Source organism: Deinococcus roseus (assembly GCF_014646895.1).
Classification (GTDB): domain Bacteria; phylum Deinococcota; class Deinococci; order Deinococcales; family Deinococcaceae; genus Deinococcus_C; species Deinococcus_C roseus.
This window is the reverse complement of sequence record NZ_BMOD01000004.1, coordinates 57672-172137: the sequence shown is the minus strand read 5'-3', so window position 1 is coordinate 172137 and position 114466 is coordinate 57672. Positions and strand designations below refer to the sequence as shown.

The window sequence follows — 114466 nt, the reverse complement described above, 5'->3', positions numbered from 1 at the left end:
ACTCGAACTGAGCGTGGAAAGAAAAACCACAGAAAACATCCTCTGGGTGGATCTTGCCCGCAATGTGAATGACCCGGAGAATTTTTCGGAGATCTTCTGGGGTTACACCTGCAGGGTGGTGCTTCCCAAAGGCGAAGTGGCAGATGAAATGGCAGGCAATTTCACGGACCGCACCTCTGCCACCAACACAAACCTGAGCTGGGACGCTGCCTATGACAACCTGCAGAACTGGAAGAAAGGGGCCTGCGTGATTCGTCGGTTGAAACCGGAAACTCCTGCAGAACCCACAGAGCCAGCTGCTCCTGCCACACCGGCCCCCACCGATCAGCCCCCAGCCTGAGGGTTTTGGAAAGCGCATCACGTCATCAAGAATTCCCGATCAAGTCGGGAATTCTTTTGTGTTTTGCCATAAGAAATGAATGGTTGTTGCTGAAGTTGTTGCTGGTGCTGTTTTTGTGTAGCCATGATGAAATGCTGACCAGCAAAACAGGATATGGTTGTTTGCTTTTGGTGTGCTTCCTGTCTTGACATTGGCCTGTGCCCCTGTCTATTCCAAAAACACAGATGTCAATTTGTTGGGTGACCTCTCTGGCAAGGAAGTGTGGAAAATTGAAGCCAATTTGCCTTCCGGCCTCTGGTCTTATTTGGTGTCTTCAGACCCCCTGGAACAGGTCTTGACACCAGGAAATTTCCATCTTCAAAAAAAGTATTCCAACATGGAGGTGATGGAAGAAACCATGGACACACGGGTGCTCAGGGATCTGGGAGACCGTGAATTGGTGCTCTATGCCTCCAGGGATGTGGGAGCCACCGTCACCAGAGTGACATTCCGGCTGAAAAAGAAAGCCTCTGGTCCTTTCAATGTGGCTCAGGTTTCGTGGGGCTATTCTTGTGATGTGCTTTATGATCCAGCCAGTCCAGATTGGAAGGTGTTTGGTCGCCTGAAAGGGACATTTACCGATTCAAGCGATCCCACCATGCAGGGCAACATGTTGCTGCCAGGTGATAAATCTGCCTGTGAAGTGACTCGGGTTCAACCTTAACGACACAACAGACAGATATCTGGTTTGCCTGAACCCATTTTGCTGAAAAGAACGCTGCTTTCGCAGCGTTCTTTTGGTTGTTCTTGAGCCGGATTGAGCTGGATTGAGCATTCAGTAAGGTGCAGCGAAAGTGTTGGTCCAGTAATGTTTGTAGGTGCTGGTGCTGCTGTAGGCATATCCCACACCCAGATCTTTGAAATTGGGGTTCATGATGTTTGCGCAGTGTCCAGGGCTGGCGAGCCAGCCAGAGACCACGGTCTGGGCTGTGGCATAACCAGCAGCAATGTTTTCTCCAGCAGTTCGCCATTTGTAGCCCTGTGCGGTGATGCGGGTGAAGGGACTGCTGCCGTTGCTGCCTGTGTGACTGAAGAAGTTTTTGCTGGCCATGTCCTGGCTGTGAAGTTGTGCTGCATTGGTGAGCAGGGTGTTGAGTTTCAGGGCAGGAGCAACTTTGTAAGAGGTGGTTCCACACACCCTTGCAGTGGCCCTGGCCTGATTGACCAGGGTCAGGATCTGGCTGTTGATGGTGCTGGTGGCCTGAGGAAGGATGCTGTTTTCTGCAGGGATGGTGGTGACTTCAGGCTCAGAAGCCACAGGACGGGATTGATTGCAGGAAACAGCGAGCAGGAGGGCACCTGCCATCAAAGCGAAGCGTTGTTGCATGGGTTCAGTTTAGCGGAACCTACATGCCCTTTTTGAGAAAACTGAGTTCATAAATACAGCTTCTTCTCAGGACCTCTTCATCTGAAAATCAGGTTCCTGTTAAATTTCACAGCCACAGAAAAGATTTCTCAGGTGCAACCAGAGGTCTTGCTGTTGGTGTAGCATGGAAAGCCTGAAAGCGATAAGCCATGAAAGAAATCACCAGCACCCAAAACCCTGAACTCAAAACCCTGATCAAACTGCAGGAGCGCAGACACAGGCGCAAAGAAGGCCGTTTTCTGATTGAAGGGGCCAGAGAAGCATCACGGGCACTTCTGGCAGACATGGACCTTGAAAAACTGTATTTCTGTGAGGAGCTGTTCAGCCCAGAAGCCCACGAACTGTACAGGGATTTTGCAGGCCTGGAGCAGATCAAGCTGTCCGAGGCTGCTTTCCAGAAAATCAGCCTCCGGGAAAACCCAGATGGAATGGTGGCTCTGGCTGCCATTCCAGAATTTCAACTGTCAGAACTGCAGCTTCCAGAGCGGGCCCTGGTGCTGGTTTTGCAGGGCCTGGAAAAACCGGGAAACCTGGGAGCCCTCCTGCGAACAGCAGACGGTGTGGGTGTGGATGCTGTTTTCATCACAGGAGAGGGCACCGACCTCTACAACCCCAACGTGATCCGGGCCAGTCAGGGCAGTGTTTTCACCCAGCCTGTCTTTGCTGCAGAAGAGCAGGACCTGCTGGACTTTCTGAAAAGCCGAAATTTCACCATTCTGGCAGCCACACCACACACCCACAAAACCTACTGGGAAGCAAGTTACCTGGGGGCAACAGCCATCTGTCTGGGAACAGAACACGAGGGTCTGAGTGACTTCTGGATGCAGCAAGCCACCGAGCAGGTGGTGATCCCCATGCAGGGCACTGCAGACAGCCTGAATGTGGGAATTGCTGGAGCCCTGCTGCTTTATGAAGCCCTCAGACAGCGCAAAGCCTGAAACATCAAAAACCGTTTTTTTCAATTTTGATCATTCTTTGCCAGAGGGCCACCGCAGAAACGCCTGCATATCCACTTTCCTGAGCATCATTGCATTCAATGACCACCCAGTGACCTGCTGCGGTCTGGGCCACATCCACCACCAGAAAAGGAACGTTCAACCGTTGTGTGGCAGTCCTGGCGGTGGAAAGCAGGGCTGCCATTTCTGCTGGTGTGGCTGAATACATGGGGCCATCCAGCCAGTACCTTCCCACACCAGCCAGTTCTCCCCGATACCAGAACATGCGAAATTCAAAAGCCACAGGCAGCTGGTCTCCCTGACCTGCTTGCAGGATTCTGAGGGCCAGGAGTTCCCTGCACACCAGGGTTTGCCAGTGCAGAATGGGATCTTGCTGGTACTCCTGCAGAATGGTTTGCAACTCTGCAGAATCTCGAGCGACGCACAGGGATGACTGGTGTTTGCTGGTCTGGCGGGCACCTTTGATGAAAATGGGAAAGTCCAATTGGTCTTCAATTTCCTGAGGTGTGGGCAGGTGATCAAACCAGATGCTTCCTGGGGTCAGGTCTTGCAAAAGGGGATACCACCCTGGTAATTCTGACGCACGCACGTGTTCTTCAGGGGTGTTGACCAGATGAACCCCCTGATCCAGCCACGCCTGATAAAGCGCAGGATAATCCTCTATGGCTCCAATTCTGGCAATGGCCTTTATTGCTGCAGGAACCTGGTAAGGATGGCCGCAGGCAAAAAGGTGTTCAAAGGAAAAATCATAAATGGGATTTGCAATTTTCTGCTCCAGAACCCACAGGGTCTGTTCCAGCATCATCAGGTGGCTCATGCAGACAGAATAAACCCCCTGAGACCAGGGGGCAAAAAGGTAGAAGCAATGTGGACCGTATTCGGTAAAGAGGAAGCTTTGCAGCTTTGATTTCAGTGTAAAAGCACGGGTCTTACCGGATTCTCACATGATCTGTGATCGGGTCCAAAAGAAAACCCGGCCATCAGACCGGGTTCGAAGTTGTTTTCAGAGTTGTTTTCAGAGTTGTTTTCAGAGTTGTGTTGATCTCTACTGTGAAGGTCAGACCAGGGCTTTGATCACAGCATCGGTGAACTGCTGGGTGTTGGCGGTGCCGCCCAGATCGCCGGTGCGAGGACCTTCGGTCAGCACGGTGTCAATGGCAGCAGAGATGCGGCCAGCGGTTTCGTATTCCCCGAGGTGTTCCAGCATCATCACAGCACTGAGGATGGTGGCGGTGGGGTTGGAGATGCCCTTGCCAGCGATGTCGGGGGCAGAGCCGTGCACGCTTTCAAAGATGGCGTGCTTGTCTCCGATGTTGCCAGAGGCAGCGATGCCCAGACCGCCCACCAGACCTGCTGCCAGGTCAGAGAGGATGTCGCCGAACATGTTGGTGGCGACCAGCACATCGTACTGGGCAGGGTTGCGCACCAGTTGCATGGCGCAGTTGTCCACGATCACGTCCCAGCTCTGCAAATCCTGCACTTTTCTGGCCTCGTCCATGATGGTGTTCAGGAACAGGCCCTGGGTAACAGGCAGCACATTGGCCTTGTGCACCACGGCCAGTTTCTTGCGGCGCTTCAGGGCAAGGTCGATGGCGTATTTGCCGATGCGCTCGCTGGCGTATCTGGAAATGTGGGCCTCTGCGATGGCCTTGTCGCCCTCGATGCGCTCTTTTTCCACATACAGACCCTCGGTGTTTTCACGCACCAGAATCAGGTCCACGTTCTGGTAGGCTCCAGCCACGGGACGGGTCTTGGTGGGGCGCACGTTGGCGTACAGGTCAAAGTGGCGGCGCATGAAGCGGATGGCTCCTTTGAAGCCTTCCACCTTCTTGCTGGGGCTGGTGGCTGCACCAAACAGGGTGGCGTCGGTGTGCTCCACAGCTTCCAGGGTGGCTTCTGGCACGGTGGTCCCGTGATCCAGGAAGTATTCATAGCCCGCGTGGGCGGTGACAAATTCAAGCTCCAGGCCCGTGGCCTCCAGGACGCGCACAGCAGCGGGGATCACTTCGTGTCCAATGCCGTCGCCTTCAATGATGCAGATGCGGTATTTCGCCATAAGTGGTGTACCTCCTCAAACGTTCTTATGTTAATGCGGTGTACACTCCCGGACGTGTCACTGAATAGGGAACGCCGTGGGTCTGACAGATGGGCTTTTTTTCAGAATCGTTTACTGGTGTAGTAACGGAATTAGTGTCTGTTCGACCCTATCCCGGGCCAGCTTTGGTCCCAGCAGAAAACCCTTCGATCCCAGTGCGGTCAGGGTCAGCAAATCCTCTGGCAGCGTGGCCCCCGAGTACCTCACTCCGGTCCAGACCCCGGAGAGGTCAGGTTGCAGGGTTTTGAAGGTCAAACGGGCTTTTTCCATCAGCCAGCTTAAGGAGCTGAGCGGGAGGCCGTAAGGACGGCATTCGGTGCTGGGGGTTTCAAAAGTGGACCCAAGGACACCTCCTTTGCGCGAGGGCGTGGCGTAAATGCCAAAACTCACAGGCAGGGGAGAGAGGGTGTCGTTCAGAAGCAGCAAACTGCCTCTCCTGTGGGTGCCAGCGAAACCGGCCAGCGTGGCACCATGGCTTCCTCCGCAGAATACCACTGTGCCCTGCAAAAAAGTTTGATCTTGCAGCACAACTCCATCTGGCCTGATGCTGACTGCAGTCTGTCTGAGAATTTGCGCCTTGCTGGCTTCCTGCAAAGCTGTGCAGAAAGCCTTGCCATCCACCCATCCCCCCACAGGCAAAAACAGCACTTTGTGCCAGTGGTCCTGCAGGTTTGTTTGTAGGGGTGCCCGGTCCAGCCATTCATGTGGATAACCCTCAGGCAGGTTTTTCACCCATTTCAGAAAGGTTTTTTCGTCTGGAACAGGCCGGTATACACCTGCTCTGGAGTGGGGAACTTCAAATCCCTGCTTTTGCAATTCATCCAGCAAGGCAAAAGTAAACTGCGCTCCTTCCAGACCACCCTCCACCACATGGCCGTTCTGACCGCGTACTGGATTGATCAGGGCACTGGGAACATCGCTTGCTGTGTGTTTTCCAGCATCAATCAGGATGGTCTGGATGCCTGCTCTGGCAGCGAAATAAGCCAGCGAACTGCCAGCAATGCCGCCCCCAACCACAATCAGGGGTTTCATGAGGGGGGCTTCTCTGCAGTGGCAAATTCCCGTTTTCCAGTCAGTCCCTTGTGTTTGCTGACTATTAAACCAGCGTCCTGCAACGCCCTGCGCACGGCTCCCGCAGCACTGTAAGTGGCAAGATGGGCACCAACTTGCATGCTGGAGGCCACTTTTTTGCAGAACTCGGGGGTCCAGACCTCGGGATTGACTGCAATTGAAAAGCCATCCAGATAAAAGCCCGTGGCCCAATCTTCAGGGAATTCTGCACGGGTGACATCTTCCACCCGCACCTCTACAGTGATGTTCTCAAGGACAAATTGAAAAGATTGGCCCCACAATTCCAGCACCTTTTGCCAGACCGCATGACCGGACATCGGGTGGGCCTGGGTGTATTCCCTCAGCATTTCTGCAGGAACCGGGTCAAATTCAAAAGCCAGATAATGCAAAGGAACCCCTCTGGAAACGGCGTCCTGCAAGGTGGTCAGAAAATTCATGGCCACCCCGAAGCCCACTTCCAGCACTTTTGGAGCAGGATGCAGGTGGGTCCTGGACCCTTGCAGGTACACCACGTTGGCCTGGGTCTGGGCACCGTGGCTGGAGTGGTAATGTTGCTGGTATTTTTCGCTGAAGACGGTCAGGCTGCCGTCAGGGGTTTGTTCGATCATTGTGCACATCCATCACTGGGGGGAGAACCAGTTCATTTTCCCGGCTGAAAGCCTGCATGAAACGGCCCAGAATTTGCACCTGGGATTTGTAGAACAGCATGGCCCTGTACTTCTGTTTTTGTTGCGCAGAGGTGAGGGGATACTTCTGCCATTCAATGCCCTGAATGGTCTCTGCAGGTGGACTGAGGGGCAAATCAGGATGGTAGCCCTTGGGAAGGGGCCATTCCACCCCGCCGTGCACCAGATAATACAGGATCTTTGTGTGTGGCAACTCGCTGAGCACCCGACTGGACATGTAAGAGGTGGCCTGGTGGTCAGGATGCTGGTCCAGAGGGGTGGGGGCCATGATCACATCCGGGTTGAATTTGCGGGCAATGGCCAGCACCTGCTTTTCCAGCTCCTGCCCGGTGTAAGGGCTGCCGGGTTTGTAGGCATTGGCGTAAGGCACATGGTCCACCTGGGTGTACCTGCTCTTGAAGGGAATCAGATAATTGGTGAGGTACACACTGCGCAAGCCCCGATCTGGAAACCCCAGAAAATACACGTTTCTGGCAGGCACCCCCAGGGTGTTGGTGGCCAGGGTGGCCTCGTTTTGCCGCTCCCGACCCAGTTTCAGATACACGCTGGCATTGACCATCAATTTGCCACTGGAATAACGGGCGTCCCAGGGAAAACCATCTCCATTGGTCAGAAAGATGACAACCACATCCCCATCGTGTTGCAAAACATCCTGAATCAGCCCACCAGCAGCCAGTGTTTCATCGTCGGGGTGAGGGGAGAGGATGAGCACCTTGCCACGCACAGGAGCGTGGTCTGGAAGTTGTTTGGCGGCATGTTCCACGCCTGCAACAACCCATTTTCCGGTGAACAGAAAACCCCAGCCATTGATTCCAGCCGCAAGAAAAAGACAGAAAATCAGCACAAAAATCAGGGTGTTCAGTGGATTCCAGCGGTCCCGCTGCAGACGGATTTTGAATTTTCCTTTCAAAGGGGTAAACCTCTTCACGACTCTGATTTATAACAAACTTTCAGGTGAGGTTGAATGAAAAGCAGATGCAAACTGCTTTTTCTGGTTCAGCGCTGGATTTTTCGGGTGAAATGCATCATCTTGCCCGGGGGCTTTCGGTATACTTGTTGGTCATGACGCTGACCCTTGGGCTGGAAGAAGAATTTTTTGTGCTGTATCAGGGCAGGCCCCACATGATTGGCCTCACCCATCTGGCCAGACTGCTCAGGAAAGACCCCGCTTACTATTTCACACACAGCGCCAGCAATTTCTCGCGGGGCGAAGGGGCAAAGCAGGGCCTGATGAGCGCCCTGGAGGTTTCCACTCCTGTGTGCACTTCCATACAGGACCTGCTGCACACCCTGAAGCAATTGCGTTCCCAGGTCAGCATGGTGATCCCTCAGGGACTGATTGCACCCACAGGGATGTTCCAGCGGGACGACATCAACAACACCGCTGGTCTGCACATCCACCTGGGTGTTGAAGCCAGAGAACAGGAACGCATTTACCAGAATGTGGCCTATTTTCTTCCTGTGCTGGCCCTGGCCACCTCTTCCAGTCCCTTCAAAGGCACAGAAGTGTTCGGGCAGAGTTACCGCATGCACGCTTCTTATGCCCTGGGAGGCCTGACCGATGACCCCTACAAAAGGTTTCAGGACCTGATCATCACCCGCAGGCTGGGCACCATCGAGGTGAGGGTGCTTGATCCCGTGTGGGATTTGCAACGCCTGGAAGCGGTGCTGGATGCTCTGGTTCAGGTTGCTCAGCTGAAAGAAAAGTTGCCTTATCAGCAAGCAGACTACAACCAGCTCAGGTCCCAGTGGACCCAGAAAGGCCTGACCCCGCAGATGCTGCAACGGGCCAGAGAACTGCAAGATGCCACAGGGTTTGAGTTGCAGTGGGTGGAGCGCACCGTCAGCGATGATCTGGTTGAACTGACTGCACAAAAAGATTATCAACATGCCCTGAGGCACCTGGATTCTGGTTATCGCACTGGAACCTGGGAAGCTTCACGAACCCCAGATGTGCCCCCACCCCACCACCACAGCCTGGAAGGCTGGCTGACCTATTATCTGCCCAGATTTCCTTACATTGCCTACAAGGGCATCAAAGAGAACCTGAAAACCCGCAAGGAATCCTGATCAAGTCAGAACCTGCACCCCTTTGATGGTTTCTTTGCGGGCATGGTTGCGGGCCAGTTGGTCCGCAAAACGCAAGGGGTCACACACACGATATTTGCTGGACAGCTCCAGAATCACTTTCTCACTTTCTGCAAGGCAGATCATGTGTCCAGGGCTGACAAAAACAGGCCGGATGTCCTTCTGGCTTCTCAGAACAGAACCCACCTGTTCCCCTTTCAGCAGAACAGGAAGGGTGCCTCCTCTGTGGGAGACCAATTCTCCCTCAAAAGGCAGCAAGGTTTCCTTGGCACACCCAATGGTGGGGAGGCCACTGCTGACCCCCACCAGACAGGCTGCTCCAAACCTTCTGGGGTGGGCAATGCCATGTCCATCAACCAGCAAGATCTGGGGAACAAGACCTGTTGCCGTGGTTGCTTTGATCATTTGCAGCAGGGGAGGGGCTTCCCTGAAAGCAAAAAGCCCAGGCACATACTCAACATCTGTATCAAAAGTGCCCACAAATTGCCCGCGCACTTTTCCTTGCAACTCTTGAGCATGCAGACCAATAAAGGCTGTGTTGCCCACATATTGAATGTCCAGTGCAAACACCACATCATCTGGACTGGCACTGTAACCCTGACCTGCAGGTGGAATCACCACATCTGGGCTCAATCTGATTTGTTCCTTTTCCATTTCTTGTGGGGTCATCTGGGATTTAAAATACTGCAAGTCTGTCCTTGAAGTCAGGGACAGACGGCTTAAGCCAGGGATGTTAAGGTTGCCTCTGGCGGGTTTCTTCAGCGGTTCCAGCCTTACCCTGAGGCCGCTCATTCTGTCGCTGAATTCTCAGGGTTGTGCAGTTACAATGGTTGGGTATGAAACTCAAACGCATCCTCAAAATACTGATTCCTGTCGCGGCCATCTGGGGCCTGGTGGTGCTGTTCCTGCAGAAAATCTGGTTTTACCGGGACCCCATCCGGGTGTCTCCCAACGATCCCAGCCTGATCATCAGCCCCTGTGACGGACAGGTGGTGTACATCCGTCGCATTGAAGACGGCAAGGTTTACAGCGAAAAGCTGGGACAGAAGATCGACATCACCGAGATCACCAAAACCGACATTCCAGAAGGCACCGGCTGGCTGATCGGAGTGTACATGAGCCCGCTGGATGTGCACTTCAACTATGCGCCCATCTCGGGCTCCGTGGACCGCATTGTGCACACCCAGACCAACCTGAACCTCCCCATGGTGGACCTCTGGGAGTACATTCAGCTGACCTACCTGCGCAAAGCTGTGGATCTGTTCGCCAAGCGCTACGAACTGGAAAACGAGCGCCAGACCATCTTCATGCACAACGAGCGCATCAGCCTGGCCATGGTGGAAATTGCTGACAAGTTCGTCAACAAGATCAGCACCTACGTTTCTGAAGGGGAACGCACCCGTGCAGGCCAGAAGGTGTCTTTCATTGAGCGGGGTTCCCAGGTGGACCTGGTGCTCTTCGGAGAGGACTTTGAATTCCTGGCCAAAGTGGGCGATCAGGTGTACGGTGCACTGACCCCCATTGCCCGCCTGAAGAAGTAAAGTTTGCAGATTTGCTGATTCTGGAGGCGAGGATGTTCCTCGCCTCTTTTCGTGCCTGAAATTGGGCTGGTGGTTCATCAGGGAACCTTTAAGATGGTGGATGCGTAGGCATAAAGGATACACGTGGAACATTTTCAAGACTGGCTGCTGAATCTATCTCCCCTTGTGGTGCATTTGCTGCTTTTTTTGCTTTTGCTGATTGAGGGCATCGGAACCCCTGGTATTCCTTTCGAGGCCCTATGGGTGGTGGAAGGCATCTTCATTCACCAGGGCAAGGCCACACTGCCTGAAGCCATTTTGTGGGGCACCCTTGGCAACTGGCTGGGCAACCTGATTGGTTACCTGCTGGGAGACCGCATTTCCCGTTACCTGCCCAAACGGGCCAGGGAATCACTGGGCATCGAAGAAGTGCGTTCGCTGTTCAACCGCTGGGGGGTGGGGGTGGTGCTGTTCAGCCGCTGGATGGGCCTGATTCGCACACCCACCATTCTTTATGCCGGGGCGATTGGGATGCCGTTCTGGAAGTACGCTTTCTGGAGTTTTATTGGTGCCCTGTCCTGGGTGGGGATCTGGCAGGTGGGCTGCTGGTACTTTGGAAGCCTGGTGCTGGAATGGTGGGACAAATACAAGATTTACATTGTGCTGTTCGGAATTCTGGTCGGGGCAATTGGCGTATGGACTGTGATTCGCAAGCGTAAGCCAAACGATGCACCCTCTTTGGATCCCTGAGATTATATACTCGTATGCGTGTTATTCGACCCGCATACCCTTCAAACCCTGGACTTTTCAAGGATCCGCTCTGCGTTGGCGGATTGCTGCGCCAGCAGCCTGGGCATCGAAAGGGCAGACAGCCTGACCCCATCAACGGATGCCGATTTCATCCGTTACCAATTGGATTGTGTGGAAGACGCCCTCTTTTCGGTCAGCCTGAACCTGGGGGGCATCCAGGACATCCGCCCGGGGGTTCACCGTTCCCGTGAAGGCAAACAGCTGGATGGCAAGGAAATCCTGGAAGTGGCCTACACCCTGGATGCTGCCCTGACCCTCAAGCGTGCCATCGCCATGAATTCCAAAGGTCCATTGCTGGATGTGGCCAGCAGCATCGGTTCCCACCTGGGTCTGGTGCGCAGTGCCCTGGAAAAACTGGATCGGGACGGCTCGGTTCGTGACGATGCCAGCCCCAAACTCCGCCAGATCCGCCGCCGCCTGAATCCTCTGCGTAACGAAATCCGTCAGAAAATGCAGGATGTGCTGGAACGCTGGGGCGACATGCTGCAGGAAAACCTCATCACCATTCGCCGGGACCGTTTTGTGGTGCCCATCAAGGCCAGTTTTGTGAACCAGGTGCAGGGCATCATCATCGACGCCTCTGCCTCAGGACAGACCTATTTTGTGGAACCTGGTTCTGTGGTCCCCCTCAACAACGAACTCACCCGCCTGCTGATTGAAGAAGATCAAGAAGTCAGGCGGATTTTGATGGAACTCTCCGGGCAAATCGCACTGGAAGAGGGTCTGGACATGACCATGTGGGCGCTGGGGGAGTTGGACCTGATTGCAGCGAAAGCCAGATTGGCCCGCGATTGGGAACTCTCCCGACCAGAGAAATCCGAAGCAGGAAGTTATCACCTGCAAGATGCCCGCCACCCCCTCATCGAGAAACCTGTCGCCAACGATCTGCATCTGGATTCCAGTACACGCCTGCTGCTCATCACGGGTCCCAACATGGGGGGAAAAACCGCAACCCTCAAAACGTTGGGACTCATTGTTTTGATGCACCAGTGCGGCATGTATGTGCCTGCTCGAGTGGCTAAATTGCCTGTTGTAGACGGAATTCTGGTGGACATCGGGGATGAGCAAAGCATTCAGGAAAGCCTGTCCACTTTTGCTTCCCACCTCAAGCACCTCAAATACGTGCTGGACCATGCCAGCCCGGACACCCTGATCCTGGTGGATGAGCTGGGTTCAGGAACGGATCCTTCAGAAGGTGCAGCGCTGGCCCAGGCCCTGATTGCTGAACTGCTGAAGAAAAACACCCGTGGGATCATCACCAGCCACCTGGCCCCTTTAAAACTGTATGCCATGGAAATCCAGGGTTTGCAGAACGCCAGCATGGGCTTCAGCCTGGAAAACCTGGGACCCACCTACCATCTTCAGGTGGGCCAACCCGGACGTTCTTACGCCCTCTCCATTGCCAGACGCATGGGCCTGCCAGAAGCTGTGCTCTCAGAAGCCACCGAGATTCTGGGTCCAGAAGGCAACAAAGTGGAGAAACTGCTGGAAAACCTGGAGCAGGAGCGGGAAACCATCCGCAACCAGCGGGAGCAACTCGAAAGTTTGCGTCAGGAAGCCAACCTGATTCGGAATCAACTGGCTTTTGACCGGGACCGCATCCATGAAGAGCGCGACGAGCTGATCCTCAAAGCCCGCGAACAGGCCGATCAGATTTACCGGGATGCCATCGAGACCGTGCGCAAAATGCGTTCCAAAGCCCAGGACGATGTTTCCCGTCCCAAAGTGCTGGAAGAGCTCAAAGAACTGCGCCGGGCCAGCATGGCAGAACGCCCACAGCCCAAAGTGGAGCCTGCCCTGGAGCAGGTCAGACCGGGCAGCGTGGTGGATGTGCCTGCTTACGGGGCTTCCGGTCAGGTTCTGGAAGTGCGCGGAGATGAACTGGTGGTGCAACTCGGGGTCCTCAAGATCACCGTGCGCCGCCGGGATGTGCGCTTCAAGCAGCAGGAAAAGCAGAAAGTGGCTTCCCTGACCACTGCCGGATTTTCCCGTTTCAACAAGGAAATCAACCTCAGGGGCAAAAGTGGGGAAGAGGCCATTGAAGAGCTGCGCTCTTATGTGGCAGAAGCTTATGCCCTCAAAGAAACCCCTCTTCGGGTTGTGCATGGCAAGGGTCAGGGCGTGCTCAGACGCATGATCCGGGATTTCCTGAAGAACGAAAAGACCGTGGAGTCTTACCACGATGCAGAACCCTACAATGGAGGCCACGGGGTCACCATTGTGAACATCAGAACCAAATAAAACCAACTTGAAATCCAGAACCCGGCAGACGATCTGCCGGGTTTGCTTGATGGTTTGCTGAATGGTTTGCTGACCTGCATTTGACCAGCAGCCATTAGATTGCGAATCTGTATGTTGCGCTGTCTTGTGTTGTGCTTTTTGTGTTTGGCCGGAGGACTGGGTTTTGCTGTGAAACCTGGACAGATGGCTCCAGACTTTACTTTGCAAACCCTGGAGGGGAAAACAATCTCCCTGCAGCACCTGAAAGGCCAGCCTGTGGTGCTGGTGTTCTGGGCCAGCTGGTGCAGCATCTGCAACGAAGAGTTCCCTCTCATCAACCGGGTGTTTCAGCAGCGAAAGTTGAAGCGGGTTTACTTGATTTCTGCCACCGATTCCGAAAAGAAGGTGAGGGTCTTTTTCAAAACCCATGTGTATCCAGGTTTGGTGCCTTTGCTGACAGGCCATACCCCTGCAGTGCAAGTGGCACGAAAGTATCAGGTTTCAGGGCAACCCACCATGGTTTTTATAAATGCCTCAGGTCGAATTGAGAAAGTGCATTCAGGAGCCATTTCAACGGAAAACCTGCTTCAAATTCTGAAAATGCTGTAGGGTTTACTGGCCTTGAGAATCTTCAGAGACACACCCCGCCGATTTTGCTGAAGGCGGACCTCATCTTCATGTTTGCATACAGAAGTTTCAGCGTCTTGAGCAGTCTCTCATTTTGAATTGTAATAAAGCATGCAGGTGCCCTAAAATACTCGGGTGAAGGTTTTACTGCTGGATTTTCAGCCTGACCAGTACCCTCTGGAAGGCTACCGCAAAAAGCAATTGCTTTCGTGGGTGTTTGAACAGGCTGCCCCTGACTTTGAAAGCATGACCAATCTCCCGCTGAAGTTGCGTGCTGAACTGCAGGAGACTTACGAACTCAGTCCATTCACCCAGGTGGACACCTTTCCCTCTACAGATGGCAGTGTGAAATACCTGTTCACCTTGCGGGATGGTCGCCAGATGGAAGCCGTCTTCATGCCCTATGATGACCGCAAGACCATCTGTGTGTCCACCATGGTGGGTTGCCCTGCAAAGTGTGCCTTCTGTGCCACTGGAGCGCTGGGTTTTGGGCGCAACCTGACCCCTGGAGAAATCATCGGGCAGATCCTGTATGCAGCCCGCGATCAGGGCATTCCCCCCAAAGAAATCCGCAATCTGGTGTTCATGGGAATGGGAGAGCCCCTGCTCAACTACGAAAACACCATGAATGCAGCCCGCATCATGCTCAGCCCGGAGGCGCTCAACATGAGTCAGCGTCGGGTGACGCTCAGCACCGTGGGACTGGCCAAAGGCATCCGCAAGCTGGCCACCGAGGACATCGAACTCAAGCTGGCCATCAGTTTGCATGCCCCGGACGAAGAAACCCGCCAGAAAATCATTCCTACCGGGCAGGCCAACAGCATTCCAGAAATCATGGATGCTGCCAGAGATTACCAGGCCAAGACAGGACGCAGAATCACCATGGAATACGCCATGCTGAGGGGGGTCAATGACCACCTCTGGCAGGCCGATTTGCTTGCCGATTTGCTCAAGGGCATGATCAGCCATGTCAACCTGATCCCCATGAACCCCTGGGATGGCAGTGGTTTCGAAGAGACCCCTGAAATTCAGATCCAGGCCTTCTATGACCGTCTGGAAGAAAGGGGGATTCCAGTGAGTGTCAGGCGTTCCAGAGGGCGTGATGCAGGTGCCGCCTGTGGTCAGTTGGCCCTGCAAAAGCCTTCATTAAGGTCTTCTGTATGAAATATGTAAAGATTGTGAAGTCATGATAGGATAGTTCAAAGCCGCACATCAGCAAGGAAAACTCTAGGAGGGTAGCAGTACACAATGAGAAACCTAAGGCGCGTCCTGTTAACTGCACTACTGACTGTCCCTGTACTTGGCTTGCAGCTGTCCAGTGCCCAGAGCACAGATCTGACAGTTTTGGAAACCCAGTACACACAAAACCCCAGCCTTGAAAATTCAGTTCTGCTCGGACAAGCATACTTGAATGCAGGTCGCACCTCAGACGCAGTGAAGGCATTTGAAGAAGCCATCCGCAAGGATTACAGCAGCTACGAAGCCCATTTTGGTCTGGGTGTGGCCCTGTTCCAGTTGAACAACCTCAGTGGGGCGGAGTTTGAGTTCCAACAGCTCACAGCTCTGAATCCCAACCTGATTCAGGGGTATTACAATCTGGGTGCAGTGCTGAGCAAGCAGGGCAAAACCGATGATGCTCTGGCCAGCTACCAGAAAGCCATTGAAGTGGGCAAAGCCAATGCAGCCAGCACAGAAGAGCTCACTCTGGCTTATACCCAGTGGGCCCAATTGCTGGCAAGCACTGGCAAGCATGCTGAAGCCCAGAAAGCCTTTGAAGAAGCCCTCAAGCTGAATCCACAAAGTGAGTTTCTGATGCTGGGTGTGGCCCAGGAAGCCCTGGCTGTCAGCAAAACCAGCCCGGATCCTCTGGCTTCCACGGTATCGCTGGGTTACGCTTACCAGATTCTGGCCAAAAACCCAGCGCAGGCAGATGCAACCCTGGTTCTGGTGGAAAACTATGTTGGTCAGGGATTGACCGACCGTGCCATTCGTGAACTGGACAAAGGAATTGCCGCAGCCCAGGACAATACTTCTCGGGTGAAATTGCTGTCCCGCAAAGCAGAACTCCAGGAAACCATCAGCCTCAAAGATGCCCTCAGCACCTATGCTGAAGTGCTGAGCCTGGATTCCCAGAGCCCGGTGAAGTATGAATATGCCCGCTTGCTGCTGGCCAGCAAACAGTATCAGGCTGCTCAGAAACACTTCCAGGAACTGGTGGCGCAAGCCCCTTCGGATGTGGTTTATCTGGGTCTGGCCCAGACCAATGAAGGACTGAAGCAGTATGCTCCTGCGTACAACAACGCCCTGAGTGCAGCCAAACTGAGCAAAGATGTGGCTTTGCAAAGTGCAGCGAGAACCCTTGCTGCCCGCAATGCTTATCGGACCAAAAATTATGCCCTGGTGATCAAGACGGTACAAGCCATTCAGAATCCTGGAGCTGAAGCTTTGAGCTGGTCAGGCCTCAGCGCTTTCAACCTGAAAAACTACGCACTGGCTGCTGAGCAACTGGAAGCAGCCCAGAAACTGGATGCCCAGAACCAGGCCCTGGCTTTGAACCTTGGGGCTGCATACATTGCCCTCAAGCGTTATGACGATGCAGAACGGGTGCTGGCTGCTCTGGTGGCTGCCAATGAGCGCAACGCTGAAGCCTGGTACAACTATGGCATTGCCCTGAGGGGCCAGGGGGATGAATCCAGTGCCAAATTGGCCTTCCAGAAGGCCCTCAAGCTGGGTTACACCAAAGCCAAAGGAGCATTGGGCGGTAAATGATTTGGTTTCGTAAACACTGGCCAGACCTACTCATCCTCTTCTTCATCGTGCTGATTCTGGCAGGAGCTGTCCTGATTCTGTTTGGGGGAACCAAGAAACTGTTCAATCTTTCGGCTGGACAGCCCACGATTCAGGCGGAAACCTCCACCCCCAGGGTGGAAGAAATTCCCCTCAATCCTGCCCCCACCACACCTGAAACAGAAACAACATCTCAACCCCAGGCAGAGTCTGGAACCCAGAGCAGCACCCTCTCACCAGAGTCTGCTGGAACCACAGAAACCACAGCAGCACCAGAAACCACAGAACCTGCATCTTCAACTGCAGACCCTGCTGTACAGGAAACCCAGACGGTTCCTGTGATTCCTTCCGGGACAGAAAATACTGCGCAAACTTCAGAACAACCTGTTCCAACAGGCAATGCAGCAGCCAATGCAGGAAAGACTGCTGGGTCTGCTGGTTCTGAAACAGCAAACACAAGCACTGGCAGCACCCAGACAGAAAGTTCATCTTCTGCCAGCACAGGTGCGACCCAGACTGCACAGCCTGCAGTTCGTGTCATCACAGGACGTTCACCTACCAAGCAGGACTACCGCATCAGTGCAGGTCTGTACCAAACAGAAGCTCAGGCAAACACCATTGCTGACAAGATCAAAGCCCTGGGATACCCCAGTTATGTCTTCCCCAGCAAAGATGACACTTATGTGGTGTTGATTGGTCCGTTTGTCAATCGGAATGATGCAGATGTGGCTGTGGGACAGATTCAGGCTGCGCATCAGAACCTGTTTGTTTACGCTCCCCAGAACCCGACAGCAAACGCTGAGACAGGCACCACAAACTCAACATCCACTGCTGCATCATCGGCCACAACTCCATCAGGCCCCATGTATGTGCAGGTGGGAGCTTACAAGCGGGCCGACAGTGCAGTGCCTGCCATTGATCAATTGCGCTCTCTGGGATTTGCACCCACCCTCAGAACCGACCCCAACGGGATGGTTCGGGTGGTGGTGGGTCCTTTCTCTGGAAGCGATCTGCAATCGGCCCAAGCCAAACTCAAAGAGGCGGGCTACGCAGACGCCTTCCAGATCCGGTGAAACCATGTCACAGTCTTTGAACATCCCAAGTGCTGCCATTTCCAGACTGGTGACTTATCTGAGAATTCTGGAAAAGCTGGAATCTCAGGGCATCAACAGAACGAGCAGCAATGACCTTGCTGAAAGGGCACAGGTCAGTGCTTTTCAGGTGCGCAAAGACCTGGCTTATTTTGGTCGGTTTGGCACCAGAGGTATGGGTTACACTGTGGCCGTACTGAAACGTGAACTGAGACGCATCCTGGGACTCACCCGTCCCTGGAATGTGGTGATCATGGGCATGGGTAGACTGGGGCAGGCCATCGCCCACTATCCGGGAGCCAGTGATTACGAATTCAGTTTTGTGGGGCTTTTCGATCCCGATCCCAACAAAGTGGGTTTACAGATCAGGAACATGGAGGTGATGCACCCGGATCACTTGAGGGATTTTGTGCGTTCCCATCAGGTGGACATGGGCTTTATTGCTGTTCCTGCCGACCGTGCGCAGGATGTGGCCCAGACCCTGGTGGAAGCTGGCATCAAAGGAATCCTCAATTTCGCTCCTGTGGTGATTCAGCCAAAAATGATTGAACGCCCTGGGCTGGAACCTGAGAAGGAAGAGGAGTGGGAGGGAGTCATCGTGGAGAACATCGATTTTCTGGCAGGAATGAAACGCCTGGCGTTTTACATCCTGAACCCTGGCTTGAGAGAACTAGAGGAGGTTGGTTGAATGAAGTGGAAGCATTTATTATTGGGTTCTTTGACTGTGGGAACGATCGTTTCCTGCAACAGCACCAAACTGGTGCCTGTTGCCATCAGTGCAGCAGTTGAAGGCGTGACATTGAAGTTCGACTATACCGAAGACAAAACCACCCATGTTGTTTCTGTCAAAGTCACCCGCACCAGTGGCAAAGCCATATTTACTCCATTGCCGGGCTCTGCTGGTCTGCAGCTGCAACGGGTGCGCGTAGATGTCTACGACGAAACCCAGGCTTTGCTGGGCTCCGTGGAGCACACCATGTCTGGGATCATCAACCCCATTCCGCTGACAGGAGAGGAAGCCGGTAAGCCCAAAACCACTGAAATTGCCATTCCTGTGGATCCTGTTCTGCCCAACGTGGTGGAAGAATACCTCAACACCAGTTGCCTTTCTGCATATGTAGATCCCAACCGGGCACCTACAGATCCTGTCTGCCCATCCGCCAAGGTTAAATACACTTTCACGGGCATTTCGATGGCAGATGGAAGCCAGGCGAATGTGATTGCGATTGCCAACTTCCAACCCACTTACAGTTATCAAATTGAGGGAGGAGAGCAACAATGAGAGCAGGGCTCAAACAAATGCTTTCAGCAGGACTGCTCAGTCTTGTTCTGGCAGCGTGCAACACCGTGAATCTTGACAACGGTACCATTGGTGGCGGAAGCACCACCCCTTCCAGCAAAGATCCCAGAATCACCAGTGTGACCATCAATGGAAACCAGTTGCTGGGTCAAACTGGAGATGTGTGGATTTCTGGAGATGCTGATGTTTTCGTGAAGGCAGCTTCAAATGAAGGACTGAAGAGCCTCACGTACAGCATTGCTGGTCAGACAGGTTCCGTAGAGAACCCCAAAGCCATCAACTCGTTTCGGGTGTCCAACCTGACTTCGGGATCCAAAACCCTCAAAATCACCATCACCAACAACAAAAATGTCAGCGATGAGGTGAGTTTGCCTGTAAAAGTGGATCTCACGCCTCCCACAGTGAATGTGTTAGAGCCTGCAGGAGCATCAGCGGGTGGCATTCCTAGGGTTTCTGGTGTGGTCACCCTGAAGGTTTCGGTGGCTGATGGTGAATCTGGACTTGACTCTGTGCGGTTTTACCAGACAGGTGAAGATGCCCAGGAAATCACCAAAGTGACCCGGGTCAATGATGAATATTCAGTGCAGATTGACACCACCAAATTGACCGATGGAGTGAAGTACTTCCAGGTGGATTCCAGAAACAACGCTGGTCTGCTCACCAGCAAGATTGTTGGGCTGAATGTGGGCAACACGGCTGAACCCCCAGCCCCCACTGCACCAGTGGTGCGCCTGCTGCTCGCTCCTGGTGAAAAAAGCAACACCGTCACCATTCCTTTCATCATCAGCAGTGAAGATAACTTGAAAGTGGCCAAGCTGCTGGTGGATGGCGAACTCTTCAAAACCATTGTTGCCCCACCAGCCAACACCGAAAACACTTTTACCCTTGATGTCAATTTGCTAACTGTGGGTACCCATGTTGTAACCATTGAAGCCACAACCGTCAAAGAAAAATCTGCCACATCCAATGGTGTCACCATCCAGATCACCAAAAACCTCAGCTTGCCCCTCTTTGTGATTTCTTCCCCTACAGAAGGTGCCAGCCTGAGCGGCAAGACCCCCATTGAAGTTTCTGTGGTCAAAAAAGGATCTGACTTCAAGTTCCTCAGTGACATCACGGTCCAGATCATTGATTTCACTGGCAATGTGGTCAAGACCCTCACCATCGATAAGGCCAACCTGAAAGACACCGATGGCATTTACCTGACGGAGCTTGTGGACTGGACCCGTTTGACTGGTGCAGACAATTACAGCATTCGTGCAAGCGCACAGGTGGAAGTTGATGACGGAACACCTGCTGCCAACCCCACCTTCCAGCTGGAAGACCAGCTGACCACAGGTGTCACTATCACCAACCGCAGACCCCCTGCTGCCAACATTCTGCTTCCTTCCAGCAATGATGCCAGCTCTGCTGTTCCAAATGCAGTGTTCAGCCGCTTGTCGGGTCTTTTCCTGATGTCCACCGATGAAACAGGCAACTTCCGGGTGGATGTGCGCATGATCCGCAAAGATGGCAATGGTGGTGGCAAAGTCACCAAATACCTCTATAACCTTCCCTGGCCTGGCGGTTTCTACAAACTCATTCCTGAAGTCTTCCTGGATGGCAGTGAGAAAGTAGAAGATGGCAACTATATGCTGCAAACGGTCACTGAAGACATCGATGGCAACGGAAATGTGCAGGAGATTCCGGTCACTGTGAACCGTGCTGCTCCAGCATTGAATGGACTTGCACAAAACGCAGATGTCAAGACACTTACCATCAGAAACCCATTCAAGCCAGGCGACTTGAATGTCTTCTCCACCACCTGGCAGTTGTGTAATAACCCCAATGATGTTGTGCCCATCAGTTACGAATTGGGCGGTGTTGTTCCTACACCTAAAGACAGCGAAAAGTGTGCTCCTGTGACATTCACCAACCCAACCACTGTGGCTTCTGTTGTGATCAAAGACAATGTGACAGTTGTATCCAAGGCCATCAATTTTGCTTATACAGGTGTTTACAGTCCCTACACTTATGGATTCAGCTCCGTGGGGGACTACCAGCACTTTGTGATTGCTCAGGACCTGATCACAGGTGTTGTCCAGGTGTTCACGGGTGCCAACGTTGGTGTCACCCAGTACAGGAACAACTGAGAGATTTCTGCATGTTCAAGAAGCTGCCTCAAGGCAGCTTCTTTTTTGGCTTTGTTGCCTGAAATCAAAGGTGTTTTTGCATCAGGTAAGCCTTTCCAATGTGGTGGCTGTGCCTGACCCTGGTGTATTGTGGGCCTCATATGGAAGGTCTTTTTATTTCTCACCTCCTCAGGGGCATCCAGACCCGCACGCCTCTGAACACCCGAGGATGGGTGTTTCCCAGTGAAACTTCAGCAGCCCTTTACCTGGAGGGACTGGGGTTTCTGGTGCTGGATTATGTTCCTCCCACACCTGCGCTTTATGTGTCTGCAGAAAAGCTGCAGGGAGATCCTCACAACCCTTTTCAGAGGTTCCTGGCAGCGAAAGTGCAAGGCGACCTTCTGAAAGCCGAGCAATTGAAATTGGACCGGGTGGTGGTTTTGCATTTTGCCGGAGCCAGAGGATTCATTGATGCTCCTCCCACCCGTTTGCTTTTTGAAGTGACAGGTCGCAATGCAAACCTGATGGTTCTGGAAGCTGGAGCAGGATTTGTGGGCCGGATCCTGATGGCTGCCCGCGAGATCACAGGCAGCCGCAACCGATATCGGGTGGTGCGCTCTGGAGGAGAATACACACCTCCTCCACCTTATGAAAAGCTTGATCCCAGGACCTTGCAGCTTGAAGACCTGCAGGTTTTGCAGGATCGACCCCTGGTCAAAGCCAGAGATGTGCTCGATGGCATGGGGCCCACCTTGCTGGCAGAATTGAGCAGACGTTCTGGTGTGGGATTGTCGGATGTGGTGGGAGATCATCTTCCTGAGGTGTTTGCAGCTGTAAAGTCCCTGGTGGTGGATCCCAGCGTGGCCTCAGGGTCGCTCTCTGAGCAGGCCAGAGAGGCTTCTCAGGCAGAGCAGGCTGATGCTTTGCGCAAGACCCTCAGGGACGTGCTGCAAAAGCGCCTCAGGGTGCTGGCCATGCAGTTGCAGGATGTGCAGCATGCTGAGGCAGGGACAGAAACGGCCCAGCAGGAACGTTCCTGGGCAGATTTGCTGATGGCCTATCAGCAACAGGTTCCAGAAGGAGCCAGTCAGGTGGAGTTGCCTGACTTTTACTCAGGCGAACAGGTGACTGTTCCACTCAAGCCAGATGCAAAGGTCTGGCAGAATGCAGATCGGCTGTATGCCCGGGCCCGCAAGCGAGAAGAGGTGTACCTGAAACTGCTGGAACGTGAGCCCCAGTTGCTGCAGGAGCAGGAGCAGTTGCAGGCAACCCTCGAGGTGGTGCAGCAGGCAGAGTTGCCAGAACTCAAACAACTGGAACAGGGCATTGTGGGCCAGGAGCAGACAAAGAATGCTGTACAGGTGGGTGCCCGTTACCGAATCGGAGGGTACGAGGTGCTGGTGGGGCGCAACTCCACTGAGAATGAACTCCTGACCCACCGCATTGGAAAAAGCATGGATCACTGGTTTCATGCCCAGGGATATCCTGGATCTCATGTGCTGGTGCGTTCTGCAGGGAAAGAATTGCCGTTCGAGGTGGTTCTGAAGGTGGCTGCTCTGGCAGCCCATTACTCCAAGGCGCGTGCTTCAGGGAATGTGCCAGTGGATTACACCCGCATCAAGCATGTTTGGCGTCCCAGAGGAGCAGGGAAGGGACAGGTTCATTACACCCAGCAGAAGACGGTCTTTGTGGATCCTGCTTTACCAGAAGCAGATGTGTAATTGCACTGACCGGCTGGACTGAAGGGTGTCAATGCAGGTCACGATCCCATTCTTTTCACTGGAGTAGAATGCCTTTCGTGGAACGCATCATGTTTCGAGCCAAAATACACCGGGCCACCGTCACCCAGGCAGACCTGGATTATGTCGGCTCCATCACCATCGATCAGGATTTGCTGGACTTGGCAGACATCCTGCCCCATGAACGGGTGGACATCTACAACATCACCAATGGAAACCGCCTTTCCACCTATGCCCTCAGTGGTGCCAGAGGAAGCGGTGTGATTGGCATCAATGGAGCTGCGGCCCATCTGGTCCAGCCGGGAGATCTGGTGATCATTGCTGCTTATGGCAACTTCACCGAGACCGAAGCCAGAACCATGGTTCCCCAGGTGGTGCATGTGGACCAGCACAACAGACCTTTGCTGGTGGGCGTGTAGATTTTGCGATTTTGCAATGAAGCCTGAAAGGGGCTTCATTTTTACAGAGGAGGAGCATGCAGATAGGTTTTGAACGGGTGGTTCTGAAACGCATCACTGAGCTCACCTCTGCAGACTGGCGATTGATGCATGCTTTTTTTCGGGACCGGGAACTGGCAGATTGGAACGGGGCCAGACCTGTGCGTCTTCCTTTGTGGCTGTTCAAGCGCATCCTGCTGGAAGAGGAGCAGGCGGGAGACAAGTGGGGTTTTGGCATTTTCACGGAAGGCCGTCTGATTGGTTCGGTGGAACTGTACCATTTGCAGCCTGCCTTGCCTGCCCATCCCATTCAGGGGACACTGGGGATCATGATTGGAGAACGGGGTTTGCTGGGGAATGGGTATGGCCGTGAAGCCCTGCTGGCCCTGGCCCGGCATGCTTTTCAGGGCATTCAGCCTCCTCTGGAGCGCATCAGACTCACCACTTTTTTGCACAATGTGAGGGCGCAGCGCTGTTTTGCCCGGGTGGGGTTTCAGGTGAAAAGCCATGCCCAGAAGGGGGATTCCACCAGTGTCAACATGGAACTCACCCGTGCAGAATTTTTAAAACAGATGTTCATTGAAGGAGAGATCTCATGAAGGTGATGGTTTCGGGGCATGTGGAGTTGCCAGTACTGCAGGGCATTGAGTGGGTGAAGGTGTATCCAGATCAGGCCTTGCCTCCCCAGGTGTCAGAAGCCCGGGGACTGGTTTTGTGGACCCTCAACCGGGATTTTGTGCGCCATTTGCTGGAGCATGCAAAACAGCTGCAGTGGATTCAGACCCTGACGGCCGGAGTGGACCATGTGCTGGCCATGAACCTGCCAGAGCACATCACCCTGTACCGGGCTCCCAATTTGCATGAGGAGCTGGTCACCGAGCACACCCTGGCCCTCTTGCTGAGCATTGTCCGCAAGCTTCATGTCCTGAGGGACCAGCAAAGGGAGGGGCGCTGGTTTGTTCCCCATCCTTTTGGCTCGCTGCATTCCAAGCATGTGGTGATCTGGGGGTATGGCAACATTGGCCGTTCTCTGGCCAGGGTGCTGAAAGTTCTGGGGTCCAGGGTGACCGGGGTCAGGACCCAATCAGGCCATGAAGATGGCGTGCCCATCATCACCCGGCAGGATTTCCCACAGGTGTTGCCACAGGCAGATCATCTGGTGATGGTCCTGCCCAGCACCCCGGCGACCCATCAGGTGCTTGATCAGGATGTGCTGGATTTGCTTCCTGAAAGGGCCTGGGTGATCAATGTGGGCCGTGGAGATGCCATGAACCAGGAAGACCTGCTGCAGGCCCTGAAGCAAGGTCGGATTGCTGGTGCTGCTCTGGATGTGACCTCACCTGAGCCCCTTCCTGCAGACCATCCTTTCTGGAGGCTGGAGAATGTGATCCTGACCCCCCATGTGGCCTCACAGAGTGACCGCCTGCAAAGCAAGATGCGGGAGTTTATGCTGGAGAACCTCTCCCGGTTGCATGCCGGGGAACAGATGGTGGGAAAGGTGGAGCGCCATAAGGGATATTAACTCCAGTCTTTTTTTGCTTTGAAAGTTATCTTTGGTGCAGAGATGGTGGTGTTTGATGCAGGAGTTTTGGACAGCCCCTATTCTCAGTTGCACTGGTTTTTGTTACCATATAAGACAATGGAAGCAATTCCAAACTGGAGGTTGTGATGAACTTACCCCGCAGCAGCGGCATCCTGCTCCACCCCACGTCATTTCCTGGTCGGTATGGCGTAGGTGAGCTTGGTGCAAGTGCATATGCTTTTTTAGACTGGCTGTACGATGCCGGACAGCAGTGGTGGCAGGTGCTGCCCCTGGGTCCCACCGGCTACGGAGACAGCCCCTACCAATCCTTCAGTGCTTTTGCAGGCAACCCCTACCTGATCAGCTTTGATGACCTGAAAAAAGAAGGCCTGCTGACCGAAGAAGACCTTCAGGACACTCCAGATTTCCTGCCTGGAAAAGTGGATTACGGCTGGATTTACATCTGGAAATTCCAGAAGCTGCAGGCTGCCTACACCCACTTTAAAAACGGTGCATTCACCAACCTGAAAGCCGAATTTGCCACCTTTAAAGCCCAGGAAGACGCATGGCTGGAAGACTACGCCCTGTTCATGGCACTCAAAGACGAAAACGGCGGGCTGCCCTGGAATGCCTGGGACCTCCCCATCCGCCAGCGTAAAGCCCAGGCCATGCAGGACGCCAGAATCCGTCTTGCCGATGACATCGAACGCATCAGTTTCTACCAGTTCCTGTTCTTCCGGGCCTGGACCCAGGTGCGTGCCTACGCCCACAGCAAAGGCATCCAGGTCATCGGAGACATTCCCATTTTTGTGGCCATGGACTCTGCAGATGCATGGGCCAACCCGGACCAGTTCTACTTTGATGACCTCGGGCAACCCACCGTGGTGGCAGGTGTGCCACCAGACTACTTCAGTGAAACCGGACAGCTGTGGGGCAACCCCCTGTACCGCTGGGATGTCATGCAGGCCCAGGGTTTCCAGTGGTGGATTGAACGCATCAAAGGCTGCCTGAAACTTTACGATCTGGTGCGCATTGACCACTTCCGGGGTTTTGAAGCCTACTGGGAAATCCAGTACCCTGCAGAAAACGCCATCGATGGCCAGTGGGTCAAGGCCCCCGGCAAGGAACTCTTCAAGACCATCCTGGATGCTCTGGGAGAAATTCCCATCATTGCAGAGGACCTGGGCGTGATCACTGAAGAAGTGGAAGACCTGCGGGATTCCTTTGGATTCCCTGGCATGGCCATCCTGCAGTTCGCTTTCGGTGGGGGAGACTGGGCATCGAATGCCTTCCTGCCTGAAAACCTCAAGGACAACCAGATTGTTTACAGTGGCACCCACGACAACGACACCACCCGTGGCTGGTTCAATGCCGCCAAGGAAGATGAACTGACCCACCTCAACCAGGTGGCTGGCAGCGAAGTCACCGAGGACCGGGTGGCCTGGGTTCTGACAGAAATGGCCTGGCGCTCACGTGCACGGGTGTCCATTGTGCCCCTGCAGGATGTGCTGAACCTGGACACTGCGGCCCGCATGAACCTGCCTGGAAGCCTCAGTGACAGCAACTGGTCCTGGCGCTACCCCCAGGGTGCCCTGAGCCCCTTTGTGGCGAGACGTCTGAAATCCCTCACCCAGGAAGCCGGGCGTTATGTGCAGCCCCGGGTGACTGCCTGATCTTTTTTGACCTCTTTTTCCTGATTGCGAGGCCCCCGAAAGGGGGCTTTTTGCTTTTCTGAAATCCTTCAATTCCAGTCGAGCCTGAAAAACTGCTCTGCGTTCTGGTGCGTGATGCGGGCAATTTCAGTTTCAGGTTTTTTCAGCAATCGGGCAATTTCACGCACCACCAGAGGCAAATAAGCAGGCTCATTGCGGTCTGTTCTGAAGGGCAGGTTTTTGGGGGTCAGAAAGGGTGCATCGGTTTCAACGAGCAGGCGGTCCAGCGGGAGGTATTTGAGGGCTTCACGCAGATCCTGGCCGCGTTTGAGGTCGGTGATCCAGCCCGTGATGCCAATCCAGCACCCCAGATCCAGATAGGCCCTGAGCTGCTGGGTGTTCCCTGTAAAACAATGCACCACCGTGCTGGGAAGCTGTGCACCAGCAGATTTCAGCATTTCCAGGAACTTCTGGTGTGCGGCCCTTTCATGGGTGAAGAGGGGCAACTGGTGCTGGATGGCCAGTTCAAGCTGTGCAGCAAAGCAACGCTCCTGATCCTCAGGTCTGGAAAAATTCCGATCAAAATCCAGACCACATTCCCCCACAGCCACCACTTCAGGATGCTGGAGCAGGGATTCAAGCTTGTGGTGGATTTCGGGGGTGTGGGTCCGGGCTTCATGGGGATGAATGCCAGCTGTGCAAACCAGACCATGCTGCTGTGAGATTTGCAGGGCCTTCTGGCTGCTGGACAGACTGGTTCCTGTGACCACCAGCAATTCCACGCCTTCCTGAAAGGCACGTTCTATGACCTGAGGCAAATCCTTTTCAAATCTTCGGTGGGCGAGGTTGATGCCAATGTCAATCATGGCTTTGATTGTTCTACACCTGAGGGCTGGAAGCCAGAGCTGAACAGCATAAGCACAAGCACTGAGCGCTTTCGGTGGCATGCAGACTGGGTTAAGCAGACTGGGTTAAACTGCAACCATGAAAATTTACACCCGAACCGGAGACCAGGGAGAAACGGGGCTGTACGGCGCTGACCGGGTTTCAAAAGCCCACCCCAGGGTGGAAGCCTACGGCACCGTAGATGAACTCAATTCCCTGCTGGGACTGGCCCGTGCCCAGAGCCAGGACCAGGCACTGGATCAGGAGCTGGCTTACCTGCAAAATGCCCTGTTTGATGTGGGCGCGGACCTCGCCACCCGGGAGGACAGTCCTTATGCCAGAAACGTCAACCGCATGGATGCAGAGGATGTGGCTGTGCTGGAAGGCATGATTGACCGTCTGGAAACAGAGTGTGAACCCCTCAGGAATTTCATTCATCCGGGAGGAACCGTCACCGCTGCCACCTTGCATGTGGCCCGCAGTGTGGCCCGCAGGGCAGAACGGGATGTGGTGCGTCTGCAGGATGAAGAGGCCGTCAATCCCCAGGTGCGCATGTACCTCAACCGCCTGTCGGACCTGCTGTTTGTGATGGCCCGTGCAGTCAATGCCAGATCAGGCCTCAGTGAAACGCTCTGGCACGTCAAAGGCAGGAAATAAAACCCAACCAGACCACAACCCAATCAGACCAAAACAGACACCCTCTATCGGGGTGTCTGTTTTCTGTGGTGGGCTCATTTCACGTGCAAGAAATTGAAGATGCCACTGGCAATGCTGTCGGCAAGCTGTTGGCGGTAAGCAGGATTGTCCAGTTTGCGACCCTCCACCGGATGGGTGCCGAACCCAATTTCCACCAGAATGGCGGGCGTACGTGCAAAACGCAGCACCATCAAAGGTCCAGTCTTGACCCCCCGGTCTTCCACATAAAGCTGCTTGACCAGGGTGCTCTGCACTGTGTGGGCCAGCTGGCGGGACAGGGTGAGGTTGGCCTGCACCAGGATGTCTCCCAGAATGCTCTGGGCATAACTGCTGGCCTGTTTGGTGATGCTTTCCCCGAGGGCACCCCCACCGTTTTCTTTCACGGCCAGAGCACGGGTCTGGGATCCCTGTGTTTCCCCGAAGATGAAGGTCTCCACACCCTGGGCAGTCTCAGGGCCAGAATTCACGTGAATGCTCACAAAAACATTGACGGTGCCAGCGTTGGCCATGTTGGCCCGTGCACTCAGGTCGGTGCGTTTGTCTGCGCTGAGGTCTTCGTCTTCATCGCGGGTGAGGACCACCTCAACATTTTGCTTGCGCAGCACGTCCCGCAGTTTGAGGGCCACGTCCAGGGTGACTTCTTTTTCGGTGATGTAACCGACCATGCCAGGATCAACTCCGCCGTGTCCGGCATCGATCACCACACGCAATTTGGTTTTCCTTGCGACAGGTGGAGCAAAGACCTTGGTGGGCGTGGTTTTGCCTGGACTGGCTTTACTGGTGGTCGTGGTGCTTTTGTCTCCGAGATCCAGCACCAATCTGGCCCCCTGGCCACTGGTGCTGTCCAGCCAGAACACTGTGAATTTCTTTTGCAGGGAATGCTTCAGGTTCATGGTCCAGAGGGTGTCGTTGCCCGCAACCTGGATGCTGTAGCTTTTGATTTCGTTGGAAGACACCTGGGCAGATTCGGCGGGCAGTTTGATGCCCACCAGCCTGACCGTCAGGGTGGTTTTTTGCTCGTTGATGAAGTATTTGACCTGTTTGGAGAGGTCCAGAACCAGACGGGTGTAGCCCTCGTATTGCCCTATTCTGGGCGAAGCCGCCGCCCAGTTTAATGCAAAGAGAGCCAGCAGGAGAACGCGAAAAATGCTCATCTAGCCGAGTTTAACAGAGGTGTAGCAATTGAAACAATGTGGGGTGCTTTAGATGAAGTTCACGCTTCTAAGCCCTCTTGCTTTACGATGGTTCTCATGAAACGGAAGCTCCTCATCATCAGTGCCCTGTGCGGTGTGACCTTTGCCGCCAGTTTCTCTGGATTTGACATCAAGCCCAAAGGCAACCAGGATGTCGATCTGGTCACCGGGGTCACCACCCTGCCGCAAGGGGGCCTGGTGACCGACAGCAAAAATGGCATCAAGATCGATGCCCAGTACATCGAAATGAAAGAAGGAGAATTCCTCAAGGCCAGAACCGCCAAATTGACCACCAGTGATGGGGGACTGCTGACGGCCAGCAATGTGGAATACTCTGTGAAGCAAAACAACCTGACCGCCACAGGCAAGATCAGTTACCAGGACAGCAACATCAAGGATCTGGGAGCCGAAAAAGTGGTGGTCCACACCAGAGACAAGCTCATTGTGGCTTCTGGCGGGGTGCAGGCTGAATCTCCAGCCATCAAAGCCAACATGGTGCTGGCAGACTATGACAAAAATGTGGCCGTGCTGTACGGAAATTATTCCTTCCAGAGTGGCAAACAGAAGCTGAGCAACAAGTCCAGCACAGGCACCCTTTTTGTGAAGTTCAATGCCAAAGGGGAAGCCACTGCCACCACCAAACCCACAGCAGAGCAGCTGGCTGTGTTCAAACCCTACCTCAAATAAACCCTGATTCCATCAAAAGCCAGCCAAAAAGCACCCTGAAAAGGGTGCTTCAATCTTTGTGATGCATTGATGTTGCAAATTTACTGAGGGGTGCCCAGCTCGGGCTTGCCCGCTTTGCCTGCAGAGCTGTCGGTGTGGATGTCCTGAACAGACTTTTTGGTCTGTGCTGTGGACAGGGACACCTCTGGGAGGGCTAGCAGCTTCTTGAAGGCCTGGTTGATCCAGATAAAAGCAGCGCCAGTGTCGCGGATGGTGTAAGTGTGTCCACTTTCCTGATTCAGGAAGGTGTAAACGTAGTGTTTGCCATCTTTGCCCAGCAGATAACCGCTGTAGGTCAGGATGCGCCAACCGTTTCCTCCCTTACCACCAAAATACAGGTGTGGGAGGGCCAGCTTGTTGCCGTTGGGGGCCGTGGCCATGACCTCCCTGAACCATTTGTCGGTTTCGGGTTTCAGGCCATTGCGCAGGAATTCGTGGGAGAGAAGCACTGCCAGCTCTGCAGGGGTGCTGACATTGTGGGTGTTCTGGTCCACCCGGGGATCGTAGCGGTCAGATTCGAAGTATTTGCTGATGGCCTTGTCCAGGTCCAGCCAGAACACATTCTGGGCATCTCTGTCCAGGGCTTCGGCTTTCTGGTAGAGTTCCTCGCCACGGGCTTTGCTGAAGTCCTCTGCAGCCTTTCGGAGGGCTTCTTTGTTTTTGGGAAACATGGGGCTCATGCTGGCCTGGGCGGTCCACCAGGCTTTGGTGGTGAGGACCATGCGGGATTTGCAGAGGTTGAGGGCATCCAGGTTGTGTTGCACCTGCCTGAGGCCCACCCGGCGCTGCAGGATGTCGGTGGCGGTGTTGTCGCTGTGCTGGATCATGCGCACAGCCAGGGTGTTCACATCGCTGCCGTCAAAGGGGAATTCTCCCAGGCTGTGGTTGCTCTGGGTCACATCAAAAATCTCTTTGAGGGAGACTTTCTGGCTGTCCACCTGTCTGGCCAGTTCGTACATCACAGCCTGTTTGTAGGTGCTGGCCAGTGGGAACTGTTCGTTGGCGCTTCTGGACACCACCCGTTTGAATTTCAGGGTCAGTGGATCCACTTCTGCCACAAACAGCCCGAGTTTGCCTTGCAGGCGGCTGGGCGGTGCAGGTGCATCTGCATGAGGCAGAAATTGAGCCTGGAATGAATAGCAAACAGGTCTGGGAACAGTCACCTGGGCTGCCTGGGCCACAGGGGGCAACTGGGGAAGCTGTTGGGCTTCATGTTGACCGCTTAAAGGGGTCAGCATCCATGCGAGAGAAGCAAGGGTGAGGGCAAGTCCCCCGATGGCGAGTTTGGTCCACATCAGGCTTTCATCATAACCAAAAAAGCCGTCAAAAAAACAGAAGGGAGGTCGAGTCCCTTCTGTGCAGACTGAACCTTTCAGATTACAGGCTGATGGGCTCGATACCGTAGCCAATCGTACCTGGACCTGCATGGGTGGCCACCACTGCACCCAGGGTGTTGATTCCGATGACTTCCACTCCAGTGGCTTTGAGGGATTCAGCCATTTTTCGGGCTTCTTCCTCTGCACCAGGGGTGTCAATCATGCAGACCCGACAAGGGCCATGGGTCTGCACAAATTTGCTGACGTGGGTTTGCAGTTCCTTGAGGGCCTGGGGGCGACCTCGGACCCTTCCTGCAGCTTCCACCCGTCCGTTTTTGACGGCCAGGATGGGCTTGATGTTGAGCAGACTGCCCAGCATGGCCTGCGCGCCTCCGATTCTGCCGTTCATGCGCAGGTAGTCCAGGGTGTCCACGGTGAACATGATGTTCTGCTTCTGGCGAACTTTTTCCAGCACGGCCAGGATGTCTTCCAGACGGCCACCCATCCAGGCCATGTCACTGGCCCGCATGGCCATCATGCCCAGACCCACCGAGACGGTTTCAGAATCAAAAACCGTCACCCGCCCTTCAAATTCTTTGGCAGCCAGCTGGGCACTCTGGGCTGTGCCAGACATCTTGCTGGAGATGTGAATGGACAGCACATGGTCTGCCATCAGCAGGGCGTTTTCGTACACCACTTTGAAGTCTTCGGGAGAGGGTTGACTGGTGGAGGGGATTTTCTTTCCGGCTTTCACCCCGGTGAAGATGTCGGGGGTGTTGATTTCGATGCGGTCTTTCTGAAGTTTTCCATCAAAATTCACGTACAGAGGCACCACAGTGAGGTGGTGGGCCTCCACCTGATCCGGAAGAAGATCACAGGTCGAGTCGGTGATCACTTTGAGCATGGTCTAAGATTACCTGATTTTTCAGACATTGATGTGGGAAATCCTGAGATGGGAGGGTGGGAACCGGGAAGCCTGGGGAGCCACAAAAGGTTAGCAAGTAAAAAATAAATATTTTTTTCACAACCAAAAAAAGCTGCAGCTGCAGGCACACTGCTGTTTTGCCCCTGCTTTTGAAGACCCGTTTGCAAAGCAGAAAGCACACGCTGGTTCTTTAAAAGGATTGATTGCAGAAACGTTCCATTCACCTCAAGTTGTTTTTGGGCCTCTGTCTAGTGTGCTCCCTTGACGGCATGGCCCTTTTTTCATTACCTTACTCGTTAAGTGAAACGCCTTGCCGCCACCGTGAATAATGATGATAATCGTCACAAACGGGTGGCGTAGGCAGAGTTTGCAGCTGAAACCCCCCGGACAAACCGGGGGGTTTTTCGTCAAGGAGACAGCCATGCATGACACCGTGCTAGAAGAACTTCAGAGAACCCTGGTTCAGGACCTCAGCCAGCACGCCGGAGAAACCGTGCTGCTCAAAGGCTGGGTGTATTCCAGACGCGACCTCGGAGGCGTGCAATTCCTCACCCTGCGGGACCGCACCGGCATTGTGCAGTGCGTGGGCTCCCAGCTGGACCTGCCCATCGCCGAATCTGTGGTGCAGGTCAAAGGCAAAGTGGTGCAGCACCCCAAAGCACCTGGAGGCTATGAAATCCAGATTTCCGAGCTGCAGGTGATTTCTCGGGCGGTGGAACCCTCTCCCGTAGAATTGCCCAAGGTGCAGTGGAACGTGAACCCCGAAACCCTGCTGGATTACCGCTATGTCAGCGTGCGGGGCCTCAAAGAGCGCGCTTCCCTGAAAGTGCAGGCTGTGCTGGTGGAGGGTTTCCGTGCAGCCCTGCGTGAGGCAGGCTTCACCGAGATCTTCACCCCCAAGATTGTGTCTGCCGGCGCAGAAGGCGGATCCAACCTCTTTGAAGTGGATTACTTCGGAGAGCGGGCTTACCTGGCGCAAAGCCCCCAGCTTTACAAGCAGATCATGGTGGGCGTCTACGAGCGGGTCTTTGAGACGGCTCCGGTGTACCGCGCTGAAGAGCACGCCACCAGCCGCCACCTCAACGAATACCTCTCGCTGGACGTGGAACTGGGTTTCATTGAATCTGATGAAGATGTGATGCAGATCGAAGAAATGGTGCTGAAACGCATCTGCAAGGAACTCACCGAGCAGTGCCAGAAAGAATTCGACCTTTTCAAAATGGAAGCGCCCAGAGCTCCAGACCGCTTCCCCAGAATTCCCCTGCTGGAAGCCAGACAGCTCATCAAAGACCATTTCGGGTACAGCGTGGGCGGCAAGGACCTCGACCCTGAAGGGGAGCGCCTGCTCAGCCAGTACTTCCAGGAAAAAGAAGGCAGTGACTTTGTTTTCGTCACCCGCTTTCCCAAGAGCGCCCGTCCTTTCTATGCCTACTACGAGGCAGACGGCATGACCCGCAGCTTTGACTTGCTGTACCGGGGCATCGAGATCACCTCTGGTGGTCAGCGCATCCACGAATACAACATGCTGCTGGAAAGCCTGGCAGACCGCAACATGAAGGTGGACGGCTTTGAAGGTTACCTGGAGGTCTTCAAACACGGCATGCCCCCCCACGGTGGTTTTGCCATTGGTGCAGAGCGCCTGACCGCCAAATTCCTGGGCATCCAGAACGTGCGTTATGCCCGTGCTTTCCCCAGAGACCGTCACCGCCTGCTTCCCTGAGCCACCTCTAAAGCAAAGAAAGACCGGAGTGATCCGGTCTTTTTGGTTTGATTGTGTGGATCAGTGCTCGACTTCTGGCAGGGGAGGGACGCTGGTGCCCACCCAGGTGCCTTCCTGAAAATACCGGCTCTGGGGTTCTCTGGCCCGTTTGAAGTAATCTTCCAGCAGGTCATCGTGGGTTTGCAGGGTTTCGGGGGTGATCTCGTGGGCCCTGAATCCGGAGGCCATCAGGAAACCTCCAGCCACCTTGATTTTGTTTTTGATGTGCACCGAGAAATCCACTTCCAGCAGGGTGTCTCCATCCTGATCCAGCACCGTGAGCAGGTCTTTCTCTGGATCGCTCTGGTCATAGATCACAGTCAGGAGGTCCAGGTTGGCCCAGTTGTAGGTCTGTCCCTGGAATTTCAGGATCAGGCGTTCAGGGCTGAAACTCCAGATGCCTTCGGTTCTGGATTGTCCCAGTCCACTGAAAGACACGGTGGTCCGGATGTGGGCGGAGATGTGCTCCAGGTTGCTGAACAGCACCACGCCATGCACGGTTTCCAGCGGATACCGTTTTTGAAAGCCCAGGTATTGCCGGGTCCAGGGGGTGTTCCAGGGGGAGGTGTTTTTGGCTTGAAGTGTGAACATGACATGCTCCCTTTCTGCAGCCTCACTGAAGGAAGACAGAATTCCCCAGGGAGAACACGGTGCTGGCAGATGGTGGTGCTGCACAGTCTGAATTCTGCAAAAGACCAGAAGGGCAGGTTCTGATTCCATCTTGAACTGCAAGATATCACACCACTCTTTCAGGTTGGATTAAGTTAAACATCAGTTAAGATTCAGGTATAGATGGGGCCTTCATGGATGAGCTTCTGCAGTTTTCTGCATTTGTGCTTTCCTGAACATCGGTTTGCTTGCAAGGAGGTGTAGACTGTACCCCATGGAAACTTGGGCCACTTTTGCGGTGGGCGGCCAGAAAATTCATGGCATGCTGCACCTTCCTGACACCCCCAGACCCGAGGCGGGTTTTCCCAGTGTGGTTTTTCTGCACGGATTCACCGGCTCCAGAAGCGAACACCACCGCCTGTTTGTGCTGCTGGCCCGCCGTCTGGCACAGCTTGGAGTGGCAGCACTGCGTTTTGATTACCGGGGCAACGGAGACAGCGAGGGAGACTTCAGCGAAATGACCGTCACCCGCAATGTGGAAGATGCCGTGCATGCCGCAGAATACCTGCGCAACTACCCTGGCATTGATCCCCTGCAAGTGCGGGTGCTGGGATTCTCCATGGGTGGCCTGACCGCCATTCTGGCTGCTGCTGGAATGCAGGCAGAACGCCTGCTGCTGTGGGCACCTGCTGCACCAGAAGGCATGATGCGCATGCTCAACGGCAAAATCCCAGCCACCACCACCGACTTTGGTGGCTGGCCTCTGGGCCGGAATTACTTTCTGGACCTTGCAAAGCACGATTCACGCAAGGCCCTGGCTGCATATGCGGGTCCAGTTCTGATCCTTCAGGGGGAAAAAGACGAAGCTGTCCCTCCGAAGACTGCCATTCAGTACGCAGAAAATTCCAGGGCTGACCTGGTGGTGCTCCCTGATGCAGACCACATCTTCGGGTCTTTCCAGTGGACCGACTGGGTCTTTGAGAGAAGCATCCAGTTCCTGATCTGAAACTTTAAGCCTAGAAAGAAAGTCCCTGATGATAGGGACTTTCTTTCGTTTCAAGATCTGGATTTCCGGTCCGCTCAGATGGGGAGTTCCACAAAAGCAAAAGGCAGGTCGGTCTGGGCCTGCAAAATGCTGCTGCTGGTAACCGTGGCATAGGAAGCCAGCGCAGGGTTCAGGTAAGTCTGGGACACCCGCTTCAGGTCTTCCAGGGTGGTCTGCAGGATTTGCGCCCGGAAGGCTTCCTGTTTGTCCCGCGTGAAGCCGCCCAGATCGCCAAACACCCGGGTGCTGCCAATGGTGTCAGGAGAAGTCAGGGGATCCAGCGCACTGCAGGCGCTCAGGATGCCTTCTTTGAGGTGACGTTCCTGCAACTCCCCGGCTTCCACCCGTTCCAGCACTTCCAGAAACACCTTGAATGAGCGGCTGAGTTGCGGATCGCGGTAGGTGGCCAGGGAGAACACCCCTGCCTGGGTGTCGTAGCTGCTGAACGCCCCGTAAGCCCCACCTTTTTCCCGGATTTCGGGAATCAGGAAGGTGTCGGTGAGGATCTGGCTGAGGATGAACAGCGGGGCTGCATCAGGATGGGTGTAGGGCACGCCTTTGAAGCTCATGGCATTGAAAGAAACCAGGGTTTCGGTCAGGCGGGCCACCGGGCACAGTTCACTGGTTTGCAGGGGGGTTTGTGACAGCTCCTCACTGGAGACAGAGAACAGCTTCAGGGCCTCGGTTTGCAGGGTTTCCAGCTGGTCTGCTTCTGCAGTGAGGCACACCCACAGGCCGCTTTTCAGGCTGTCACGCAGCATCTGCTGGAAGTCCTGCAGCAGGGTTTCCAGTTCTTCCTCGCTGGAGGCCAGGTATTTGCGCAGCACATTGAGCTGGGTCAGGCCCGACTGGCGCTCCCTGAGGGCCACCACCGGACTGAGCTGACTGGCTGCGGTGCGGGTGGCGTAAGAGTGTCCAGCACGGGTGATGCCAGATTCCAGTGCCACCAGTTGCTGTTTGATCAGTTGCTGCAAGCGGGCCACGGTGAAACGCGGTGCGAACAGCATGTCGTGCAACACTTCCAGCAGGGCCTGCTGGTTGCGCACCAGGGCCTTGCCACTGAGCGTGAAGGTTTCAGAGGAAACCAGGGGATTTTCGGGTCTGGCATGCACCCCAACGGTGGCTGAAACCCCGCCAGTCACGGCTTCCAGATGGCGGGCCAGTTCCACATCGTCCCGCTCACCTGCTCCTGAACGGGTGATGGCGGTGGAAAGCAGGTTCAGCAGATCCTTCTGGCTGTCGTTCAGGTGATGGGTGTGGAACAGCACCTCTGCATACACCAATCCATTGGTGGGCTGGGGAACCAGTGCCACAGTTGTGCCTTCAGAAACCACCGTCTGGTAGGGAACCTCTGGGACCGTCACATTGACATCACTGAGCTCCAGATTGGGCAGGGAGTCGATGTCTCCGGGATCATCCTGCAGAGAAAGCACCTTCAGCGCATTGCTGACAATGCGTTCCTGATCGGCCTGCTGCAGGGTGTTCAGGGCATGCTGAATGAACTCCTGTTCCTGAGCGGCTTCTTTTTGCGCCTGGGTGGTGCTTGCCTCCAGAACCACCAGGGCACGGTGAGGATTGTCCAGCAGTTCTGTCTGAATCAGGTTTTCCAGCACCCGGCCCTGTTTGCGTTCTGCTTCCAGTTGCTCCAGGTGATGGTTGAAGTTGAGGGCCTCCACGGGATCTGCCCCGTACATCCATTCGGACAGGAAGCTGAAAGCCACCTTCAGGCTGTAGGGATACCCGGAGTTGGAGACATGCTTGCGGTACAGCTCGATCTTGTGGATGGCACTGTCAATGAGTTCATCGGGAATGCCCTCTGAAACCAGTCTGTTCAGCACCTCCAGAATCAGGGCCTCGATTTGTTCTGCATCTTGTGGATTGGCTCCGCGCAAACCTGCCACAAAGCGGGACTGGGCAAAGCCATTGTTGAACCCTGATCCTGGTGCCAGGGCCTGCCCCAGACCAGAGTCAATCAGGGCTTTCTGCAAAGGGGCTGCACTGTTGCCCAGCAGCACACTGGACAGCACCGAAAGTTTTAGGGTGGTGTACAGGTCGGTGGCACTGGCGGTCATCCAGGCCAGGGCCACAATGGATTTGTGGTCGGTTTCGCTGCTGGGATACGCCCCTGTGGCTTTGACCGGTGCATCGAATGGAGCCTGGTTTTCCACCTCAATGTTGAAATCCTGTTTTTCAAAACGCCCCAGAGCCCAGGCATCTATTTTTTCCAGAATGCCAGCCAGATCCTGGTTGCCATAGGTGAAGAAATAAGCGTTGCTGGGATGGTAATGGCGGGCATGGAAATTCTTCAGTTGCTCATAGGTCAGGTTCACAATGGCAGCAGGGTCGCCGCCTGAATCCCTGGCATAGGTGGTGTCAGGGTACAGCGTCTGACCCAGCAGGTTGTTAAATTGCATGCTGGCATCTGCACGGGTGCCTTTCATCTCGTTGTAAACAATGCCCTGCACGGTCAGGCTGGACTGGGGATCCTGGGGATCGCTGTACTCGAAGCGGTGGGCTTCCCGCAGGAACTTCCATTCATCCAGGGTGGGAAAGAACACCGCATCCAGATAAATGGACAGCAGATTGAAGAAATCCTTCTCATTGCGGGTGGAGAAAGGATACATGGTGGTGTCGTCCCCGGTGAGGGCATTCATGAAGGTGTTGAGCGACCGGGGCATCATCATGAAGAAGGGATCTTTGACCGAAAACTTTTCTGAACCACCCAGCACCATGTGCTCCAGGATGTGGGCCACTCCGGTGTCATCGGTGGGAATGGTCTTGAAGCTGACCATGAAGGTGAGGTTGGGGTCATCCCGTTCGATGTGGATGTGCCGTGCACCAGACTGGTGCCTGAGTTCGATCAGGGTGCCATGCAAATCGGGCACTGGAGTGATGCGAGTGACTTCGTAACCATGAAGGGTCTGTCCCACTTGCCAGCTTGTGATCATGGGCGAAATTATATCGCGTGAAGTCCAGCCGCAACAGGTCCAGATTCCCTATTGTCATCATCCGTGAGAAGGGCTTTCTCCCAGAGTCCTCAGAAAGAGCAGGTACACTGAGGCCATGCGAAACTGGTTTCTGGGCGCAAGCCTGGTCTTGATGGTGGCCTGTTCTGGTGCAGAGAACTCGGCCAGCCTTCCCAAAGACACCGTAAGGATCTCCAACACAGCCCTGAGCGGTGCCATCATTTCAGAGAACTACAGTGCCTCCATGGGGGTCATGGGTGGGGTTTCTCCCTACATCATCACCCTCACCGATGGCAAACTGCCTGCAGGTCTGTCCCTGTCCAGTTCGGGAACCATCAGTGGAACCCCCACCGAAAAAGGCAGTTTCACTTTTTCGGTGCAGGTCACAGATGCCAACCTCTCCACCAAGGTGCAGAAGTACACCCTGGTGGTGACCGACAAACCCCCACCAGAATTGTCTCTGGAATTGCCAGGCACCCCCATCAAGAGTGCCACCCGCATTCCAGTGGTGCTGAAAAATGCAGAAAATGTGGCTGGAGGTCGCCTCACTTTCACGGTTCCAGAAGGCCTCATCATCAAAGATGTGCAGCCCGTCACCGGAAAACCCCTGGTGATCTGGAACATCCAGAACAACGTTCTGACAGTGGATTTTGCCTTCACCCAGAAGTTCTTCCGCAACAGAAATGCACTGTTCCTGCAGGTGGAATCCAGCAAGGAAAACGGGGTTTACCTGCCTCCAGTTGCTGCTGCCAACTATGATTTGCGGGATGCCAGTGCCAAAAAACTGGCGGGCACAGATCTGTTGACCCCTCCAGTCAAAACAGAACCTGTCAAAACAGATCCTGCCAAGACCACAGATCCGAAAACCACAGATCCCAAGACCAAAGACCAACCTGCTGATGCTTCCCAGACCCCTGCGGGAGATCCCGTGGATCCTGGCACCGAGGTTCAACCCGAGAACCCCAATCCCCAGACGGATGGAGAAACCCCCTCCACCACACCTGAAACAGACCGCCCACAGGACAATCCGGACAACACAGGTACCCCAACAGACGGCCCTGATGCCACTGGAACCGATGGAACCAGAGAGACCCCATCCAGCCCAGAACCCACAGATCCCAATTCCACACCCAGCACAGAAGGTAGACCATGAAATTTCCGTTTGTTTTTTCCCTGCTGGCCCTGGGAGCAGCCCAGGCCACCACCGTCAGTGTCCTGGGTTTTGAAGATCAAATCAAAAAAGCCGATGTGGTGGTGCATGTGCGCATTGTGGATGTGAAAACCATCCAGAACAAAAATTACCCCTGGAAGCAATACACCCTCAGCATCAAGGACACCCTCAAAGGCAATGCCAGCATGCTGTCACAGTTGCCCGAGGGCCCTGCCATCAATGTGCTGGGAGGAGACACCTGGCAGATGGAAGGGGCACCTGCTTTCAAGAAAGATGAAGAATGGGTGCTGATGCTTTACAAAACCCCCTATGACAGTCCTGTGGTGGGGTTCAACCAGGGCATGTACCAGATCCGGGACAACCGTGTGCTGGGCATCGAAAGCCTGAGCCTCAAAAACAATGAACTGGCCACCTTCAAAACCGCCATCCGGGAGAAACTGTGAAGCGCCCACTGGCAGCACTGCTGCTTTCTGGATTGCTGCTGGGTGCAGCCTGGGCACAGGAACCCACAGATCCCAATCCCCAGCCCAATCCAGGCACAGGGTCACCTGAGAATCCAGCACCTCAGCCTGACCCTGTTACACCTGATCCTGCCACAGAAGCTCCAAAAACCGAACCCAACCCGGAAACCCCGGCAACCACTCCTGTGACCACCCCAGAAACGGAGCAACCTGGGAAAGAGCAACCTGAAACCGAGAAAAAAATCGAACCTGCTCCAGCAGCTGAGACCACAGTGCCAGTTATTAAAATTCAGGTGACCGTGCCAGAGGCTTTGCGCCCCATGTTCACCGATGCCCTCAAGGTGTTCTCTTATGAACGTGTCCCTCTGCAGGCAGAATTCACGGCCAATGCAGACACCCAGTTCCTCACCGAAACGGACATTCCTTTCAATCCGGATGCCGGAAGCCGCACCCTCACTTCGGGGAACAAGAAATTCATCTGGATCAACACCGCCAGTGCCCTGTCCCAGAGCCTGGTCTGGAAAGTGGAAACCGCCAGGGTGCTGAAGCTGCCAGATTCCATTTTGCTGCCCAGAGACCGCATCCTCACCGAGCAGGACAAGCAGGCCCTGAAAACCCAGTTTGCCAGCAAGGGAGACCTGAATGGAGATGACCGGGTGGATTTGCTGGACCTGATCATCCTGGCCAAAAACATGGGTGTCGAAAACCCTCCCAAAGGGGACCTCAATCAGGATGGCAGGGTGGATGACACCGATTACAACCTCTTCCAGCAACTTTATGGCAAGTGAAAGGCTCTCTGAACCTCGCTTCTGGCCGGTGATGGTAAGTGATTTCTCTTCCGTTGTGGTTTTTGGGAAGTGTGCTAGGATGGGCTGAATGGAAGGGACCATGGACCTGCAAGACTGGCTGAAACTGCACGACTGGGTGCAGACCGGAGGTCATGCCAAGGTCGTGATTCAGAGTGGTCTGGTGCAGGTCAACGGTGCCATCGAAACCCGCAGGCGCAAAAAGTTGCGCGAGGGAGACACCGTGACCTACCAGGGGAGAACCGCCACCGTACACTTATGACTGACATCCAACATTACCGGGACCGCAAGGACGCACACTTCAAAGGGCCACACAGTCCCCTCAGTGCCGAGAGAAAGCAAGGTTTCACTGGATTGAAGTACTTCTCCGTCAATGAGGAGTACGCTTTCAGGTTGCCAGCCATGCATGATGAAACATTGCGCATCATTGAAATTCACACCAACACCCAGGAAATCCGGGAATACCAGGTTTGGGGGTATGTGGATGTGCCTTTCTCCAAAGGCCACCACCGCCTTGAATTGTATGTGCCTGTAGAAGAAGACGATCCCCAGAGGCTTTTTGTGCCGTTCAAGGACCGCACCAATGGGCAGAGCAGTTACGGTGGAGGGCGTTATATCGATGCCCCACTGGATGGGGATGAAGTGGTGTTGGATTTCAACATGGCCTACAACCCCTACTGTGCCTACGATGAAAGCTGGTCCTGCCCTTTGCCTCCGGCCTCCAACTGGATTCCTTTTGAAGTTCCTGCTGGCGAAAAAGCCCTGTAAAAACACCATCAAAATACTGAAACAAAGGATTCAAACACCCCCCTGGATGATTGTCAGGGGGTGTTTGTGTTGAGGGTGAGTTCCCTGCAGAAATGGACTGCTGGCCTCAGCGGGCAATCACCAGAAAATACACGTTGTTGGCCCCACCGCGGTGCAACACCTCTGCGGAGGCCCTCAAAGTGGCTCCGGTGCTCAGCACGTCGTCTATCAGCAGGATGTTCAGGTTCTGCGCAGAAGCATTGAGGGCAAAAACCCCTTTCAGGTTGTGCTGGCGCTCTGTGTGATGCAATTTGGCCTGCTGATGGGTGTAAATCACCCGCTTAAGCAAGTCTCTGGTGGGAAGGTGCAGGTGCTGTCCGACTGCTTCAGCCAGCAGGCGGCTCTGGTTGTATCCCCGTTCCCTTTCCCGCCTGGGGTGCAATGGCACCGGGCAGAGGACATCCAGCTTCCAAGCCTGGGGCACAGAACGGGCCAGGGTCGGCCCCAGGCTCCGGGCAATGCCTGTGTTGTTCTGGTATTTGAGGGCATGCACCATGCGCCGCCATTTGCCTTCTGCAGCCCCCAGATAGATCAGGTGTTCTGCTGTGGTGTCCAGCAAGACACTTTCAGAGGTCAGCTGGGCCTGGGTGGGTGTGCAGCGTTCACAGAGGGCAGCAGGGGTTGTGAGGGCCTGCTGGCAGCCTGGACACAGCTGTGGAAACAAAGTCCTCAGAAAAGTTTGCATGGTTTTGTGCACAGCCTTCAGTGTAGTCTTAAGCTTTTCGGGTAATCTAGATACGTGAAAGCACCTAAGATCGTCGTGGACCTCATCTTCACTCTGGCCATTCCCCTGATGCTGCTGAGTGACAACCTGTTCAAGACAGGCTTTTCTTTTTCCGAACAGTGGGGGGCCAGAACCGCCTACATTGTGGCTGCCCTGATTCCAACGGCTTACATCCTGATTGATTTCTTCAGAACCCGGGTGATCAATCCTTATACCATTGTGGCGGCCAGCAGTGCCCTCCTGAACGGTGCCCTGGCTTTCCTGAAGGTGGATGGCTGGAAGTTTGCTTTGAGGGATTCTTACGCCCACATCGTCATTTTCATCATTGCTGCCATTTCGCTGGCCATGAACCGCCCTTTCTTTGGCGAGCTGATGAAGATGGTGCTCAATCCTGACAACGAGAACAAAAAAGCCCTGTATCAGAAGTTTGTGGCTTCTTCTGCCATTCAAAAAGCTGTGATTGCCGGAACCGTTGTGATCATGGCAGAGGCCCTGATCAACGGGGTCATCAACTTCATCATGAATTACAACAATGTGGTGGCGGCTTTTGGCACCAAGGAGTTCAACGCCCAGAAAGCCGGGGTGGACGCAGCCATGCGTCCCATCAGCATTGTGATGAACCTGATCTCTTATGGTCTGGCCTTCTACATTGTCACCTGGAACAGCAAAAACGAGTTTGGAGAAAAAGCCAGCCCCATGGAAGACCACTTCTGGGAAGCGCTGGAGCAGCACCACAACCCGCAACCCACCCCGAATTCTGCAGATTGAATCCAGCAGTTTAATCCAGCAGTTTAAAACCCCTGCTTCTCTGGCAGGGGTTTTTGCTGAGACCCAACTGTGGGTTAAACCTGTCCGATCCAGTCCTGATCGTGGGTCTGAAAGACTTCACGCATCTGCTGGTAGAGGCTGTCTTCCAGCGGTCCCTGTGCAATGGTCTGGATGTTGCGTTTGATGTTCTCAAGGTTGCGTGAGCCCACGATCGCACTGCTGACCCCAGGGGTGAACACCGTAAATCTGAGGGTAAAGTCTTCCCAGGAGATGGGAGGGGTGAAGCCCATGGCATGCATGCGCAACCAGTACTCTTCGGCATACTGGCCATGGGGGCGTTCACTGTGAATCCAGGGCACGTTGCCCAGAGGACGCTTGGCAATCACGCCCATGCCCCTGTTGTGGGCGTGTTCCAGGGAGGGAATCACCCGCTGGTCAAAAGGGTTGACGCTGCACTGCACGCTGTCAAACACATCCGAGTCGATGGCCCATTGCAGGGCCTCGTTTTCCCCAGAGTAGGCCACGGCCCGGATTTTGCCCTGGGCTTTGACTTCCTGCAGGGCTTTCAAAAGCCTTTCGTTTTGCAGGGTGCCCAGTGGGCAGGAGTGCAGGTGAAAGATGTCGATGTAATCGGTGCGCATGGTCCTGAGGGCACGGTTCAAGCCCTGGTGGATGTTTTCGGGGGACCAGTCGGCGGTGCCTTCTACACCATACCCTCCCTTTGTGGAGAGGATAAAATCCCCTCTGCGCCAGGAGAGGTGCCTGCCAATGCGTTCCTCGGAGAGGTCGTAGCCTCTGGCAGTGTCGATCAGGGTGATGCCTGCGTTGACCACCTCGTTGATGAGGGAGCCCACGAAGTTTTCATCCAGCTGGTCCCAGCCGATGTGTCCTGCGCCAAATCCCAGGGCGGAAACCTGAAATCCTGACTTGCCAAAATCCCGGTAGATCATGTGTGCCTCCAGCAGACTCTGATTCGTACTATTTTTCGAATAATCCAAACCAGAGTTCGATTTCTCCAGTCTACTGGATCAGCTCGAAGCTTTCCACATCAAAGAGGCCCAGAGGGGTCAGTTTTAAAGCAGGAATCACACTGAGGCCCAGAAAAGCCAGGGTCATGATCGGGTGGGGCAGAGGACAGCCCAGTTGATGCACCGCCTGCTCAATCTCATCTTGCAGGGCAGCCACCACCTCTGGTGGCTCACTGCTCATCAAACCACCGATGGGAAGGGGCAAGGTGGCCCGCACCTCACCATCCGCAACCACCGCCACTCCGCCCTGCATCTGCTCGATCACCTGGGCACACAGCCGGATGTCTGCATCGTTGGTGCCTGCCACCATCAGGTTGTGGGCATCGTGCTGGATGGTGCAACCAAAAGCCCCATGCTGCAGACCCATGCCATGGGTCAGGGCGCTGGCGTATTGCAGGCCCTCAAGATGACGCTCAATGGACACCAGTTTGACCCCATCGCTGCTGCCCTGATCTTTCTTGCGGGTTTCAATCTGGGTCGGCAGGACGCCAATCACCGGATGGCTGGCAGGCACCTCAAAATGGGCTTCTGACCAACCTGTGCCCAGCTTCACGCCCCCTCCAATCAGTTCAGGGGTGTGCCTTCCAGCCTGGGCGGGTTTGCCTCCCACATAAGTCTGCAGCACCCGGAAGTCCTGCAGGTCTTCCAGCAGCACGAAATCTGCATGATAACCCGGAGCAATGGCCCCCAGATCGTGCAGGCCCCAGTACTCTGCAGGGTTAGAAGTCACCAGACTGAGGGCATAAATGGGGTCCAGGCCGCCCTGCACTGCAATCCTGAGCACCCGGTCCAGATGGCCCAGGGCCAGCAGTTCCTTGACATCCACATCGTCGGTGACGCACATGGCCCGACGGGGTTCTTTTTTCAGGACCGGGAGCAAATCCTGCAGATTGCGTGCTGCGCTGCCTTCCCGCACCATCAGCCACATTCCAGCCCTCAGGCGGTCCCAGGCCTGATCCGGGGTCACGGCCTCATGGTCAGAGTGGATGCCTGCACTGGCATAAGCTTGCAGCGTCTGTCCCGACAGACCTGCAGCATGCCCATCGATGCGTTTGCCTCTGGCGGCTTCCAGTACCGACCAGACGCCTGCATCGCCGCTGAGCACCCCCGGATAGTTCATCATTTCTGCCAGACCCAGAGAACCGGGTTCAGAGAGGGCCTGGGAGATGTCCTTTGCATCCAGATGGGTGCAGCCTGCCTCGAATGCACTGGCAGGAACGCAGGAAGGGGTGCTGACATACACCCGCATCCCGGAGCTTCTGCCCGCTTCCAGCATCCAGCTCTGACCTCTGAGGCCCAGCACGTTCACAATTTCATGGGGCTCGGCAATCACGGTGGTGGTGCCTCTGGGCAGAACTGCAGCCGCAAAACTGGCCGGGGCCAGCATGCTGGATTCGATGTGCACATGACCATCAATGAACCCCGGAGCCAGGTAAGCCCCCTGGGCATCCAGAATTTCATGGGCCTGGTACTTTCCACCAAAGCCCACAAAGCGGCCCTGGTGCACAGCCACCTCCACCTCCAGGATTTCCCGGGTGAGCACGCTGACCATGCGGGCATTGCGAATCAAAAGATCGACTTTTTCCTGTCCCAGTGCGGCCCTGATGGATTCAATCATGACTCCACCCCCTTCAGCAGATTTGTCCCATTATGCAGATGTTTAGACAGATTGGGAAGAGGGTGAAGTTTTGCTGGCAGGGGTTTTTACAGCGGTTTCCCGGCAAATTTCATGCTGGATACAATTTTTTTCGCCAGTTTCTGGGCCTCTGCAGGAAGGCGGGCATACCCCAGGGGCTCGTTGTACTTCTGGGCACCTGTGATCACCCAGTCCAGCATGTTTTTCAGGGCTGTGGCGGTCTGCAAGGTTCTGCGGTTGTAAGACTGGTCCTGAAACACCAGCAGATAAGTGTAAGCACTGATCGGGTACCCGGTTTTGCTGGAGGTGTTGGTGATGCTGATCCGGGCATCCGCAGGAAGTTTGATGCCGTTCGCGGCTGCAGCAACGCTTCTGGACGAAGCATCGATGAACCGTCCCGCTTTGTTCTCGATCAGGGCGTAAGACAGGTGGTTCTGCTCTGCATAAAGCAACTCCACGTACCCGATGGCCCCTGGTGTCTGCTTGACCACAGCAGTGACGCCATCGTTTCCTTTGGCCCCAATGGTCTGGTTGCCCCAGTTGGGTTCCTGGGAACGCCCCACCTTCTGCTGAAAGAGTGGGCTGATCTTGGAGAGGTAATCGGTGAACACGAAAGTGGTTCCACTGCTGTCTGCCCTGCGGGCCACCGAGATGGGCAAGGGGGGCAACTTGACCCCGGCATTCAATTTGAGGATGCCCGGATCGTTCCACAATCGGATTTCTCCCATGAACACTCTGGCCAGCAAAGCCCCATCAAACTTCAGGCGGGTTTTCAGGCCCGGCACATTGTAAGTCACCACCACCGCACCCAGAGCCGTGGGGATGTGCAGCAATGTGTTGCCAGGCAGGGCTTTTTTGAGGTCTTTGTCATTCATGGGCTGATCTGAAGCCCCGAAATCCACAGTCTGTTCCAGGATCTGCCGCTGACCGCCGCCAGAACCAATGCTCTGGTAATTGACCTCGATGTTTTTCAGTTTCTTGTATTCAGCAAAATACTTGCTGTAAAGGGGATAGGGGAAAGAAGCGCCTGCACCCTGCAGGGAGACCGCCTGGGCCACCGACAGAAGCATGACACTGGTGAGGTAGAGCCTTTTCATCCAGATGATTGTAAAGCAGCCTTCCTGTGTTGCATGTCCCTCCCACCTGAATTGCAGCTGCTGTCTAGATCAACAACCCCCCAAGAACCCGTTCAGGGACAGCTCACGGCCAAAAGTCCCGGACGTGCTAGAGTAAACAAAGATTATGAGTACCTGGGAAGTGATCATCACCATCATTGGCGTGCTGCTTGGCGGCTACCTTGGAACCCTCGGATTGGTGCGTGCCTTGCAGGCCGGCGACCGTGCCGAAACCGACACCGACCACACCCACAGCCACGGACACGGCCACCACTGATTGCTGTCTGATGCTGTAAAACAGAAGAAGTCTGGGAAATCCAGACTTCTTTTTTTGGTTTCCTGAGGGTTCAAAACAATCCGGTCAGCACCCCACCCTGATGTTTAACCCGCTGGTGCCGGTCTTCAAAATCGGGCAGGAAGCGTTCCACGCAGGTCCAGTATTCTGCGCTGTGGTTGAGGTGGTGCAGATGGCAGAGTTCGTGCACCAGCACATAATCCAGCAGATCTGGCTCCAGCAGGAGGGTACCCACCGAAAGGGCCAGAATGCCCCGTGCATTCATGCTGCCCCAGCGACGCTGTGCACGGGTGATGCGCACTTTGACGGGCTGCACCTGGATTTTTTCTGCCCAGTGCTGAACCCGTGAAGCCACCAGTTCAGGTCCCTTTTGGATCAGGAAAGCCTTCAGGGCTTCTCTGGGAGTGTCCTGGGGAATCAAAATCTGCTGATCCAGCAAGCTGATTTTTGGCACATCCTGAATCAGGAAGGTGACAGGTGATCCTGCGATGTGACCTTGCAGACCATCCTTCAATTCCCAGAGGACAGAGCGGGTTTCCTGCACTTTTTGCAAGATCCAGTCCTGGCGTTCCTGCAGGATCTGCTCAACAAACTTCAGGGTGAGGGCACGGGGCACCGAGACTTCCAGTTGACCACTGGCCACCCTCAGGCCAATGGTTTTGCGGGTTGAACGTTTGAGGATGTAGGGAACCTGCTGTCCCTGCAACAAGATGGCCCGGGTCATGCTGCCATTGTACCCCCACACCACGCCCTGAAAAGTGAGGCTGTTTAGGGCGGGAAAACGTGCAGGACGTTGTCTGTTTCTTCATCAAAAAAGCAGGGATGATTGCCCCTGCCCTTTGATTGTCTGTTGCGCCAGGATTGGACATTCAGGTCAACTGGACATGTCTTTGATTTTGCGGCTGAGGGCCACCACTTCTTCCGGGGTGTAGAGTTTGCGGGTGTAGGTCAGGATGTAGGCCCTGAGGCTTTCCCAGGTGACCACCTTGACGTTTTCCACTTCCCATTCCCGGGTGACGTTGGGAGAGAGGGCCCTGGCTTTGAGTTCTTCGGGTTCCACCAGTTGCTTGAACAGCATCACGGTGTGCACCCGTTCTTTCAGCATTCTGGAAAGCATCTGGCCGCTTTGCTGGGCCATCTGCAACTGTGGGTTGAGGTTCTGCTCGGAGACGATCAGGGAGCGGGGGTTGTGCAGGATCACGCCTGAAACGTCTTGTGGGTAGAGCACAAAGATGCCCACTTCGGACACCAGCACGGTGCACCCAGGAACGTGCCCGATCTGCAGGTTCTCTCTGACCTGCCAGTTGTCGGGCAGGTTGAAGAGCACATCGTGCAGGCGGGAATTCCTGGGAAGGAAGTGTGCAGGCAATGGGCCATTTGGTGATGCAGCTTTTCGGCTGAAGAACATATCCCCCCTATAGATTGATGCGTTTGATCTACATGAGGCATGGATGATGAAATGCAGGACAGTGGACCCATTTGTATAGGTCTTTCACCTCAGGATTGTACAAATGTATCCTAAAAGTTCAGTTCTTACAAAGCTCTGTCAAGGGACATTTTGCAGTTTTTGAAAAAGTTCGACAATGAAGGTTTTTTTCAGGTGTACTCCAAGGCAAAACCATCCATGAATTTGCATAAAAATCCTTTTGCCAGAGGCTGTGCAGATGTGTCAAATCTGCCCCTTCTCAGGGCAAACGAGGCGTGTTATCCTGTGTTGACCTTTAATGCAGTCCCGTGAGGCTGCCATCGTCCCGAGAGGCGAAAAGGAGGACAATGTGAACACACCCCCAAGACCACGCCGGGCTTTCAGCTCAGGCGCGTTTTTTTGTGACCACCCCACTGCCCGCGGAGGACAGAATGCACCATAAAGCCCAGATTCTGGATGCCCACGAGATGAAACGCGCCATGACCCGCATCGCCCATGAAATCCTGGAGCGCAACAAAGGGGCAGCAGACCTGGCCCTGGTGGGCATTCACACCCGGGGCATTCCCCTGGCAGAACAGCTGGCCCAGAAAATTGCTGAGCTGGAAGGCATTCAGGTGCCCACCGGAAAGCTGGACATCACCCTGTACCGGGATGACCTGTCTGAAATCAGCCGCCAGCCCATCATCCGCCGCACCGAAATCAACTTTGACATCGGCACCAAGAAGATTGTCTTGCTGGACGATGTGCTCTTCACGGGACGCACCATCCGGGCTGCCCTGGACGCCCTCACCGATCTGGGCCGACCCAAGAGCATCCAGCTTGCCGTGATGGTGGACCGTGGACACCGTGAACTGCCCATCCGGGCCGATTACGTGGGAAAAAACCTGCCGACCAGCAAAACCGAGGTCGTGAAAGTCAAACTTGCCGAAACCGACGGTGAGGACGTGGTGGAATTATGGGAACTGGAGTAAAACACCTGCTGGATTTTCAGGGCTGGAGCGTGGAGGCCCTGCAAGGCATTCTGGACACCGCAGATGTCATGAAAGAAGTGCTGGAACGCCCGGTCAAGAAAGTGCCCGCCCTGCAGGGCATCACCGTGTGTACGGCGTTCTTCGAGAACTCCACCCGCACCCGCACCAGTTTTGAACTGGCAGCCAGACGCATGAGTGCCGATGTGCTGACCTTCGCAGCCGGAGCCAGCAGCCTTTCCAAAGGGGAATCCCTGCGCGACACCATCGAGACCCTGAATGCCTACAAAGTGGACGCTTTCATCGTGCGCCACCATGCTTCTGGAGCAGCCCATCAGGTGGCAAAATTCAGCGGCAAGTCCACCATCAATGCCGGAGATGGCCGCCGGGCCCACCCCACCCAGGCTTTGCTGGACGCCTACACCATGCTCAAAGAGTTTGGCCGCATTGAGGGCTTGAAAGTCACCATCGTTGGAGACATTCTGCACTCCCGGGTGGCCCGCAGCAATGCTGAACTGCTGGATTTGCTGGGTGCCGATGTGACCCTTTGCGGTCCCGCCACCCTGCTGCCAAAAGAGCTGGCAAAAGGTCGGGTCAAAGTCACCACCGATCTGCAAGCTGCGGTCAAAGATGCCGATGTGGTGATGTCCCTGCGCCTGCAGCAGGAACGCATGAACGGCGGTTTCCTGCCCAGCATGAGTGAATATGCCCTCACCTACCAGGTCAATGAAAAGCTGCTGGAACGGGCAAAAGACCATGCCATCGTGCTGCACCCTGGCCCCATGAACCGCGATCTGGAAATTTCTGGTAGCCTTGCTGACAGTGCCAGAAGCCGCATCATTGCCCAGGTGGAGTACGGTCAGGCCATCCGCATGAGTGTGCTGTACCACCTGCTGGTGGGTAAAAAGTGACCTCACACCCTCACCGCGAGCCTCGCTCGGTCCTCTCCTGACAGAGAGGGTTTGACCTCACCGCGAGCCTCGCTCGGTCCTCTCCTGACAGGAGAGGGTTTGACCTCACCGCACCCGTTTCATTTTGTTTGCCTTTCCGGACAGGAAAGGTTCAGGAGATTCAATGCTGGAAATCAAAAACATCAAACGTGCTGGCAGTGACACTTTGGAAAGCCTGTTCATTGAAGAGGGCAAAATCAAAGGCTGGAACCTCAGCGAAACCGCCACTGACACCATCGACGGCAAAGGGGCCACTGTGGCTCCTGCCCTGATCGAACTTCACGCCCACCTGCGGGAACCCGGACAGGAGCAGAAAGAAGATCTGGCTTCAGGTCTGGCTGCTGCGGCTGCAGGGGGTTACGGTACCGTGGTGAGCATGCCCAACACCAGTCCTGTGGTGGACGATCCAGCCATTGTGGCTTCCCTGATCCAGAAGGCCGAGAAGCTGGGTTTTGCCCGTCTGAAGCCCTCTGCTGCCCTCACCAGAGGCCAGAAAGGGGAGACCCTGGCAGATCTGTCTGCCCTCAAAGATGCTGGGGCTGTCATGTTCACCGATGATGGACGCACCAACGAGAACGCCAATGTGCTGCGTCGTGGCATGGAATACGCCAGTGGTCTGGGCTTGCTGGTCAGCGTGCATGCGGAAGATGCCACCCTGCGCCAGGACGGCGTGATGAATGAAGGTGTGGTGTCCCATGAACTGGGCCTGCCCGGAAACCCTGCAGCTGCAGAGGCTGCACGGGTGGCCCGTGATGTGGAAATCGCCCTTCTGACCGGAGCCAGACTGCACATCCAGCACCTCTCCACAGGCCGTGCGCTGGAAATCGTGCGCCAGGGCAAGAAAGCCGGGGCTCCTGTCACCTGTGAGGTGTGCCCCCATCACCTGACCCTCACCGATGAAGCTTTGCGTTCCTTCGATGCCCTGTATAAAGTTGCACCCCCTCTGCGCACCCAGACGGATGCCGAACTGCTTCTGGCTGGTCTGCTGGATGGCACTGTGGATTGCCTCGCCACCGACCATGCCCCCCACACCCAGGCTGAAAAAGAGAAAGACCTGCTGGAAGCCCCCTTTGGCATCCCCAGCATTGAAGTGGCTTTCCCCCTGATGTACACCCATCTGGTGAAAACCGGCAAACTGTCCCTGGAGAAACTGCTTGACCTTTTCACGGCTGGTTGTGCGAAAGTCATGGCCTGGGAAGTGCCCACCCTGGAAGAGGGTGCCGTGGCCGACGTGGTGCTGCTGGATCTGGACAATGCGAAAGCCGTGGATCCGAAAGCCTTCAAGAGCAAGGCAAAATTCAGCCCCTGGGCTGGAGAAGAACTGTATGGCTGGCCTGTGCTCACGCTGGTGGCTGGCAAAGTGGCTTTCCAGGGCTGAGTTTATTCAACCTTTAACGGGAGCCATGCTCCCGTTTTTTCATGTTTTTTTGCATTTGTCTGGCTTTGCCCCTTTCTCTTGCAACCCGACTTCATGTATAATCTGAGCAAGAAACGAAGGAAGTGAAAGAAATGAAAGTATTGATCACCGGAGGCGCAGGTTACATTGGCAGCACCATCAGTTCTGCATTGCTCGATCAGGGGCACACCCCCATCATTCTGGATTCCCTGATTCGTGGACGCTCAGAGTTTGTGCATGACCGCATTTTCTACCAGGGAGACATTGCAGATCAGGACCTGATCAAACGCATCTTTGCAGAGCACCCTGACATCTACGCCACCATCCACTGTGCGGCCCTGATCCTGGTGCCAGAATCCACCGAGAACCCCCTGGGATACTACCGGGCCAACGTGCAGAAATCCCTGGACCTTTTCGATGCCCTCATGCAGGTGGGCTGCAACCGGGTGATTTTCAGTTCCACCGCCTCCCTTTACGATGCAGTGGAAGGCTTCTCTGTGGACGAATCTTCTCCCCTGAAGCCCAGCAGCCCTTACTCACGCACCAAACTGTGCATGGAACTGGCCCTGGAAGACTTCGCCCGTGCTTACGACTTCCGGGCCATCACCCTGCGTTATTTCAACCCCATTGGTGCTGATCCCAAACTGCGCTCTGGACAGCAACTGGAACGGGTTTCCCACGCCCTGGACAAGATCATTGAGGCCCACACCCTCGGAGAAACCTTCTTTATCACCGGAACCGACTGGCCCACCCGTGACGGCTCAGGCATCCGCGACTACATACATGTGTGGGACCTGGCCAAAGCCCACATCCGGGCCGTGCTGGAATTTGACCGGGTGTTCAGCGAATGCACCACCGAGAAGTACCGGGTGTACAACCTGGGCACCGGCAACGGAACCACCGTTTTTGAACTGGTGCAGGCTTTCGAAAACGTCATCGGACACCCCATCAAAAAACAACTGGCCCCTCCCAGATCCGGTGATGTGGCCGGAGCCTACCCCAACCCGCACCGTGCCAACACCGAACTGGGCTGGTACCCTGAAAGCTCCCTGGAAACCGCCATCGAACTGGCCCTGCAGTGGTTCGAGAAGCGCAAGACCTTTCTGGGCCTTTCGTTCTGACCTCTGGTTCTTTTATGCTCCCTTCGGGGGGCTTTTTTATGTCATTTGGCAGATGCCCCAGTTCCTTCACAGGGAAATAATGCACCCATGCCTCCAAGTTTCCCTGAGCTTTCAACAGAGCGTTTGCATTTGCGGGCTTTTGAGATGAATGATCTGCCGACCCTTTACCAGATTCACGCTGATCCTGAAGTGGTGCGCTACCTGTACTGGGACACCCGCACCCTGGAAGAAACCGAAGCTGCCCTGCGGCGCAAACTGGAGCAGAGCAGCTGGGAAGAAGGCAAAAGCCTGGCCTGGGCTGTCATTGCAAAAGACACAGGTGTGCTGCTGGGGGAGGTGGTCCTGATTTGTCACAGCGAAAAACACCAGCAGGCCGAAATCGGTTATGTGTTTGGTACAGCATCTCAGGGCAAAGGGTATGCCAGAGAAGCCGTGAAAGCTGTGCTGGAGTACGCTTTTCAGCAGCTCCCCATCCACCGCGTTTATGCCCGCACCGATGCCCGCAACCACGGTTCCAGAAACCTGCTGGAGCGTCTGGGTCTGCGTCAGGAAGCCCATTTCGTGCACAGCGAAATCTTCAAAGGCCAGTGGGGAGATGAAGTGCATTACGCAGTGCTGGAGGAGGAGTGGCAACAAAAACAGGACCCTGCAAGCTGAACAGGGTCCTGTTTTTCAAGAGATTCAGGCTTTTCTGGTTTGTCTGTTTGCGATCACCACACACACCATGATGATGGTAAATGCAGTCAGGCTCAGCACCGGAATGGTGATCCAGCCGTAATAATTGATCCAGGGGGTGGTGCAGGGGTTGTCGGGGGCACACACCTTGATGGGACTGAATCCCGGAATTTTCTCTTCCATCACGTGGTAGGTGGCCACCACCATGCCCAGAATGCTTAAAGGCAGGGCCAGGGTTTGCACTCTGGGGTTTTTGCCCAGCAAACCTGCAGGGAGCAGGAACGCCAGAGGATACATCAGCACGCGCTGGTACCAGCAGAGGGTGCAGGGAATGAAGTGTTTGACCTCACTGAAATACAGGCTGCCCAGTGTGGCCACCACTGCGGTCAGACTGGCAAGGCCCAGCAGAGGAGAGGTGTTTTTTCGCTCTGGCGTTTCGGTGGCAGGCAGCTGAAGGACCGCCAGAACCACAAAACCCACCAGAAACAGTCCGGCTGCAGGCACACCAAACACATTGGGCGAAAGACCATTGATCAGGTTGATCGCGGCCAGAATCAGCCCAATCAGGGTCAGAGGAAGGTTGTACCGCAGCACCCAGCCCCAGTTCTGAAAGGCAGCAATGCCCAGGGTGAGGGCCTGAAAGCCCAGACACACCACCTGCAACCACAACCATTTGGCCTGCAGGGGCTTGAACAGGTAACTGCTGGTTTCTGGCATGAAAGTGGTGATCAGGAGCAGCAAAACCACCAGCAGCCATGAGAAGTAAAGTCGGTTCGCAATGCCCATGAAAACTCCTTTTTGGTTCTGAATGCAGCTGTTGCTGAATTCGGCTTCTGAAAAAAGGAACCACCTTTGCAGGCAGTTCCTCTGGATCCTGGAATTCAGGCAGCAGGTTTACTGACCGGCTTTGGCCAGAGCATCATCAATGGCCTTGAGCATGGTGGTTTCATCCAGTGGGTTGGTCACTTTGATCCCGTTCACAAAGAGAGAAGGGGTGCCGTTCACGCCAGCATTGCTGCCCACCGACTGGTCATTCAGGACTTCTTTTTCGTAGGTGTTGCTGTCAATGCACTTGCCCAGTTCGTCTTTGTTGATGTCTGGGATGTAAGCTGCCACTTCCAGGATGCGCTCTTTGGTGGCCCAGGTGGTGCTCTCATCGCCCTGGGCACGGTACATCAGGTGCGAGAAAGGGAAAAACAAATCTTTGTTCTGGTTGTAGACGCACTCACCTGCAATGGCAGCCGTTTTGCTGTCTGCATTGGGAGAAATCACCATGTAGTTGCGGAAACCATATTTGATCTTCCCAGTCTTGATGTACTTCTCTTCAATGGTGTTGAAGATGCTGCCATCGAACTGCTTGCAGATGGGACACTTGAAGTCCTCAAAGGCAATGACGGTGACCCTGGCGTCCAGATTGCCAATGGTGGGCTGACCGGTCAGGTCCAGGGTTTTGGGAGCACTGCTGCGGATGCTGTTGATCACGGCCAGCAGGACAACCACCAGGATCAACCCTGCAATGCTCATGATGATGCGCATCTGGGCCTGGCGCTGCTCACGCTCCAGACGCTCAAAATTTTGTGATTTTTTAGACATGATGACCTCTGCAACAATATAACAAGTTTAAGCCTGTGTCGTCTTGAGGCCGTTTGTCCTGTTTGAGCTGAAAAACACCCACACATGCACAATGCTGGCAATCAGAAAGGCCACCAGCACAGGCAGGATGAAGGTGTTGCTGGTCAGCAACCTGAGTGAGGGATCCAGCAAAGGAACGGCAATTTTGAGGGCTGCAAACAATCCCAGGACCCCCAGCATGCCAATCACCACCCCATACACATGCAGGGTGTGTTTCAGCAGCAGGAAGGCCCACAGCACAAAGAACATCAGGGGGTAGGTGGTCCACCAGGATTCGGTGGGATTGAAAAAGCCCAGTGCCCCCAGCAGAATCCCTATGTAACCGAACCAGCGGCCCCCAAAGTCATCGGTGACATTGAGGACCACCACCCAGAACGCCAGTTTCATTTCCCAGGGGAGGGGGGCATAAGCCACCAGACCCATGGCAGACCAGCCCAGCAAACCGAACAGCCATGCACGGGCGGTTTCGCTCATGCTTTGACCTTGCCTGCGGCTTTCTTCAGGCGTTTCTGAAGGTCCGGGATGCGTTTCAGGTAAGCTCCGGTGTGACTGGTGGGGTGCACGGCCAGTTGCTCGGGGGTGCCAATGCCCACCACTTCACCGCCACGGATCCCCCCTTCTGGACCCAGGTCAATGATCCAGTCGGCGCTCTTGATCACGTCCAGGTTGTGCTCGATGATCACCAGAGAGTTCCCTGCTTCCACCAGGCGTTCCAGCACCAGCATCAGTTTGCGGGTGTCTTCAAAGTGCAGTCCGGTGGTGGGCTCGTCCAGAATGTAAATGGTGCGACCAGTGGCCCGTTTGGACAGTTCGGTGGCCAGTTTGATGCGCTGTGCCTCCCCACCAGAAAGCGTGGTGGAGGGCTGACCAATCTTCATGTAGCCCAGACCCACGTCCAGCAGCACCTGCATTTTCTTCTGGATGTTGGGGATGTTCTGAAAAAACCCACAGGCAGCTTCCACGGTCATGTCCAGCACGTCTGCAATGCTCTTGCCCTGGTACTTCACTTCCAGGGTTTCGCGGTTGTAGCGTGCACCTTTGCACACCTCGCAGGGCACATAGATGTCCGGGAGGAAGTTCATCTCGATCTTGACCACCCCGTCCCCTTTGCAGGCTTCGCAGCGGCCCCCCTTCACGTTGAAGCTGAAACGCCCGGCTTCATAACCACGCCTTCTGGCTTCAGTGGTGCGGGTGAACAGATCGCGCACATCGGTGAACACCCCGGTGTAGGTGGCGGGGTTGGACCTGGGGGTGCGTCCGATGGGGCTCTGGTCAATCTCGATGACTTTATCAAGGTGTTCCATGCCGTCAATGCCATCAAATTTTCCAGGGTTGGTCTTGGCGCGGTTGAGGTCGCGGGCCAGGGTGGCATGCAGGATGTCGTGAATCAGGGTGCTCTTTCCCGAACCAGACGGCCCGGTGATCACAGTCATGGTGCCCAGAGGAATCTCGATGGTGACGTTCCTGAGGTTGTGTTCACGGGCGTTTCTGATGCGCAGTTTCTTGCCATTGCCCAGACGCCGGTTTTCGGGCATCTCGATTTTGAGGTCACCCCGCAGGTATTTGCCGGTCAGGCTGTTCTGGTCTTTCATGATGTCTGCCGGGGTTCCCTCAGAAACCACCATGCCCCCGTGCACCCCGGCTCCGGGTCCCATGTCCACGATGTGGTCGGACTCCATCATGGTTTCCTCGTCGTGCTCCACGACCAGCAAGGTGTTTCCCAGGTCCCGCAGGTTCTTGAGGGTGCGGATCAAGCGCTGGTTGTCCTTGGGGTGCAGACCGATGGAAGGTTCGTCCAGCACGTACAGCACTCCCGTCAGACCCGAACCCACCTGGGTGGCCAGACGGATGCGCTGGGCTTCTCCACCAGAGAGGGTGTTGGCACTGCGGTCCAGGGACAGGTAATCCAGCCCAACATCCACCAGAAACGACAGTCGAGTCAGGACGGCCCGGATGATGGGCGGAGCCACCTGTGCCTCAAAGCCTCCCAGGTTGTAGTGGGGATTCACTGCAGGCACAACTTTGGCGCTGCCCCCCAGGCCCGTCTGGGTGTGTGGAAGGACATCCTCGTCCAGCAGTGTGCCCTCGCCCATTTTGCGGAAGAAGTGCTGGGCTTCCAGCACGCTGAGGTTGCTGGCCTGTGCAATGTTCAGACCGCCCACCCGAACCGCCAGGATCTCTGGTTTGTAACGGGTGCCGCCACAGGTGGGGCAGACGTTGAGTTCCATCAGTTCTTCCATCTTCTGGCGGATGTATTCGGAATCCGATTCCTTGTAACGGCGCTCCAGGTTGGGAATCACCCCTTCAAAGTCGGTGTTGAACTTCATGGTTTCTTTGCCTGCCCGTCTGAGGATCACCTCAAATGAATCTGGCACGCCATAAAGCACAGCCTTCTTGACCTCTTCGGAGAGGTCTTTCCAGGGGGTTTTCAGGTCGAACTTCAGGTGCTCGGCCAGCATGCGCAGCTTTTCCCAGTAGTAAACCCCTCCACCGGTGCCTTTCTTGCTCCAGGGGGCAATGGCCCCTTCGGCAATGGACAGGTACTCATCGGGCACCACCAGACCAGGAGAGAACTCCAGTTTGGTGCCCAGACCGGTGCAATCCCCACAGGCCCCATAAGGACTGTTGAAGGAGAAAGAACGGGGTTCCATCTCTTCCAGCACGCTGCCGTGCTCCACACAGGCAAACTTCTCGCTGAACAGTTCTTCCTCGTTGGTGTCGGGGAAAAGCACCCTGAGCAAACCTTCGCCTCTTCGCAGACCCAACTCTACACTTTCTGCAATGCGGCCCCGGTCGTCTTCTTTGAGGACCAGGCGGTCCACCACCACATCGATGTCGTGCTTCTCAAATTTTTCCAGCTTGAGTTTTTCGGCCTCGTCCAGATCGTAGATGGTGCCGTCCACGCGGGCACGGGCAAAGCCTTCGCGCTTGAGGTCTCCCAGCATCTTGCGGTACTCGCCTTTGCGGCCACGCACAATCGGGGCCAGCAGCATGGCCCGGCGCTCCTGGTGCACCAGCACCAGTTTCTCGGTGATCTCACTGGCGCTCTGGCGCTCAATTTTGCGACCACAGATGGGGCAGTAAGGGGTGCCCACCCTTGCGTACATCAGACGCAGGTAGTCATGAATCTCTGTGACGGTGCCCACCGTGGATCTGGGGTTGTGGGAGGTGGTTTTCTGGTCAATCGAGATGGCAGGAGAGAGGCCCTCAATGGAATCCACATCGGGTTTTTCCATCAGTCCCAGGAATTGCCGGGCGTAAGCCGACAGGCTCTCCACATAACGCCGCTGGCCTTCTGCATAGATGGTGTCAAAAGCCAGTGTGCTTTTCCCGCTGCCCGAAACCCCGGTGATCACGATGAATTTGTTGCGTGGAAGCTCCACGGTGATGTTTTTCAGGTTGTGCTCTCTGGCGCCTTTAACAATGATGTTGTGCACTGCTGCCACTCCTTTTGCCTGCCCCATCTACGCTGAAAGCAGAACGGCCAAATGCCATTTCGCTATTCTAACATCTGATTGTGGGATTTGGCTTAAGTGCAGTGGCGTATGGAGGGGGGTACGGGGCAATGATTTGCCGAGGGCCGAGAGCCGAGAGCAAGAAAGCTTTGGCTTTCCGTTCTGATGCCGTTTTGGCTCTTGGTAGATCAAAAAGCAGAAGCTTTGTGCTTCTGCTTGATGGGATTTTTGATTGCTCAAACTTGCTGGTGTCTTTGGCCCTTGGCGCTCGGCCCTCGGCAATGGGGCATTGCAATTCAGCAACCAGAAACGCCTTGCGCCTGCTGTGCCCTTATTGATCCACCACATCCAGAAACGCCCGCACCACCCAGGGATCAAACTGGGTTCCTGCAGCACGCTGGATTTCCCGCAGGGCCTCTTCTCTGGACCAGGCCCGTTTGTAGGGACGCACATTGGTGAGGGCATCAAAGACATCTGCAATGGCCACAATGCGGGCCTCGATGGGGATGTGCTCTCCAAAAAGACCATTTGGGTACCCTGTTCCGTCCCAGCGCTCGTGGTGGCTGAGGGCAATCTGGCAGGCCAGTCGGATCATGATGGAAGAACTCTTGGAAAGGATCTGTGCCCCGATCAGGGTGTGCTGTTTCATCTGCTGGTATTCGTCTTCGGTGAGTTTGCCAGGTTTGAGCAGGATGTCATCTGGAATGGCGATTTTCCCCACATCGTGCAGCCTTGAGGCCACACGCACCCGTTCAGCCAGCACTTCGGACATGCCCAGTTTCAGCGCCACTTTTTTGCTGATTTCCCCGACCCGTTCGGTGTGCTGGGCGGTTTCTCCGTCCCGGTGCTCCCCTGCCGTGGTGAGGGCTTCCAGCATTTCCAGCTGGCTGCGCTCTAAAGCCTCGGTGCGCTGTTGCACCAGGTCTTTGAGCATCTGGTTGCGGCCTTTCAGCCATTCCCGTTCTTTTTCGGCCTGGGATTTTTCTTTCAGGGCCAGTTCGGTGCGGTATTTGACTTCCAGTTCCTGGAAACGGTCATCGGTCTGTTTGCGGGTCAGTTCCCGGTCCAGTTTGATGCTCTCCTCGTACCTGCTTAAAGCGGCTTCAAACTGACCCAGGGTTTTGTGCACAGCCACCAGTTCGCTGTAGGCCCGCTGGGTTTCGTAGTGTGTCTGGTATTTGGGGTCAATGGCGGCTTCCAGCAGAGGAACCGCTTCAGGCAGCAGGCCATATTGAATTTTGACTTTCCCCAGGCCCAGATAACAGCTTTGCTGGGTGATGGGGTCCTCAATGTCACTGCTGATTTTCAGGGCTTCCAGCAATGCGCTTTCTGCTTCGGCAATTTGATGCATGTCGATCAACAAAAACCCGCGTTGCAACAGTCCTGCGGCCATGCGTTTGGCGCTGCCTGTTTTGCGGGCAAGGTCGATGGCCAGATCTGCAGGCTCCAGGGCTTCCTGGGTCTTGCCCTGCATGCTCAGGGTCACAGAAAGGTTGTAATTGAGCATGCTCACCGAGTCCAGCGAGACTTCATGGGTGCTGGCGGCCACCTGCAGGGCTTTGCGGAAATGCTCTGCCCCGGATTCCAGTTCCCCGATGTCCACGTAATTGGCTCCGATGCCGTTCAGGACACGGAATTCCAGCAGGCGGTCTTCCCGGGCCTGGGCCAGTTCCAGGCTCTGCAGCAAATAGGACATGCCTTCGGAGTGCAGGCTCAGGAAGGTGGCAGAAGCCCCCAGGCTCATCAGCAGGCGGGGGTATTCCGGGTGGTTTTTGGACATCAGGGGCAAAGCACGTTTGGCGGTGTCCAGGCTGTTCTGAAATTGCCCGATGCCCCGGTAGCTGTCTGACAGGTGGGCCAGGGTTTCAGGCAGCAGCAGCTGGGTCTGTTCTGCCAGCTGGAAGGCTTGCTGTGCGAAAGACAGCGACTGGGCAGGGTGTTTTTCCAGCAATCCCCGGGATTCCCTGAGGAGGTGCTCAATCTGGTTTTGTTGGGTGAACGCAGAACCGGACAGGCGTGAAGCAGCAGCAGAATTGTGATCCATGTGAGGAGACCTTTGCAGAGACATCAAGCTGGTGGGCAGCTTGCGAACATCATACCCTGTGTCTGTCTTTCTGTGATGATGGTCACTGAAAGACAGAGCTGAAGGTACATGAAATAAGCCAAATGTTCTAAGGGATGCGGTGAGAAACTTGCCAGAACACCTTACGCAACAGCAAGCAGCGAGGTTCCTGCTTCATGGGTTCCTTGCCAAACCTGTCTAGATGGCAGACCCTCCTATTTCTCATTAAATCACCTCACGGATGGCCACATGGGCACTTCTGGAACGCAATTCCTGCCTGAGTCGGCCATGCTGGGCTTTTTCCAGGCCAGGATCGGCCTGCAGGATCTGCTTGGCCAGATTGCGGGCCTGCTCGATGATGTCCGCATCGCTGGTGAGGTCTCCCAGTTGCAAATCTGGAATCCCGCTCTGACGGGTGCCCCGCAATTCTCCCGGTCCCCGGATTTTCAGGTCTGCTTCTGCGATCTTGAAACCATCGGTGGTGTCCTCAATGACTTTCAGGCGGCGGCGGGTTTTCTGGCTGGTGTCTCCGGCCACCAGAATGCAGTAACTCTTGTTGCTTCCCCGACCCACCCGGCCCCGCAACTGGTGAAGCTGGGCCAGACCGAAGCGCTCGGCATTTTCAATGACCATCACTGTAGAGTTGGGCACATCCACCCCCACTTCAATCACGGTGGTGGAGACCAGCAGATCAAATTCATGCCGCCTGAAACGGTCCATGATGTCTTCTTTTTCCTGGGCGTTCATCTTGCCGTGCAGCAAATCAATGCGGGCTTCTGGCAGGATTTCTTTGAGGTTGTCTGCAAGCTGGGTGGCCGCCAGCAGCTCGGTCAGGGTTTCGGATTCCTCAATCAGGCTGGTCACGGCGTAAGCCTGCCTGCCTTCCCGGATCTGCTGCATCACAAAGCTGTAAGCCTGCAGACGGCTGCTGTCCTGCAAGAGTTTGGTGGAAATGGGGGTGCGTCCGGGGGGCAATTCATCGATGATGGACAGCTCCAGATCTCCGTACAGGGTCAGGGCCAGCGATCTGGGAATCGGGGTTGCACTCATCACGATCACGTCTGGACGGTCTTTGAGGAGGGCACGGCGCTGGGCCACCCCGAAACGGTGCTCCTCGTCAATCACCGCGATGCCCAGGTTGTTGAACTGCACGGCCTCCTGAATCAGGGCCTGGGTGCCCACCACCACGTCCACTTCTCCTGTAGCAATGCGCTGCAGGTTTTCCCTTTTTTCTTTGGCGGTCATGGCCCCGATCAGGAGGCAACAGCGCACCCCCAGTGGGAACAAATATTTGGTGAGGTTGGCATAATGCTGCTTGGCCAGAATTTCCGTTGGAGCCATCAAAGCCCCCTGGAACTGGTCTCTGGCCGCAAGATAAAGGGCACAGGCCGCCACTGCGGTTTTCCCGGATCCCACATCCCCCTGCACCAGCCTTGCCATCTGCTTCTCGCTGCGCATGTCTGAGGCCAGTTCCTGAATCACCCTGCGCTGGGCATGGGTGAACCGGAAGGGGAGGGAACCCTCAAAAGTGTCAATGTCTTCTCTTTTTGCGGCAAAACGTTTGCCCAGCAGGGAATTTTCTCCGCCTTGCAGGAGCATCCGAAGTTCCAGAAACAGGTATTCATCAAAGCGCAACCTGTCGGTGGCTCTGGCCAGATGAACCTCATCCCGTGGAAAGTGGATGCCGTTCAGGGCATCAGGCAAATTGATCATCTGGTGTTCCTGCAGAATGCGGCTGCTCAGGTAATCGTTGACCGGGGTGTGGGTCAGGATGTCGTGGGCGGTTTTGCGCATGAAGGCCTGGGAGATGCCTTCTTTGATGTCATACACCCCCACAATGCGGCCCGTGGAGAGGCTGGACTCTGAATCCTCCTCCATGTACTCCACATTGACCTGGATCTGGCGACCAAATTTCTTGGCCCGCCCGGTCACGATGATGTGCGCCCCCACCTTAAGGCTGCGCTCGATCCAGGGTTGCTGAAACCAGATGCATTTGACTTTGTGCCCCCAGGCATTCTGCACCACGGCTTCCAGAATCAGCATGCCGGGTTTGGGGGTGCGGCGGTTTTTGCCGGTGATCACCCCATCCACGGTGATTTTCTGGCCGTCCTCAATGTCATAGAGGTTGGGCAGGGCACGGCGGTCCTCGTGCCTTCTGGGATAATTGTGCAGCACGTCCCTGAGGCTCCTGAGGCCCAGGGCATGCAATTTCTTGATGGACTGGGTGCTGAGGTCAATTTTTTCGACAAGCGTGTCTTCCTGCCAGTTCCTGGAGGTGACGATTTCGGGTTCTTTTGTGAACTTGCTGACAGGCTGCGCAGGGGGCACAGCAGGTTTGGCAGAGGAGGTCAGCATTTCCAGCGCCTGACGGAGTCTGGGTTCCCGGTCTTCTGGCGTGAGGGTTTCATAATGTCTGAGCACCTCCCGGACTTTTGGGAAGGGTTTTCCCAGGTTGTCCAGCAGTTTTTCCAAGCCACCTGCCACCACCCGGTTCTGGCAGCCCATCAGCAGTTCACGTTCCAGCGGTTTTCTCAATTTGTCTTGCAATTCTTGAAGCGTAGCCACTGTTTCACAGTTTACATTACGCACAGGGCGTAATTGTGAAGAAAATGGGGCTGCAGGCTTTGCAGCAAGCTGGATTTCCCGGAGAGGACCTTAATCTTTTATGAATTTCAGATGAAATCAGCACCGCAAGCCATGGGGGGCATCTGCTAAGCTACTGTCATGCTGAATTGGCTTCTCATCTTCATTCCCATTGCGGTGTACCTGGAATTTTCCCAGGGCAATGCCGTCTGGATTTTCGTGGCCAGCATGCTGGCCATTCTGCCCCTCGCTGGCCTGATGGGCCGGGCCACCGAAGAACTCGCCATCCGTGCAGGAAGTGCTGTGGGCGGCCTGCTCAACGCCACCTTCGGCAATGCCACCGAGCTGATCATTGCCTTCTTTGCCCTCAAGGCCGGAAAACTCGATGTGGTGAAAGCCAGCATCACGGGTTCCATTCTGGGCAACATCCTGCTGGTGCTGGGACTGGCTGTGTTTCTGGGCGGACTCAAACACAAAACCCAGGTGTTTAACCAGAAAAATGCAGGCATCCTCACCTCCCTTTTGACCCTCTCGGTGATTGGGCTTCTGATCCCTGCAGTGTTTGATCTGGCCTCGGTGAATTTTGCCCACGTGGCCCAGCCTGCAGACCTGGACTTCAAAGTCAGTGTGGCTGCGGCCATCGTGCTGATCCTGATTTACCTGGGCAATGTGTACTTCAGTCTGGTCACCCACAAAGACATGCTCTCTCCACACGATGACGAAGAGCACGAAGCTGCCACCTGGAGCGTTCCCATGGCTGTGGGTGTGCTGCTGGCCAGCACCGTGGCAGTGGGTTTCATGTCCGAGTTTCTGGTGGGCAGCCTGGAAGAAGCCTCCCACGCCCTGGGCCTCAGCGAATTCTTTGTGGGGATCATTCTGATTCCCATCATCGGCAACGCTGCAGAACACGCCAGTGCCGTGATGTTCGCCCTGAAAAACAAGATGGATCTGGCCGTCACCATTGCGGTGGGTTCCACCATTCAGGTGGCCTTGCTGGTGGCCCCCCTTCTGGTGCTTCTGGGACTCACCGTGGGCCAGAAAATGGACCTGGTGATGCACAACCCGCTGGAATTGATTGCAGTTGCAGCAGGCATTGTGATTGCCAACTCCATTGCCAGAGATGGGGAATCCAACTGGCTGGAAGGCCTGATGCTGCTGGGCGTTTATGTGCTGCTGGCTTTTGCTTTCTTTTACTTCCCCACGGTTTCGGCTGCTGCGGTCCACTGAAGCGCACCCTTTCAAGACCTCCCCGGAGCAGGCTTGCTGCTCCGGGGATTTTTCTGTGAACATCAGGAACCTTTTCATTTTCGGTCTCGTAAGATTGAAGGTATGAAAAAGCTACTGCTCACCAGTGCCGCACTCGTGCTCGGAACCACTTTTGCTGCACCTCTTGCCCAGTATGTTCCAGATGACGCCCTTGTCACCCTGGAAGTCAAGGATCTCAAAGGCGCACTCAGCCGCATGGGAGCCTTCAGACCCGTGCTGATCAAAGCCATTCAGGACGCTGTGGGTGCTTCAAATGCCACAGCCCTGAAAAGCGAAAAAGACGTGCTGGAATTCCTTGGAACCGAAGGGGTCCTCAGTGTTCACCTGAACAAGAAAACCTTTCAACCCAGCGTGCTTTTCGCAACCACCACCACTGCAGGGACGGTGGCCAAAAAGCTGCTCGACAGTGCCCTGGCCTCAGACCGCAAAGCAGGCAAAGTCAGCACCCTCAAAGAAGGCAAATACAGCTTCTACCAGAGCACCGACTCTGCTTACGGCTTCCAGAGCAACACCGTTTACCTCTCCAGTGATGCCACCACCCTGCGCGCTTTCCTGCGCAAACTGGGTGGAGGAACAGGCACCAGCCTGTCTGCCAGTGCCAGTTACAAAGGCGTGATGGCCAATGTGCAGAACAGCAACTTCAAAGGCTTCGTGAATTTCTCTGGTGCTGCAGATGCGCTCAAAGCGTTCCTGGGCACCGATCCCCTGATGAACAGCCTCGCTGAAGCTGTGAAAACCCTGGGGCAACTGGGAATGGGCACCAGCATCACGGCCAAAGGCGTGGAGAGCACCACCGTGTTCTTCCCCAACAAAAACACCAAAGACAAAGCCCTCTACAGCCTGCTCACCTACAACAAAGCCAGCCTGAATGCCGCCACCGTGGTGCCAGCCAATGTGTTGTCTTTCAGCGACAGTGCTGCAGATCTGCCCGGTTACGCCAAATACTTCGATGGATGGCTGAAAAAAGTGGGCAACAGCGATGATCCCTCCATCCCAGCAGACGCTATCCCAGAACTGAACCTCAGTCAATACGGAAGCTGGCTGGGCAAGGAAGTCGCTGTGGTGACCCTCCCCAGCGCCTCCAACATCAAGCTCAGCAACCCGGATCCCCTGGATTCCCTGACTGGAACCGCTCTGGTTCTTGAAGTGCAGAGTGCTGATGCTGCTGCTGTGGGCATGCAGGGCCTGCTGGCCCAGCTCACCCAGAACAGCGAAACCCCCATCGACCCCCAGGACCTCACCATCAACGGCAGCAAAGTGACCTTGCTGAAAGACCAGGATTTCAGTGTGTACTACACCTTCAAGGGCAACTTCATGCTGCTGGCCTTCAGTGATGCCGACATCCGCGCCCTGCTGGCCACGGGCATGCGCCTCAGTGACAGTGCTGCATTCAAAAATGCCACCTACCCCAGAGGCGTGCAGGCCATTGAGTTCAGCAACAAAGCCCCTGTGCAGAGCAAAGAATCCCTGCGCAGCACCATGGAACTGGCCCTGGCCTCCGCAGCCAGCGAAATGAAACCCAAAGACCAGGAGAAACTGATCAATGCCCTGGTCACGGTCACCGACAACCTGCAGAAACGCACCGGTGGTTCACAGGGTTACACCCAGTTCCTGAACGGTAAAATGATCACCAAGAGCGTGCAGTTCATCAACTGGAAGTGAGCCCCTTGCTTTTCGCAAGCTCAAAGCTGTCCCCCTTCAAGGGGGACTTTCCATTTCAGCAGGGGGATCTCACCCACCAGCCCTCCCAGACAACACCCAGAAATCCTGGTAGAACTTATCGCTCTGGATTCAACCTGAACCCGTGCGGCAGGAAGTCCTTCACGGTGCCCTCAATGACGTCTCCCAGATGGTTGAAGCAGTACACCTTTGCTTCTGGGGAGAATTCAAAGAGGATCTGGCGGCAGGCTCCGCAGGGGGAAGCTGGAGGGGTGGCTTCGGAGTAGACCACCACTTCAGTGAATTCACGCTCTCCGTTGCTGACCATGGTTTGCACGGCGCTCTGTTCGGCGCAGCGGGCCAGACCATAGCTGCTGTTTTCCACATTGGCCCCGAAGAAAACTTTGCCTGAAGGGGTTCTGACAGCAGCACCCACATGGAAGCGGGAAAAGGGAGCGTAAGCCTGTTTGAAAGCGATTTTGGCCTGTTCGGCCAGGACGGGATCCATCATTTCAGTTTCTCCAGTAAGGGGGGGAGCAGGGTGATGGCACCAATCAATGCAGCGCCCAGAGAGGCCACCAGCACTGCCCCTGCAGCCACATCCTTGGCAATGCGGGCCAGGGGGTGGTATTCGTCAGTGAACAAATCCACGGTGGCTTCGATGGCCGTGTTGATCATTTCCAGCACCAGCACGCTGACAATGCAGGCCACAATGGTGGCCACGCCCGTTCTCAGCCAGATGCTGACCCCCAGGGCCACTGCAGCCAGCACCAGCTCAATCCGAAAATTGCGCTGGGTGCGAATGCAATACACAATTCCCTCGTAGGCAAACCGGAAAGCGTCCAGTTGCGTGTGGGGGTGTTTTTTGAAGTGCAGGCGCTTGAACGAATAATCTTCGCTGGACATGTTTTTCCCTGGGGTCACCTGGATTTTCAACGGGTTGCGGGCTGGTCCATCACATCATATGCAATTCGGGAAGCCTGAATGAAAGGCTGCCACTCTGGGTCGCTGGTGGTTTCATCGAAGCCAAAATCTTCGCTGTGGGGGTGGTCGTAACCCATGATGTGGGTGAGGCCGTGGGAGACCAGCAAAGCCACCTCACGGGCCAGGGAGTGACCTCTGGCCTCTGCCTGCTTTGCTGCAGTGTCCAGACTCACCAAGATGTCTCCCAGATGGGGTGGCATGAAGGGGTCGTCTGGATGCCAGGTGGGGAAGGTCAGCACATCGGTGGCCTGGTCCTCGCCCCAGTGCTCTTTTTTGAGGGCACGGATTTCTTCATCTCCGGTCAGCACCAGGGTGATGCTTTTGCGTCCGATGTTGTAGTGCTGCATCACGGCTTTTGCGGCCTGACGCACCTTGCTTTTCAGTCCTTTTGGGGGTTCCTGATTTGTCACCAGCTCAATCACGCCCTTAAAATAACCGATTTTCAGGTGAGGATGAATAAAAACAGGAGCGCCATGGGGCACTCCTGCTTCAAATCCACAGATCAGGGATCAGTTGGTGTCATTCACATCAGGTGCAGGGCTGGAAGCATTTTGGGCCTCACGCTCGGCCTGACGCTGCTCTTTAAGGGCCAGCGCTTCTTCCTCTGCAGATTCGTAAGCGCGCACAATCTTGCCCACCAGGGGGTGGCGCACCACATCCGATTCGGTGAAATGGTGGAACTGGATGCCCTCGATGTTCTCCAGGGTTTTTCTGGCCACCGACAGACCGCTCTTGACGTTGCGGGGCAAATCCACCTGGGTCACGTCCCCGGTCACCACCACTTTGCTGGAGAAACCCATGCGGGTCAGGAACATCTTCATCTGCTCTGGCGTGGTGTTCTGGGCCTCGTCCAGGATGATGAAAGCATCGTTCAAAGTTCTTCCGCGCATGAACGCGAGAGGAGCCACCTCGATCACGCCACTTTGCAGGTAGCTCTCGAAACGGTCCTGGTCCAGCATGTCGTACAGCGCGTCATAAAGGGGGCGCAGGTACGGGTCAATTTTGGCCTGCAGGTCTCCGGGAAGGAAGCCCAGGCGTTCGCCAGCTTCCACCGCAGGACGGGTCAGGATGATGCGTTTGATTTTTCTGGCTTTTAAGGCGGCGACAGCCATGGCCACAGCCAGGTAGGTTTTGCCTGTCCCGGCGGGACCGATCCCGAACACAATGTCATTCTGGTTGATGGCTTCCAGATAACGGGTCTGGTTCGCGGTTTTGGGGCGGAGTTTGTTGGGAAGCACCAGGTCGCCGGAAACGGTGGTTTCCTGCGACAGACTTTTGCCTTGACCGGACAGTTCGTTCGCGCGTTCCAGGGTGTCTTCAATCTGACCCCCCTGACGGATGATGGCAAGGAGATCGCGGATGAAGTTCTCGGTTTGCTGAACCTGCTCGGCTTCGCCGCTGATGGTGATGGTGTCCCCTCTGGCGATGATCTTGGCTGCGCTCATGGCGCGGATCCGCTTGAGGGTCTTGTCGTTCTCACCAAACAGCTGGATGGCTTCTTGCTGGTTCTTCAGCCTGATGGTGCCTTGTGATACGGTTTCTTTCAACATTAGCCGCCTTTATTCTGCAACACAGGACGAAGGAGCGCGTCAGCATCATGCATGAGCGCCATTACAAGAATTGGCTTACCGGAAAATGCCTTGGTGCAGCTCAAACGCCCTCTTCCTGCAACGGAATCACCCTGCTGCCTGTCTGACAGGGTGAAACTGTCGCGGGTCAGGACCAGAAGCACAATCCGAAACAAGGCCAAAAAGACCTGGGGTTTTCGGGTTGTCTGCCAGTCCATCATGCGTTTTCTGCACACCTTCATTTTAATCCTTTTTTGGTCAGGGGGTGGCAAGAATGAACACGATCTCAAGGAGGATTTGGAAAGGAAAATCCCTATTTCAGATACACATCGAACCTTGTGGTTTTTCCCTTGAATTGCAAGCTGGGGGCCTGAATCACCGGAGCGTGAATCGGGCGTTTGACCACCACCCGTTTCCTGGCGTGTTGCAAGGCCATCTGCAGCAATTCCAGTTCATTCTGTTCTGCACCCAGCAACGCATGAAACACCTGCATTTCCAGCTTGGGCAGGGCGTCTTTCTTGCGTGCAGGATACATGGGGTCCAGGTAAATCACTTCTGCAGGGTGTTCGGGAATCGCAGAAAAGCTGTCTGCATGCAGCAGGGTCATGCGCTGCACGGCTTGCAGGTCCTTTGCTCTGAGCAGTCCATCTTCCAGCAGGGCATGAATGATGGGGTTTTTTTCCATCAGGATGACGGTGCACCCTGCTTTTGCCAGTGTGAAAGCATCCCTTCCCAGACCTCCGGTAGCGTCCAGCACGGTTTTGTGCGTCTTGGTGTTGACGGCTTTCAAAAGGTCCCCGCCTGAGCGCTCATCATTGAGTTGGTGAAAATCCACCCGGATGGGGCGTTGCTTCTTGTGCAGATCAGCAATTTCCAGCCCTGGGCTGGTGATCCTCAGGCCATACTGAAAGGCTTCTGGATCCTGCACCAGAGGCAGGTTGAGCTTTGCAGCCAGGGCTTCTCCCTGTTCCCTGAAGCCTTCCTCAAAAACCACCCCGATCAAGCGACCACCTTGCGAAAAGCTTCCATCATCTTTTCGCGGGAATACCCCAGGCTCAGCAGCACGATCAGGAGAATGCGGGCTTTGTGGGCACTCAGGAAACTGGCCGGAATGCAGCCAGCATCCAGCAAAGTCCGAAAGCCTCCTGGGTAGCCGTAAACGGGCAGCACCGGGCCAGCATGGGTGCGGGTGGCAATCACCACGGGTTTCTGTGAATGTGCCACCAGGGGCAGCACTTCAGCAGGAACGTTGCCTGTCCCCATCGCTGCGATCACCAGACCATCGCTGCGTTCCAGGGCCTCTGAGACCCCCTCGCCTTTCCAGCCTGCGTAGGTGTAAAGGATTTCCACATGGGCATTGGCGTGGGGCGGATCGAAGGCTTGCATGCGTTCGGGTTTGTTGAAGTAGTGCAGTTCGGGCTCCTGGCCGTTGGAATCCACGCGGCCAATCGGACCGGGATAGCCTCCGAAGCTGTCCAGTGCAGTGGAGTGGGTTTTGGTCACGGTTCTGGCATCAAAGACATCCCCGCCGAAAACCACCAGTGGACCACGCCCACGGCTCAGGGGGTGGGTGGCGGCCACGGCAGCACCCCACAGGTTCCCCGGCCCATCCCAGGAGGGTTCCAGGGCGTGCCGCATGCTTCCGGTCAGGGCCACACTGACCTCTTCCCGCAGGGTCAGGTGCAGGTAAAAAGCGGTTTCTTCCAGGGTGTCGGTGCCGTGGGTGACCACAATGCCATCGTGGTGGCCTGCCAGTTCCAGCACCAGGTTCCTTAAGGTGTGCATGTGTTGAGGGGTGATGTGTGGACTGGGCAACTGGTAAGGCTGAAGCACAGTGAGGGTGTAATTCCCCAGTTCTGGAAGGGCCTGAATCAAATCCAGTGGGCTGGCCTGGGGGGCAACCCCTCCTGAAGCCACAGGCTTGGAAGCAATGGTTCCACCGGTGTGAATGATGGCGAGGCGTGTCATGGTCTGTTGCAGGATAACTTTTTGCTCCTGATTTGAAAAGGAAAAAGGGAAGCGCATTTTTTCTGGACCGGGTCAAGCGTGATCGGTTACATTTGCAGCCCGCAAAACTGCCGATAATGCCGCATGATGTGGACCGATCTGTTCTCTCCCAGCCGCGCCTCAAAAACCGCCGAAAAAGGGGTGGTGCTTTTGCATGGCCGGAGCAAGTCGGCCCGCAGCATCCTGCCTCTGGCGCATGAGCTGGGATTGCAGGAGCATTTGCTGGTCACGCCAGAAGCCACAACAGGTTCAGAAGGCAGCTGGTATCCATACAGCACCCTGGCCCCCAGAAGCATGAATGAACCCTGGCTTTCGGAGTCTCTTGAAAAGGTACATGGAACTGTAGAAGACCTGCTGAAAGAACGTCCTGCAGAGCAATTGATTCTGGCTGGATTCGCCCAGGGGGCCTGTCTGGCCCTGGAATACGCCCTGAGAAACCCCAGGCCGTATGCGGCTGTGCTGTCTTTGCATGGGGTACTGATGGATCACCAGCACCTCAACCCAAACCCCAGCACGCTGTTTTATTTTTGCTCCAGTGAAAACGATCCCCTGATCCCCGCCTGGAAGGTCCGGGAAAGTCACGAAACCCTGTGTCTGAGAGGGGCGAAATCAAAACTGCGCCTTTATGCAGGCATGCATGATGCTATTCCTCCAGAGGAGTTGGTTCACATTCAGGCTGCTCTCGGGTTAGATTAAAAAGATCATGATTCTGGTCGCTGGTTCTGCAAACCTGGATTTCGTCGTGCGTGCAAGCCGCATCCCTTCCCCTGGTGAAACCGTGCTCGGAGAAAACTTCGAGACCTTCGCTGGAGGAAAGGGAGCCAATCAGGCTGTGGCCTGTGCCAGAGCCGGAGGCAAGGTGGCCTTTCTGGGTGCCCTGGGAAGGGATCTGTACGGAGACATGCTCCTGCATTCCCTGCAGGCCGATGGGGTCAACACCCGTTACCTCAAACGGGTCACGGAGCCCACTGGGGCTGCTTTCATCACGGTGTCTCCAGAAGGGGAGAATGCCATCACGGTGGCATCTGGAGCCAACAACACCCTGAAGCCCGAACACCTGCCAGACCTCAAAGGTTTCAAGGCGCTGATCATGCCCCTGGAAACCCCCATGCCCACGGTGCTGGCCTACTACCAGAAAGCCAAAGCTGCAGGCCTCAGGACGGTGCTCAACGCGGCTCCAGCCACCCGCCTTCCAGAAGACCTCTTTCCGCAGCTGGATGTGATGGTCACCAACCAGCACGAAATCTTCATCAATGCAACAGACCACGACAATTATGCCGATGCTGCCCAGGACATCCTGGGGAAAGGTGTGGGCATGGTGATCATCACCCTGGGATCAGAAGGCTGTCTGCTGGTCACACAGGAGAAAACCGTGCGGGTTCCTGCCATCCCCATCGAAGCTGTGGACACCACCGGAGCAGGAGACACCTTTGTGGGGGCTTTCCTGGCCGAATGGATGCGCGGCAGCACCGTGGAAGTGGCTGCCCGTTTTGCTGTGGTGGCTTCTGGTCTGGCCTGCACCAAGGTGGGTGCACAGGCCAGCATGCCCACCCGGGAAGACATCCTGGAAGAACTGCAGAGCCAGACCCTTTGAAAAATCCTTGAACCAGGGACACTTTCTGAATCAGCATCTGTTTCAATGCAGCATGGAGGTGCAGTGATGAACGATCCCATGAACGATTCCATTCGTGACCTGCGCAAAGAATACACCGCAGCCAGCCTGAATCAGGTGGACCCGGATCCTGTTCGCCAGTTTGAAAGGTGGCTGCAAGAAGCCCTGGACAGCAAGATCCTGGAACCGCATGGCATGGTGCTCAGCACAGCGAATGGGCAGGGGAGACCCTCCAGTCGGGTGGTGCTGTTGCGGGGTTTTGATGCTTCCGGGTTTGTGTTCTACACCAATTACCTGAGCCGCAAAGGGCAGGAACTGGCAGCAAACCCGCAGGCCTGCCTCAACTTCTGGTGGACCGAACTGGAACGCCAGGTGCGCATTGAGGGACACATCGAGAAAGTCAGCCCGGAGGAATCCGATGCCTATTTTGCTTCCCGTCCAGCAGAAAGCCAGCTTTCTGCAGCCAGCAGCTCGCAATCCCAGGTGATTGAAAGCAAAGAGGTGCTGTATGACCGGGTGGATGCCCTGAAAGCCCAGCACCCGGAGGGCATCCCCCGTCCAGAGCACTGGGGGGGATACCGTCTGGTGCCGGATTATTTTGAGTTCTGGCAGGGGGGACCGGCCCGTTTGCATGACCGTTTTGTCTTCACCCGCACAGAACACGGCTGGCAGATTGACCGATTGGCACCCTGAAGGGGTTTTTGGTTTTTTTGGTGTTCAGCAGGCTGATCTTTGTGTGATATAAACACTTTCCTTGCTGCCAGCAAAGTGCCTGCAGTAACCTGATGGGCATGGCAGTCGCCCTGCAAGCTGTATATTTTCGTGCACTGGAAGCACTGGACCGATTCACCCACTATGTGGAGCAGACCGGAGATCCCCGACTGGAATCGCTGGTGGGAGAACTGACGGTGGTCATTGGAACCGCCTACGCCCTGCGGGACCTGGCCACCCTGGAAGACGCTGAACTCAGCTGCCTGACCTGCGGCGATGAACTGGAACGCACCCTCTCGGCCAAAGACTGAAGGGATCAAAGAAAGAAGCCGCACAATTGCGGCTTCTTTGGCTTGTGCTGATGGGTTCACTGATTGAGGGTGCCGGTCAGGTCATCTGGGGCTGTCTGACCCTGAGGCTGGTCCAGGTTGTTCTGGTCTGGATTTTGCAGGCCAGGATCTTCAGCAGGGGTTTCCTCTGGAATGGTTTCTGCTGAGGGAGGTGTGGAGGGATCAATGGGCACCTCTTCCACAGTGGCACCCGGCTGGGTTTCCGGGTTGGTTTCTGGCTGGACTTCCGGGGTTTCTGGCTGGACTTCCGGGGTTTCTTCTGGTTTGACAAATTTGTCCAGGTCCTCCTTGCGGATCCGGCGTTCCAGACGGTTTTCAAGAACTGTGGAAGGATCTGCAAGGTATCCGGTGGTGCTGTCGATGATCACCAGCATGGTTCCATCGTCCTGGGTGGCAGGATCGGTGGTTTCTTCGGTGGTCTGGGGCTCAGTGGTGGTTTCGGGCTGGGTTTGAGGTTGGGTTTCGGGCTGGGTCTGGGGCGTTTGTGCTGTCTCTTCTGCTGGAGGTGGGGTGTCATGCACCACAGCCATGCGGTACCCGGCATGCAGTTCATAGGTCACGCCAGCAGGACGGGCAATGTTCTTGTAGGGTTTGCCGCTCAGGGCACCTGCCATCATGTCATGCCAGATGGGAGCAGCAATAACACCGCTGTAGGAATTGACGGGCATGGCTCCACCCTCTTCTTTGCCCACCCACACGGCTCCGGCCAGTTCAGGCGTGACCCCCACGAACCACAGGTCTTTGACATCGTTGGTGGTGCCGGTCTTGCCCCCCACCAGACGACCAGAGATCTGGGCGCTGCGGGCCAGTCCTCCGGTGCGGTCATACACCACCCCGCGCAGCATGTCCCACATCACGAAAGCCGTCTGGGCGGTCCAGACTTTCTTGCCTTTGGAACGGTGGTTTTCTGCGTCGTAGAGCACCTGTCCCTGGCTGTTTTCCACTTTCAGAACGTAATTGGGGGTGAAGAGTTGCCCTCCGTTCACAAAGCTGGCGTAAACCAGGGCCATTTTCAGGGGGTTGGACTCCAGCGTTCCGATGGACAGGCTGAGGCCCTCATTGCCCTGCACTTCAAAGCCCAGGTCTTGCAGCTTGTTCTTGAAGGTGTCAATCCCGATGCGGTCTGCGAGGCGCACGGTGGGCAGGTTCAGAGACTGGTCCAGGGCAGAACGCAAAGTGGTTTCCCTGCCTGTGGAGGTCTGGCTGAAGTTTTTGGGACTGTAATTGCCTCCAGGGCACCCAGCACAGGCGTAGTTCACAGGGGCGTCCAGTTCAGTGTGGTATTGCTGGTAGCCGTTTTCAATGGCCGTGGCATACAGCAGCGGTTTGATGCTGGAGCCCACCTGCCGTCTGGACTGGGCTGCGTTGTTCCATTCCCTGCTGAACACATCCAGCTTCTGGCCCACCATGGCCCGCACATCTCCGGTGTAAGGATCCACAATGGCTGCGCCCAGGGTCGCCCCATCTGGCACACGTGCATTTCTGGAGGATTGCTCAATGGCATTCTGGGCCTGCTGGTCCAGGGTGGTGACCACTTTCAGGCCCCCATCTGCAGTGAAGGCATTGCTGGGCAGCACGTCTTTCAACTGGTTTTCCAGTTGCTGCATGAAGTGCGATGCGTAAGTGTTGCGGTTGGGCCGCAGGTTTTTGGCTTTGGCATTGACCAGTTCTGCTTCCGACAGGTTTCCATCCCGGTCATAACGCACCTGCCATCCTGCCGGATGGATCTGTTCCTTCCAGGCGGCATTGGCCTGCTGCTGGGTGATGCGCCCATCTTCCACCATGCGGGAGAGCAGGTTTTTCATCAGTGGGCGGTAGGCCGGGTAATCAAAATAGCGTCTGGCAGAAGGAATCAGGGTGGCAATGTAAACGCTCTCCGCCAGCGAGAGGTTCTTGGCAGATTTGCCCAGGTAGCCCCGTGCGGCCATGTCCACACCAATCAGGTCTGTGTATCCGCCGCTGCCCAGGTAAATCACATTGAGGTAATCGGTGAGGATTTCATCTTTGGAGAAATACCTTTCCACCTGCACGCTCAGGATCCATTCTTTGAATTTGCGCTCCAGGGTGCGCCCGGTGCTCAGTTCGGTGAGCAGGGTGTTCTTGATCACCTGGTTGGTGATGGTGCTGCCCCCCTCCAGACGGTCCCCCATCACGATTTTCATCAGGCCACGGGCCAGACCGATGAAATCCACACCGTAATGCTGGAAGAAACGCCGGTCCTCACTGGTGACAATGGCCATGGGCAGGTAGGGGCTGATGTTCTGCAACTCCACGATGTCCCGGTCAATGCGCACCCCGGTGGGCAGTGTGACGGGCAAAGTGCCCAGGTAACGCAAATTGCGGTCCATCACCTTGATGTTGCTGGCCAGTTTGATGCGTTCCAGCTCACGGTAATTGGGGAGTTCCGTGGTCCATTTGATCACGAAGAACAGCGGAAACAGCAGCACCAGACCTGTTGCCAGCAGTCCAATCTGCAGTTTGCTGAGGCGTTTTTTGGGTGAGGGTTTGATTTTTTTGCGGCGTACATTCTTTTTGGCAGGCGACATGAAACCTCATCACATCCCGTTTCACGGGGCATTCTGTTACGGTCACAGTGTACTGGATTCGTTTTCCTCAAAAGACTGAAAATCATGAAAAAACCCTCAGGAGGGCAGTGGAAACCATCCGTTTGCATCCAGCGTAGAAGCACAACATTTTGTGTGCCAGCAGAAAGCCCAACCTGCTAGACACCCCACAGTGCCCATGCTCCGGAGGGTTTATTTTATTAGGCATGAAACGTGCCTTTCTGTTTGCCCATCCAGCAGGCCATTCCCTCTCCCCGAGGATGCACAATGCCGCTTTTCAGCACATTGGCATGAAAGGGGTGTATCAGGCTGTGGACATTGAACCCTCCTGCCTTGGAAAATCCCTTTTGCGCCTGAAGGAACCAGACGTGCTGGGAGCCAACCTCAGTTTGCCCCACAAAGAAGCGGTGGTTCCTTTCCTGGATGAAATTGAACCTGTGGCCCGGCGCATTGGGGCCGTGAACACCATCATCCGCAAGGACAGCAAACTCCTGGGCACCAACACCGATGCAGACGGTTTTTACCAGAGCCTGATGGAAGGTGGATACCAGCCCCAGGGGATTGCCCTGATTCTGGGTGCAGGAGGTGCAGCCAGGGCCGCAGTGCATGCCCTCAGTCAGGCAGGGCTCACCCTGTGGATCCAGAACCGCACCCCTGAGCGTGCCCAGCAGTTGCTGGACAGCATGCAGGTGGAAGGTCGGGTGTTTGCCACCCAGCAGGAGGTTCCTTTCTCTGAAGTGGGGTTGCTGGTCAACACCTCCTCTGCAGGGCTCAGCAACCTGCAGGAAACCCCTTTGACGGTGCCTTTCCCAGAGCTGCAGTCTGGCGCAACTGTGTATGACATGGTGTACAAACCCCTCTACACCCGTTTGCTGCTGGAAGCAAACGAGCAGGGGTACAACACCGTGACGGGCATTGGAATGCTGGTTCATCAGGCAAGACTGGCCTTTGAACGCTGGACCGGACAGTCGGTTCCGGCCTCCGTGATGTTCGATGCGGTCAAAGACACCCTGCAGTAAGAGGGGTTAAAGTAAACCCATGCATCCTCTTTTTGATTTGACTGGAAAACAGGCCCTGGTGACTGGAGCCAGCAAGGGCATCGGATTCGCCTCTGCAAAATTGCTCTCTGAACTCGGGGCCAGCGTGATTCTGGTGGCCCGCAATGAAAATACCCTGGAAAAAGCCCGTGCCAGCCTGCCTGGAAGCCGCACCATTGTGGCCGATCTGGGCTCAAAAGCTGGAGTGGACCATGTGCTTCACGAAGCAGGACCTGTGGACATTCTGATCAGCAACGCGGGCGGTCCAAAACCCGGAACCCCCAGTCAGGTCACCGAGGAAGCCTGGATGGCTGGGGTGGAACTCACCCTGATGGGCACCATCCGACTGGCCCAGGGGGTTTTGCCCCACATGCAGCAGCAACAATGGGGCCGCATCATCGCCATCACAAGCCTGAGTGTCATCCGCCCTGTGCCCAACATCACGGTCAGCAACACCCTGAGGGCAGGCGTGGAGAACTACCTGAGAACCCTGGCCCTGGAAGTTGCCGCGCATGGGATCACGGCCAATGCGGTGGCTCCGGGGTACACCCTGACAGAGCGTCTGGAACAGTTGCATCCCAACCCTGAAGACCTGGAGCGCATTGCTGCCCGCATCCCTGCAAAACGGGTGGGCCTGGCAGAAGAAGTGGCGTCTGCTGTGGCTTACCTGGCCTCTCCTGGAGCGGCTTACGTCACAGGTCAGAGCCTTCTGGTGGATGGTGGGGTGTGCATTTGAGTGGACAGCAATCAGCCACCATTTTGAGATGCGTGTGCATGAGGTTTCCACAAAGCCACGCTGGTGTCTGACCAGGGGGCCAGGACAACAGCAAAGCCTCTGATTTTTGGGCTGACCACCGACGGTTGAGGGCTGATCCTTTGTATTAAGTGCTTTGGCGTACCCCCTTTCATGAGAGGTACAATAACCCCCGTGACGCGTCTAAGAGAATTGATCCCCCTTTCCCATGCAGGCACCGTGCAGGGCTTGCCGCAGGTGGCAAGACAGCTGCTTTTTTCAGCCCATCCCGGAAAAGCCGTGCTGCTGACCACCCCTGAGCGTCTGGCCGTGTACCAGACGGTGGGCCAGTGGGGTGCAGAGGTGTCTTTCAACCCAGGCATTCCAGAATGGGCCATCAAAGGGGAGAAGGTGATCCTGGATGTCTCCACAGCGCTGGATCTGTTTCCACGGGACCCAGAAGCCCTGACCATCTTTTTGCAGATTGGGCGGGATTATCCCAGAGATGCACTCTTTGACCGCCTGATTTCTCTGGGCTACCAGAGGGAAGAGGAACCCGGATACACCGTCAAAGGAGACACCCTCTCCATTCACCTGTCTGCAGAAAAAGTCATCCGGGCAGAGTTTTTCGGGGATGAGCTGGACACCCTCAGGGATGAGGAGGGCCACAAATTGCGCTCTTTGATCATCCCACCTGCAGAGGGTTTTTTGCCCCCCACACGCTGGGATGCCACCCGTCTGGAACTGCTGGAAGGTTACCGGGTGTTTCTGGATGCTCCGGAACTGTACAACAGCGTGCTGGAACCCAACACAGGGCAGCTCTGGCAGATGCTGATGCCCAGAGAGGTGGTGTCTTTCGGACGCACCCCTCTGGAGCTGCCGGATTTGATGCCTCCTGTGAAAAACCTGCCGTTTTACCGGGCACAACTGACGCATTTTGCACGGGATCTGGAACGCTGGTTGCAGCAGGAATACCAGGTGCTGGTGCTGCTCAGGCATGAACGCACGGGCAAGTACCTGCAGGAGAAGCTGCTGACAGGCCTCAACATCAAATGGCTGCAGAACCCGGTGATGGTGCCCGGTCAGGCCAGCTTTCTGGTGGGCATCGGAGAGGGGGGCTTTGAACTTCCCGAACAGAAAACCGTGGTGCTCACCGAGGACCTGCTGTATGGATTTCAGGGTGGGTCTGCACTGCGCAGCAGGAAGCTCTCCGGGAAACCCGTCACAGACGCTCTGGGCCTGCAGATTGGGGATTACCTGATCCATCCTGAACACGGCATTGGGCAGTTTCTGGGCATCGAGACCCGTGAAGTGCTGGGGGTCAAACGGGATTACCTGCACCTGCAATACGGAGCGGGAGCCAAGATTTACCTGCCCATCGAACTCCTGCCCATCATGCGCAGGCACCCCGGCACCACCGATGATCCCCCCAGCCTCAGCCGTCTGGAAAAGCAGGAATGGCAGAGGGCCCGTGAGAAGGCCCGCCAGAGTGCAGAAGCCCTGGCTGCCAAGTTGCTGGTGCAATACGCTGCCCGTCAGGTGATGCCCGGGTATGCCTTCACCCAGCTGGAAGACTGGGATTCCCTGATTGAGAAGAACTTCGAGTATGAGTTGACCTTTGACCAGAAACGTGCCCTCAGGGAAACCCTGAATGACCTGGAGAAGACCTACCCCATGGACCGCCTGATTTCCGGGGATGTGGGTTTCGGCAAGACCGAGGTGGCGCTCCGGGCAGCGCACCGGGTGGTGGGTCACGGCAAGCAGGTGGCCATTCTGGTGCCCACCACCCTGCTGGCAGAACAGCACACCAGCACCTTCAACGGCAGGTTCAAAGATTTGCCTGTGCGTGTTGAAGGCCTGAGTCGGTTCACCACTCCAGCCCAGGCCAGAGAGATCCTGGAAGGCATCAAAGCGGGTTCGGTGGATGTGGTGATCGGGACCCACCGCCTGCTGTCTCAGGACATCGAGTTCAAGAACCTGGGCATGATCATCGTGGATGAGGAACACCGTTTTGGGGTGCTGCAGAAAGAAAAACTCAAGGCCCTCAAGGCTTTTGGCAAGCTGGAAGGCCTGCCTGAGCCTGAACCTGCCACCCCTGCAGACACCACCCCCCGCCGCAGAGGAAGACCCAAAAAACAGGAACAGACGGTGGTGCCCGGCGTTGCCAAAGAGACCATGGAAGACCTGAAAAACCAGGTCTCGATAGATGTGCTTTCCATGTCTGCCACACCCATTCCCCGCACCCTTTACATGAGCATGGTGGGCCTCAGGGACATGTCCAGCATCCAGACCCCACCCAAGGGCCGCAAACCCATCCAGACCATCCTCAGCCCCTATGATCCCACGGTGGTGCGGCATGCCATCATCAGCGAACTGGAACGCGGTGGGAAGGTGTTCTACATCCATGACCGCATCGCCTCCATTGGAGCCAGGGCACTGTATTTGAAGAACATTGTGCCAGAAGCACGGGTGGCTGTGGCCCACGGACGCATGGACGAAGAGCAGCTTGAGGAGATCATGCTGGGCTTTGAAGAAGGGGCTTTCGATGTGCTGCTGTCCACCACCATTGTGGAAACCGGCCTGGACATCCCCGAAGCCAACACCATCCTGATTGAACGTGCAGACCGTCTGGGACTGGCGCAGCTTTACCAGCTTCGTGGGCGGGTGGGTCGCCGCAGCCGTGAAGCTTACGCCTACCTGTTTTACCCTCCCAGATTGACTGGAAACGCCAGCCGCAGGTTGTGGGCCATTGCGGATTTGCAGGACCTGGGGTCCGGGCACCGTCTGGCCGAAAAAGACATGGAAATCCGTGGGGTGGGAAACATCCTGGGCAGCGAGCAGCACGGTCAGATTCAGGCGGTGTCCATCGAGGTGTACACCGAACTGCTGGCAGAGGCGGTCTCGAAACTCAAAGGCGAGGTGCTGCCTGAACCCACCCAGATCAGCATTGATTTGCCCATCAATGCCCGCCTGACCGCAGAATATTTCGGAGATGAAGCGGCCCGCATTCAGGCCTATGGTCTGCTCTCGGAGGCAACCACTTTGCCTGCCATTTCCCGGGTGGAGAAGGACTTCCGCAAACGTTTCGGGGTGCCCCCCATCGAGGTGCAGCACTTCCTGGACCTTGCCAAATTGCGCATCATTGCCCTCAACAAGCGGGTGCTGAGCATTGCAGAGAACTTCACCCATCTGGTGGTGAGCTTCAGTTACAAGGGGCTGGATTTTGATGCCGCTTCCCTGAAAAAATTCCCGCACAGGACCGAGGTGGCCCAGTTTCCACCCAGTGTGAAAATCGAGAAGAAAGGCCTCAAACCCGACGATTATCCCAGGGTGCTGATGGACGTTTTGACCTACTTTGGCTGAGGGTCTGTGTGCAGACCTCCCTGCTTCGCAAAGCAGGGAGGTTTTGGTTGTATCACTTTTGAACGCAGTCAAAATTCGGTGAGAATTCGGTTAGACGGATCTTCTAAACTGTTAAAGTAAGGCGCTTTTGCTGATTTGTTGTGCTGACCTGGCTGGATGGGCTTGTTGGGATGGCTCAGGCATCACACTGCTTTGACATGAGGGTTCAGCATGGGGTTTTCAGCATGTGAACGGAACTGTGCGATCTGGAGGCAGGGATTTGAAAGGGTGGGTTGAGGTCAACAGATGAAAGAGCAATTCAAGGATTCCCGGCAGGAAATCGATCTGCTGCGCAACCGGGTCGGCGAACTTGAGGGTGCTGCACGCTTTCTGGAACTCAACTTCTCCCAGTCTGCTCTGGGCATTGTGGTGCTGGACCACCAGCAAAAACTGGTGCGGGCCAACCAGCGCTTCTGCACCTTTCTGGGCTACGAAGAGCACGAACTGAAAGGCAAGCACTGGAAAGAGGTCTCCCACCCTTCCAGCGTTCCCGAAAATGCTGGCCTCTATGAAGCCCTGATGTCTGGGGAACTGGACCACTTCACCATTGAAAAACGCTATGTGCGCAAAGATGGCCGGGTGGTGTGGGGCGCACTGTCGGTGTACAACCTGAAAATGTCCCTGGAAGACCAGGGGGCAGTCATTGCGGTGGTGCAGGACATCCAGCCCGTCAAAGACACCCAGATGGCCCTGGTCCATTCCGAGGCCAACCTCAAGGCTGTGGTGGAACACACCCAGCAGGCTTTTGTGCTGCTGGACGCTTACCGCCGTCCGCTGGTGTTCAACCATTTTGCCCAGCAGGCCCTGGCCATGCTTTCATCCACGCCCCTGGAACTGGGAAAAGATTTGTTCTCCTGCGTGCCAGAACACCTCAATGCGGCTTTTCTCAAGCATTTCCAGAAAGCGCTGGACGGGCAAATCAGCATCACCGAGGCCAAAATTGAGGGGCCGAAACCCCGCTGGTTTGAGTTTGCTTTTGCCCCCATCCGGGATGAAAGTGCCGGGGTTTCCCGGGTGCTGCTGACCGCCCAGGACATCACCCAGCGCAAGGATTCGGAGCGCAAATTCCGCGACCTCAATGCCGAACTGGAATTGAAGGTGGCCCAGCAGCAAAACCGCCTGGAGCAGGAAGAGGCCTGGAATGCCCAGGCTGCCCAGCGCATCAAGGACACTGAACTGCGCACCAAGGCCGTGTTGCGGGCCCTGCCAGACCTGATGCTGGTGATTGACCCGGAAGGGCGCTTCATTGATTACAGCCTGCAGGATGAGCGGGATTTGCATGGGCTGCCCCACAACTTTCTGGGCCTCACACCCGCAGAGGTGTTCCCCCAGCACCTCGCCCACCTGTACATGGAGGCCATCCAGACGGTGCAGACCTACGCTGAACCCGAAGTGCTGGAATACGCGCTGGACCAGTATTCAGAGCGGCGTTACTTTGAGGCCCGTTTTGTGCCTTACACCCACCAGAAGGTGCTGGCCATTGTGCGGGACACCACCGAACGCAAGCAGATTGAACAGCTCAATGCCGTGCAGCAACACATCCTGTACCTGACTGCCCGCTCTGAGAACACCCGTGAAATTCTGAGCGGCCTGTGCTCCATGATCGAGGACATCAATCCGGGAGCATTGTGCTCGGTGCTGCACCACGATCCCCTCACCCACATCCTCTGGCATCTGGCCTCTCCCAGTTTGCCTGAAAGCTTCATCGAGCAGGTGGATGGCCTGAAGGCCGGACCCCAGGCGGGTTCCTGTGGAACTGCGGCTTACCTGGGGCGCACCGTGATCGTGGTAGACATCGAAACCGATCCGCTGTGGGAGCATTACCGGGATCTGGCCAGATCCCACCACTTGCGCTCCTGCTGGTCGAATCCGGTGCTGGACCGCAATGGTACCGTGCTGGCCACTTTTGCCCTGTATTACCGGCAACCCAAAGCCCCCAGTGCCTTCCAGCGCCGCATGATCGACACCTGCGTGGATCTGGTGCGCATTGTGCTGGAACGTGAGGCCTCAGAAGCCCGCATCCGCAGGCTGGCGTTCTTTGATGCCCTGACCGGACTTCCAAATCGGGTTTCCATCGAGAACACTGTGGTGGAACTGCTCAGGAAAGCGGACCAGCAAAACACCCAGCTGGCCTTCCTGTACATGGACATGGACAACTTCAAAAACGTCAACGACTCGCTTGGGCATTCTGCTGGAGACAGGCTTTTGATTCAGGTGGCAGAACGCATCCGACAAAGCCTGCCTGAAAAAGGCCTGGTGGCCCGCCAGAGCGGAGACGAATTCATCGTGGTGATCCCGGAAACCTCCCACCAGGAAGCCACCGAGGTGGCAAGTCGCCTGCTCAGCGATTCCATTCAGCCGTTCCACATCGATGGGCATGAACTGATTGCTGCGCACTCCATCGGGATCAGCCTGTACCCGGAAGATGCTTTCAATTTTGACCTGCTCAGAAAACACGCAGACACTGCGCTCTACCATGCCAAACGTTCAGGGCGAAACCAGTTTTCTTTTTTCACCGAGGACATGCGCCTCAGGGCCATGGACCGACTGCGCATCGAAACGGCCCTGCGTTCTGTGCTGTCCAGACGGGAACTGAGGCTGCATTACCAGCCCATCATGGATTTGCAAACCGAACGGGTGATGGGCGTGGAAGCCCTCCTGCGCTGGAACTCGCCCGAACTGGGAGAGGTGCCTCCCACCCGCTTCATTCCCATTGCCGAAGAAATGGGCATCATTGAAGACATCACCTGCTGGGTGCTGAGAGAAGCCTGCTCCATGAACCAGCGCATGTTGCAGCAGGGAATCGGCAATTTGCCGGTCTCGGTGAACCTCAGCGACATCCATTTTCGCAGCCGTGCCCTGGTAGACGCGGTGGCCCAGACCCTGAAGGAAACCGGCATGGAGCCCCAGTACCTCGATCTGGAAGTCACCGAAAGCCTCCTGATGAGCAACCTGGATTCGGCCATTGACCTGCTGGGAGAACTCAGCGATCTGGGCGTGACGGTGTCTCTGGATGACTTTGGCACCGGATACTCCAGCCTCACTTACCTGCAGCGTCTGCCGCTGGATCGCCTGAAGGTGGACCGCTCTTTCATGCAGAACCTGGTGGCAGACCAGCGTGGACAGGCCGTGACCCGAGCCGTGATCGCTCTGGGACACAGTCTTGGCCTGATGGTGGTGGCAGAGGGTGTGGAGGAGAAAACCCAGCACGACTGGCTCCGCAAACTCAACTGCGATGGGGTGCAGGGCTTCCTGATGGCCAGACCGCTGCAGGAGGACCGGCTGCTGGAGTTTCTGAAAGCCCATCCCATTCTGGAATGAAGGTAAGCCTTTGTTGCTACTGCAATCTGCAGCCAACTTTGTTACCTTGAGAACTGACCCGATCAGGTTTCCTGAGGTCGGTTTTCCTCCATTCATTTAAAGGACGTGACATGAGACAGCAGTGACCCTTCCAATTTCAAATTTTGAAAGGAGCTGCCATGTCAATTCATGTGATGACGTTGTCCCATTTTGTGGGACTGAAAAAAGTGCTGGACGCAGTCCAGATGGAAATAGACCCCCACCAGAAAGTTGCTCTGGTTGGAAAAAACGGCAGTGGCAAGAGCACCCTCTTGAAACTCATTGCAGGGGAACTCACCCCGGATGCTGGAACCGTGCAGACCATGGGAAAAGTTGCTGTTGTGCAGCAACTCCCGCCCGACCTGCACATCACCCTCACCGATCACCTGACCCCTCCTGCCCTCAGGCAGGCCAGGGAACACCTGGAAGCAGCAGAAAGCCTGCTGGCTGACCCCACCGAAGAAAACCTCAGTCTGTACGCAAAAGCAGAGGAGGTTTTCCGGGAACTGGGCGGCTGGGATTTCAGCCAGCGCATGGAGCAACTGCTCTCTGAACTGGGGTTGCCAGAACGGCAACTGCTCAGCCAGTTGTCTGGAGGTCAACTCAGGCGGGTGATGCTGGCCAGGGTGATGCTGGAGAACGCAGACATCTACCTGCTGGACGAACCCACCAACCACCTGGACGTGCAGGGCAAGAAAACCCTGGTGCAGTGGATCCGGGACAGTTCTGCCACCATGGTGCTCGCCTCCCATGACCGGGCATTCATGGACCAGGTGGCGACCCGCACCCTGGTGCTGGAAAGGGGCCACCTGACAGCATTTGCCGGAGGTTACTCAAAAGCCATGCAGCAGAAACAGGAACTGGAAACCGCCCAGATGCGAGACCACCAGGCCCAGAGCCGCAAGGTGGACGCCCTGACGCAGGAGGTGCAGGCCCTGAAAAGCTCTGCCCGTTCCAGCAACACCTTCAACCACAAGCGGGCGGGGAATCAGGCGCTGATCATGGCCAAAAACAAGGCCGAGTATGCAGGCAACCAGGCCGACAAACAGGCCAGGGCCATGGAAAGGCGGGTGGAGCGCCTGCGGGAACAGATGCCTGACAAGCCCTACCAGGACCGCCAGCAACTGGTCATTCCAGAATCCCTGCCCACCCAGTACCCCAACGATCTGGTGCGTCTGGAAGGACTGGACACCTTCTGCACCCACAACATCCACCTCACCCTGAAAAAAGGGATGCGGGTGGCCCTGCTGGGAGAGAACGGCAGCGGCAAGAGCACCTTGTTAAAAGCCCTGCAGTCCAGCAACCCTGCGGTTCTGATCGGAAGCCATGTGAAGGTGTATTTCTGTGGTCAACACCACGAGGAGTTGCAACAACACAAGACCATGCTGGACGCACTGCTGTACAGCAACCCAAAACTGAAACTGGCAGAGGTGTACAACATTCTGGGTCACCTGGATCTGCCCAGAGACCCCAGAATGGAAATTGCTGGCCTGTCTGGAGGAGAAAGAACCCGTCTGTCACTGGCCTGCCTGAGCGTCACGGATGCCCACCTGTTGCTGCTGGATGAGCCCACCAACCACCTGGACATTCAGAGCATTGAAGCCCTGGAAGACTTCCTGCTGGCTTTTGGAGGCGGCATGGTTTTTGCCAGCCACGACCAGCGCCTGGTGGAAAAGGTGGCCACCCACACCCTCACTTTGCAAGGCCAGGGGCATGTTCTGGTGGACAGGTGAATTGAAACAAGCAGATGTATAAATGTTCCGATGGGTGGATGTCTTTTGCAGCATTCACCTGCTTTTTTCTGGCTTTTTCCCAAACTTGACCGGAAAAGCATTTCATTTGCTCTGTATAAAAATACAATTTTTTGCTAGACTGTCCAGCCATAGGGAGGGAACATGACCCGAGATGAAGTCACCCAGATGATCCTGAATGCCAAGGCCCGAGAGAACCTCAGCTGGACTGCACTGGCAGAAACCATCGGTCAGAGCAAAGAGTGGAGCACTGCAGCCTTGCTGGGTCAGATGACCCTCACCAAGGAACAGGCCGAAAAGGTGGGTGCAGTGTTGCAACTGCCAGAAGAAGCCATCCAGACCCTGCAAACCGTTCCCTACAGAGGATCGCTGCCCTCTGCTGTGCCCACAGACCCTCTGATCTACCGTTTTTATGAACTGATTCAGGTGTATGGCACCACCATCAAAACCCTGATTCACGAGGAGTTTGGCGATGGCATCATGAGCGCCATTGACTTCTCCATGGACATTTCCAGAGAAGAAGACCCCAGAGGAGACAGGGTCAAAATCGTTCTGAATGGGAAATTTTTGCCTTACAAGATGTACTGATCAGACCCTGATCTGGTAGAACCGGGTGTCCACCTGCATGCGGGGGAAAGCTGCAGGCAGGGCATCTGGTTCAATTTGCACAAAACCATTTTTCTCGTAGAAACGGTGGGCTGCCAGGTATTTTGCAGTGGTTCCCAGAAAAATCTCCGTCAATCCCTGCGTTCTGGCCCAGTCCAGCAACCCATCCAGCAGTTTCTGTGCACTTCCGTGGGGTTTTCCCCGGAAATCAGGATGCACGAACATCTTGCGCAGTGCCCCCTGCTGGTTTCCGATGTCCAGCAAAGCCAGGGTGCCCACCACCTGCCCTTCTGCTGTGGCCACCCAGAAGTTGCCTTTTTGCTGCTGGTAAAAATGGGGAATGTCCAGCAGATCTGGCTGGTCTTCCAGCGTGATGGGAATGCCAAATTCTTCGGTCTGAATGGGCAGGATCAGCTGAACAACCTGCTGGGTGTCTGTGGGTTCAAAAGTTCGAATTTCCATGTCCCAATCTATCCTGCAAAAGTGAGAGCATCAGCGCAGCACCCGATAAAGTTCTGCAGCTTCCACGCCCACCCGTGAACCTTCTGCACGGAACATCTGGATCATGCGGCCTCCGTTGGAGTCCTGCACCCCGTACTGGCTGTGGTGCTCTGCCAGGGCCAGGGTTTTGGTGTCCAGTACATCACTGATGTCCACGGCCACATTGGGCCTGCGGGTCTGGAACAGGTACACCGGAGGGCGGTCCCCGGTCAGGCCTCTCCAGAATGAGAGAAAAAGCCTGGCTGAACCCTGATGGTCTGCATGCAAATAGGGGAGGGAAGGACAATCTGGATCAAAGACAAAAACAGCCTCTGGTTTAACGGTGTTGTAGATCTTTTCCACTTCGGGCAGGAAGCGGGGGTCTTTTGCCACGCCCCGATCTGGCAGACGCAAGAAGTGAATCTGGGTGTACCCATTGATTTTGCCTGCTGCACGCTGTTCCTGCTCCCGGGTTGCAGCAAGGTCCGTGGCGTTGATGTGGTTCGGGCCTTTTTCTCCAGAAGCAGACACCACCACCTGCACATTGGCCCCGGCAACCGCCAGTCTGTGCAGCGTGCCCCCGATGTACCATTCCAGATCATCCGGGTGGGCCACCACAGCCAGCACGGTTTTTTTCTGCAGCAAGGTTTTGCCTTCTGAAAGGGCTTCTTCGGGTGACACCGTCAGAAGGTTGCGAAAAATGAAATACAGCACGCTTCCTATGATGGCCAGCACAGACAGTACAATTCCAAAACGCCTGAGACGTGGAGAAGACTTCATGTTGCATCCCGGCAAAACACATGTGAAATCCAGGGTTTCTTGTGCAGCATGCCGTCACTGTACTGGTTTTTTCACCTGGACTTTGCGCCAGGGATTCCAGTTGGTGGGCTGTGGGGGTTGTGCAACATGTGCTGTGTAAAACACTTTTCTTGCTTTGCAACAAGAATTCTGTGTGATCCCCATGTGTACAGTGGGCAAATGGCTGAAATGCTTCCTGCAGAATCCGCACTTGCCCTCGAACTCACCCGCACTGCACTGAAAGCGATTTCCATCCCCGATGCTGTACAACCCGCCCTGCAGCGCCTGCTGGAACACACGGCTGCTGTGGGAGCTGCCTATTTCCAGCTCAAAGACGACCAGATGTACCATGCCCGCACCGCTGCTGGAGAACTTCCAGAAGGAGAAGCCATGCAGGCCATCCTGATGCATGGTTTGCCGTCCAACCTCCCTTTGCTGCAGGCCCTGCAGGAGGCCACACAGCCCCTGTTTTTTCCTGTCACAGCAGAGGATCCTGTGGCCACAGGTTTTCCACAACTGGGGGTGCAAAGCCTGGCTGCAGCTCCGGTGCGGGATGCCCAGGGACAACTGCAGGGGGCTTTCCTGATGCACACCTTTCAGGAGCACCGCTGGACCGTACAGGAGAAGCAACTGTTTGTGGCGGTCTCGGCCATGATGTCGCTGGTGACGGTGCGCTTCATTGTGGAAGAGAAGCTGCTGGACACCCGTGAAGCTGCGCTGCGTGCCCTGGGCCTGGCCCTGGAGTTCAAAGACGGTGAAACCAGAGGTCACACCGAACGTGTCACACACATGGCTGTCAAACTGGGCACCCTCTTTCAGCTGGAGGCCCAGGACCTGGAAGCCCTGCGCTGGGGGGCTTACCTGCATGATGTGGGCAAGCTGGGCACCCCCGACCATGTGCTGCTCAAAAAAGGCCAGCTGACGGCAGAGGAATGGGCCACCATGCAAAACCATGTGCTGGAAGGAGGCCGTTTTGCAGATGCTCTGGGTTTCCTGCCCCAGTCTTCCCGTCAGGTGGTGCTGGCCCACCATGAGAAATGGAACGGCACAGGTTACCCTGTGGGCCTGAAAGGTGAAGACATTCCCCGCTTTGCCCGGATTTTTGCTGTGTGTGATGTGTACGATGCCCTGATCAGCGAACGGCCTTACAAACGCGCATGGTCCCACCAGGAAGCCATGCAGGAAATCCGCTTCCAGTCTGGCAAGCACTTTGATCCGCAGGTGGTGGACGCCCTCGGGCAATTGATGGCTTTGACAGCTGAGGATGTCACAACAATGGCCCCCCAGATGCACCAGGGTCTGAACTGATCTGTGCTTCTTCGTTTGACCCTTTGGTGTTCCACCTCCCCAATGCCCTCACCAGACGCGAGTACAATGGTCCCGTATGATCAAGCGTCGCAAGACCGTAAATGTCAATGTGGGTGGGGTGTGGGTGGGTTCCGACCACCCGGTGGTGGTGCAGAGCATGACCAACACCGACACTGCAGATGCCGAAGCCACCGCCATTCAGGTGGCCCAGCTTTACAACGCGGGCAGTGAAATTGTTCGCATCACCGTCAACAACAAACAGAGTGCTGCTGCCGTGCCAGAAATCGTGCAGCGCCTCGCAGACATTGGAATCCATGTTCCGCTGGTGGGAGATTTTCATTACAACGGTCACATCCTGCTGCGTGAATTTCCAGAAACGGCAGAATTGCTGGCCAAATACCGCATCAACCCTGGCAATGTGGGAGTGGGAGACCGGCACGACGAGAACTTCGCCACCATGATTGAAGTCGCAAAAGACTTTGACAAACCCGTGCGCATCGGGGTGAACTGGGGCAGCCTGGACCAGAGCGTGCTGGCCCGCATGATGGACGAGAATGTCAAACTTCCAGAGCCCAGGAGTGGCACGGATGTGATGATCGACGCCATGATCGTGTCTGCCCTGGAAAGCGCCCATTATGCAGAAGAACTGGGCCTGAAACGGGAAAAGATCATCCTGTCTGCCAAGGTGTCCAGTGCACCAGAACTCTGGCAGGTGTACCGCCTGCTGGCTGCAAAATGCGACTACCCCCTGCATCTGGGCCTCACCGAAGCCGGGATGGGAGACAAGGGTGTGGTGGCTTCCACTGCGGGCCTGTCGGTGCTGCTGGCAGAAGGCATTGGAGACACCATCCGGGTGTCCATCACGCCAGAACCGGGGGCACCCCGCAAAAAAGAAGTGGAGGTGGCCCAGCAGATCCTGCAAAGCCTCGGACTCCGCCAGTTTTTACCCCAGGTGACGGCCTGCCCTGGTTGTGGACGCACCACCAGCACCCTTTTTCAGGAGATGGCCCGCGACATTCAGGATTACATCCGTGACCGCATGCCCGAATGGAAGAAATCCCTGCCTGGCGTGGAAGCCATGCAGGTGGCCGTGATGGGCTGCATTGTGAACGGCCCCGGAGAGTCCAAACACGCCAACATCGGGATTTCTCTGCCCGGAACTGGAGAGGACCCCCGTGCTCCGGTCTATCAGGATGGCAAACTGCTGACCACCCTGAAAGGCCCCAGGATTGTGCAGGAGTTTCAGGAACTTCTGGAAGCCTACGTGCAAAAGACTTACAGCCCGGTTGTGTCCTGATCGAATTTCACCTTTAAGACCCTGCCTGAAAACAAGGCAGGGTCTTTTGTTGGACGGTCTGTGCTCAGCCGCCGAGACCTGCCTCTTCAAAAGCAGTTCTGGTGGCCTGTTCCACGGCATCCCAGTTGCCTTGTGCAATGGCTTCTTTTGGGAACAGGTTGGAGCCCACACCCACAGCGATGGCTCCAGCATCCAGGTAATCTTTGACTTCCTTTGGTCCCACACTGCCCGTCACCATGGCCTGCAGGTCCGGGAAAGGACCCAGCAGGTCTTTCAGGTAAGCTGCTCCTCCACTGGACCCGATGGGGAAGATCTTGAGCAGTTCGGCTTTCAGGCAATGGGCACGGTGAATTTCGGTGGGGGTGAGGACACCAGGAAGGTAAGGGATGCCCAGCAGGTGGGCGGTTTCCAGCACATCTTCTCCCAGATGGGGGCTGACCAGAAAGTGAGCCCCGGCTTCCAGGGCAAGTGCTGCCTGTTCTGGTGTGGTGACGGTGCCTGCACCCAGCAGCACCCCCTCGGGAAGCTGTGAACGCAGTTTTTCAATGGCATGGGGGGCATCTGGCGTGGTGAAAGTCAGTTCAATGGCTTTCAGGCCCCCCCGAATGGCAGCCAGTGAAGCTTGCACTGCCGCTTCTGCTGTGGGGGCACGCAGTACGCCCACCATTTTTGCAGCCCGCAGCTGTGTTTTCAGTGTGGTTGCATCAAACATGAAGTTCCTCCTGGGTGTGCCGGGGCAGGTTTGAAATCTTGATCCAATATGAGGCTGCTGTCATTTTACAGCCTGGATCCGTACCCTGAAGCAAGAAAAACCCCGAATGTTCGGGGAGGAGGAAAGCTCAATGTTTTTCGGTGCGGTCTGAAGCACTTTGCAGCCAGACCCTCAGGGGTTGTTCGTGGTCGGGAATGGGTTTTTCAAAACGCTCCAGCAAAAGGTTGCCCAGAGGCAAAAGCACAAAAAGCAACACCAGATATTCCATAACTCAGTTGTGCACGATTTGCATGAGATGCCTGTCAGGAAAAAGATGAAAGCCATCTGGTCTGGCTGAAGGGGTTTGCAGTGGGCCTGTGAGGGTCCTGAAATCCAATCTGAAATCAGCTGCTGACGGTTTCCTGTCTGGCTTGCACAATCTGCACCATTCGGTCGATGGCCTGATCCAGAATCTGACGGCTGGTGGCGAAATTGATGCGCGCATACCCCCAGAAGTCCTTGCCAAAGCTGGAACCCTCATTCAGGGCCAGACCGCCTTGCAGCAGTACTTTTTGTGCTTCAGGAGCAAAGCTGTAATTCCTGAAATTCAGCAACTGGGTGTAAGTGGCTTCCAGTGGAGCAAACTGCACCTCAGGCAATTCTTTTTGCAATCGTGCCGCCAGATGGTCCCGGTTGGCCTGCAGGTAAGCCAGCACCTCTTTTTCCCACACTTCAGCCTGGGTGTAGGCCGCAAGTGCAGCTGCACTGGACAGCACATTGGGTTCAGGAAGGGTGCCCAGCAGCACTTGCTTGAATTTGTCCAGCAGCGCAGGGTTTTTGCAGATCACAAAACCCAGACCCAGACCGGCCAGATTGAAGGTTTTTCCCGGTCCATACAGCGTGAAGGTGCGCTGCTCCAGTTCAGGACTCAGGCTGGCAAAAACGGTGTGCTGGTGTCCATAATTCACATCGGCATGAAGTTCATCAGAGATCACCAGCAGGTCATGATTCAGGACAAATTCTGCCAGTTTTTCCAGTTCCAGTCTGGAAAACACCCTTCCGGTGGGGTTCTGCGGATTGCACAGCATCAAAACACGGGTCTGGGGGGTCACCAGCGATTCCAGTTGCTCAAAATCCAGTTCCCAGCCTGCAGGAGAAAACAGCATGGGGCTCTCCAGTGCAACGCGCCCGGTTTCCCGGATCCCGATCAGAAACCGGTGGTACACCGGGGTCTGGGTGATCACGCCCTCTCCGGGTTCACTGAGGGCCGCAATGCAGGTGTGCAGGGCGCGTCCCAGGCTGGGCACGGTCAGGACATCCCGGGCAGAGATGTCCCAGTCAAAACGGGATTTCAGACGCTCCTGCAGTGCAAGCAGCACCTGGGGATCTCCTCCATGCTGGGGATACCCCACAAAACCTGCTGCCCGTTCCTGAATGGCCTGTTGAATTTCTCTGGCAATGGGAAAATCCATGTCTGCCACCCACAGGGGCAACACACTTTCTGGATGGGTTTGCCATTTGGATCCGGGATATGTTCTGCAATCTGCTGTGGTGATGGCATCGAAAATCTCTTTCATTGCAGCAGTATAACGCCAGAAAAACCCTATAGATGCTTGTGCAGCAACAGGATTTTTTGCCCTTGCCTTGCCCTTTGGCCAAACCCCTAAAATGTAACCAATGAAGCTTTCCCATCTGCTGGATTTGAACCTTTTTCGCTTCAGGCCGGTCACCCGGGTGTCGCTGGAACAGGAGGTCCGCTGGGTGGCGGTGATTGACATTCCCAATGCCTGGGATTGGATTCAGGAGGGGCAACTGCTTTTGACCACCGGGTACACCTGGCCGCATGACCCGGAGGAATTGCGGCCTTTCATCCGGCGGATTGCGGAAAGAAAACCCGTGGGCATTGCGCTGGCTGTCCCGCATTTTTTTGAGCATTTCCCGGAAGTGGCCAGAGAAGAAGCCCAGGCTTGCGGTCTGGCTGCCTTTGAGCTTCCCTGGGAAATCCCTTTTGGGGTGCTGACCGAGGCCATCCACAAAGAGCTTCTGAGGGAGCATTATGCTTTGCTGGAGCGTTCTGAACAGATTCATAGGGCTTTGACCCAGGCGGTGTCCACGCTGGCCGGGTTTACAGAACTGGCACGGGTGCTGTCCGAACTGCTGGACCGGGAAGTGCTTTTTGTGGGCGCAGGTGGGGAAGTGCTGGGTGCCTTTCCAAGGCATCAGGGATTTCAGGTGCCAGAGATGGCCTTCAGCCTGAAAGGGGCTGCTCTGGAAAAAGACAGTGTGGTGGCCCCCATCCGGGTGGGAGACCAGCGTTCAGGCTGGGTGGTGGTGCGTGGGGGGCAGGGTTCACTGTCTGAACTGGATGTGCGGGCAGCAGAGCACGCTTCGGTGGTGGCCGCGTTGCAGATCGTGCATGAACGTGCCCTCAGTTTGCAGGAAGCCCGTCTGGGTTACGCTTTTTTTGAATCCCTGCTGGACGCTTCAGAAAGCATGTCCGTGCAGGTGGTGGAACGGGCAGCCCGTCTGGGGTTCAAAAAAGACCTGAAATTCCGTCTGGGTGCCTTGCAGCTTCACACTGCAGTCCCGCTGTCTGAAGCGGCTTTCAAGTCCAGAGAGGTGCTGGCTGCAGACCTGAGGGATGTGCTCAAAAGCTGTGCTGCACCGCAGCTTCTCAGTTTGCAGCAGAACCATGTGGTGTTCGTGTTGCCCGAAGATCAGCCTCCAGAGCAGCTCTGGACCAGACTGCAACGGACAGGAACCAGTGTTGCGTTTTCCAGGGTGCATCAGGGACTCTCTGAGGTGGGTCTGGCCTATCAGGACCTGCAAATCATGCTGCCTTACCTGAAAGAGGGCCAGTTGCACCAGTATGCTGATCTGCTGATTCCTCGTGTGCTGGGAGGGGACCGGGCCGCCAGAGCGGCTTTTCTGGAGGACCTTTTCGCTGCCCTTCCAAAAGAAGACCTGAAAAACACCCTGCTGGCTTTTGTGCGTGAGGGGTTTCACCTCAAGAAAACAGCGGCCACCCTGCAGGTTCACATCAACACCCTCAGGTACCGTCTGGAACGGATTCAGGAAGCCACAGGCTGGGACCTCGAAGACGTGCAGCTGCGTTTCCGGTTGCAACTGGCTGCGCACCTTTTGTATGAAACCTCCAAAAAACCCTGAAATTTTTGTGCTCAAAACACATGGTTTGTAACCATCTAGACAGGTAGTTTAAATGTCATACAAGCTACATTGGAGGTTCCTTTGTGACCCGAGCCGAATCGCGAACCCAGCACCTCTTGGACCTGAGAACCCAGCACATCCCCAGAGGGGTCAGCAACGCCCATCCCATTTTTGCTGCCCGTGCAGAAGGGGCAAAACTCTGGGATGTGGACGGCAAGGAATACCTGGATTTTGTGGGAGGCATCGGGGTGCAGAATGTGGGGCACAGCCATCCCAGGGTGGTTCAGGCCGTGCAGGCACAACTGGAGCGCTACTCGCACACCTGCTTTCAGGTGGCCATGTACGAGCCTTACATCAAACTGGCTGAAAGGCTCAATGCCCTGGCCCCCGGAGACTTCCAGAAGAAAACCATCTTCCTGACCACAGGGGCAGAGGCTGTGGAAAACGCTGTGAAGATCGCCAGATCCTACACGGGCAGACCGGCCATCATCAGCCTGACCAGCTCTTTTCACGGGCGCACCCTGCTGGGCATGAGCCTGACCGGGAAAGCCGCCTACTACAAGCAGAATTTCGGGCCTTATGCACCAGAGGTCTACCATGCTCCGGTGCCCCACGCTTACCGCGGCTGGGATGCCGAAAAAGCACTGGAAGCCTTGAAAGAGCTGTTCCAGACCACCATTGATCCCAGTCGGATTGCAGCCATCCTCTTTGAACCGGTGCTGGGAGAAGGGGGTTTCATTCCCATTCCAGAAACCTACCTGCAAGGGCTTCGCAAACTGGCCGACCAGTACGGTTTCTTGCTCATTGCAGATGAGGTGCAGACCGGGTTTGGACGCACCGGGAAGATGTTTGCCATGGAGCATTCCAGCGTGGTTCCTGACCTGATCACCGTGGCCAAGAGTCTCGCAGGAGGTTTGCCCCTCTCGGGCGTGATTGGCCGTGCAGAGGTGATGGACGCGCCTGCTCCCGGAGGACTGGGCGGAACTTACGCCGGAAACCCTCTGGCCTGTGCTGCAGGTCTGGCGGTGCTGGACATTCTGGAAGAAGACGGGCTTTCCCAGGCCGCTGCGCTGGGTTCCCTGATTCAGGAAGAATTTCACAGGCTGGCTGAAAAACACGCTTTCATTGGAGAGGTGCGTGGGATTGGGGCCATGATGGCCCTGGAAATCGTGCAAAATAGAGAGCGTCGCACCCCCGACGCGGCCCTCACCCAGCGCATTGTTGAGATTGCGCGTGAAAAGGGCCTCTTGCTTCTGAAGGCTGGAATGCACGGATCGGTGATCCGGGTTCTGGTGCCTGTGACTGCAAATTTATCCGATGTACAGCGTGGTTTAAACCTTCTCGATGAAGCCATGATGGCGGCCAGTGGGGTGATATGAGCGTACAGGGACTCAGATTGCAGGACATCAACAAATCCTTTGCAGGTGTCGAAGCCCTTGGGAACATCAATCTGGACATCCAATCGGGAGAGTTTTTCACGCTGCTGGGGCCTTCAGGGTGTGGCAAGACCACCTTGCTGAGGATCATTGCGGGTTTTGAGATTCCAGACAGAGGGCAAGTTTTGCTGCACGGTCAGGACATCTCCCAGAAAAGCGCCATGCAGCGGCCTGTCAACACGGTGTTTCAGTCCTACGCGCTTTTCCCGCACCTGAACGTCTATGAGAATGTGGCTTTCGGGCTGCGCAGCAAGCGGGTCTCTGGCCCAGAGGTGGACAGAAGGGTCAAGAACGCCCTGGAAATGCTGCGCCTGACAGAGTTTGCCCAGAGGCATTCCCACCAGATGTCCGGGGGGCAACAGCAGCGTGTGGCCCTGGCCCGTGCCCTGGTCAACGAGCCCGAAGTCCTGTTGCTGGATGAGCCTTTGAGTGCACTGGATGCCAAACTGCGCACAGAAGTGCAGGTGGAACTGCGCCGCCTGCAACACCAACTGGGAACCACCTTCATTCTGGTCACCCACGACCAGGACGAGGCCATGAGCGTGTCAGACCGCATTGCTGTGATGCGCAGAGGGGCTGTGGAACAGGTCGGGGTGCCCAGAGAGGTGTACGCCACCCCAAAAAGCCGCTTTGTGGCAGAGTTTCTGGGTCTGGCCAATGTGATTCAGGCCAAAATCGAACAGAAAACGGCCACCACTGCCTTTGGACGCCTGCAACTGGACAGCATTCCCGCCTGGAAAGACGGCATGCTGGTGATCCGCCCGGAACGGGTGCAGCTCTGTGAAGATCCGCCCCTGGTTAACACTTTCCCGTCTAAAGTGCGGGATGTGGTGTACCGGGGGTCTTACCTTGAGGTGTGGCTGGACCGGGAAGACCTGCGGGTCCGCACCCCTCCCCACCAGCACCTGAGTGTGGGGCAGGACATTTACGTGCACTTTCCAGCAGAGGCCCTGGTTCCGCTGGAGGTGACCTCATGAAAAACGTGCTGGTCTGGTACGGCGAACTCACCTCTGCGGGCAGCCTGCGCCGGAGAGGCATGGTGTTTTTGCTCCCGGCGCTTTTGTGGCTGCTGGGTTTTCTGGTGTTGCCCGGACTGGTCCTGATTGTGGTCAGCTTTGCAGAACGCGGCACCTACGGAGACATCGTCTGGAACTTCAGTCCCGAAAACTACAAGCGGGCACTGGGCTTCGGGCTGTTTGGCTGGAGCCCGGATTACCTTTTGATCCTCTGGCGCTCTGTGCTGGTGGCTGGGGTGACCAGCCTGTGCTCTGTGCTGCTGGCCTACCCACTGGCTTTTTTCATTGCCACCCGTCCTGAACGCACCCGTTACCTGTGGCTGACCCTGGTGATCATTCCGTTCTGGACCAACCTGGTGATCCGCACCTACGCATGGTTTCTGCTGCTGGCCCCAGAATCTCCTTTTGTGAAGCTGCTGGCTGCCCTGCATCTGGTCACCCCTGGAGATGCCCTTTACCCCAGCGCCTTTGCGGTGTATCTGGGGATGGTTTCGGCTTTCCTGCCTTTCGTGGTTTTGCCGCTTTACAGCAGTGTGGAGCGCCTCAACTGGAATCTGGTGGAGGCTGCACAGGATTTGTACGCCCACCCGGTGCGGGTGTTCATGCAGGGCATCCTGCCCCAGACCCTCCCTGGCCTGACCGTGGGCGTGATCCTCACCTTCATTCCTGCGATGGGCATGTTCGTGGTGCCTGACCTGCTGGGAGGCGCAAAATACCTGCTGGTGGGCAACCTGATCCAGCAACAATTCGGGGCCAGTCGGGACTGGCCGTTTGCTGCAGCCATCGCACTGGGTCTGATGCTGCTGACCCTGGTGGCTTTAAGGATTTACCGCACCCGCGCCACCGAGGTGGACCTCGTATGAGACGGCATCTGGTGTCTGGCATTGCCCTGGCAACCCTGGCCTTCCTGTACCTCCCCATGCTGGCGGTGGGCATCTACTCGGTGAACCGGGCCAAATACGGCATGGTCTGGCAGGGTTTCACGCTGGACTGGTACAGCAAACTGCTGCAAAACCAGGACATCATGGAAGCGGCCAGAAACACCCTCTTTCTGGCCGTGGTCTCCACCCTGATCGCCACGGTGCTCGGGACCATGCTGGCGATTGCCCTGGAGCGCTACCCCTGGGGAAAACGGGCACAGAATTTTTTCAGCACGGTGCTTTACCTGCCCGTGGTCACCCCGGACATCATTCTTGCAGCCTCTCTGGTGGTGGGGTTCAGTCTGGTGCGGGCGGCATTCAGCGGATTTGAGCTGGGCATGCCCTCCATGATCATCGGGCACGTCACCTTTCAGGTGGCTTTTGTGACGCTGGTGGTGCAGGGCCGCATGAAGGTGTTCTCTCGCGACCTCGAAGAGGCGGCCCGCGATCTGTATGCCAGCAACGCCGATGTGCTCAGAAGGGTGCTGCTCCCCCTGCTGGCTCCTGGCATCGTGTCCGGGGCCATGCTGGCCTTCACCCTCTCGCTGGACGATTTTGTGATCAGTTTCTTCACGGCTGGACCCACCAGCACCACGTTGCCCCTTTTCATTTACGCCTCGGTGCGCAGGGGGGTCACCCCCGAAATTCACGCCCTTTCCACCCTGGTTTTTCTGGTCACGGTCATTCTGGTGCTCTTCGCAGAGCGTCTTTCAAGGAGGAAGTCACAATGAAAAAGCTCAACACATGGATGATTGGCCTTGCCCTGGTCTCTGGTTTTGCCTCTGCAGCCGGGAAAGAACTCCACATCTACAACTGGTCTGAATACATCGACCCCCAGATCCTGAAAGACTTTGAGAAGAAAACCGGCATCAAGGTGCGCCTGGACCTCTACGAATCCAACGAGGAAATGGTGGCAAAACTGCAGGCCGGAGGGGTCAGCCAGTACGACGTGATCGTGCCCTCCAACTTCATTGTGCCCACCCTGATCAACCTCAAGCTGGTGCAGCCTCTGGACCTCAAGAAGATCCCCAACATCAAAAATCTGGACCCCAAATTCAAGAAACTGCCCTTTGATCCCAACAACAAATACTCGGTGGCCTACCAGTGGGGCACCATCGGACTGGTCTACAACAAGGACATCATCAAGACCCCTCCAACAAGCTGGGCCGTGCTTTTTGACCCCAAACAGGCCACCAAAAAATTCGTGATGTTCGACTCGATCCGGGAAATGATGTCCATTGCCCTGGGCTATCAGGGTGTGGATATCAACACCGTGGATCCTGCCAAGGTCAAAGCTGCGGGAAAACTGCTGCTGGACACCAAGAAAAACCCCAACTTCCTGGGTTTTGATGCCAACGTGATCGGCAAGAACAAGGTGCTGGCCGGAACGGTGGCCATGGCCGTGGCCTACAACGGAGACGCTGCCCGCGCCATGACCGAAAGCCCCAAAGTCGGGTTTGCCCTGCCCAAAGAAGGCGGAAGCATCTGGGTGGACTCCCTGATGGTCCCGGCCAAAGCCCCCAACAAGGACGCTGCCATGCAGTTCATCAACTATTTGCTGGACGCCAAAGTTGGAGCGCAGCTTTCCAACTTCATCCAGTACGCCACCCCCAACAAGGCCTCTCTGCCTTACATCAATCCCAAAGACCGCAAGAATTCGGCCATTTATCCCTCGGATGCAGAAATCAAGAACCTCAAATACATCATTGACCTGGGCAAAGACAACAGGCTCTATGACGAGGTCTGGACCGAAGTGAAGTCGCGGTGATGACGCCGCTTACGGCTTGCATTCCGCCTCCAGGATGCGTTGAAGGTCACTGAAGGAAAGCGTCAGTGCCGAGGGCCCAGAGCCGAGGGCCGAGGGCATGGAAGCTTTCGCTTTTGCAACTTATGAATCCGTAGGTCCTGGGAGAGAGCTGTGTTGTTGCTCTCGGCCCTCGGCCCTCGGCCCTCGGCTCTTGAGGAGAAACCATGCCCCACATCCAACTGAACACCCCCATCCCGGGTCCCAAAAGCACCGAATCCATGAAGCGCCGTGTGGAGAACGTTTCAGGCGCACTTGGTCAGGCCATGCCCATTTCCATCAAACGTGCGAAAGGTTCGCTGGTGGAAGATGTGGATGGCAACACCTACATCGACCTTGCCGGGGGGATTGGCACCCTCGGGGTGGGCCATTCACCAGATTTTGTGGTCAAAGCCATTCAGGAGCAGGCCGAGAATCTGATTCACATGTGCTCCATTGTGGCGACCTATGAACCTTATCTGGAACTCTGCGAGGAGTTGAACCGGATCACGCCCGGAGATTTCAAAAAGAAAACCCTGCTGGCCAACGGTGGCTCTGAAGCCGTGGAGAACGCCGTGAAATTTGCCCGCAGGTTCACGGGCAGGCAGGGGGTGATTGTGTTTGAGGGGGCGTACCACGGGCGCACCAACCTGACCATGAGCATGACCAGCAAGTATGCCCTGTTCAAGAAGGGTTTTGGCCCGTTTGCTTCAGAGATCTACCGGGTGCCCGTGCCCAACCTGTACCGCACGCCCAAAGGCATGACCCAGGAGGCGTACCTGCAGTGGTGCTGTGACAACCTGGAACACGCCCTGATTTCCCATGTGGATGGGACGGCCCTGGCGGCCATCGTGATTGAACCGGTGCTGGGAGAGGGGGGCTTCATCCCGATGCCGGACGCTTTCCTGCGCAAAATCCGTGAGATCTGCACCCGTGAAGGGGCCGTGATGATCGCAGATGAAATCCAGTCGGGTTCGGGCCGCACCGGGAAGCTTTACGCCATTGAGCATTCTGGTGTGGTTCCTGATCTGGTGATCAGTGCCAAGAGCCTGGGGGGCGGCATGCCCATCAGTGCAGTGACCGGACGGGCAGAGATTCTGGACGCACCGCACATTGGTGGCGTGGGCAGCACTTACGGTGGAAATCCAGTGGCCTGCGCTGCTGCCCTTGCGGCCATCCGTCACATCAACACCCCCGAAGTGCTGTCCCAGGCCGCGCGGGTGGAAGCCGTGGTGCGCGAAATCTTTGAACCCCTCAAGGGCAAAGTCAAAGCCCTGGGAGAGGTGCGCGGTGTCGGGGCCATGATGGCCGTGGAGTTCGTGAAAGACCAGGACACCCTGGAACCCTGGTCGGATTTCGTGGTGGAGGTGGTCAAGCGCAGCCTGCAAAAAGGGGTCATCGTGATCCGTGCGGGTCTGTACACCAACTGCATTCGCTTCCTGCCCCAGCTGGACATCCCCGAAGACCAGCTTCGTGAAGCCCTGCAAATCGTTTCGGAAGTGGTGCAGCAGGTGGACCAGGACCTGGGGGTGGTCCGTGCCTGAACGTTTTCAGGTGGTGCAGTCCACCCCGGAGATGGCAGCAAGGCTCGCTGAAATCCAGCGGGCCTGCTTCCCGGATCTGGCCGAAGATGAACTGATGCGAGAAGAGCATTACCTCTCCCATCAGAACGTTTTCCCAGAAGGGCAACATGCTGTGCTGGATCTGGAAACAGGTCTGGTGGCGGGGTCCAGCAGCGATCTGCGCATGGACATCGACTTTGACCACTTCCAGCACCGTTACATGGACGCCGTGGACAGCAATTACCTCACCAACCACAATCCAGCAGGGGAGTGGCTGTATGGAGCAGACATCGCGGTGCATCCCGATTACCGGGGATACGGCCTCAGCACCCTGCTCTACAACGCCAGACACGACCTGATCCGCAGGCTGGGCCTGAAGGGCCATGTGGCCGGAGCGATGCCCAAAGGGTACCACCAGCACCGGGACCTCCTGATTGAAGAGTACGTGCAGAAGGTGATGGCCGGGGAACTGCGGGACCCGGTGCTGAGTGTGCAACTGAAACGGGGCTATCAGGTGCACGGCATCATCCCCGATTACCTTGAAGATCCCAGTTGCGGCAATTACGGGGTCTTCATCGTCTGGAAGAACCCGGAGCGGATGGCATGACCACCCTCTACAAGAACGCCCGGATCTGGGGCAGTGATGTCACCTCCATTCTGGTCAAAGAGGGCTGGATCGAGGCATTGGGTCAGACAGGTGAAGCAGATCAGGTCGTTGACCTTGAAGGTGCCCACCTGCTCCCCGGTTTCAACGATGCCCACGTGCACATCTGGAAGGTCGGGCAACTGAGGACCACCACCCTGGACCTCAGGGGCATCCAGACCCTGCCAGATTTGTTTTCGGCCATTCAGGAGCGCTTAAAGACCCTGAAACCCGGTGAATGGCTGTACGCCAGAGGCTGGAATGAAGCGAGCCTGCAGGAAAAACGGCCTCCTTTAAGAACGGAACTGGACCAGATTGCCCCGGAAAACCCCATCTTGCTGACCCGCACCTGTGCCCACATCCATGCAGCCAATTCGCTGGCCTTTTCGCTGGCTGGAATTGATGGGGACACCCCCAACCCTCCAGGCGGTGAGGTGCATTTTGAAAACGGCCTGCTGCTGGAAACCGCGCTGGGCCTGATCCAGAAAGCCATGCCAAAACCCAGCGTGCAGGACTACGAACGCTGGGTTTTGGCCGGGTGTGAGCACCTGCGGGATCAGGGCTGCACCCATGCCACCGATCCTGCCGTGGATCCGCCCCTCCTGCAGGCCTACAAAAACCTTGCAGCAAGGGGAGAGCTGCCCATCCGGGTGAATGTCCTGTTCATCCGCAGGCCCGATGGGGGCAAGGAAACTTACCCTCTGCCAGAACCCTTTGACCATCCCTTCCTGAGGGTCAAATCGGTGAAGTTCTTTGCTGATGGTGGGCTTTCCGGGGCAACTGCGGCTTTAAGTGTGCCTTACCAGAACACCCCGGAGCCTTCACAGGGCGTTTTGCGCTTTGACACCGAAGAACTTTACGCCCTGATGAAAGAAGCCCATCTGGCCGGATTTCAGATTGGAACCCACGCCATCGGGGACCGCACACTGGATCAGGTGCTGGGCATTTACCAGAGGCTTTACTTTGAACATCCCAGCGAAGTTCGGCACCGCATCGAGCATTTTGGGCTGCCCGGTCCTGAACACCTGCAACTGGCCCATGACCTGGGCATCATCGTGGTGCCCCAGGCAATCTTTCTGCGGGAACTGCGCATCAACTTTGAGCGTTACCTCCCTGAAAGTTTCAAGCCAAGGTGTTATAACCTCAGACAGATGCTGGATGCTGGACTCACCGTGGCCCTCTCCAGCGATGGTCCGGTGGTCAAGGAACTGCGGGTGCTGGAAGGCATCCGTGCAGCCACCCATGAAGGCATGCGTCCAGAAAACAACCTCACCCTCTCAGAAGCGGTGGAAGCTTACACGCTGGGAGGGGCAAAAGCCCAGCAACAGCAGGATTTGTACGGCACCCTGGAGGCAGGCAAAAAAGCAGATTTTGTGCTGCTCAGCCATGCCCCGGACCACCCGGAAGCCCGAATTCTCAGAACCATCCTTGCAGAGGAGCACCCATCATGACCACCCAGGTACTGGATTACCCGACCCAGGCTTACATCAACGGACAGTGGATTTCCACAGGTCGCACCTTCACCATCAGCAATCCTGCTACTGCAGAAAAGCTCTTTGAAGTGGCAGATTGTGGTGCCCAGCAAGCAGAAGCAGCACTCCAGGCCGCTCTGGAAGGCTACAAGGTCTGGAAAAAAGTCAATCCCTTTGAGCGCGGAAAAATCATCGCGAAATGGGCCGCCCTGATGCACGAGAACAGCGAAAAACTGGCCCGCATCATGACCTTGGAGATGGGCAAACCCATCATCGAAACCCGTGGTGAGGTCAAATACGCTGCAAGCTTTGCAGAATGGTACGCAGAGGAAGGCAAACGCAATGCAGGCGAAATGCTGCACATGCCTTTCGACCACAAACGCGCCATGGCCCGCTACGAGCCTGTCGGGGTGTGTTATGCCGTGACCCCCTGGAATTTCCCGGCTGGCATGGTGACCCGCAAAGTTGCCCCTGCGCTGGCTGCAGGCTGCGTGATGGTTCTGAAACCTGCAGAGCAAAGCCCTGTCACCGCCCTGTACCTTGCCGAATTGTGGGAAGAAGCCGGAGGTCCGAAAGGCACCTTCCAGGTTTTGCCTGCTCTGGATCCCGTTCCGGTCAGCAAACCCTTCATTGACAGCCCGGACTGCCGCAAGATCACCTTCACGGGCAGCACGGAAGTCGGGCGAATTCTGTATGCCCAGGCCGCCCAGACCCTCAAGCGCATCTCCTTTGAGCTGGGAGGACACGCTCCTTTCATCATCTTCCCGGACGCAGACCTCGATCTGGCCGTCAAGGAAGTGATGCTGGCCAAGTACCGCAATGCGGGCCAGACCTGCGTGTGCATCAACCGCCTGTACGTGCATGAAGACATTGCAGAAGCCTTCACCGCCAAACTGGTCGAGAAAGTCAAAACCCTCAAGGTGGGCAACCCCATCGAACAGACCACCAGCATTGGCCCCCTGGTGGAAGAACAGGGCCTGAAAAAAGTCCAGCGTCACGTGCAGGACGCTGTGGACAGGGGCGCAACCCTGGACCTTGGAGGGGAAAGCCTGGGAGGACTCTTTTACGCTCCCACCGTGCTTTCCAATGTCACTGCAGACATGTTGATCATGAACGAGGAGACCTTCGGGCCTGTGGCGGCCATCTCCACCTTCAAGACCACCGAAGAAGCCATCGAACTGGCCAACAACACCCCTTTTGGCCTTGCAGCTTACCTGTGGACCAAGGACATCGCCACGGGCTTCAAAGTGTCGGAAGCCCTCGATTACGGCATTGTCGGGGTCAACGACGGGGTGCCCAGCGCAGCCAGCCCACACGTTCCTTTCGGAGGCACCAAATTCTCCGGGGTTGGACGCGAAGGGGGCATCTGGGGCCTGATGGAGTACCTGGAAGTCAAACTGGTCAGTTACGGCCTGTACGAATAATCAGTCAGTAAAAAAGAAGCAGTCCTCCGATGTCTGGAAGGACTGCTTCTTTTGGTTTTCAACGTGTGGGTGAGCAGAATTGGAGCGGACAAGAGCAGCTCACGAAAAACCAGACTTGACGTACTGTGTCTCGCACAGTACCATGTGATAAACAGTACAGGGTGGCACACAGCATCAGGTGACAGAATGACTGGAATGAACATGGATGAAGTCCCCTCTCCCAAACTGGAACTCGAAATGCGCAGGGGCGTGCTGGTGCTGGCTGTGCTGTCCCAGCTCAGGCAGCCACAATACGGTTACTCCCTGCGTCAGGCCCTCGCCCAGCAGAACCTGCCCATCGAAGAAGGCACCCTTTACCCGCTGCTGCGCCGCCTGGAAAGTCAGGGTCATCTGCAGTCCGAATGGCGCACCGATGACGGTCAGCCCAGACGGTACTACCAGCTCAACGCGCAGGGTGAAGCCCTGCTCAGGCAACTCACGGCCTCATGGAATGCCCTGAATGCATCCCTGACGGGCTTGCTGAAGGAGGAAAGCACATGAATCCACAGGAGATCATTGAAGCCTACGTTCGGGACGTGATCCGGCACCTCCCTTCAAAAGACCGCAACGAAATGGGTTTTGAACTGCGGGGTCTGCTGGCCGAAATGCTGCAGGAAGAGGCCCAGCAGCAGGGAACAGATCCCACAGCCCCCATGACCCTGAACATGCTCAGGCGCTTCGGGCACCCTGAAGAAGTCGCCCAGCGTTACCAGCCTCCCATCCCAGCTTTCCTCCCTGGAAACCAGACCCGGCCTTTTCTGCTGGTGTCCCTCACCGGGATGGCGTTGCAATGGGCACTGACCCTGCCTGAAGTGTTTACTGGACAGTCGCTCGCCCGCTGGTGGTTTGGGGCTGGACTGGGGGCTTTCTGGATTCCGGGTTTTGTGGTGATGTTCTCCCTGCTGGCCCATTTCCTGCAAGCCCAGGGCCTGATCCGTTCCCAGTGGTCCCCTCGCCTTGCCCAGACAGAGCGGGTGTCTCGACCTGTGTGGGCTGTGGGTTTGCTGGGTTTCGCTCTGGCGGTGGCCCTGATGGTCAGCTTGCCCTACCTCGTGAAATCCCTGCCAGGGGTTTTGCCTGAGGTGCTGGCTTTCCACCCAGATTTCCTTCCCATTCAGGGCCTTCTCGCTCTGCTGCTCTGGACCGCTTCTTTTGGCGTTCATGCTGCTGTGTGGCGTGAAGGACGCTGGACCACCCTGACCCGCAGGCTGGACCTGGCGACCAGTGCAGGGTTTTTGCTGCTCCTCACCTTCTGGGTGGTCAAGGGCAACATCTTCATCAGCCCTGCCACCGACGAAGGTACCCGGGGCTGGCTGGTTTTGGTGCTGGTGCTGATCCTCTGGGACATGGTGCAGAAACGCATCCGTCCTCCTGTTTTGCATCCCCCAAAAGCCCTGAAGTGATTTCAGGAACGTGAAAACCAGCAGGATCCCAGAATGTTTGAGTTCTGGGATCCTGCTGGTTTGATCTGCTGGGCTCTGTTGGAGCTTTTCAGGTGTCTGGCCTTCAGCTTTTCGCCCTCTGAAAATCTCAGTATCAGTAGTAGTGGGACCATCCGGCCACCCGCACAGCGTTGTAGTAGGTTTCGGCGCTCTTGTTGCAGGCGTAACGCAGGGGGTTGTACCAGCTGTAATTGCTGGAGCAGATGGAGAGCATGTTGCTGTAGAACTTGCTGTCGATCTTCAGGCGGTTCCATTCGTTGGCCATGTGGAATTTCTTGTAGTTGCGGTACCCAAAGTCGTGCTGGTTGCAGGCCGGACGGAAGCGGCTGTTGGCATTTCCGAAGATGGCGGAAACCCAGCTTGGGGCAGAACACCCATCGCGGTTCCAGTCATAGGAGGGGTAGCTGCCCCGGCTGCTGTATTTGCTGTTGTAATTGGAATTGCTGCCCAGTGCGATGGATTCCATCACCGAGGTGACGCTCTGGGCCTGGATTTCACCCTGGGTCTGCACCTGGGCTTCCTGGGATTGCTGCAGGGCTTCCCGGAAGGTTCTGGCGACTTCAGGCTGATTGGCTTCCAGCTCTTGCAACAGGGCCTGGTCTTCGGCGCTGATGCTGCTTGCCGGGGCAGTGCTGGTGGGCACCTGGGTGCTGGAGCAGGCAGCGAGGGTCAGGGTCAGCAGGGCTGCGGGCAGAATCATTTTCAGGTTCATGGGTGCCTCCAAAACAGTAAAGTGGGTCTGGATCTTCAGTGGGAAGGTGCTTTGTGCAGGTTCTTCCTTTCACCTGAGACCATCTTAAGAGGCAGCTGTAGAATGGGCGTAAATTGAAAAATGCTTTTTGGAACAGCTGTTTTAAGCGATTTTAGATTGGCTTCAGTTGCGATGGGGAATTCCCCTAATCCAGCACTGGGGTGCATTTTTGTTAGACTGTATCCAGAAAAGCAGCCTGTGGGTGCAAGTGGTGGAAAGTGGCTGGTGTGTCTGTGGATGCACTGGCAGTCCTGCTTGTTGACCTGACCAGAATTTCTGCTGACCTGAATCCTCAACCCTGTTTTTATGAAAAGAACCCGCAAGCAAACTCAGCTTTTCTGTTGCCTGGGACAGCCCAGGATGGTGGTGGGACAGCAATCCCAGGCGCTGCCCAACGAGCGCTCCCTGTGGCTCCTGACCTATCTGGCCGCCCAGGAAGACTGGGTCATGCGGGAAGAACTGGCCCATGTGCTGTGGCCAGATGCAGAAGGCAGTGTGGCCCGCACCCGCCTCAGGCAGTTGATTTTGCGCATCAAAGACCAGGGGCTGGCCCCCCAGATGGAAGTGGAAAACCATCGCCTGAGGTGGACTGAAGGCAGTGACCTGCACCTCTTCCGCCTGGCTTACAGCCGCCGCAACTGGCAGGAGGCACACCAGATTCACCACGGCTTGCTTTTGATGGGCTGTGCCACAGAGGCCTCAGATGAATTTACCGCATGGCTGGATCTGGAGCGCTTCAAACTGCAATCCCAATGGAGAACGGCTGCCCACCAGCACGCCCTGAAATTGCAGCAGCAGGACCCCCAGAAAGCAGAGGAGGTCCTGAAGGACATTCTGGAACAGGATGGTCTGGCAGAAGATGTGCTGTGCGATTACCTGCGCGTGGCTTGCAGAAATGACCACCAGGATGCTGCTGCAGAACGCTACCTGAAGTTTGTGCGTGACCTCGAACAGCAATTGCAGATGCAACCCCGCACCGAGACCCAGCAGCTGTTTGCACGGCTCAGGGCAGAAAAATTCCCTGCTGTGTTTCCTGTGGTGGCATCAGGTGAACACCCCGGAGAACGCGCAGTGCCTTCAATGCAGCAGACTTCCTCCTTGCTGGGCAGGCAACAGGAATTGCAGGTCATCCTCAAACAGCTGGCAGACCCTGGCATCCAGATCCTCACCCTGACTGGAGTGGGAGGGGCAGGGAAGACCCGCCTTGCGCTGGAAGTGGCCCGGCAAACACAGATGCAGGGTTGTTTTCTCAGTCTGGTGGGGCATCCAGCAGACCAGCCCATCTTGCAGAAACTGGCCCAGGAACTGGGGCTGTCCGCCTCTCCCATGCCCCTGCTGGAAGACCAGTTGCGCCAGACCCTCGGGCATCAGTCCAGACTTTTGATTCTGGACAATGTGGAGCAGATTTTGCCCCAGGCCCGTGAATTTGTGCGCTGGCTGCATGACCTGCCAGCAGTGAAGGTGCTGCTGACCAGCCGCATCTGCCTGGGGGTGATGGGAGAACACGTGCATGCCCTGGGAGGTTTGCAGGCTGCAGAAACTCTAGATGCCCTTTCACCTGCCCTTTCACCTGCCCTCCAATTGCTGCTGGAAGCTTCCAATCGGGTGCAGCGACCCACAGACTGGACTGCAGAAGACTGGGAAGCTGCCGGCCAGATCTGTCAGCGGGTGGAGGGGCTTCCTCTGGGCCTGGAACTGGCTGGAGCCTGGAGGCGGCTGCTGGGATGGACCGAAATTCGAGATGAACTGGATAAAAGCCTGGACTTCCTGACCGGAGCCCTGCCCGGACTTCCTGAAAGGCATTCCGGGATGCGCATTGTCTTTGAGCATTCCTGGCGGCTGCTCCCTGAAAATCTGCAACATGCCCTCAGCAAACTGATGGTGTTCCGGGGAAGTTTTGAAAGGGTGTCTGCCCTGCAAATCACGGGAATCAGCAACCGTGATTTGCTTTCCCTGGTGGACCATTCTCTGGTGCGGCGGGTGCGGGGCAGCGACCAGCGCTTCGAGGTGCACGAACTGATCCGTGAATATGTGGCGGAGAAGCAGCAGGCATTTCCAGAAGTGGTCCAGCAGATTCGAGAAAGCCATGCCCGCTATTTTGCGGCTTACGTGCATCAGCACGATCCTTATGCTTTTGGGGCAAACCAGCAACTGGTCCTGCAGAAACTGACCCAGGAACAGGACAACCTGCACATTGCCTGCCAGCATCTTTTTGACCTTCAGGACATCAAAACCCTGTTGCCCCTGTTCACACCCCTGTGTCTGCTGTGGGTCACCCGCAACATGACTTTGCAGGCCTTTGAATGGCTCAGCAAAGTCCGAAAACTGCCTGGAGTGCAACGCCAGCCAGAGCATTATGCGGAATTGCTGTTGAATCAGGGAAACCTTGCCCGCTTTCTGGGCCAATTTGCAGAGGCAGAGCAGCATTACCTGGACAGCTTGCAGTACGCCGAACAGCATGAGGTGTTCCACACGGCCTGTGCAGCCCGCAACAGTCTGGGGGCCATGTACCTGATCCAGGGCCGCATCCCAGAAGCCCAGAATTTCTTTCAGAACAATCTGGCAGTCATGTCACGGATGCCCGCAGCCTGCAAACACCAGCAATCCTTCAGCCACCTGGGCATGGGGCATGTGTTTCGCATCGCAGGAGATTTTGAACAGGCAGGACAATGTTTTCAGCACAGCCTGCACCTCATTCAGCAGCAGGGAACGCACCATTTCATCGCTTACGTCTTTGAAGGCCTGAGCATTCTGGCCACCGACCTTGGAAAACATGAAGAAGCCTACCTGTGGATGTCCCGCTGCATTGAGGCCAAGAACCGACTGGACAACACCTTTGAAATGGCCGTTTCCCATTACGATCTGGCATGCATTGCCAGATCACAGGGCCACCTGGAGAAAGCCACCCGGCACTTTGTGCAGAGCTTCAAACTGGCAGTCAACTGGAACCAGCTGCAATCGGTGCCTGCCACCCTGGAGCATCTGGCAGAACTCACAGCCCATTTCCAGCAAACCCGCATGGCATTGCAGTTGTGGGGTGCAGCCCAGACCCTGAGCAGAAAAATTCAGTTGCCTTTCTCCCGTCCCATCCCCCAGCGTTCCATCCCGTTGTACCAGCAAAGCCGTGCTGCCGTGGGAGAATTTGAAGCCCACCGTCTGGAAACTGAAGGCAGCTGCCTCAGCCTGCACCAGTGGGTTGCTCTGCTTGAGGGATGGGTTCTGGAAGACCATGCAGGTGCAGGTTTTGAGGAGGGGATCACCTCTTTAAAGGAAAGCAAGTCAGGTCTGGTGCTTTCGGACAGGGTTTTCCTGTAATTCTGCAGGTCTGGGTCACCGACAGGGCAGCGGGATTTTGCAGCATGTTTTGACCAGAGGTTTTCCTGCTTTTTGAGGGGAATTTTCCTGATGCACAGCAGCTTTGCAGAAACTACAGTGGTGCAGGAGGAAAAAAGATTTGTGATCCCCTTTTATGCTGCTCCTGCCCTGAGCCCCCAGATGCCAGAACTGGTGGTTTACGTCAAAGAACACACCCTCAAAAAGCCCCAGAGCCTGCAGCTGATCACCCTGGACTTGCCAGATGGCACACGCCTGAAATACCCTCTGGGAAACCAGAATTCCTGGCAGAAGATCTCCGAGAACTCCAGGTGTGTCACATCCAACCAGAGCATCACCGTGACCCTTTTTCCCAGAAAAGAAAGTGCCAGACATTCAGCAGTGGGTTACACGGTGTCTTGCGAGGACCTCAAAAACCATCTCCTGCTCAGTTTTGCCCAGTCAGCTTCTGGAGGCCTGACGGTCAAGCAGACCGCAAAACCCACAGAAGCCATGAAAAAGGCCTCACTGCTGAAAAGGCCGTGAGGCTGCAGGTGTGACCTCAATCAGCCAAAAGCAAAAGTGCCCAGCATGAAGGCCAGATACATCAGGCCTCCCAGCCCTGCCAGTTTTCGGGCCAGATCCGGGCTGGAAGGGGCCACAAAACAGGCTGCAGCCAGAAACAGCCACACCAGGCTGTGCCCCCAGCGCTGCAAAAAAAACCGTATGCCAGTCAGAGGTTTGTACGGGTAAACAAACACAAACAGCACTGCCACACCACAACTCAAGATGCCCCAGACCCAATAAGGAAGACCCAGCAGGTTCATTCAGTTCCTCGCAATCTGCAAGTGGCTACGGGATTTCTCTCAAAGGGGTTGCAAGGACCAGCAAAGACCAGACAGGCAAACCCACTTTTGCTCCATTTGCCTGCGGTCAGTCTGCTAATCTATTCCTTATGTCGCGGATCACGCTGAAAAACCATGCAGACATCGAAGCACTGCGCAGGGCCGGAGGACTGGTGGCGGAAACCTTCCGTTACCTGGAACCTTTTGTCAGGCCTGGTGCAAGTCTGCTCGAACTGGACAGACTTGCGGAAGAATTCATCCGCTCCAAAGGGGCCATTCCGGCCTACATCGGTTACCGGGGTTTCCCCAACACCATCTGTGTGGCTGTCAACGAAGGCATCTGCCACGGCATCCCCAGTCCTTACCGCCTGCGTGAGGGAGACATTGTGGGTGTGGACATCGGGGTGCAATGGGACGGCTATTACGGAGATGCCTGCTACACCTACACAGTGGGCCATGTTTCCCCCCTGGCCCGCAAACTGGTGGACACCACCCGAGAATGCCTGGAAGCCGCCATCAAGACCGTCAAACCTGGCTCTTACATCAAAGACATCGGTTACGCCATTCAGCAAATGGCAGAATCCAGAGGCTTCAGTGTGGTCAGAGAGTACATCGGGCACGGCATTGGCAAGAAACTGCACGAACAGCCAGACATTCCCCACTGGGTGCCCAACTCCCGCTCCCTCAACAGCACCTACAACACCCGTCTGAAAGAGGGCATGGTGTTCACCATCGAACCCATGATCAACGCAGGCCATTACGCCACCAAACTCCTCAGCGATGAGTGGACTGTGGTGACAGCAGACGGCTCGCTCTCTGCGCAATTTGAGCACACCATTGCAGTGACCTCTAAAGGGGCGGACATTCTGACCCTTTGAAGCTGAGGACCAGGGGCTGAGGGCAAAGAAAGCTTTTGCTTAAACATTGTGGATTTGACACCTCGCTGCAGCTTTTGCACATTGATGCTCTCGGCTCTCGGCAAATGGGGAGACGTGCCCTGGCTTTTTGCCTTCTGCTGAACCCCCTTTAAGCGCGCTGTCTAGGTTGAACCCAGCCTTGTGGATCCAGAACCGTTAGCATCAGGATAGATGAGCACGCAAAGACCAGCCCCTAGCTTCAGCTTTTATTATTTCGCTCGGTAACTTCCCGGGTGCGCTAGGCTTTGCTGGATTCACTGCGCTCGGGAACACCGGGCGCAGTTTTTTTGTGCTTTTCAAGAGCGTTCACGTCGCTGAGGAGACAGAGATGCATAAACTGGAAAACCTGCACGTCACAGAGGTGCGCCCTTTGATCACCCCCAAGGAACTCAAGGCAGAGTTGCCCCGCACCGATAAGGCAGACAGAACCGTATTCGAGTCCCGTCAGATCATTGAAGACATTTTGACCAAGAAAGATCCCCGTCTGCTGGTGATCACCGGTCCCTGCTCCATCCATGACATCGATCAGGCTGTGGAGTATGCCACCCGCCTGAAGGCCCTGAAAGAGAAGCTGGAAGACAAGCTGTTTCTGGTGATGCGGGTGTACGTGGACAAGCCCCGCACCACGGTGGGCTGGCGTGGTTTCATTCACGATCCCGAGATGCACTACCAGAGCGACTTCAACCTGGGCCTGCGCAAGACCCGTGAAGTGATGCTGAAAATCAATGAGCTCGGGGTGCCAGTGGCCACCGAGCTGCTGGATCCTTTTGTGCCCCAGTACATTGCGGATCTGCTGGTGTGGGGGGCCATTGGTGCACGCACCACCGAGTCCCAGACGCACCGCACCATGGCCAGTGGCGTGTCCATTCCTGTGGGTTTCAAGAACTCCACCGATGGCAATGTGAAGGTGGCTGTGGACGCGATCATCGCGGCGCAGAACCGGCACACTTTCCTGGGCATCAACGAGAATGGCCAGGCGGCCATGATCGGCACCGAAGGCAACCCTTACGGCCACGTGATTTTGCGTGGTGGCCGCAATGGTCCCAACTACTCTGCCCAGCATGTGCAGGAAGCTGCCCGTGAAGTGCGGGAAGCCGGGCTCAATCCTGCCATCATTGTGGACTGCTCCCATGCCAACTCCAACAAGGATTACCGCAAGCAGAGCATCGCCTGGGGTGAAGTGGTCGAGCAGCGTCTGGCCGGAGACCGCGATCTGGTGGGTGTGATGCTGGAAAGTCACCTCAACGAAGGAGCCCAGAAGATCCCCGAAGACCTCAGCCAGCTCAAATATGGGGTCAGTGTCACCGATGCCTGTGTGAGCTGGGAAACCACCGAGGAGCTGTTGCAGCAGGCCCATCAGGCGCTTTCTGCTCCTGTGGCTGCCCACTGAGTTCATCAAGATGCCTGAAAAAGCCGTCCTGCAAAGGACGGTTTTTTGGTCGTCTTGCAAACTTTCCGTAAGCGCTCACAATTTCAGAGCTTTGTGTTCAGGGAAAACAATAAAGGGGCAGGAGAACCTTTGTTAAAGATTAAAATTCTTTATCAAGAATGCATTGAGGGGTTCAGATTCTTGTGTGAACGGTTTCGCTAGACTGGCTTATGAGCACGAGACCCTGGAAGCTCCGGGCAGGTGCTTCAGGTCAGGAGTTTCTTTTGAACTTGCCTTTTTGGATCCCCCAAACATGTTTCCTGCTGCAGACAGGCTGTTTTGACCACTCTGCTGGTAAAGGGAGGCAGACTTGAAAAAATTTCCCTTTCCGGGCATCCAGCAGACCACCTCTGCTGTGCTGGGTTTGCTTTTTGCTTTTCTGCTTCCACTGGCGGTCATTCTGGTGTTTTTCCTTTCAGAAATCAATGGCCGGATTGCTTTTTCCAGACAGGAAACTGCAGGCCTCACCTATGACCAGGGGGCATCCA

The 114466-nt window shown here is 55.9% G+C and carries 106 protein-coding genes (2 of these 106 only partly in view); 66 read left to right on the top strand and 40 right to left on the bottom strand.

The window, feature by feature from the left end:
- Together IEY52_RS07950 and IEY52_RS07945 are read left to right on the top strand one after the other, a co-directional pair.
- A protein-coding gene (locus IEY52_RS07950; protein ID WP_189002127.1) for a hypothetical protein crosses the window boundary here: on the top strand, positions 1-340 show its 3' portion. It extends 251 nt beyond the left edge of the window; 340 of the gene's 591 nt are visible here — the last part of the coding sequence; its start codon lies beyond the left edge, outside the window; it ends in the stop codon at positions 338-340.
- A gap of 385 nt (positions 341-725) precedes the next feature.
- A complete protein-coding gene (locus tag IEY52_RS07945; RefSeq protein WP_189002125.1) occupies positions 726-1043 on the top strand; it encodes a hypothetical protein in 318 nt (105 codons plus the stop codon).
- A 111-nt stretch (positions 1044-1154) separates the two neighbouring features.
- Here the strand turns inward: IEY52_RS07945 and IEY52_RS07940 are convergent, their stop codons facing one another.
- Positions 1155-1706, bottom strand: coding sequence for a CAP domain-containing protein (locus IEY52_RS07940; protein WP_189002122.1), 552 nt, complete (start codon positions 1704-1706; stop codon positions 1155-1157).
- A gap of 188 nt (positions 1707-1894) precedes the next feature.
- Between IEY52_RS07940 and IEY52_RS07935 the strand changes: the two genes are divergently transcribed.
- On the top strand, positions 1895-2683 hold the full coding sequence (locus IEY52_RS07935; protein ID WP_189002120.1) for a TrmH family RNA methyltransferase: 789 nt from the start codon (positions 1895-1897) through the stop codon (positions 2681-2683).
- A gap of 4 nt (positions 2684-2687) precedes the next feature.
- Here IEY52_RS07935 and IEY52_RS07930 read toward each other — a convergent pair whose 3' ends face one another.
- From IEY52_RS07930 to IEY52_RS07910, 5 genes are all read right to left on the bottom strand, one after another.
- Positions 2688-3518 carry an ATP-grasp domain-containing protein gene (locus IEY52_RS07930; protein ID WP_189002118.1) on the bottom strand — a complete coding sequence of 277 codons (831 nt, stop codon included), beginning with the start codon at positions 3516-3518 and terminating at the stop codon, positions 2688-2690.
- Positions 3519-3758: 240 nt separating this feature from the next.
- Positions 3759-4757, bottom strand: a complete 999-nt coding sequence (locus IEY52_RS07925; protein WP_189002116.1) for an isocitrate/isopropylmalate dehydrogenase family protein — start codon at positions 4755-4757, stop codon at positions 3759-3761.
- Positions 4758-4868: 111 nt separating this feature from the next.
- A complete protein-coding gene (locus IEY52_RS07920) occupies positions 4869-5828 on the bottom strand; it encodes an NAD(P)/FAD-dependent oxidoreductase (RefSeq protein WP_189002115.1) in 960 nt (319 codons plus the stop codon).
- Positions 5825-6475, bottom strand: coding sequence for a tRNA (5-methylaminomethyl-2-thiouridine)(34)-methyltransferase MnmC2 (gene mnmC2, locus IEY52_RS07915; RefSeq protein WP_229684683.1), 651 nt, complete (start codon positions 6473-6475; stop codon positions 5825-5827). The genes IEY52_RS07920 and mnmC2 overlap by 4 nt, the downstream gene beginning before the upstream one ends.
- Positions 6456-7463 (bottom strand): PIG-L deacetylase family protein, encoded by a 1008-nt coding sequence (locus IEY52_RS07910; protein ID WP_189002113.1) that lies wholly within the window; start codon positions 7461-7463, stop codon positions 6456-6458. Before IEY52_RS07910 ends, mnmC2 begins: the two co-directional genes overlap by 20 nt.
- A gap of 152 nt (positions 7464-7615) precedes the next feature.
- On the opposite strand from IEY52_RS07910, the gene IEY52_RS07905 reads away from it, so the two are divergent.
- Positions 7616-8623, top strand: a complete 1008-nt coding sequence (locus IEY52_RS07905; protein ID WP_189002112.1) for a glutamate--cysteine ligase family protein — start codon at positions 7616-7618, stop codon at positions 8621-8623.
- On the opposite strand, the gene IEY52_RS07900 is transcribed toward IEY52_RS07905, so the two are convergent.
- Entirely contained in the window at positions 8624-9310 is a 687-nt protein-coding gene (locus IEY52_RS07900) for an endonuclease V (protein ID WP_194510044.1), read from the bottom strand. It lies immediately after the preceding gene.
- Between the two features lie 167 nt (positions 9311-9477).
- Between IEY52_RS07900 and IEY52_RS07895 the strand changes: the two genes are divergently transcribed.
- The 15 genes from IEY52_RS07895 to malQ all read left to right on the top strand — a co-directional run bounded on the left by IEY52_RS07895 (position 9478) and on the right by malQ (position 26478).
- Positions 9478-10182 (top strand): phosphatidylserine decarboxylase, encoded by a 705-nt coding sequence (locus IEY52_RS07895; RefSeq protein ID WP_189002110.1) that lies wholly within the window; start codon positions 9478-9480, stop codon positions 10180-10182.
- 123 nt (positions 10183-10305) lie between these two features.
- On the top strand, positions 10306-10911 hold the full coding sequence (locus IEY52_RS07890; RefSeq protein ID WP_189002108.1) for a DedA family protein: 606 nt from the start codon (positions 10306-10308) through the stop codon (positions 10909-10911).
- A gap of 18 nt (positions 10912-10929) precedes the next feature.
- Positions 10930-13212, top strand: coding sequence for an endonuclease MutS2 (locus IEY52_RS07885; RefSeq protein ID WP_189002106.1), 2283 nt, complete (start codon positions 10930-10932; stop codon positions 13210-13212).
- Between the two features lie 111 nt (positions 13213-13323).
- Entirely contained in the window at positions 13324-13800 is a 477-nt protein-coding gene (locus IEY52_RS07880; protein ID WP_308424998.1) for a TlpA family protein disulfide reductase, read from the top strand.
- Positions 13801-13953: 153 nt separating this feature from the next.
- Positions 13954-14982 carry a dual-specificity RNA methyltransferase RlmN gene (gene rlmN / locus IEY52_RS07875; RefSeq protein ID WP_189002102.1) on the top strand — a complete coding sequence of 343 codons (1029 nt, stop codon included), beginning with the start codon at positions 13954-13956 and terminating at the stop codon, positions 14980-14982.
- An 84-nt stretch (positions 14983-15066) separates the two neighbouring features.
- A complete protein-coding gene (locus IEY52_RS07870) occupies positions 15067-16587 on the top strand; it encodes a tetratricopeptide repeat protein (protein WP_268239714.1) in 1521 nt (506 codons plus the stop codon).
- Positions 16584-17678: an SPOR domain-containing protein gene (locus IEY52_RS07865; RefSeq protein WP_189002097.1), complete on the top strand. Its 1095-nt coding sequence runs from the start codon at positions 16584-16586 to the stop codon at positions 17676-17678. The genes IEY52_RS07870 and IEY52_RS07865 overlap by 4 nt, the downstream gene beginning before the upstream one ends.
- A 4-nt stretch (positions 17679-17682) precedes the next feature.
- Positions 17683-18384, top strand: coding sequence for a redox-sensing transcriptional repressor Rex (locus IEY52_RS07860; protein WP_189002095.1), 702 nt, complete (start codon positions 17683-17685; stop codon positions 18382-18384).
- Positions 18385-18978 (top strand): hypothetical protein, encoded by a 594-nt coding sequence (locus IEY52_RS07855; RefSeq protein WP_189002092.1) that lies wholly within the window; start codon positions 18385-18387, stop codon positions 18976-18978.
- Between the two features lie 65 nt (positions 18979-19043).
- Positions 19044-21128 carry a hypothetical protein gene (locus tag IEY52_RS07850; protein ID WP_189002090.1) on the top strand — a complete coding sequence of 695 codons (2085 nt, stop codon included), beginning with the start codon at positions 19044-19046 and terminating at the stop codon, positions 21126-21128.
- Between the two features lie 140 nt (positions 21129-21268).
- Positions 21269-22828, top strand: a complete 1560-nt coding sequence (locus IEY52_RS07845) for an Rqc2 family fibronectin-binding protein (RefSeq protein ID WP_189002088.1) — start codon at positions 21269-21271, stop codon at positions 22826-22828.
- Between the two features lie 77 nt (positions 22829-22905).
- A complete protein-coding gene (panD, locus tag IEY52_RS07840; RefSeq protein WP_189002085.1) occupies positions 22906-23265 on the top strand; it encodes an aspartate 1-decarboxylase in 360 nt (119 codons plus the stop codon).
- Positions 23266-23321: 56 nt separating this feature from the next.
- Complete coding sequence (locus tag IEY52_RS07835; protein WP_189002083.1) at positions 23322-23882, top strand: GNAT family N-acetyltransferase; 561 nt, start codon at positions 23322-23324, stop codon at positions 23880-23882.
- Positions 23879-24805, top strand: coding sequence for a D-2-hydroxyacid dehydrogenase (locus tag IEY52_RS07830; protein ID WP_189002080.1), 927 nt, complete (start codon positions 23879-23881; stop codon positions 24803-24805). The genes IEY52_RS07835 and IEY52_RS07830 overlap by 4 nt, the downstream gene beginning before the upstream one ends.
- A gap of 146 nt (positions 24806-24951) precedes the next feature.
- Positions 24952-26478: a 4-alpha-glucanotransferase gene (gene malQ / locus IEY52_RS07825; protein WP_189002078.1), complete on the top strand. Its 1527-nt coding sequence runs from the start codon at positions 24952-24954 to the stop codon at positions 26476-26478.
- 68 nt (positions 26479-26546) lie between these two features.
- Here malQ and IEY52_RS07820 read toward each other — a convergent pair whose 3' ends face one another.
- Complete coding sequence (locus tag IEY52_RS07820; protein ID WP_229684681.1) at positions 26547-27323, bottom strand: TatD family hydrolase; 777 nt, start codon at positions 27321-27323, stop codon at positions 26547-26549.
- 118 nt (positions 27324-27441) lie between these two features.
- On the opposite strand from IEY52_RS07820, the gene IEY52_RS07815 reads away from it, so the two are divergent.
- The gene (locus IEY52_RS07815; RefSeq protein ID WP_189002073.1) at positions 27442-27999 is read left to right on the top strand and encodes a cob(I)yrinic acid a,c-diamide adenosyltransferase; all 558 of its coding nucleotides are present in this window, start codon (positions 27442-27444) and stop codon (positions 27997-27999) included.
- A gap of 74 nt (positions 28000-28073) precedes the next feature.
- Here IEY52_RS07815 and IEY52_RS07810 read toward each other — a convergent pair whose 3' ends face one another.
- Positions 28074-29192, bottom strand: a complete 1119-nt coding sequence (locus IEY52_RS07810; RefSeq protein WP_229684680.1) for an N-acetylmuramoyl-L-alanine amidase family protein — start codon at positions 29190-29192, stop codon at positions 28074-28076.
- Between the two features lie 96 nt (positions 29193-29288).
- Between IEY52_RS07810 and IEY52_RS07805 the strand changes: the two genes are divergently transcribed.
- Entirely contained in the window at positions 29289-29918 is a 630-nt protein-coding gene (locus IEY52_RS07805) for a hypothetical protein (RefSeq protein WP_189002071.1), read from the top strand.
- A gap of 80 nt (positions 29919-29998) precedes the next feature.
- On the opposite strand, the gene IEY52_RS07800 is transcribed toward IEY52_RS07805, so the two are convergent.
- Both IEY52_RS07800 and fakB read right to left on the bottom strand, forming a co-directional pair.
- Positions 29999-31252: a serine hydrolase gene (locus IEY52_RS07800; RefSeq protein ID WP_189002069.1), complete on the bottom strand. Its 1254-nt coding sequence runs from the start codon at positions 31250-31252 to the stop codon at positions 29999-30001.
- 82 nt (positions 31253-31334) lie between these two features.
- A complete protein-coding gene (gene fakB, locus IEY52_RS07795; protein WP_189002067.1) occupies positions 31335-32177 on the bottom strand; it encodes a DegV family protein in 843 nt (280 codons plus the stop codon).
- A 442-nt stretch (positions 32178-32619) separates the two neighbouring features.
- Here fakB and aspS point away from each other — a divergent pair, with 442 nt between their 5' ends.
- Positions 32620-33918 (top strand): aspartate--tRNA(Asn) ligase, encoded by a 1299-nt coding sequence (aspS, locus tag IEY52_RS07790; RefSeq protein ID WP_189002055.1) that lies wholly within the window; start codon positions 32620-32622, stop codon positions 33916-33918.
- A 60-nt stretch (positions 33919-33978) separates the two neighbouring features.
- Here aspS and IEY52_RS07785 read toward each other — a convergent pair whose 3' ends face one another.
- The gene (locus IEY52_RS07785) at positions 33979-34548 is read right to left on the bottom strand and encodes a hypothetical protein (protein WP_189002052.1); all 570 of its coding nucleotides are present in this window, start codon (positions 34546-34548) and stop codon (positions 33979-33981) included.
- A gap of 292 nt (positions 34549-34840) precedes the next feature.
- Here IEY52_RS07785 and IEY52_RS07780 point away from each other — a divergent pair, with 292 nt between their 5' ends.
- Positions 34841-35572, top strand: coding sequence for an alpha/beta hydrolase family protein (locus tag IEY52_RS07780; protein WP_189002050.1), 732 nt, complete (start codon positions 34841-34843; stop codon positions 35570-35572).
- A gap of 74 nt (positions 35573-35646) precedes the next feature.
- Here the strand turns inward: IEY52_RS07780 and IEY52_RS07775 are convergent, their stop codons facing one another.
- Complete coding sequence (locus IEY52_RS07775) at positions 35647-38559, bottom strand: insulinase family protein (protein ID WP_189002048.1); 2913 nt, start codon at positions 38557-38559, stop codon at positions 35647-35649.
- Positions 38560-38674: 115 nt separating this feature from the next.
- Here IEY52_RS07775 and IEY52_RS07770 point away from each other — a divergent pair, with 115 nt between their 5' ends.
- From IEY52_RS07770 to IEY52_RS07750, 5 genes are all read left to right on the top strand, one after another.
- On the top strand, positions 38675-39730 hold the full coding sequence (locus IEY52_RS07770) for a putative Ig domain-containing protein (RefSeq protein ID WP_189002046.1): 1056 nt from the start codon (positions 38675-38677) through the stop codon (positions 39728-39730).
- On the top strand, positions 39727-40191 hold the full coding sequence (locus IEY52_RS07765) for a hypothetical protein (RefSeq protein WP_189002044.1): 465 nt from the start codon (positions 39727-39729) through the stop codon (positions 40189-40191). Before IEY52_RS07770 ends, IEY52_RS07765 begins: the two co-directional genes overlap by 4 nt.
- Complete coding sequence (locus IEY52_RS07760; protein ID WP_189002042.1) at positions 40188-40997, top strand: dockerin type I domain-containing protein; 810 nt, start codon at positions 40188-40190, stop codon at positions 40995-40997. The genes IEY52_RS07765 and IEY52_RS07760 overlap by 4 nt, the downstream gene beginning before the upstream one ends.
- Positions 40998-41085: 88 nt before the next feature.
- Positions 41086-41277, top strand: coding sequence for an RNA-binding S4 domain-containing protein (locus tag IEY52_RS07755; protein ID WP_189002040.1), 192 nt, complete (start codon positions 41086-41088; stop codon positions 41275-41277).
- Positions 41274-41783 (top strand): DUF1684 domain-containing protein, encoded by a 510-nt coding sequence (locus IEY52_RS07750; RefSeq protein ID WP_189002038.1) that lies wholly within the window; start codon positions 41274-41276, stop codon positions 41781-41783. Before IEY52_RS07755 ends, IEY52_RS07750 begins: the two co-directional genes overlap by 4 nt.
- Before the next feature lie 106 nt (positions 41784-41889).
- On the opposite strand, the gene IEY52_RS07745 is transcribed toward IEY52_RS07750, so the two are convergent.
- Entirely contained in the window at positions 41890-42519 is a 630-nt protein-coding gene (locus tag IEY52_RS07745; RefSeq protein WP_189002036.1) for a ComF family protein, read from the bottom strand.
- Positions 42520-42561: 42 nt separating this feature from the next.
- Here IEY52_RS07745 and IEY52_RS07740 point away from each other — a divergent pair, with 42 nt between their 5' ends.
- Positions 42562-43314: a VC0807 family protein gene (locus IEY52_RS07740; RefSeq protein WP_189002034.1), complete on the top strand. Its 753-nt coding sequence runs from the start codon at positions 42562-42564 to the stop codon at positions 43312-43314.
- A 74-nt stretch (positions 43315-43388) separates the two neighbouring features.
- Here the strand turns inward: IEY52_RS07740 and IEY52_RS07735 are convergent, their stop codons facing one another.
- From IEY52_RS07735 to pstS, 3 genes are all read right to left on the bottom strand, one after another.
- Entirely contained in the window at positions 43389-44264 is an 876-nt protein-coding gene (locus tag IEY52_RS07735; RefSeq protein WP_189002032.1) for an aldo/keto reductase, read from the bottom strand.
- 70 nt (positions 44265-44334) lie between these two features.
- On the bottom strand, positions 44335-45960 hold the full coding sequence (ade, locus tag IEY52_RS07730; RefSeq protein ID WP_189002030.1) for an adenine deaminase: 1626 nt from the start codon (positions 45958-45960) through the stop codon (positions 44335-44337).
- 86 nt (positions 45961-46046) lie between these two features.
- Positions 46047-47075, bottom strand: a complete 1029-nt coding sequence (pstS, locus tag IEY52_RS07725; protein WP_189002028.1) for a phosphate ABC transporter substrate-binding protein PstS — start codon at positions 47073-47075, stop codon at positions 46047-46049.
- A 145-nt stretch (positions 47076-47220) separates the two neighbouring features.
- Between pstS and IEY52_RS07720 the strand changes: the two genes are divergently transcribed.
- A complete protein-coding gene (locus IEY52_RS07720) occupies positions 47221-47370 on the top strand; it encodes a hypothetical protein (protein ID WP_189002026.1) in 150 nt (49 codons plus the stop codon).
- 70 nt (positions 47371-47440) lie between these two features.
- On the opposite strand, the gene IEY52_RS07715 is transcribed toward IEY52_RS07720, so the two are convergent.
- Positions 47441-48112, bottom strand: coding sequence for a M48 family metallopeptidase (locus IEY52_RS07715; RefSeq protein WP_189002024.1), 672 nt, complete (start codon positions 48110-48112; stop codon positions 47441-47443).
- 150 nt (positions 48113-48262) lie between these two features.
- Positions 48263-48796 carry a hypothetical protein gene (locus tag IEY52_RS07710; protein WP_189002021.1) on the bottom strand — a complete coding sequence of 178 codons (534 nt, stop codon included), beginning with the start codon at positions 48794-48796 and terminating at the stop codon, positions 48263-48265.
- Between the two features lie 449 nt (positions 48797-49245).
- Between IEY52_RS07710 and pyrR the strand changes: the two genes are divergently transcribed.
- The 5 genes from pyrR (at position 49246) to IEY52_RS07685 (ending at position 53906) form a co-directional block, all read left to right on the top strand.
- Positions 49246-49785, top strand: a complete 540-nt coding sequence (gene pyrR, locus IEY52_RS07705; RefSeq protein ID WP_189002019.1) for a bifunctional pyr operon transcriptional regulator/uracil phosphoribosyltransferase PyrR — start codon at positions 49246-49248, stop codon at positions 49783-49785.
- On the top strand, positions 49770-50693 hold the full coding sequence (locus tag IEY52_RS07700; RefSeq protein ID WP_189002017.1) for an aspartate carbamoyltransferase catalytic subunit: 924 nt from the start codon (positions 49770-49772) through the stop codon (positions 50691-50693). The genes pyrR and IEY52_RS07700 overlap by 16 nt, the downstream gene beginning before the upstream one ends.
- Before the next feature lie 163 nt (positions 50694-50856).
- Positions 50857-52110, top strand: a complete 1254-nt coding sequence (locus tag IEY52_RS07695; RefSeq protein ID WP_189002015.1) for a dihydroorotase — start codon at positions 50857-50859, stop codon at positions 52108-52110.
- Between the two features lie 131 nt (positions 52111-52241).
- Positions 52242-53249, top strand: coding sequence for a UDP-glucose 4-epimerase GalE (gene galE, locus IEY52_RS07690; protein ID WP_189002013.1), 1008 nt, complete (start codon positions 52242-52244; stop codon positions 53247-53249).
- An 87-nt stretch (positions 53250-53336) separates the two neighbouring features.
- The gene (locus IEY52_RS07685) at positions 53337-53906 is read left to right on the top strand and encodes a GNAT family N-acetyltransferase (RefSeq protein WP_189002011.1); all 570 of its coding nucleotides are present in this window, start codon (positions 53337-53339) and stop codon (positions 53904-53906) included.
- A gap of 24 nt (positions 53907-53930) precedes the next feature.
- Here IEY52_RS07685 and IEY52_RS07680 read toward each other — a convergent pair whose 3' ends face one another.
- From IEY52_RS07680 to recG, 6 genes are all read right to left on the bottom strand, one after another.
- Positions 53931-54710 carry a disulfide oxidoreductase gene (locus IEY52_RS07680; RefSeq protein ID WP_229684679.1) on the bottom strand — a complete coding sequence of 260 codons (780 nt, stop codon included), beginning with the start codon at positions 54708-54710 and terminating at the stop codon, positions 53931-53933.
- 108 nt (positions 54711-54818) lie between these two features.
- On the bottom strand, positions 54819-55517 hold the full coding sequence (locus IEY52_RS07675) for a DsbA family protein (protein WP_189002009.1): 699 nt from the start codon (positions 55515-55517) through the stop codon (positions 54819-54821).
- Between the two features lie 27 nt (positions 55518-55544).
- Positions 55545-56030, bottom strand: a complete 486-nt coding sequence (locus tag IEY52_RS07670) for a hypothetical protein (RefSeq protein ID WP_189002007.1) — start codon at positions 56028-56030, stop codon at positions 55545-55547.
- Positions 56027-58993: an excinuclease ABC subunit UvrA gene (uvrA, locus tag IEY52_RS07665; protein ID WP_229684678.1), complete on the bottom strand. Its 2967-nt coding sequence runs from the start codon at positions 58991-58993 to the stop codon at positions 56027-56029. The genes IEY52_RS07670 and uvrA overlap by 4 nt, the downstream gene beginning before the upstream one ends.
- Before the next feature lie 349 nt (positions 58994-59342).
- The gene (locus tag IEY52_RS07660; RefSeq protein ID WP_189002003.1) at positions 59343-61055 is read right to left on the bottom strand and encodes an HD domain-containing phosphohydrolase; all 1713 of its coding nucleotides are present in this window, start codon (positions 61053-61055) and stop codon (positions 59343-59345) included.
- 243 nt (positions 61056-61298) lie between these two features.
- Positions 61299-63638 (bottom strand): ATP-dependent DNA helicase RecG, encoded by a 2340-nt coding sequence (recG, locus tag IEY52_RS07655; protein ID WP_189002000.1) that lies wholly within the window; start codon positions 63636-63638, stop codon positions 61299-61301.
- A gap of 159 nt (positions 63639-63797) precedes the next feature.
- On the opposite strand from recG, the gene cax reads away from it, so the two are divergent.
- The gene (cax, locus tag IEY52_RS07650) at positions 63798-64883 is read left to right on the top strand and encodes a calcium/proton exchanger (RefSeq protein ID WP_189001998.1); all 1086 of its coding nucleotides are present in this window, start codon (positions 63798-63800) and stop codon (positions 64881-64883) included.
- Between the two features lie 102 nt (positions 64884-64985).
- Complete coding sequence (locus IEY52_RS07645; protein ID WP_189001995.1) at positions 64986-66584, top strand: DUF3352 domain-containing protein; 1599 nt, start codon at positions 64986-64988, stop codon at positions 66582-66584.
- A 115-nt stretch (positions 66585-66699) separates the two neighbouring features.
- Here IEY52_RS07645 and cdd read toward each other — a convergent pair whose 3' ends face one another.
- The 7 genes from cdd to IEY52_RS07610 form a co-directional block, all read right to left on the bottom strand.
- Positions 66700-67092, bottom strand: a complete 393-nt coding sequence (gene cdd, locus IEY52_RS07640) for a cytidine deaminase (protein WP_189001994.1) — start codon at positions 67090-67092, stop codon at positions 66700-66702.
- Positions 67089-67487 carry a diacylglycerol kinase family protein gene (locus IEY52_RS07635; protein WP_189001992.1) on the bottom strand — a complete coding sequence of 133 codons (399 nt, stop codon included), beginning with the start codon at positions 67485-67487 and terminating at the stop codon, positions 67089-67091. The genes cdd and IEY52_RS07635 overlap by 4 nt, the downstream gene beginning before the upstream one ends.
- A gap of 26 nt (positions 67488-67513) precedes the next feature.
- Complete coding sequence (gene ybeY, locus IEY52_RS07630; protein ID WP_189001990.1) at positions 67514-67987, bottom strand: rRNA maturation RNase YbeY; 474 nt, start codon at positions 67985-67987, stop codon at positions 67514-67516.
- A gap of 87 nt (positions 67988-68074) precedes the next feature.
- Entirely contained in the window at positions 68075-69115 is a 1041-nt protein-coding gene (locus tag IEY52_RS07625; protein WP_189001987.1) for a PhoH family protein, read from the bottom strand.
- A complete protein-coding gene (locus tag IEY52_RS07620; protein WP_189001985.1) occupies positions 69115-69354 on the bottom strand; it encodes a hypothetical protein in 240 nt (79 codons plus the stop codon). Before IEY52_RS07620 ends, IEY52_RS07625 begins: the two co-directional genes overlap by 1 nt.
- Positions 69355-69446: 92 nt before the next feature.
- Entirely contained in the window at positions 69447-70127 is a 681-nt protein-coding gene (locus tag IEY52_RS07615; RefSeq protein ID WP_229684691.1) for a class I SAM-dependent methyltransferase, read from the bottom strand.
- Between the two features lie 5 nt (positions 70128-70132).
- The gene (locus tag IEY52_RS07610; RefSeq protein ID WP_189001981.1) at positions 70133-71101 is read right to left on the bottom strand and encodes an asparaginase; all 969 of its coding nucleotides are present in this window, start codon (positions 71099-71101) and stop codon (positions 70133-70135) included.
- A 123-nt stretch (positions 71102-71224) separates the two neighbouring features.
- Between IEY52_RS07610 and IEY52_RS07605 the strand changes: the two genes are divergently transcribed.
- The 4 genes from IEY52_RS07605 to IEY52_RS07590 all read left to right on the top strand — a co-directional run bounded on the left by IEY52_RS07605 (position 71225) and on the right by IEY52_RS07590 (position 73774).
- On the top strand, positions 71225-71836 hold the full coding sequence (locus IEY52_RS07605) for an alpha/beta hydrolase (RefSeq protein ID WP_189001979.1): 612 nt from the start codon (positions 71225-71227) through the stop codon (positions 71834-71836).
- A 7-nt stretch (positions 71837-71843) separates the two neighbouring features.
- Positions 71844-72734 (top strand): ribokinase, encoded by an 891-nt coding sequence (locus tag IEY52_RS07600; RefSeq protein WP_189001977.1) that lies wholly within the window; start codon positions 71844-71846, stop codon positions 72732-72734.
- Between the two features lie 66 nt (positions 72735-72800).
- On the top strand, positions 72801-73445 hold the full coding sequence (gene pdxH / locus IEY52_RS07595; RefSeq protein WP_229684677.1) for a pyridoxamine 5'-phosphate oxidase: 645 nt from the start codon (positions 72801-72803) through the stop codon (positions 73443-73445).
- A gap of 98 nt (positions 73446-73543) precedes the next feature.
- Positions 73544-73774, top strand: coding sequence for a hypothetical protein (locus IEY52_RS07590; protein WP_189001975.1), 231 nt, complete (start codon positions 73544-73546; stop codon positions 73772-73774).
- A 56-nt stretch (positions 73775-73830) separates the two neighbouring features.
- On the opposite strand, the gene IEY52_RS07585 is transcribed toward IEY52_RS07590, so the two are convergent.
- Positions 73831-76359: a transglycosylase domain-containing protein gene (locus IEY52_RS07585; protein ID WP_189001973.1), complete on the bottom strand. Its 2529-nt coding sequence runs from the start codon at positions 76357-76359 to the stop codon at positions 73831-73833.
- A gap of 224 nt (positions 76360-76583) precedes the next feature.
- Here IEY52_RS07585 and aroE point away from each other — a divergent pair, with 224 nt between their 5' ends.
- From aroE to cynS, 6 genes are all read left to right on the top strand, one after another.
- Positions 76584-77396, top strand: coding sequence for a shikimate dehydrogenase (aroE, locus tag IEY52_RS07580; RefSeq protein ID WP_189001971.1), 813 nt, complete (start codon positions 76584-76586; stop codon positions 77394-77396).
- A gap of 19 nt (positions 77397-77415) precedes the next feature.
- Positions 77416-78150, top strand: coding sequence for an SDR family oxidoreductase (locus IEY52_RS07575; protein ID WP_189001969.1), 735 nt, complete (start codon positions 77416-77418; stop codon positions 78148-78150).
- Between the two features lie 171 nt (positions 78151-78321).
- Positions 78322-81510, top strand: a complete 3189-nt coding sequence (locus tag IEY52_RS07570; RefSeq protein ID WP_189001968.1) for a DEAD/DEAH box helicase — start codon at positions 78322-78324, stop codon at positions 81508-81510.
- Positions 81511-81795: 285 nt separating this feature from the next.
- Positions 81796-84870 (top strand): EAL domain-containing protein, encoded by a 3075-nt coding sequence (locus tag IEY52_RS07565; protein ID WP_189001966.1) that lies wholly within the window; start codon positions 81796-81798, stop codon positions 84868-84870.
- Positions 84871-85028: 158 nt separating this feature from the next.
- Positions 85029-86621 (top strand): ABC-F family ATP-binding cassette domain-containing protein, encoded by a 1593-nt coding sequence (locus IEY52_RS07560; protein WP_189001964.1) that lies wholly within the window; start codon positions 85029-85031, stop codon positions 86619-86621.
- A 162-nt stretch (positions 86622-86783) separates the two neighbouring features.
- The gene (gene cynS / locus IEY52_RS07555; RefSeq protein WP_189001962.1) at positions 86784-87227 is read left to right on the top strand and encodes a cyanase; all 444 of its coding nucleotides are present in this window, start codon (positions 86784-86786) and stop codon (positions 87225-87227) included.
- Here cynS and IEY52_RS07550 read toward each other — a convergent pair whose 3' ends face one another.
- Together IEY52_RS07550 and IEY52_RS07545 are read right to left on the bottom strand one after the other, a co-directional pair.
- The gene (locus IEY52_RS07550) at positions 87228-87707 is read right to left on the bottom strand and encodes a GNAT family N-acetyltransferase (protein WP_189001961.1); all 480 of its coding nucleotides are present in this window, start codon (positions 87705-87707) and stop codon (positions 87228-87230) included.
- Positions 87708-87737: 30 nt separating this feature from the next.
- Positions 87738-88505, bottom strand: a complete 768-nt coding sequence (locus IEY52_RS07545; RefSeq protein WP_189001958.1) for a PIG-L deacetylase family protein — start codon at positions 88503-88505, stop codon at positions 87738-87740.
- Between the two features lie 198 nt (positions 88506-88703).
- On the opposite strand from IEY52_RS07545, the gene IEY52_RS07540 reads away from it, so the two are divergent.
- On the top strand, positions 88704-89831 hold the full coding sequence (locus tag IEY52_RS07540) for an HD-GYP domain-containing protein (protein WP_189001956.1): 1128 nt from the start codon (positions 88704-88706) through the stop codon (positions 89829-89831).
- A gap of 76 nt (positions 89832-89907) precedes the next feature.
- Positions 89908-91128, top strand: a complete 1221-nt coding sequence (gene ispG / locus IEY52_RS07535; protein ID WP_189001954.1) for a flavodoxin-dependent (E)-4-hydroxy-3-methylbut-2-enyl-diphosphate synthase — start codon at positions 89908-89910, stop codon at positions 91126-91128.
- Between the two features lie 64 nt (positions 91129-91192).
- On the opposite strand, the gene IEY52_RS07530 is transcribed toward ispG, so the two are convergent.
- The 3 genes from IEY52_RS07530 to IEY52_RS07520 all read right to left on the bottom strand — a co-directional run bounded on the left by IEY52_RS07530 (position 91193) and on the right by IEY52_RS07520 (position 93396).
- Positions 91193-91840, bottom strand: coding sequence for a bifunctional 4-hydroxy-2-oxoglutarate aldolase/2-dehydro-3-deoxy-phosphogluconate aldolase (locus IEY52_RS07530; RefSeq protein WP_189001952.1), 648 nt, complete (start codon positions 91838-91840; stop codon positions 91193-91195).
- Positions 91841-91967: 127 nt separating this feature from the next.
- Positions 91968-92108 (bottom strand): hypothetical protein, encoded by a 141-nt coding sequence (locus IEY52_RS07525; RefSeq protein WP_189001949.1) that lies wholly within the window; start codon positions 92106-92108, stop codon positions 91968-91970.
- 115 nt (positions 92109-92223) lie between these two features.
- Entirely contained in the window at positions 92224-93396 is a 1173-nt protein-coding gene (locus IEY52_RS07520; protein WP_189001947.1) for a MalY/PatB family protein, read from the bottom strand.
- A gap of 100 nt (positions 93397-93496) precedes the next feature.
- Here IEY52_RS07520 and IEY52_RS07515 point away from each other — a divergent pair, with 100 nt between their 5' ends.
- The 12 genes from IEY52_RS07515 (at position 93497) to IEY52_RS07460 (ending at position 106685) form a co-directional block, all read left to right on the top strand.
- Positions 93497-94987 (top strand): PucR family transcriptional regulator, encoded by a 1491-nt coding sequence (locus IEY52_RS07515; RefSeq protein WP_189001945.1) that lies wholly within the window; start codon positions 93497-93499, stop codon positions 94985-94987.
- An 83-nt stretch (positions 94988-95070) separates the two neighbouring features.
- Positions 95071-96366 (top strand): 4-aminobutyrate--2-oxoglutarate transaminase, encoded by a 1296-nt coding sequence (gabT, locus tag IEY52_RS07510; RefSeq protein WP_189001943.1) that lies wholly within the window; start codon positions 95071-95073, stop codon positions 96364-96366.
- On the top strand, positions 96363-97400 hold the full coding sequence (locus IEY52_RS07505) for an ABC transporter ATP-binding protein (protein ID WP_189001941.1): 1038 nt from the start codon (positions 96363-96365) through the stop codon (positions 97398-97400). The genes gabT and IEY52_RS07505 overlap by 4 nt, the downstream gene beginning before the upstream one ends.
- Entirely contained in the window at positions 97397-98302 is a 906-nt protein-coding gene (locus tag IEY52_RS07500) for an ABC transporter permease (protein WP_189001940.1), read from the top strand. The genes IEY52_RS07505 and IEY52_RS07500 overlap by 4 nt, the downstream gene beginning before the upstream one ends.
- Positions 98299-99090 carry an ABC transporter permease gene (locus tag IEY52_RS07495; RefSeq protein ID WP_189001939.1) on the top strand — a complete coding sequence of 264 codons (792 nt, stop codon included), beginning with the start codon at positions 98299-98301 and terminating at the stop codon, positions 99088-99090. The genes IEY52_RS07500 and IEY52_RS07495 overlap by 4 nt, the downstream gene beginning before the upstream one ends.
- Complete coding sequence (locus IEY52_RS07490) at positions 99087-100127, top strand: polyamine ABC transporter substrate-binding protein (protein ID WP_189001938.1); 1041 nt, start codon at positions 99087-99089, stop codon at positions 100125-100127. The genes IEY52_RS07495 and IEY52_RS07490 overlap by 4 nt, the downstream gene beginning before the upstream one ends.
- 203 nt (positions 100128-100330) lie before the next feature.
- On the top strand, positions 100331-101686 hold the full coding sequence (locus tag IEY52_RS07485; RefSeq protein ID WP_189001937.1) for an aspartate aminotransferase family protein: 1356 nt from the start codon (positions 100331-100333) through the stop codon (positions 101684-101686).
- A complete protein-coding gene (locus tag IEY52_RS07480) occupies positions 101679-102311 on the top strand; it encodes a GNAT family N-acetyltransferase (RefSeq protein ID WP_189001936.1) in 633 nt (210 codons plus the stop codon). The genes IEY52_RS07485 and IEY52_RS07480 overlap by 8 nt, the downstream gene beginning before the upstream one ends.
- Complete coding sequence (locus tag IEY52_RS07475; RefSeq protein ID WP_189001935.1) at positions 102308-103798, top strand: amidohydrolase; 1491 nt, start codon at positions 102308-102310, stop codon at positions 103796-103798. Before IEY52_RS07480 ends, IEY52_RS07475 begins: the two co-directional genes overlap by 4 nt.
- Positions 103795-105243, top strand: coding sequence for an NAD-dependent succinate-semialdehyde dehydrogenase (locus IEY52_RS07470; RefSeq protein ID WP_189001933.1), 1449 nt, complete (start codon positions 103795-103797; stop codon positions 105241-105243). Before IEY52_RS07475 ends, IEY52_RS07470 begins: the two co-directional genes overlap by 4 nt.
- Positions 105244-105429: 186 nt before the next feature.
- On the top strand, positions 105430-105783 hold the full coding sequence (locus tag IEY52_RS07465) for a PadR family transcriptional regulator (RefSeq protein WP_229684675.1): 354 nt from the start codon (positions 105430-105432) through the stop codon (positions 105781-105783).
- Entirely contained in the window at positions 105780-106685 is a 906-nt protein-coding gene (locus tag IEY52_RS07460; protein WP_189001930.1) for a hypothetical protein, read from the top strand. The genes IEY52_RS07465 and IEY52_RS07460 overlap by 4 nt, the downstream gene beginning before the upstream one ends.
- A gap of 133 nt (positions 106686-106818) precedes the next feature.
- On the opposite strand, the gene IEY52_RS07455 is transcribed toward IEY52_RS07460, so the two are convergent.
- The gene (locus tag IEY52_RS07455; protein WP_189001929.1) at positions 106819-107436 is read right to left on the bottom strand and encodes a phospholipase A2; all 618 of its coding nucleotides are present in this window, start codon (positions 107434-107436) and stop codon (positions 106819-106821) included.
- Between the two features lie 345 nt (positions 107437-107781).
- On the opposite strand from IEY52_RS07455, the gene IEY52_RS07450 reads away from it, so the two are divergent.
- Both IEY52_RS07450 and IEY52_RS07445 read left to right on the top strand, forming a co-directional pair.
- Positions 107782-110790: an ATP-binding protein gene (locus tag IEY52_RS07450; protein ID WP_189001928.1), complete on the top strand. Its 3009-nt coding sequence runs from the start codon at positions 107782-107784 to the stop codon at positions 110788-110790.
- A 141-nt stretch (positions 110791-110931) separates the two neighbouring features.
- Entirely contained in the window at positions 110932-111333 is a 402-nt protein-coding gene (locus IEY52_RS07445; RefSeq protein ID WP_189001927.1) for a hypothetical protein, read from the top strand.
- Between the two features lie 20 nt (positions 111334-111353).
- Here the strand turns inward: IEY52_RS07445 and IEY52_RS07440 are convergent, their stop codons facing one another.
- Entirely contained in the window at positions 111354-111614 is a 261-nt protein-coding gene (locus tag IEY52_RS07440; RefSeq protein ID WP_189001926.1) for a hypothetical protein, read from the bottom strand.
- Positions 111615-111742: 128 nt separating this feature from the next.
- Here IEY52_RS07440 and map point away from each other — a divergent pair, with 128 nt between their 5' ends.
- From map to IEY52_RS07425, 3 genes are all read left to right on the top strand, one after another.
- A complete protein-coding gene (gene map, locus IEY52_RS07435) occupies positions 111743-112510 on the top strand; it encodes a type I methionyl aminopeptidase (RefSeq protein WP_189001925.1) in 768 nt (255 codons plus the stop codon).
- Between the two features lie 367 nt (positions 112511-112877).
- On the top strand, positions 112878-113939 hold the full coding sequence (locus IEY52_RS07430) for a 3-deoxy-7-phosphoheptulonate synthase (protein ID WP_189001924.1): 1062 nt from the start codon (positions 112878-112880) through the stop codon (positions 113937-113939).
- 349 nt (positions 113940-114288) lie between these two features.
- Positions 114289-114466 carry the 5' end (the start) of a putative bifunctional diguanylate cyclase/phosphodiesterase gene (locus IEY52_RS07425; RefSeq protein WP_189001922.1) on the top strand. It continues 2576 nt past the right edge of the window, so 178 of the gene's 2754 nt are visible here — the first part of the coding sequence; it begins with the start codon at positions 114289-114291; its stop codon lies beyond the right edge, outside the window.

Excerpts from the sequence above, each read along its gene's own strand:
- IEY52_RS07800 (WP_189002069.1), bottom strand. The coding sequence starts at position 31,252 with ATGTGGACCAAACTCGCCATCGGGGGACTTGCCCTCACCCTTGCTTCT.
- IEY52_RS07610 (WP_189001981.1), bottom strand. The coding sequence starts at position 71,101 with ATGACACGCCTCGCCATCATTCACACCGGTGGAACCATTGCTTCCAAG.
- IEY52_RS07605 (WP_189001979.1), top strand. The coding sequence starts at position 71,225 with ATGATGTGGACCGATCTGTTCTCTCCCAGCCGCGCCTCAAAAACCGCC.
- IEY52_RS07565 (WP_189001966.1), top strand. The coding sequence starts at position 81,796 with ATGAAAGAGCAATTCAAGGATTCCCGGCAGGAAATCGATCTGCTGCGC.
- IEY52_RS07660 (WP_189002003.1), bottom strand. The coding sequence starts at position 61,055 with ATGGATCACAATTCTGCTGCTGCTTCACGCCTGTCCGGTTCTGCGTTC.
- IEY52_RS07865 (WP_189002097.1), top strand. The coding sequence starts at position 16,584 with ATGATTTGGTTTCGTAAACACTGGCCAGACCTACTCATCCTCTTCTTC.
- IEY52_RS07515 (WP_189001945.1), top strand. The coding sequence starts at position 93,497 with ATGAAGCTTTCCCATCTGCTGGATTTGAACCTTTTTCGCTTCAGGCCG.
- IEY52_RS07715 (WP_189002024.1), bottom strand. The coding sequence starts at position 48,112 with ATGACCCGGGCCATCTTGTTGCAGGGACAGCAGGTTCCCTACATCCTC.
- IEY52_RS07820 (WP_229684681.1), bottom strand. The coding sequence starts at position 27,323 with ATGATTGACATTGGCATCAACCTCGCCCACCGAAGATTTGAAAAGGAT.
- IEY52_RS07700 (WP_189002017.1), top strand. The coding sequence starts at position 49,770 with ATGGGAACTGGAGTAAAACACCTGCTGGATTTTCAGGGCTGGAGCGTG.
- IEY52_RS07845 (WP_189002088.1), top strand. The coding sequence starts at position 21,269 with ATGGAAGGTCTTTTTATTTCTCACCTCCTCAGGGGCATCCAGACCCGC.
- IEY52_RS07880 (WP_308424998.1), top strand. The coding sequence starts at position 13,324 with ATGTTGCGCTGTCTTGTGTTGTGCTTTTTGTGTTTGGCCGGAGGACTG.
- IEY52_RS07505 (WP_189001941.1), top strand. The coding sequence starts at position 96,363 with ATGAGCGTACAGGGACTCAGATTGCAGGACATCAACAAATCCTTTGCA.
- IEY52_RS07465 (WP_229684675.1), top strand. The coding sequence starts at position 105,430 with ATGACTGGAATGAACATGGATGAAGTCCCCTCTCCCAAACTGGAACTC.
- IEY52_RS07495 (WP_189001939.1), top strand. The coding sequence starts at position 98,299 with ATGAGACGGCATCTGGTGTCTGGCATTGCCCTGGCAACCCTGGCCTTC.
- IEY52_RS07900 (WP_194510044.1), bottom strand. The coding sequence starts at position 9,310 with ATGACCCCACAAGAAATGGAAAAGGAACAAATCAGATTGAGCCCAGAT.
- IEY52_RS07625 (WP_189001987.1), bottom strand. The coding sequence starts at position 69,115 with ATGTTGAAAGAAACCGTATCACAAGGCACCATCAGGCTGAAGAACCAG.
- IEY52_RS07775 (WP_189002048.1), bottom strand. The coding sequence starts at position 38,559 with ATGATCACAAGCTGGCAAGTGGGACAGACCCTTCATGGTTACGAAGTC.
- map (WP_189001925.1), top strand. The coding sequence starts at position 111,743 with ATGTCGCGGATCACGCTGAAAAACCATGCAGACATCGAAGCACTGCGC.
- IEY52_RS07695 (WP_189002015.1), top strand. The coding sequence starts at position 50,857 with ATGCTGGAAATCAAAAACATCAAACGTGCTGGCAGTGACACTTTGGAA.
- IEY52_RS07780 (WP_189002050.1), top strand. The coding sequence starts at position 34,841 with ATGGAAACTTGGGCCACTTTTGCGGTGGGCGGCCAGAAAATTCATGGC.
- pstS (WP_189002028.1), bottom strand. The coding sequence starts at position 47,075 with ATGAAAAGGCTCTACCTCACCAGTGTCATGCTTCTGTCGGTGGCCCAG.
- IEY52_RS07670 (WP_189002007.1), bottom strand. The coding sequence starts at position 56,030 with ATGAGCGAAACCGCCCGTGCATGGCTGTTCGGTTTGCTGGGCTGGTCT.
- IEY52_RS07540 (WP_189001956.1), top strand. The coding sequence starts at position 88,704 with ATGGCTGAAATGCTTCCTGCAGAATCCGCACTTGCCCTCGAACTCACC.
- IEY52_RS07485 (WP_189001937.1), top strand. The coding sequence starts at position 100,331 with ATGCCCCACATCCAACTGAACACCCCCATCCCGGGTCCCAAAAGCACC.
- IEY52_RS07895 (WP_189002110.1), top strand. The coding sequence starts at position 9,478 with ATGAAACTCAAACGCATCCTCAAAATACTGATTCCTGTCGCGGCCATC.
- IEY52_RS07430 (WP_189001924.1), top strand. The coding sequence starts at position 112,878 with ATGCATAAACTGGAAAACCTGCACGTCACAGAGGTGCGCCCTTTGATC.
- IEY52_RS07940 (WP_189002122.1), bottom strand. The coding sequence starts at position 1,706 with ATGCAACAACGCTTCGCTTTGATGGCAGGTGCCCTCCTGCTCGCTGTT.
- IEY52_RS07455 (WP_189001929.1), bottom strand. The coding sequence starts at position 107,436 with ATGAACCTGAAAATGATTCTGCCCGCAGCCCTGCTGACCCTGACCCTC.
- mnmC2 (WP_229684683.1), bottom strand. The coding sequence starts at position 6,475 with ATGATCGAACAAACCCCTGACGGCAGCCTGACCGTCTTCAGCGAAAAA.
- IEY52_RS07645 (WP_189001995.1), top strand. The coding sequence starts at position 64,986 with ATGAAAAAGCTACTGCTCACCAGTGCCGCACTCGTGCTCGGAACCACT.
- aroE (WP_189001971.1), top strand. The coding sequence starts at position 76,584 with ATGAAACGTGCCTTTCTGTTTGCCCATCCAGCAGGCCATTCCCTCTCC.
- galE (WP_189002013.1), top strand. The coding sequence starts at position 52,242 with ATGAAAGTATTGATCACCGGAGGCGCAGGTTACATTGGCAGCACCATC.
- IEY52_RS07530 (WP_189001952.1), bottom strand. The coding sequence starts at position 91,840 with ATGTTTGATGCAACCACACTGAAAACACAGCTGCGGGCTGCAAAAATG.
- aspS (WP_189002055.1), top strand. The coding sequence starts at position 32,620 with ATGCATGACACCGTGCTAGAAGAACTTCAGAGAACCCTGGTTCAGGAC.
- cdd (WP_189001994.1), bottom strand. The coding sequence starts at position 67,092 with ATGATGGATCCCGTCCTGGCCGAACAGGCCAAAATCGCTTTCAAACAG.
- IEY52_RS07810 (WP_229684680.1), bottom strand. The coding sequence starts at position 29,192 with ATGAGCATTTTTCGCGTTCTCCTGCTGGCTCTCTTTGCATTAAACTGG.
- ispG (WP_189001954.1), top strand. The coding sequence starts at position 89,908 with ATGATCAAGCGTCGCAAGACCGTAAATGTCAATGTGGGTGGGGTGTGG.
- IEY52_RS07585 (WP_189001973.1), bottom strand. The coding sequence starts at position 76,359 with ATGTCGCCTGCCAAAAAGAATGTACGCCGCAAAAAAATCAAACCCTCA.
- IEY52_RS07500 (WP_189001940.1), top strand. The coding sequence starts at position 97,397 with ATGAAAAACGTGCTGGTCTGGTACGGCGAACTCACCTCTGCGGGCAGC.
- IEY52_RS07720 (WP_189002026.1), top strand. The coding sequence starts at position 47,221 with ATGAGTACCTGGGAAGTGATCATCACCATCATTGGCGTGCTGCTTGGC.
- cax (WP_189001998.1), top strand. The coding sequence starts at position 63,798 with ATGCTGAATTGGCTTCTCATCTTCATTCCCATTGCGGTGTACCTGGAA.
- IEY52_RS07770 (WP_189002046.1), top strand. The coding sequence starts at position 38,675 with ATGCGAAACTGGTTTCTGGGCGCAAGCCTGGTCTTGATGGTGGCCTGT.
- IEY52_RS07785 (WP_189002052.1), bottom strand. The coding sequence starts at position 34,548 with ATGTTCACACTTCAAGCCAAAAACACCTCCCCCTGGAACACCCCCTGG.
- pdxH (WP_229684677.1), top strand. The coding sequence starts at position 72,801 with ATGAACGATCCCATGAACGATTCCATTCGTGACCTGCGCAAAGAATAC.
- IEY52_RS07600 (WP_189001977.1), top strand. The coding sequence starts at position 71,844 with ATGATTCTGGTCGCTGGTTCTGCAAACCTGGATTTCGTCGTGCGTGCA.
- IEY52_RS07620 (WP_189001985.1), bottom strand. The coding sequence starts at position 69,354 with ATGATGGACTGGCAGACAACCCGAAAACCCCAGGTCTTTTTGGCCTTG.
- IEY52_RS07750 (WP_189002038.1), top strand. The coding sequence starts at position 41,274 with ATGACTGACATCCAACATTACCGGGACCGCAAGGACGCACACTTCAAA.
- IEY52_RS07815 (WP_189002073.1), top strand. The coding sequence starts at position 27,442 with ATGAAAATTTACACCCGAACCGGAGACCAGGGAGAAACGGGGCTGTAC.
- IEY52_RS07860 (WP_189002095.1), top strand. The coding sequence starts at position 17,683 with ATGTCACAGTCTTTGAACATCCCAAGTGCTGCCATTTCCAGACTGGTG.
- IEY52_RS07870 (WP_268239714.1), top strand. The coding sequence starts at position 15,067 with ATGAGAAACCTAAGGCGCGTCCTGTTAACTGCACTACTGACTGTCCCT.
- IEY52_RS07560 (WP_189001964.1), top strand. The coding sequence starts at position 85,029 with ATGTCAATTCATGTGATGACGTTGTCCCATTTTGTGGGACTGAAAAAA.
- IEY52_RS07830 (WP_189002080.1), top strand. The coding sequence starts at position 23,879 with ATGAAGGTGATGGTTTCGGGGCATGTGGAGTTGCCAGTACTGCAGGGC.
- cynS (WP_189001962.1), top strand. The coding sequence starts at position 86,784 with ATGACCCGAGATGAAGTCACCCAGATGATCCTGAATGCCAAGGCCCGA.
- IEY52_RS07945 (WP_189002125.1), top strand. The coding sequence starts at position 726 with ATGGAAGAAACCATGGACACACGGGTGCTCAGGGATCTGGGAGACCGT.
- IEY52_RS07570 (WP_189001968.1), top strand. The coding sequence starts at position 78,322 with ATGAGAGGTACAATAACCCCCGTGACGCGTCTAAGAGAATTGATCCCC.
- fakB (WP_189002067.1), bottom strand. The coding sequence starts at position 32,177 with ATGCTCAAAGTGATCACCGACTCGACCTGTGATCTTCTTCCGGATCAG.
- IEY52_RS07450 (WP_189001928.1), top strand. The coding sequence starts at position 107,782 with ATGAAAAGAACCCGCAAGCAAACTCAGCTTTTCTGTTGCCTGGGACAG.
- IEY52_RS07920 (WP_189002115.1), bottom strand. The coding sequence starts at position 5,828 with ATGAAACCCCTGATTGTGGTTGGGGGCGGCATTGCTGGCAGTTCGCTG.
- IEY52_RS07805 (WP_189002071.1), top strand. The coding sequence starts at position 29,289 with ATGAAACGGAAGCTCCTCATCATCAGTGCCCTGTGCGGTGTGACCTTT.
- IEY52_RS07525 (WP_189001949.1), bottom strand. The coding sequence starts at position 92,108 with ATGGAATATCTGGTGTTGCTTTTTGTGCTTTTGCCTCTGGGCAACCTT.
- IEY52_RS07925 (WP_189002116.1), bottom strand. The coding sequence starts at position 4,757 with ATGGCGAAATACCGCATCTGCATCATTGAAGGCGACGGCATTGGACAC.
- IEY52_RS07490 (WP_189001938.1), top strand. The coding sequence starts at position 99,087 with ATGAAAAAGCTCAACACATGGATGATTGGCCTTGCCCTGGTCTCTGGT.
- IEY52_RS07765 (WP_189002044.1), top strand. The coding sequence starts at position 39,727 with ATGAAATTTCCGTTTGTTTTTTCCCTGCTGGCCCTGGGAGCAGCCCAG.
- IEY52_RS07575 (WP_189001969.1), top strand. The coding sequence starts at position 77,416 with ATGCATCCTCTTTTTGATTTGACTGGAAAACAGGCCCTGGTGACTGGA.
- IEY52_RS07470 (WP_189001933.1), top strand. The coding sequence starts at position 103,795 with ATGACCACCCAGGTACTGGATTACCCGACCCAGGCTTACATCAACGGA.
- IEY52_RS07935 (WP_189002120.1), top strand. The coding sequence starts at position 1,895 with ATGAAAGAAATCACCAGCACCCAAAACCCTGAACTCAAAACCCTGATC.
- ade (WP_189002030.1), bottom strand. The coding sequence starts at position 45,960 with ATGATTGAATCCATCAGGGCCGCACTGGGACAGGAAAAAGTCGATCTT.
- IEY52_RS07635 (WP_189001992.1), bottom strand. The coding sequence starts at position 67,487 with ATGTCCAGCGAAGATTATTCGTTCAAGCGCCTGCACTTCAAAAAACAC.
- IEY52_RS07590 (WP_189001975.1), top strand. The coding sequence starts at position 73,544 with ATGGCAGTCGCCCTGCAAGCTGTATATTTTCGTGCACTGGAAGCACTG.
- IEY52_RS07835 (WP_189002083.1), top strand. The coding sequence starts at position 23,322 with ATGCAGATAGGTTTTGAACGGGTGGTTCTGAAACGCATCACTGAGCTC.
- IEY52_RS07755 (WP_189002040.1), top strand. The coding sequence starts at position 41,086 with ATGGAAGGGACCATGGACCTGCAAGACTGGCTGAAACTGCACGACTGG.
- IEY52_RS07440 (WP_189001926.1), bottom strand. The coding sequence starts at position 111,614 with ATGAACCTGCTGGGTCTTCCTTATTGGGTCTGGGGCATCTTGAGTTGT.
- malQ (WP_189002078.1), top strand. The coding sequence starts at position 24,952 with ATGAACTTACCCCGCAGCAGCGGCATCCTGCTCCACCCCACGTCATTT.
- IEY52_RS07550 (WP_189001961.1), bottom strand. The coding sequence starts at position 87,707 with ATGGAAATTCGAACTTTTGAACCCACAGACACCCAGCAGGTTGTTCAG.
- pyrR (WP_189002019.1), top strand. The coding sequence starts at position 49,246 with ATGCACCATAAAGCCCAGATTCTGGATGCCCACGAGATGAAACGCGCC.
- IEY52_RS07475 (WP_189001935.1), top strand. The coding sequence starts at position 102,308 with ATGACCACCCTCTACAAGAACGCCCGGATCTGGGGCAGTGATGTCACC.
- IEY52_RS07930 (WP_189002118.1), bottom strand. The coding sequence starts at position 3,518 with ATGAGCCACCTGATGATGCTGGAACAGACCCTGTGGGTTCTGGAGCAG.
- IEY52_RS07905 (WP_189002112.1), top strand. The coding sequence starts at position 7,616 with ATGACGCTGACCCTTGGGCTGGAAGAAGAATTTTTTGTGCTGTATCAG.
- IEY52_RS07735 (WP_189002032.1), bottom strand. The coding sequence starts at position 44,264 with ATGATCTACCGGGATTTTGGCAAGTCAGGATTTCAGGTTTCCGCCCTG.
- IEY52_RS07710 (WP_189002021.1), bottom strand. The coding sequence starts at position 48,796 with ATGTTCTTCAGCCGAAAAGCTGCATCACCAAATGGCCCATTGCCTGCA.
- IEY52_RS07520 (WP_189001947.1), bottom strand. The coding sequence starts at position 93,396 with ATGAAAGAGATTTTCGATGCCATCACCACAGCAGATTGCAGAACATAT.
- IEY52_RS07460 (WP_189001930.1), top strand. The coding sequence starts at position 105,780 with ATGAATCCACAGGAGATCATTGAAGCCTACGTTCGGGACGTGATCCGG.
- IEY52_RS07855 (WP_189002092.1), top strand. The coding sequence starts at position 18,385 with ATGAAGTGGAAGCATTTATTATTGGGTTCTTTGACTGTGGGAACGATC.
- IEY52_RS07675 (WP_189002009.1), bottom strand. The coding sequence starts at position 55,517 with ATGTCTAAAAAATCACAAAATTTTGAGCGTCTGGAGCGTGAGCAGCGC.
- IEY52_RS07680 (WP_229684679.1), bottom strand. The coding sequence starts at position 54,710 with ATGGGCATTGCGAACCGACTTTACTTCTCATGGCTGCTGGTGGTTTTG.
- IEY52_RS07685 (WP_189002011.1), top strand. The coding sequence starts at position 53,337 with ATGCCTCCAAGTTTCCCTGAGCTTTCAACAGAGCGTTTGCATTTGCGG.
- IEY52_RS07545 (WP_189001958.1), bottom strand. The coding sequence starts at position 88,505 with ATGAAGTCTTCTCCACGTCTCAGGCGTTTTGGAATTGTACTGTCTGTG.